The sequence below is a fragment of the Ruegeria sp. YTSC003 genome (assembly GCF_059609785.1).
The window spans coordinates 1-111,950 of record NZ_JBXWMK010000011.1 but is presented as its reverse complement, the minus strand read 5'-3'; the positions used below and the strand labels follow the sequence as shown (position 1 = coordinate 111,950).

General features: G+C 54.9%; 115 protein-coding genes, 2 tRNA genes and 1 pseudogene (1 of these 118 running past the window's edge). 57 read left to right on the top strand and 61 right to left on the bottom strand.

Annotation, left to right across the window (positions count from 1 at the left end; translation table 11 throughout):
* A protein-coding gene (gene infB, locus AC2FFH_RS18655; protein ID WP_496845067.1) for a translation initiation factor IF-2 crosses the window boundary here: on the top strand, positions 1-1,302 show its 3' portion. The gene continues 1,182 nt to the left of window position 1, outside the view; the window shows 1,302 of its 2,484 coding nt (coding positions 1,183-2,484); its start codon lies off the left edge, out of view; it ends in the stop codon at positions 1,300-1,302.
* 221 nt (positions 1,303-1,523) lie between these two features.
* Here infB and AC2FFH_RS18650 read toward each other — a convergent pair whose 3' ends face one another.
* From AC2FFH_RS18650 to AC2FFH_RS18625, 6 genes are all read right to left on the bottom strand, one after another.
* On the bottom strand, positions 1,524-2,882 hold the full coding sequence (locus AC2FFH_RS18650) for a tetratricopeptide repeat protein (RefSeq protein WP_496845066.1): 1,359 nt from the start codon (positions 2,880-2,882) through the stop codon (positions 1,524-1,526).
* A gap of 182 nt (positions 2,883-3,064) precedes the next feature.
* Positions 3,065-3,892: an alpha/beta hydrolase gene (locus tag AC2FFH_RS18645; RefSeq protein WP_496845065.1), complete on the bottom strand. Its 828-nt coding sequence runs from the start codon at positions 3,890-3,892 to the stop codon at positions 3,065-3,067.
* Positions 3,893-3,895: 3 nt separating this feature from the next.
* Positions 3,896-4,792, bottom strand: a complete 897-nt coding sequence (locus tag AC2FFH_RS18640; RefSeq protein ID WP_496845064.1) for a tryptophan 2,3-dioxygenase — start codon at positions 4,790-4,792, stop codon at positions 3,896-3,898.
* Positions 4,793-4,837: 45 nt separating this feature from the next.
* Positions 4,838-5,866 carry an L-threonine 3-dehydrogenase gene (tdh, locus tag AC2FFH_RS18635; RefSeq protein WP_496845088.1) on the bottom strand — a complete coding sequence of 343 codons (1,029 nt, stop codon included), beginning with the start codon at positions 5,864-5,866 and terminating at the stop codon, positions 4,838-4,840.
* A gap of 14 nt (positions 5,867-5,880) precedes the next feature.
* Entirely contained in the window at positions 5,881-7,065 is a 1,185-nt protein-coding gene (locus AC2FFH_RS18630) for a glycine C-acetyltransferase (protein WP_496845063.1), read from the bottom strand.
* A gap of 109 nt (positions 7,066-7,174) precedes the next feature.
* On the bottom strand, positions 7,175-7,738 hold the full coding sequence (locus AC2FFH_RS18625) for a helix-turn-helix domain-containing protein (RefSeq protein WP_496769675.1): 564 nt from the start codon (positions 7,736-7,738) through the stop codon (positions 7,175-7,177).
* 118 nt (positions 7,739-7,856) lie between these two features.
* Between AC2FFH_RS18625 and AC2FFH_RS18620 the strand changes: the two genes are divergently transcribed.
* Positions 7,857-9,032 (top strand): acetyl-CoA C-acyltransferase family protein, encoded by a 1,176-nt coding sequence (locus tag AC2FFH_RS18620; protein WP_496769677.1) that lies wholly within the window; start codon positions 7,857-7,859, stop codon positions 9,030-9,032.
* Positions 9,033-9,127: 95 nt separating this feature from the next.
* Here the strand turns inward: AC2FFH_RS18620 and ubiB are convergent, their stop codons facing one another.
* Together ubiB and ubiE are read right to left on the bottom strand one after the other, a co-directional pair.
* A complete protein-coding gene (ubiB, locus tag AC2FFH_RS18615; RefSeq protein ID WP_496769679.1) occupies positions 9,128-10,657 on the bottom strand; it encodes a 2-polyprenylphenol 6-hydroxylase in 1,530 nt (509 codons plus the stop codon).
* Entirely contained in the window at positions 10,657-11,409 is a 753-nt protein-coding gene (gene ubiE, locus AC2FFH_RS18610; RefSeq protein WP_058272973.1) for a bifunctional demethylmenaquinone methyltransferase/2-methoxy-6-polyprenyl-1,4-benzoquinol methylase UbiE, read from the bottom strand. The genes ubiB and ubiE overlap by 1 nt, the downstream gene beginning before the upstream one ends.
* Before the next feature lie 86 nt (positions 11,410-11,495).
* Between ubiE and mutM the strand changes: the two genes are divergently transcribed.
* The 6 genes from mutM to recF all read left to right on the top strand — a co-directional run bounded on the left by mutM (position 11,496) and on the right by recF (position 18,119).
* Positions 11,496-12,347, top strand: a complete 852-nt coding sequence (gene mutM, locus AC2FFH_RS18605; RefSeq protein ID WP_496769682.1) for a bifunctional DNA-formamidopyrimidine glycosylase/DNA-(apurinic or apyrimidinic site) lyase — start codon at positions 11,496-11,498, stop codon at positions 12,345-12,347.
* 66 nt (positions 12,348-12,413) lie between these two features.
* Positions 12,414-13,190 (top strand): acryloyl-CoA hydratase, encoded by a 777-nt coding sequence (acuK, locus tag AC2FFH_RS18600; RefSeq protein ID WP_496726661.1) that lies wholly within the window; start codon positions 12,414-12,416, stop codon positions 13,188-13,190.
* 232 nt (positions 13,191-13,422) lie between these two features.
* Positions 13,423-13,686 (top strand): 30S ribosomal protein S20, encoded by a 264-nt coding sequence (gene rpsT, locus AC2FFH_RS18595; protein WP_496726660.1) that lies wholly within the window; start codon positions 13,423-13,425, stop codon positions 13,684-13,686.
* A 540-nt stretch (positions 13,687-14,226) separates the two neighbouring features.
* Entirely contained in the window at positions 14,227-15,612 is a 1,386-nt protein-coding gene (gene dnaA / locus AC2FFH_RS18590) for a chromosomal replication initiator protein DnaA (protein WP_496726659.1), read from the top strand.
* Between the two features lie 228 nt (positions 15,613-15,840).
* Entirely contained in the window at positions 15,841-16,962 is a 1,122-nt protein-coding gene (gene dnaN / locus AC2FFH_RS18585) for a DNA polymerase III subunit beta (RefSeq protein ID WP_496769684.1), read from the top strand.
* A 59-nt stretch (positions 16,963-17,021) separates the two neighbouring features.
* Positions 17,022-18,119 (top strand): DNA replication/repair protein RecF, encoded by a 1,098-nt coding sequence (gene recF, locus AC2FFH_RS18580; RefSeq protein ID WP_496845062.1) that lies wholly within the window; start codon positions 17,022-17,024, stop codon positions 18,117-18,119.
* Here recF and AC2FFH_RS18575 read toward each other — a convergent pair.
* Positions 18,116-18,682 (bottom strand): carboxymuconolactone decarboxylase family protein, encoded by a 567-nt coding sequence (locus AC2FFH_RS18575; RefSeq protein WP_108861618.1) that lies wholly within the window; start codon positions 18,680-18,682, stop codon positions 18,116-18,118. The genes recF and AC2FFH_RS18575 overlap by 4 nt on opposite strands.
* Positions 18,683-18,781: 99 nt before the next feature.
* Here AC2FFH_RS18575 and AC2FFH_RS18570 point away from each other — a divergent pair, with 99 nt between their 5' ends.
* Positions 18,782-19,354, top strand: coding sequence for a TetR/AcrR family transcriptional regulator (locus AC2FFH_RS18570; protein ID WP_496769686.1), 573 nt, complete (start codon positions 18,782-18,784; stop codon positions 19,352-19,354).
* A gap of 125 nt (positions 19,355-19,479) precedes the next feature.
* On the top strand, positions 19,480-21,897 hold the full coding sequence (gene gyrB / locus AC2FFH_RS18565) for a DNA topoisomerase (ATP-hydrolyzing) subunit B (protein WP_496724219.1): 2,418 nt from the start codon (positions 19,480-19,482) through the stop codon (positions 21,895-21,897).
* Positions 21,898-22,381: 484 nt separating this feature from the next.
* Here gyrB and AC2FFH_RS18560 read toward each other — a convergent pair whose 3' ends face one another.
* Genes AC2FFH_RS18560 through AC2FFH_RS18550 form a run of 3 tightly spaced genes read right to left on the bottom strand, consistent with a single transcriptional unit; the run spans position 22,382 to position 24,385 of the window.
* The gene (locus AC2FFH_RS18560; protein ID WP_496724173.1) at positions 22,382-23,434 is read right to left on the bottom strand and encodes an adenylate/guanylate cyclase domain-containing protein; all 1,053 of its coding nucleotides are present in this window, start codon (positions 23,432-23,434) and stop codon (positions 22,382-22,384) included.
* A complete protein-coding gene (locus tag AC2FFH_RS18555) occupies positions 23,431-23,820 on the bottom strand; it encodes a DUF1987 domain-containing protein (protein ID WP_496768961.1) in 390 nt (129 codons plus the stop codon). The genes AC2FFH_RS18560 and AC2FFH_RS18555 overlap by 4 nt, the downstream gene beginning before the upstream one ends.
* 10 nt (positions 23,821-23,830) lie before the next feature.
* Positions 23,831-24,385 (bottom strand): SiaB family protein kinase, encoded by a 555-nt coding sequence (locus AC2FFH_RS18550; protein WP_496768963.1) that lies wholly within the window; start codon positions 24,383-24,385, stop codon positions 23,831-23,833.
* Between the two features lie 120 nt (positions 24,386-24,505).
* On the opposite strand from AC2FFH_RS18550, the gene AC2FFH_RS18545 reads away from it, so the two are divergent.
* Positions 24,506-24,883, top strand: a complete 378-nt coding sequence (locus AC2FFH_RS18545) for a hypothetical protein (protein WP_496768965.1) — start codon at positions 24,506-24,508, stop codon at positions 24,881-24,883.
* 25 nt (positions 24,884-24,908) lie between these two features.
* Positions 24,909-26,375, top strand: coding sequence for a SpoIIE family protein phosphatase (locus AC2FFH_RS18540; protein ID WP_496768967.1), 1,467 nt, complete (start codon positions 24,909-24,911; stop codon positions 26,373-26,375).
* A gap of 499 nt (positions 26,376-26,874) precedes the next feature.
* Here AC2FFH_RS18540 and AC2FFH_RS18535 read toward each other — a convergent pair whose 3' ends face one another.
* Together AC2FFH_RS18535 and AC2FFH_RS18530 are read right to left on the bottom strand one after the other, a co-directional pair.
* The gene (locus AC2FFH_RS18535) at positions 26,875-27,024 is read right to left on the bottom strand and encodes a hypothetical protein (RefSeq protein WP_496845061.1); all 150 of its coding nucleotides are present in this window, start codon (positions 27,022-27,024) and stop codon (positions 26,875-26,877) included.
* Between the two features lie 144 nt (positions 27,025-27,168).
* Positions 27,169-27,471, bottom strand: a complete 303-nt coding sequence (locus tag AC2FFH_RS18530; RefSeq protein ID WP_496845060.1) for a hypothetical protein — start codon at positions 27,469-27,471, stop codon at positions 27,169-27,171.
* Positions 27,472-27,511: 40 nt separating this feature from the next.
* On the opposite strand from AC2FFH_RS18530, the gene AC2FFH_RS18525 reads away from it, so the two are divergent.
* Positions 27,512-27,637, top strand: coding sequence for a hypothetical protein (locus AC2FFH_RS18525; RefSeq protein WP_496845059.1), 126 nt, complete (start codon positions 27,512-27,514; stop codon positions 27,635-27,637).
* 29 nt (positions 27,638-27,666) lie between these two features.
* Here the strand turns inward: AC2FFH_RS18525 and AC2FFH_RS18520 are convergent, their stop codons facing one another.
* The 7 genes from AC2FFH_RS18520 to AC2FFH_RS18490 all read right to left on the bottom strand — a co-directional run bounded on the left by AC2FFH_RS18520 (position 27,667) and on the right by AC2FFH_RS18490 (position 30,141).
* Positions 27,667-27,978 carry a hypothetical protein gene (locus AC2FFH_RS18520; RefSeq protein WP_496769850.1) on the bottom strand — a complete coding sequence of 104 codons (312 nt, stop codon included), beginning with the start codon at positions 27,976-27,978 and terminating at the stop codon, positions 27,667-27,669.
* Complete coding sequence (locus AC2FFH_RS18515) at positions 27,975-28,130, bottom strand: hypothetical protein (protein ID WP_496769854.1); 156 nt, start codon at positions 28,128-28,130, stop codon at positions 27,975-27,977. The genes AC2FFH_RS18520 and AC2FFH_RS18515 overlap by 4 nt, the downstream gene beginning before the upstream one ends.
* Positions 28,123-28,287 (bottom strand): hypothetical protein, encoded by a 165-nt coding sequence (locus tag AC2FFH_RS18510; RefSeq protein ID WP_170334772.1) that lies wholly within the window; start codon positions 28,285-28,287, stop codon positions 28,123-28,125. The genes AC2FFH_RS18515 and AC2FFH_RS18510 overlap by 8 nt, the downstream gene beginning before the upstream one ends.
* Positions 28,288-28,703: 416 nt before the next feature.
* On the bottom strand, positions 28,704-29,339 hold the full coding sequence (locus AC2FFH_RS18505; protein WP_496769855.1) for a hypothetical protein: 636 nt from the start codon (positions 29,337-29,339) through the stop codon (positions 28,704-28,706).
* Between the two features lie 3 nt (positions 29,340-29,342).
* The gene (locus AC2FFH_RS18500) at positions 29,343-29,543 is read right to left on the bottom strand and encodes a hypothetical protein (RefSeq protein WP_496769857.1); all 201 of its coding nucleotides are present in this window, start codon (positions 29,541-29,543) and stop codon (positions 29,343-29,345) included.
* On the bottom strand, positions 29,522-30,028 hold the full coding sequence (locus AC2FFH_RS18495; RefSeq protein ID WP_496769859.1) for a hypothetical protein: 507 nt from the start codon (positions 30,026-30,028) through the stop codon (positions 29,522-29,524). Before AC2FFH_RS18495 ends, AC2FFH_RS18500 begins: the two co-directional genes overlap by 22 nt.
* 19 nt (positions 30,029-30,047) lie before the next feature.
* Positions 30,048-30,141 (bottom strand) — tRNA-OTHER (locus AC2FFH_RS18490).
* Between the two features lie 464 nt (positions 30,142-30,605).
* Here AC2FFH_RS18490 and AC2FFH_RS18485 point away from each other — a divergent pair.
* The gene (locus tag AC2FFH_RS18485) at positions 30,606-31,580 is read left to right on the top strand and encodes an adenylate/guanylate cyclase domain-containing protein (protein WP_010443175.1); all 975 of its coding nucleotides are present in this window, start codon (positions 30,606-30,608) and stop codon (positions 31,578-31,580) included.
* A 264-nt stretch (positions 31,581-31,844) separates the two neighbouring features.
* Positions 31,845-33,080 carry an adenylate/guanylate cyclase domain-containing protein gene (locus tag AC2FFH_RS18480; protein WP_496845058.1) on the top strand — a complete coding sequence of 412 codons (1,236 nt, stop codon included), beginning with the start codon at positions 31,845-31,847 and terminating at the stop codon, positions 33,078-33,080.
* Between the two features lie 204 nt (positions 33,081-33,284).
* Here the strand turns inward: AC2FFH_RS18480 and AC2FFH_RS18475 are convergent, their stop codons facing one another.
* From AC2FFH_RS18475 to AC2FFH_RS18460, 4 genes are all read right to left on the bottom strand, one after another.
* Positions 33,285-33,905 carry a cysteine hydrolase family protein gene (locus AC2FFH_RS18475; RefSeq protein WP_496845057.1) on the bottom strand — a complete coding sequence of 207 codons (621 nt, stop codon included), beginning with the start codon at positions 33,903-33,905 and terminating at the stop codon, positions 33,285-33,287.
* Positions 33,906-34,181: 276 nt separating this feature from the next.
* Positions 34,182-35,012: a DUF302 domain-containing protein gene (locus AC2FFH_RS18470; protein ID WP_496769866.1), complete on the bottom strand. Its 831-nt coding sequence runs from the start codon at positions 35,010-35,012 to the stop codon at positions 34,182-34,184.
* Between the two features lie 43 nt (positions 35,013-35,055).
* Positions 35,056-35,430: a DUF4345 domain-containing protein gene (locus AC2FFH_RS18465; RefSeq protein ID WP_496769868.1), complete on the bottom strand. Its 375-nt coding sequence runs from the start codon at positions 35,428-35,430 to the stop codon at positions 35,056-35,058.
* A 185-nt stretch (positions 35,431-35,615) separates the two neighbouring features.
* Complete coding sequence (locus tag AC2FFH_RS18460) at positions 35,616-35,915, bottom strand: hypothetical protein (RefSeq protein WP_117870867.1); 300 nt, start codon at positions 35,913-35,915, stop codon at positions 35,616-35,618.
* Between the two features lie 572 nt (positions 35,916-36,487).
* Between AC2FFH_RS18460 and AC2FFH_RS18455 the strand changes: the two genes are divergently transcribed.
* From AC2FFH_RS18455 to AC2FFH_RS18445, 3 genes are all read left to right on the top strand, one after another.
* The gene (locus tag AC2FFH_RS18455; RefSeq protein WP_496845056.1) at positions 36,488-37,003 is read left to right on the top strand and encodes a DUF805 domain-containing protein; all 516 of its coding nucleotides are present in this window, start codon (positions 36,488-36,490) and stop codon (positions 37,001-37,003) included.
* Positions 37,004-37,077: 74 nt separating this feature from the next.
* Complete coding sequence (locus tag AC2FFH_RS18450; protein WP_496769872.1) at positions 37,078-37,848, top strand: hypothetical protein; 771 nt, start codon at positions 37,078-37,080, stop codon at positions 37,846-37,848.
* Positions 37,849-38,377: 529 nt separating this feature from the next.
* Positions 38,378-39,148 carry a lysophospholipid acyltransferase family protein gene (locus AC2FFH_RS18445; RefSeq protein ID WP_058282256.1) on the top strand — a complete coding sequence of 257 codons (771 nt, stop codon included), beginning with the start codon at positions 38,378-38,380 and terminating at the stop codon, positions 39,146-39,148.
* A 329-nt stretch (positions 39,149-39,477) separates the two neighbouring features.
* Here AC2FFH_RS18445 and AC2FFH_RS18440 read toward each other — a convergent pair whose 3' ends face one another.
* Positions 39,478-39,897 (bottom strand): hypothetical protein, encoded by a 420-nt coding sequence (locus tag AC2FFH_RS18440; RefSeq protein ID WP_058282257.1) that lies wholly within the window; start codon positions 39,895-39,897, stop codon positions 39,478-39,480.
* 570 nt (positions 39,898-40,467) lie between these two features.
* Between AC2FFH_RS18440 and AC2FFH_RS18435 the strand changes: the two genes are divergently transcribed.
* The 5 genes from AC2FFH_RS18435 (at position 40,468) to AC2FFH_RS18415 (ending at position 45,506) form a co-directional block, all read left to right on the top strand.
* Positions 40,468-41,064 carry a TetR/AcrR family transcriptional regulator gene (locus tag AC2FFH_RS18435; protein ID WP_209834485.1) on the top strand — a complete coding sequence of 199 codons (597 nt, stop codon included), beginning with the start codon at positions 40,468-40,470 and terminating at the stop codon, positions 41,062-41,064.
* A 122-nt stretch (positions 41,065-41,186) separates the two neighbouring features.
* Complete coding sequence (locus AC2FFH_RS18430) at positions 41,187-42,293, top strand: alkene reductase (protein ID WP_496845055.1); 1,107 nt, start codon at positions 41,187-41,189, stop codon at positions 42,291-42,293.
* A gap of 340 nt (positions 42,294-42,633) precedes the next feature.
* A complete protein-coding gene (locus tag AC2FFH_RS18425) occupies positions 42,634-44,523 on the top strand; it encodes an SLC13 family permease (RefSeq protein ID WP_496727391.1) in 1,890 nt (629 codons plus the stop codon).
* Between the two features lie 254 nt (positions 44,524-44,777).
* On the top strand, positions 44,778-45,143 hold the full coding sequence (locus AC2FFH_RS18420; protein ID WP_496769877.1) for an alpha/beta fold hydrolase: 366 nt from the start codon (positions 44,778-44,780) through the stop codon (positions 45,141-45,143).
* Between the two features lie 39 nt (positions 45,144-45,182).
* Positions 45,183-45,506, top strand: coding sequence for an alpha/beta hydrolase family protein (locus AC2FFH_RS18415; protein ID WP_496845054.1), 324 nt, complete (start codon positions 45,183-45,185; stop codon positions 45,504-45,506).
* Positions 45,507-45,892: 386 nt separating this feature from the next.
* On the opposite strand, the gene AC2FFH_RS18410 is transcribed toward AC2FFH_RS18415, so the two are convergent.
* On the bottom strand, positions 45,893-46,780 hold the full coding sequence (locus AC2FFH_RS18410) for a LysR family transcriptional regulator (RefSeq protein ID WP_496769880.1): 888 nt from the start codon (positions 46,778-46,780) through the stop codon (positions 45,893-45,895).
* Positions 46,781-46,884: 104 nt separating this feature from the next.
* Here AC2FFH_RS18410 and AC2FFH_RS18405 point away from each other — a divergent pair, with 104 nt between their 5' ends.
* The 8 genes from AC2FFH_RS18405 (at position 46,885) to AC2FFH_RS18370 (ending at position 52,087) form a co-directional block, all read left to right on the top strand.
* Positions 46,885-47,175 carry a putative quinol monooxygenase gene (locus AC2FFH_RS18405; RefSeq protein ID WP_496769882.1) on the top strand — a complete coding sequence of 97 codons (291 nt, stop codon included), beginning with the start codon at positions 46,885-46,887 and terminating at the stop codon, positions 47,173-47,175.
* Positions 47,176-47,201: 26 nt separating this feature from the next.
* Positions 47,202-48,215, top strand: coding sequence for a zinc-binding alcohol dehydrogenase family protein (locus AC2FFH_RS18400; RefSeq protein WP_496845053.1), 1,014 nt, complete (start codon positions 47,202-47,204; stop codon positions 48,213-48,215).
* Positions 48,216-48,596, top strand: a complete 381-nt coding sequence (locus tag AC2FFH_RS18395; RefSeq protein WP_496727397.1) for a VOC family protein — start codon at positions 48,216-48,218, stop codon at positions 48,594-48,596.
* 136 nt (positions 48,597-48,732) lie between these two features.
* Entirely contained in the window at positions 48,733-49,116 is a 384-nt protein-coding gene (locus AC2FFH_RS18390; RefSeq protein ID WP_496845052.1) for a nuclear transport factor 2 family protein, read from the top strand.
* 136 nt (positions 49,117-49,252) lie between these two features.
* Positions 49,253-49,756 (top strand): aggregation factor core, encoded by a 504-nt coding sequence (locus AC2FFH_RS18385; protein WP_496769889.1) that lies wholly within the window; start codon positions 49,253-49,255, stop codon positions 49,754-49,756.
* Between the two features lie 13 nt (positions 49,757-49,769).
* A complete protein-coding gene (locus AC2FFH_RS18380; RefSeq protein WP_496769891.1) occupies positions 49,770-50,222 on the top strand; it encodes a TspO/MBR family protein in 453 nt (150 codons plus the stop codon).
* A gap of 11 nt (positions 50,223-50,233) precedes the next feature.
* Positions 50,234-50,788 carry a CIA30 family protein gene (locus AC2FFH_RS18375; RefSeq protein WP_496769893.1) on the top strand — a complete coding sequence of 185 codons (555 nt, stop codon included), beginning with the start codon at positions 50,234-50,236 and terminating at the stop codon, positions 50,786-50,788.
* 126 nt (positions 50,789-50,914) lie between these two features.
* Positions 50,915-52,087 carry an adenylate/guanylate cyclase domain-containing protein gene (locus tag AC2FFH_RS18370; protein ID WP_496769895.1) on the top strand — a complete coding sequence of 391 codons (1,173 nt, stop codon included), beginning with the start codon at positions 50,915-50,917 and terminating at the stop codon, positions 52,085-52,087.
* A gap of 216 nt (positions 52,088-52,303) precedes the next feature.
* Here the strand turns inward: AC2FFH_RS18370 and AC2FFH_RS18365 are convergent, their stop codons facing one another.
* The 5 genes from AC2FFH_RS18365 to AC2FFH_RS18345 form a co-directional block, all read right to left on the bottom strand.
* The gene (locus AC2FFH_RS18365; RefSeq protein ID WP_496769897.1) at positions 52,304-52,753 is read right to left on the bottom strand and encodes a MarR family winged helix-turn-helix transcriptional regulator; all 450 of its coding nucleotides are present in this window, start codon (positions 52,751-52,753) and stop codon (positions 52,304-52,306) included.
* Complete coding sequence (locus AC2FFH_RS18360; RefSeq protein ID WP_496845051.1) at positions 52,743-53,843, bottom strand: Acg family FMN-binding oxidoreductase; 1,101 nt, start codon at positions 53,841-53,843, stop codon at positions 52,743-52,745. Before AC2FFH_RS18360 ends, AC2FFH_RS18365 begins: the two co-directional genes overlap by 11 nt.
* Before the next feature lie 215 nt (positions 53,844-54,058).
* A complete protein-coding gene (locus AC2FFH_RS18355; RefSeq protein WP_496845050.1) occupies positions 54,059-54,736 on the bottom strand; it encodes a GntR family transcriptional regulator in 678 nt (225 codons plus the stop codon).
* On the bottom strand, positions 54,733-55,764 hold the full coding sequence (locus tag AC2FFH_RS18350; protein WP_496845049.1) for a Gfo/Idh/MocA family protein: 1,032 nt from the start codon (positions 55,762-55,764) through the stop codon (positions 54,733-54,735). Before AC2FFH_RS18350 ends, AC2FFH_RS18355 begins: the two co-directional genes overlap by 4 nt.
* Positions 55,761-56,849 (bottom strand): isocitrate/isopropylmalate dehydrogenase family protein, encoded by a 1,089-nt coding sequence (locus AC2FFH_RS18345; protein WP_496845048.1) that lies wholly within the window; start codon positions 56,847-56,849, stop codon positions 55,761-55,763. The genes AC2FFH_RS18350 and AC2FFH_RS18345 overlap by 4 nt, the downstream gene beginning before the upstream one ends.
* A 135-nt stretch (positions 56,850-56,984) precedes the next feature.
* On the opposite strand from AC2FFH_RS18345, the gene AC2FFH_RS18340 reads away from it, so the two are divergent.
* Genes AC2FFH_RS18340 through otnC form a run of 7 tightly spaced genes read left to right on the top strand, consistent with a single transcriptional unit; the run spans position 56,985 to position 63,308 of the window.
* Positions 56,985-57,992, top strand: a complete 1,008-nt coding sequence (locus AC2FFH_RS18340) for a Bug family tripartite tricarboxylate transporter substrate binding protein (protein ID WP_496705752.1) — start codon at positions 56,985-56,987, stop codon at positions 57,990-57,992.
* 57 nt (positions 57,993-58,049) lie between these two features.
* Positions 58,050-58,799, top strand: coding sequence for a hypothetical protein (locus tag AC2FFH_RS18335; RefSeq protein WP_496845047.1), 750 nt, complete (start codon positions 58,050-58,052; stop codon positions 58,797-58,799).
* A 4-nt stretch (positions 58,800-58,803) separates the two neighbouring features.
* A complete protein-coding gene (locus tag AC2FFH_RS18330; RefSeq protein WP_282121321.1) occupies positions 58,804-60,315 on the top strand; it encodes a tripartite tricarboxylate transporter permease in 1,512 nt (503 codons plus the stop codon).
* Complete coding sequence (locus AC2FFH_RS18325) at positions 60,315-60,602, top strand: putative quinol monooxygenase (protein WP_496769909.1); 288 nt, start codon at positions 60,315-60,317, stop codon at positions 60,600-60,602. The genes AC2FFH_RS18330 and AC2FFH_RS18325 overlap by 1 nt, the downstream gene beginning before the upstream one ends.
* The gene (locus AC2FFH_RS18320; RefSeq protein ID WP_496780708.1) at positions 60,599-61,396 is read left to right on the top strand and encodes an N-acyl homoserine lactonase family protein; all 798 of its coding nucleotides are present in this window, start codon (positions 60,599-60,601) and stop codon (positions 61,394-61,396) included. The genes AC2FFH_RS18325 and AC2FFH_RS18320 overlap by 4 nt, the downstream gene beginning before the upstream one ends.
* Positions 61,393-62,670: a 3-oxo-tetronate kinase gene (gene otnK / locus AC2FFH_RS18315; protein ID WP_496845046.1), complete on the top strand. Its 1,278-nt coding sequence runs from the start codon at positions 61,393-61,395 to the stop codon at positions 62,668-62,670. The genes AC2FFH_RS18320 and otnK overlap by 4 nt, the downstream gene beginning before the upstream one ends.
* Complete coding sequence (gene otnC, locus AC2FFH_RS18310; protein ID WP_496727414.1) at positions 62,667-63,308, top strand: 3-oxo-tetronate 4-phosphate decarboxylase; 642 nt, start codon at positions 62,667-62,669, stop codon at positions 63,306-63,308. The genes otnK and otnC overlap by 4 nt, the downstream gene beginning before the upstream one ends.
* A gap of 581 nt (positions 63,309-63,889) precedes the next feature.
* On the opposite strand, the gene AC2FFH_RS18305 is transcribed toward otnC, so the two are convergent.
* The 4 genes from AC2FFH_RS18305 to AC2FFH_RS18290 all read right to left on the bottom strand — a co-directional run bounded on the left by AC2FFH_RS18305 (position 63,890) and on the right by AC2FFH_RS18290 (position 67,049).
* Positions 63,890-64,045, bottom strand: a complete 156-nt coding sequence (locus AC2FFH_RS18305) for a hypothetical protein (RefSeq protein ID WP_496769916.1) — start codon at positions 64,043-64,045, stop codon at positions 63,890-63,892.
* A 529-nt stretch (positions 64,046-64,574) separates the two neighbouring features.
* Positions 64,575-65,747: a saccharopine dehydrogenase family protein gene (locus AC2FFH_RS18300; protein WP_496769918.1), complete on the bottom strand. Its 1,173-nt coding sequence runs from the start codon at positions 65,745-65,747 to the stop codon at positions 64,575-64,577.
* Positions 65,744-66,445, bottom strand: a complete 702-nt coding sequence (locus AC2FFH_RS18295) for a DUF4166 domain-containing protein (RefSeq protein WP_496769920.1) — start codon at positions 66,443-66,445, stop codon at positions 65,744-65,746. The genes AC2FFH_RS18300 and AC2FFH_RS18295 overlap by 4 nt, the downstream gene beginning before the upstream one ends.
* A 40-nt stretch (positions 66,446-66,485) precedes the next feature.
* Positions 66,486-67,049, bottom strand: a complete 564-nt coding sequence (locus AC2FFH_RS18290; protein WP_496769922.1) for a GbsR/MarR family transcriptional regulator — start codon at positions 67,047-67,049, stop codon at positions 66,486-66,488.
* 519 nt (positions 67,050-67,568) lie between these two features.
* On the opposite strand from AC2FFH_RS18290, the gene AC2FFH_RS18285 reads away from it, so the two are divergent.
* From AC2FFH_RS18285 to AC2FFH_RS18265, 5 genes are all read left to right on the top strand, one after another.
* A complete protein-coding gene (locus AC2FFH_RS18285; protein WP_496769961.1) occupies positions 67,569-67,949 on the top strand; it encodes a hypothetical protein in 381 nt (126 codons plus the stop codon).
* Between the two features lie 79 nt (positions 67,950-68,028).
* Entirely contained in the window at positions 68,029-68,460 is a 432-nt protein-coding gene (locus AC2FFH_RS18280) for a TetR-like C-terminal domain-containing protein (RefSeq protein ID WP_496845045.1), read from the top strand.
* A gap of 115 nt (positions 68,461-68,575) precedes the next feature.
* Complete coding sequence (locus AC2FFH_RS18275) at positions 68,576-69,565, top strand: TRAP transporter substrate-binding protein (protein ID WP_472722299.1); 990 nt, start codon at positions 68,576-68,578, stop codon at positions 69,563-69,565.
* A 73-nt stretch (positions 69,566-69,638) separates the two neighbouring features.
* On the top strand, positions 69,639-70,157 hold the full coding sequence (locus AC2FFH_RS18270; RefSeq protein ID WP_496845044.1) for a TRAP transporter small permease: 519 nt from the start codon (positions 69,639-69,641) through the stop codon (positions 70,155-70,157).
* Between the two features lie 3 nt (positions 70,158-70,160).
* The gene (locus tag AC2FFH_RS18265; RefSeq protein WP_496769930.1) at positions 70,161-71,432 is read left to right on the top strand and encodes a TRAP transporter large permease; all 1,272 of its coding nucleotides are present in this window, start codon (positions 70,161-70,163) and stop codon (positions 71,430-71,432) included.
* 127 nt (positions 71,433-71,559) lie between these two features.
* On the opposite strand, the gene AC2FFH_RS18260 is transcribed toward AC2FFH_RS18265, so the two are convergent.
* From AC2FFH_RS18260 to AC2FFH_RS18250, 3 genes are all read right to left on the bottom strand, one after another.
* Entirely contained in the window at positions 71,560-71,925 is a 366-nt protein-coding gene (locus AC2FFH_RS18260; RefSeq protein ID WP_496769932.1) for a cupin domain-containing protein, read from the bottom strand.
* A 73-nt stretch (positions 71,926-71,998) separates the two neighbouring features.
* The gene (locus AC2FFH_RS18255) at positions 71,999-73,531 is read right to left on the bottom strand and encodes a phospholipase D family protein (RefSeq protein WP_496780703.1); all 1,533 of its coding nucleotides are present in this window, start codon (positions 73,529-73,531) and stop codon (positions 71,999-72,001) included.
* A gap of 293 nt (positions 73,532-73,824) precedes the next feature.
* Positions 73,825-74,040: a hypothetical protein gene (locus AC2FFH_RS18250; RefSeq protein ID WP_496737020.1), complete on the bottom strand. Its 216-nt coding sequence runs from the start codon at positions 74,038-74,040 to the stop codon at positions 73,825-73,827.
* 241 nt (positions 74,041-74,281) lie between these two features.
* Here AC2FFH_RS18250 and AC2FFH_RS18245 point away from each other — a divergent pair, with 241 nt between their 5' ends.
* Positions 74,282-75,211 (top strand): autotransporter domain-containing protein, encoded by a 930-nt coding sequence (locus AC2FFH_RS18245; protein ID WP_496769936.1) that lies wholly within the window; start codon positions 74,282-74,284, stop codon positions 75,209-75,211.
* 67 nt (positions 75,212-75,278) lie between these two features.
* On the opposite strand, the gene AC2FFH_RS18240 is transcribed toward AC2FFH_RS18245, so the two are convergent.
* Complete coding sequence (locus tag AC2FFH_RS18240) at positions 75,279-76,295, bottom strand: Fe(3+) ABC transporter substrate-binding protein (protein ID WP_496769938.1); 1,017 nt, start codon at positions 76,293-76,295, stop codon at positions 75,279-75,281.
* A gap of 478 nt (positions 76,296-76,773) precedes the next feature.
* A complete protein-coding gene (locus AC2FFH_RS18235; RefSeq protein WP_496769940.1) occupies positions 76,774-77,673 on the bottom strand; it encodes a LysR family transcriptional regulator in 900 nt (299 codons plus the stop codon).
* A 157-nt stretch (positions 77,674-77,830) separates the two neighbouring features.
* On the opposite strand from AC2FFH_RS18235, the gene AC2FFH_RS18230 reads away from it, so the two are divergent.
* Both AC2FFH_RS18230 and AC2FFH_RS18225 read left to right on the top strand, forming a co-directional pair.
* Positions 77,831-79,405, top strand: a complete 1,575-nt coding sequence (locus AC2FFH_RS18230; RefSeq protein ID WP_496769942.1) for an arylsulfatase — start codon at positions 77,831-77,833, stop codon at positions 79,403-79,405.
* Positions 79,406-79,615: 210 nt separating this feature from the next.
* Positions 79,616-79,770 (top strand): annotated as a pseudogene (locus AC2FFH_RS18225) (integrase); the annotation flags it as partial.
* Positions 79,771-80,029: 259 nt separating this feature from the next.
* Here the strand turns inward: AC2FFH_RS18225 and AC2FFH_RS18220 are convergent.
* The 10 genes from AC2FFH_RS18220 to AC2FFH_RS18175 all read right to left on the bottom strand — a co-directional run bounded on the left by AC2FFH_RS18220 (position 80,030) and on the right by AC2FFH_RS18175 (position 90,705).
* Positions 80,030-80,191, bottom strand: coding sequence for a c-type cytochrome (locus tag AC2FFH_RS18220; RefSeq protein ID WP_496845043.1), 162 nt, complete (start codon positions 80,189-80,191; stop codon positions 80,030-80,032).
* 102 nt (positions 80,192-80,293) lie between these two features.
* On the bottom strand, positions 80,294-80,935 hold the full coding sequence (locus AC2FFH_RS18215) for an ankyrin repeat domain-containing protein (protein WP_496770914.1): 642 nt from the start codon (positions 80,933-80,935) through the stop codon (positions 80,294-80,296).
* A gap of 593 nt (positions 80,936-81,528) precedes the next feature.
* On the bottom strand, positions 81,529-82,674 hold the full coding sequence (locus AC2FFH_RS18210) for a serine hydrolase domain-containing protein (RefSeq protein ID WP_282119703.1): 1,146 nt from the start codon (positions 82,672-82,674) through the stop codon (positions 81,529-81,531).
* Positions 82,671-84,761 carry an acetate--CoA ligase family protein gene (locus AC2FFH_RS18205; protein ID WP_282119702.1) on the bottom strand — a complete coding sequence of 697 codons (2,091 nt, stop codon included), beginning with the start codon at positions 84,759-84,761 and terminating at the stop codon, positions 82,671-82,673. Before AC2FFH_RS18205 ends, AC2FFH_RS18210 begins: the two co-directional genes overlap by 4 nt.
* Positions 84,758-85,918 (bottom strand): acyl-CoA dehydrogenase family protein, encoded by a 1,161-nt coding sequence (locus AC2FFH_RS18200; protein ID WP_199913573.1) that lies wholly within the window; start codon positions 85,916-85,918, stop codon positions 84,758-84,760. The genes AC2FFH_RS18205 and AC2FFH_RS18200 overlap by 4 nt, the downstream gene beginning before the upstream one ends.
* A 12-nt stretch (positions 85,919-85,930) precedes the next feature.
* Positions 85,931-86,728: an ABC transporter permease gene (locus tag AC2FFH_RS18195; RefSeq protein ID WP_108862254.1), complete on the bottom strand. Its 798-nt coding sequence runs from the start codon at positions 86,726-86,728 to the stop codon at positions 85,931-85,933.
* Complete coding sequence (locus AC2FFH_RS18190; protein WP_058272685.1) at positions 86,725-87,573, bottom strand: ABC transporter permease; 849 nt, start codon at positions 87,571-87,573, stop codon at positions 86,725-86,727. Before AC2FFH_RS18190 ends, AC2FFH_RS18195 begins: the two co-directional genes overlap by 4 nt.
* A 62-nt stretch (positions 87,574-87,635) precedes the next feature.
* A complete protein-coding gene (locus AC2FFH_RS18185) occupies positions 87,636-88,742 on the bottom strand; it encodes an extracellular solute-binding protein (RefSeq protein WP_058272769.1) in 1,107 nt (368 codons plus the stop codon).
* Between the two features lie 78 nt (positions 88,743-88,820).
* The gene (locus AC2FFH_RS18180) at positions 88,821-89,822 is read right to left on the bottom strand and encodes an ABC transporter ATP-binding protein (RefSeq protein WP_282119701.1); all 1,002 of its coding nucleotides are present in this window, start codon (positions 89,820-89,822) and stop codon (positions 88,821-88,823) included.
* Positions 89,815-90,705 carry a beta-keto acid cleavage family enzyme gene (locus AC2FFH_RS18175; protein WP_058272684.1) on the bottom strand — a complete coding sequence of 297 codons (891 nt, stop codon included), beginning with the start codon at positions 90,703-90,705 and terminating at the stop codon, positions 89,815-89,817. Before AC2FFH_RS18175 ends, AC2FFH_RS18180 begins: the two co-directional genes overlap by 8 nt.
* Before the next feature lie 120 nt (positions 90,706-90,825).
* Between AC2FFH_RS18175 and AC2FFH_RS18170 the strand changes: the two genes are divergently transcribed.
* Positions 90,826-91,881, top strand: coding sequence for a GlxA family transcriptional regulator (locus AC2FFH_RS18170; RefSeq protein WP_282119700.1), 1,056 nt, complete (start codon positions 90,826-90,828; stop codon positions 91,879-91,881).
* Here AC2FFH_RS18170 and AC2FFH_RS18165 read toward each other — a convergent pair.
* From AC2FFH_RS18165 to AC2FFH_RS18150, 4 genes are read right to left on the bottom strand one after another with little or no spacing between them, the layout of a single operon-like run.
* Complete coding sequence (locus AC2FFH_RS18165; protein ID WP_282119699.1) at positions 91,878-92,828, bottom strand: 3-hydroxyacyl-CoA dehydrogenase NAD-binding domain-containing protein; 951 nt, start codon at positions 92,826-92,828, stop codon at positions 91,878-91,880. The two genes, AC2FFH_RS18170 and AC2FFH_RS18165, sit on opposite strands and share 4 nt — an antisense overlap.
* A complete protein-coding gene (locus AC2FFH_RS18160) occupies positions 92,825-93,628 on the bottom strand; it encodes a carnitinyl-CoA dehydratase (RefSeq protein WP_108862257.1) in 804 nt (267 codons plus the stop codon). Before AC2FFH_RS18160 ends, AC2FFH_RS18165 begins: the two co-directional genes overlap by 4 nt.
* 4 nt (positions 93,629-93,632) lie before the next feature.
* Positions 93,633-94,673, bottom strand: coding sequence for an LLM class flavin-dependent oxidoreductase (locus AC2FFH_RS18155; protein WP_282119698.1), 1,041 nt, complete (start codon positions 94,671-94,673; stop codon positions 93,633-93,635).
* An 11-nt stretch (positions 94,674-94,684) separates the two neighbouring features.
* Positions 94,685-96,166 carry an aldehyde dehydrogenase gene (locus AC2FFH_RS18150; RefSeq protein ID WP_282119697.1) on the bottom strand — a complete coding sequence of 494 codons (1,482 nt, stop codon included), beginning with the start codon at positions 96,164-96,166 and terminating at the stop codon, positions 94,685-94,687.
* Positions 96,167-96,308: 142 nt separating this feature from the next.
* Here AC2FFH_RS18150 and AC2FFH_RS18145 point away from each other — a divergent pair, with 142 nt between their 5' ends.
* The 4 genes from AC2FFH_RS18145 to AC2FFH_RS18130 are packed head-to-tail and all read left to right on the top strand — an operon-like array spanning position 96,309 to position 100,212.
* Entirely contained in the window at positions 96,309-96,707 is a 399-nt protein-coding gene (locus tag AC2FFH_RS18145) for a RidA family protein (RefSeq protein ID WP_282119696.1), read from the top strand.
* Complete coding sequence (locus AC2FFH_RS18140; RefSeq protein WP_496707697.1) at positions 96,700-97,500, top strand: alpha/beta fold hydrolase; 801 nt, start codon at positions 96,700-96,702, stop codon at positions 97,498-97,500. Before AC2FFH_RS18145 ends, AC2FFH_RS18140 begins: the two co-directional genes overlap by 8 nt.
* Positions 97,497-99,596 (top strand): CoA transferase, encoded by a 2,100-nt coding sequence (locus AC2FFH_RS18135; RefSeq protein WP_282119694.1) that lies wholly within the window; start codon positions 97,497-97,499, stop codon positions 99,594-99,596. Before AC2FFH_RS18140 ends, AC2FFH_RS18135 begins: the two co-directional genes overlap by 4 nt.
* A gap of 13 nt (positions 99,597-99,609) precedes the next feature.
* Positions 99,610-100,212 (top strand): amino acid synthesis family protein, encoded by a 603-nt coding sequence (locus AC2FFH_RS18130; protein ID WP_496770597.1) that lies wholly within the window; start codon positions 99,610-99,612, stop codon positions 100,210-100,212.
* 379 nt (positions 100,213-100,591) lie between these two features.
* Here the strand turns inward: AC2FFH_RS18130 and ykgO are convergent, their stop codons facing one another.
* Positions 100,592-100,717, bottom strand: a complete 126-nt coding sequence (gene ykgO / locus AC2FFH_RS18125; RefSeq protein ID WP_005648635.1) for a type B 50S ribosomal protein L36 — start codon at positions 100,715-100,717, stop codon at positions 100,592-100,594.
* Between the two features lie 93 nt (positions 100,718-100,810).
* Positions 100,811-100,885 (bottom strand) — tRNA-Val (locus AC2FFH_RS18120).
* Positions 100,886-101,034: 149 nt separating this feature from the next.
* Here AC2FFH_RS18120 and AC2FFH_RS18115 point away from each other — a divergent pair.
* Entirely contained in the window at positions 101,035-101,895 is an 861-nt protein-coding gene (locus tag AC2FFH_RS18115) for an N-formylglutamate amidohydrolase (RefSeq protein WP_496845042.1), read from the top strand.
* A 2-nt stretch (positions 101,896-101,897) separates the two neighbouring features.
* Here the strand turns inward: AC2FFH_RS18115 and AC2FFH_RS18110 are convergent, their stop codons facing one another.
* The gene (locus AC2FFH_RS18110; protein ID WP_496845041.1) at positions 101,898-103,151 is read right to left on the bottom strand and encodes a DNA polymerase IV; all 1,254 of its coding nucleotides are present in this window, start codon (positions 103,149-103,151) and stop codon (positions 101,898-101,900) included.
* Between the two features lie 88 nt (positions 103,152-103,239).
* Between AC2FFH_RS18110 and AC2FFH_RS18105 the strand changes: the two genes are divergently transcribed.
* Positions 103,240-103,647: an NUDIX domain-containing protein gene (locus AC2FFH_RS18105; protein WP_496845040.1), complete on the top strand. Its 408-nt coding sequence runs from the start codon at positions 103,240-103,242 to the stop codon at positions 103,645-103,647.
* Between the two features lie 308 nt (positions 103,648-103,955).
* Here AC2FFH_RS18105 and pyrF read toward each other — a convergent pair whose 3' ends face one another.
* Positions 103,956-104,675 carry an orotidine-5'-phosphate decarboxylase gene (pyrF, locus tag AC2FFH_RS18100; RefSeq protein ID WP_496845039.1) on the bottom strand — a complete coding sequence of 240 codons (720 nt, stop codon included), beginning with the start codon at positions 104,673-104,675 and terminating at the stop codon, positions 103,956-103,958.
* A gap of 146 nt (positions 104,676-104,821) precedes the next feature.
* On the opposite strand from pyrF, the gene AC2FFH_RS18095 reads away from it, so the two are divergent.
* Positions 104,822-105,142, top strand: coding sequence for a hypothetical protein (locus AC2FFH_RS18095; protein WP_496845038.1), 321 nt, complete (start codon positions 104,822-104,824; stop codon positions 105,140-105,142).
* Between the two features lie 127 nt (positions 105,143-105,269).
* The gene (gene clpB, locus AC2FFH_RS18090) at positions 105,270-107,888 is read left to right on the top strand and encodes an ATP-dependent chaperone ClpB (protein ID WP_496845037.1); all 2,619 of its coding nucleotides are present in this window, start codon (positions 105,270-105,272) and stop codon (positions 107,886-107,888) included.
* 63 nt (positions 107,889-107,951) lie between these two features.
* On the opposite strand, the gene AC2FFH_RS18085 is transcribed toward clpB, so the two are convergent.
* Together AC2FFH_RS18085 and AC2FFH_RS18080 are read right to left on the bottom strand one after the other, a co-directional pair.
* Positions 107,952-108,878, bottom strand: a complete 927-nt coding sequence (locus tag AC2FFH_RS18085) for a class I SAM-dependent methyltransferase (RefSeq protein ID WP_496780697.1) — start codon at positions 108,876-108,878, stop codon at positions 107,952-107,954.
* A 130-nt stretch (positions 108,879-109,008) separates the two neighbouring features.
* Positions 109,009-109,824 carry a cyclase family protein gene (locus AC2FFH_RS18080; protein WP_496727428.1) on the bottom strand — a complete coding sequence of 272 codons (816 nt, stop codon included), beginning with the start codon at positions 109,822-109,824 and terminating at the stop codon, positions 109,009-109,011.
* 337 nt (positions 109,825-110,161) lie between these two features.
* Between AC2FFH_RS18080 and msrP the strand changes: the two genes are divergently transcribed.
* Both msrP and msrQ read left to right on the top strand, forming a co-directional pair.
* Positions 110,162-111,064, top strand: a complete 903-nt coding sequence (gene msrP, locus AC2FFH_RS18075) for a protein-methionine-sulfoxide reductase catalytic subunit MsrP (RefSeq protein WP_496780696.1) — start codon at positions 110,162-110,164, stop codon at positions 111,062-111,064.
* 4 nt (positions 111,065-111,068) lie between these two features.
* Positions 111,069-111,683, top strand: coding sequence for a protein-methionine-sulfoxide reductase heme-binding subunit MsrQ (gene msrQ, locus AC2FFH_RS18070; protein WP_496845033.1), 615 nt, complete (start codon positions 111,069-111,071; stop codon positions 111,681-111,683).
* Positions 111,684-111,950: the final 267 nt, after the last annotated feature.

Below are 111,950 nucleotides of genomic sequence, written 5' to 3'. Positions count from 1 at the left end.
GCTCAGGTCACGGATATCGTGGTTCTGGTTGTTGCCGCCGATGACGCGGTGATGCCGCAGACGGTCGAAGCGATCAACCACGCAAAAGCGGCCGGAGTGCCGATGATCGTGGCGATCAACAAGGTCGACAAGCCGGGCGCGAACCCGGACAAGGTGCGCACCGATCTGCTGCAGCACGAAGTCATCGTCGAGAAAATGTCGGGTGAAGTTCAGGACGTTGAAGTCTCTGCCATCACCGGTCAGGGTCTGGATGAACTGCTAGAAGCCATCGCGCTGCAATCCGAGATTCTGGAGCTGAAAGCCAACCCGAATCGCGCCGCCCAAGGTGCCGTGATCGAGGCGCAGCTGGACGTGGGTCGCGGCCCGGTCGCCACTGTTCTGGTTCAGAACGGCACGCTGCGTCAGGGCGATATCTTCGTCGTGGGTGAGCAATACGGTAAAGTCCGTGCGCTGATTAATGACAAGGGTGAACGCGTCAAGGAAGCTGGCCCCTCGGTTCCTGTCGAGGTACTGGGTCTGAACGGCACGCCTGAAGCGGGCGACGTTCTGAACGTGACCGAGACCGAAGCACAGGCTCGCGAGATCGCGGAATACCGCGAACAGGCCGCCAAGGACAAACGTGCGGCCGCTGGCGCCGCAACGACCCTTGAGCAGCTGATGCAGAAAGCCAAGGAAGACGAGAACGTCAACGAACTGCCAATTCTGATGAAAGCAGACGTTCAGGGCTCGGCTGAGGCCATCGTTCAGGCGATGGAAAAAATCGGCAACGACGAGGTGCGCGTGCGCGTGCTGCACTCGGGCGTAGGTGCGATTACCGAAACCGATGTCGGCCTGGCCGAAGCATCCGGTGCGCCGATCCTGGGCTTCAACGTGCGTGCCAATGCGTCGGCGCGGAACACCGCGAACCAGAAGGGCGTGGAAATCCGCTACTACTCGGTAATCTATGACCTTGTGGACGACGTGAAAGCCGCCGCATCCGGCCTGCTGAGCGCCGAGATTCGCGAAAAGTTCATCGGTTACGCCGAGATCCGCGAAGTCTTCAAGGTTACAGGCGTCGGCAAAGTTGCTGGCTGTCTGGTCACCGAAGGCGTGGCGCGTCGTTCCGCAGGTGTCCGCCTGCTGCGCGACAACGTGGTGATCCACGAAGGCACGCTGAAGACGCTGAAACGCTTCAAGGACGAAGTGGCCGAGGTCCAGTCGGGTCAGGAATGCGGTATGGCGTTCGAGAACTACGACGATATCCGTGCAGGCGACGTGATTGAAATCTTCGAACGCGAAGAGGTTACGCGTACGCTGGATTGATTTTGCTATGCGCTGAAACAGTTAGCGGCGACCCAAAGGGTCGCCGTTTTTCTATGTTTTGCCTAAGGCTTTCCGAATCCAGTCAGAAACACGCATCATTTAATCCTGCTCTATCCTCAAGAGTACAATAACTGCACGTCCGCTTTGCGGGCAAAGCGGCCCTTTATCACAAGTCTGCGAATGACGCTTTGTCACTTTTCGGCGAAGCGCGATAGCGTGCGCTAACGTAACTGTAGCCCCCCGATACTCTCCCATTTGCAGGCGGCATCCTTCAAGCAGGCGTGTACCGCAGCTTTGGTTTGCGGATCGTAAACATCGGTCCTGTCACCCGCAAAGTGACCTGCATTCTTCATTAATTCTTGAATATCCCAGATCACACTGTTGTCGGCTACCGCCAAGGCTTCATCCCATATAACCTGCGCTTCAACCAACCTGCCTTTTTCCTCATAGATGGCGGCAAGGCGAAACAGCGCTTCAATGAACGGTGGGGAAGTTGCATGGCCTGCATCGTAGTTTTCTGGCCGCGCCAAACGGATAGCTTCCTTGTAGCTCGCCTCTGCTTCCTCCAAACGATCTAACTGTTCGAGAATCTCGCCTTTCGTAGTCCAAGGCATATGCCTTTGCGGCCTATAGGCGATCAGCCGGTCCACTGAAGTTAAGGCGCCCATCCAATCCTCCACTTCCATTTGAGCGTCCACTTTTAGTCGCAACCCATCGCTGTAAACAGAAGAGAAGTTTGAATTGTTCCCAATCAACACGTCAGCCGCACATTCGTTTCCGGCGGCCCTTAATTCAGATATTTGCGCTCTGAATCCCTCACCTAATTGCTCGTAGAGTTCCGGGCCTTGTGTCACATACGACAGCTCCTCTAACGCTGCCTCGTATTGCTCAATCTGCATGTTCTGTCTTGCGCGCAACAGCATCAGGTACTCGGGACGATCAGTTGATTGTATCAACAAGTCCAGCGCATTCAGCGCCCCCGCTTGCGGTCCATCCGCATAGTTGGCCAAATGGTTTACGAAAGCCATATTCGGGTTGTTGGGACTCTTGCCTTGTTCTCTTTTTAGGATCTTGTCCAGTGCCGAAGGGTCACGCCCCCCAACCTTCCAGATCACCCACGTCATATACCCAAGTCTCCGGCTTGGTGCGCAATAAAGAGGGTCTAATACCAGAGCCTGCCGGTAGTCAGAAATCGCGGATTCCAAATTCCCAGCCGGCATGCTCAGTCGTCCTCGCCAATACCAAGCCCAAGCCGAGTTCGGATTGAGCTCTAGAGCTTTGTTGATATCCGACATGGAACCCGCGTAATCACCCATAATCCCTTTGAGCCACGCTTGGTCCCGCCAAGTATGATCAATGTGATCGTCAGTTGGGTATTTCGAAATCGCCTTGTCGTGCGCAGCCAGCGCCTCGGCGCAGATTTCGACCTGCTTGTCCGTATGGCGGGCGCTCTTGCAAGCAGCCAGCGTGGAATCGACGCGCTCAAACACCATAGTTTTGAATGGTTTGTAGACGATCAACCCAACTCCAGACGCAGCCACAATAATGGCGAGCAACCGAATTCTATTACGCAAAATCATTTTGTATGGGCATCAGTTTTTTATTAGAAATGCAGCCTTTTGTGTACTGATGCGCGGAATGTATGGCTGAATTAAGGCAATTTGTTTGAAGCGTCTCGCCATCGGACGTTTGTCCAAAGTGCAGCATCGGTTAAAATGCGCTCGAACAAGACGTTCATGGCGTCGCAGCAAATGGCCCTTGCCTATTTCGACCCCGCTAAAAACGTCCCCGGATGCATGATAATATCGAAATGCTGCATCCCCTTTTTCAGGTCGAAACTGACCGAATGTCCGGCTTTGCGCAGCAATTCAGCATAATCTCGGCTCTGGCGGACAAATTCGGGCGTGTCTCGTTCGGCCACGGCCACGTGGTAGCGCGGGCCGGGGGCGGGCAGGTGCAGGATGGGGGACAGATCATGTATCTCGACCGGAGTCAGTTGCAGCGGATCGTTTACGGACGTCAGGCTGATCGGTTCCAGATCATAGACGCCGCTGATCAGAATAACATCGCGCACGCGCAATCCCGCGCGGGCCAACGCATCCGCCGAGGTCGCCATGACCATGGCCACCAGATGCGCGCCTGCACTGTGTCCCGATAGGGTGATCCGCGACGGATCAAAGCCCAAATTGAACGCGTTCTCTGCCAGCCAAAGCAGGGCATCGCGGCATTCGTTGACCATCTGTTCCAGTCGCGCATCCGGGGCCAGCGTGTAGTTCAATGTGGCAAAGGATTGCTCGGCCTCAATCAGTGCGGGGGCCATCATCGCCGATTCGCGCTGGCTGAGCGCTTGCCAATATCCGCCGTGAACAAAGACGTGCAGAGGCGCGCCTGATCCTTTCGCGGGAAAGAAATCCAGCACTTGCGCCGGCGAATCGCCATAGGCAAGGTTTTCCCGCACCTCCATCCTTGTCCGGTGCTGCGCGCTGAGTGCGGTGTAGCTGTCCAGATAAGGCGTCAGATCGCCACCGATCATCGAACTGGGAGAGTATTCACGCTCCAGTTCGTCCTGAGAGAACCCTCGATACAGCATCGCCTACTCCTGCCCCGCATACATCAATTCGGTGCGCACATCGTAGAGGTCGTGGAAGAAGCGTAAATCCAGGGCCTTGCGCAGAAAGGACACGCCGCTGGATCCACCCGTGCCGGGTTGGTTGCCGATGACACGTTCCACAGCCGTGACATGGTCAAAGCGCCAACGTTGGAAAAGGGATTCAACATCCATCAGCTTTTCGGCCAGCGCGTAAAGGTCCCAATATTTGTCCGTATCGCGGAACACCTCCCCCCAAATCTTCACCACGCGGTTGTCACCGGAATAAGGCTGCGCATAGTCCCGGTTCAGTAAATCATCGGGCACATCGAAACCCTGACGGGACAACATAAGCAGCACTTCGTCATACAAGGACGGCTTGGTCAGTGCGGCGTCTAGCATCGCCATCACTTCGGGATCATGTGCGTGAACCTTCAGCGTCGAGGCATCCTTGTTGCCTAGAATGAACTCGATCTGACGATAGCCGTAACTTTGAAAGCCCGAAGAACTGCCCAACGCCTCGCGAAAGGTCATGTAGTCGGCCGGCGTCATGGTCAGCAACGTCTCCCAAGCCGAGATCAGCTGGCGCTGAATCGCCTTGACCCGGTCGAGGTTCTTCATCGCAGGCCCGAATTCATCCTGTTGCAGGAACCGGCGCACCTCGACCAGTTGGTGGTGCATCAGTTTCAGCCATAGTTCGCTGACCTGGTGGATGATGATGAACAGCATTTCATCCGGCTGCGCAGGGTCCTGAAACGTTTTTTGCAGATTCAACAAGGTCTTGAGCTGCAGGAAGTCGCCATAGCTCTTGCGATGGGTTTCCGCGAAATCGGTGACCAGAGTGTCCTCGATCCCGCGTTCCAGATACCGGTCCTTGTCGCCCATTTGCTCCTCCAAACGCATGATTTCACCCCTGTTTAGGGTCTGATCTCGCGCAATTCCAGAGCGTTAAGTCCAGTCCAGAACCACTTTGCCGGATTGGCCGGATTTCATTGCGTCAAAACCTGCGGCGAAATCGTCGACCTTCATCTGGTGTGTGATGACCCTGCTGACATCCAGACCGTTCTGCAACATGGCGATCATCTTGTACCAGGTTTCGAACATTTCGCGCCCATAAACACCTTTGATGGTGATGGCCTTGAAGACGATACGGCTCCAATCCACCGGGGATTTTCCGGGGGGAATGCCCAGCAAGGCGATTTTTCCGCCCATCACCAGTGCCTCGACCATCTGGTCCAGTGCGGCTTGCGAGCCTGACATCTCTAGGCCAACGTCAAACCCCTGCTGCATACCAAGCTCGGTTATGACGTCTTGCAGGTCTTCCATGCTGACATCCACGGACCGCACGGTGGGCACGACGTGTTCGGCCAGCTTTAGACGATCCGGGTTGATATCGGTGATCACCACATGCCGCGCGCCTGCATGCCGCGCAACAGCGGCGGCCATGATACCGATAGGGCCTGCACCCGTGATCAGAACGTCTTCGCCCAGGAGGTCGAAGCTGAGCGCCGTGTGAACCGCGTTGCCCAGCGGGTCGAGGATGGCTCCGATCTCGTCAGGTACGTCTTCAGGCAAGGGCACCACGTTGAAGGCAGGAAGTTTCAGGTATTGGGCAAAAGCCCCCTGTTCGTTTACACCGATGCCGCGTGTACCGGGATCCAGATGGAACTTGCCTGCTCGGCTTTGGCGACTGTCGGTGGTGATCAGATGCCCTTCGCCAGAACAGCGCTGGCCAATCTCAAGTCCGGTTACATTACGCCCTATCTCAACAATCTCGCCCGCGAATTCATGGCCCGTGATCATCGGGATTGGCACTGTGGCCGCAGCCCAGTCATCCCAGTTCCAGATATGGATATCTGTCCCGCAAATGCCGGTCTTGTTGATGCGGATCAGAACCTCGTCCGCGTCAATTTCGGGCACCGGGGCCTGCACCATCCACAGACCTTCCTCAGGTTTGGATTTCTCCAAAGCTTTCATTGTGTTGGGGCGCATCAGATCACTCCCAATTCTTTGCCGACCTTGCCAAAGGCGGACAGCGCACGGTCCAATTCGTCCTTTGTTAGAGCCGCATTCATCTGTGTTCTAATCCGTGCCTGACCACGTGGGACCACAGGGAAGAAAAAGCCAGAGACATAGACGCCTTCGTCGAACAGGCGCGACGCCATATCTTGCGCCAGTTGCGCCTCGCCCAGCATGACCGGGATGATCGGGTGTTCACCGGGCAGCAGGTCGAAGCCCAGTTTATCCAACCCCGCGCGCCAGTACTTCGCGTTGCCGAACAGTTGCGCGCGCAGCATGTCGCCCTCTTCGACCAAGCGGATTGCTTCCAATCCGGCGGCGACGATGGAGGGTGGCAGCGAGTTTGAGAACAGATAGGGCCGCGCCCGCTGCCGCAGCAGGTCGATCACTGGCTGTGGCCCGGCGATGTAACCGCCGATAGCCCCCCCAAGTGCCTTGCCCAAGGTTCCCGTCAGAATGTCCACATCGACGCCGAAGTGATCCGGTGTGCCCGCGCCGTTCGGCCCCATAAAGCCTGTGGCGTGGCAGTCATCCACCATGACCATGGCGTCGTACTTATCAGCTAGCTCTCGGATTTTTGGCAGGTTGGCCAGATAGCCATCCATTGAGAACACGCCATCGGTGGCGATCATGATATGTCGCGCGCCATCCTCGCGCGCCTGTTTCAACCAAGCTTCAAGATCGTTCATGTCATTGTTCATGTACCGATAGCGCTTCGCCTTGCACAACCGCACACCGTCGATGATCGAGGCGTGGTTCAAACTGTCCGAGATGATGGCGTCTTCAGGCCCTAACAAAGGCTCAAACAGGCCGCCATTGGCATCGAAACAAGCGGCAAACAGGATCGAATCGTCCTTGTTCAGGAACTTGGCCAGCTTCTGTTCCAACTCACGGTGAATGTCCTGCGTACCGCAGATGAAGCGGACCGAAGCCATGCCGAACCCCTTGGGTTCCATCGCGCCTTTGGCGGCCTCGATCAAAGCAGGATGATCGGCCAGACCTAGATAATTGTTGGCGCACAGGTTGATGACCTTCCGGTCGCCCACCGTAATCTCACCGCCCTGAGGCGAGGTGATCATTCGTTCGCGCTTATACAGACCCTCAGATTCGATCTGCGCAAGGGTGTCCGTAATATGGGACAAGAATGCATCTGCCATGGCGGTCTCCGTTTATCTGAGTCGCATATCTAACATAGCGGACATAATTCCCAAATAGGGGAATTACAGTATACGGGAAAAATTTCCGTGAATACGGATTTTGCAGGTGTCAGGCGTTTTTAACGATCAGGAAAACCCGCGCTGCCCCGTTAGCAACAATCGAATGCACGACATCCGCCGCATAGCGTGCGGTATCACCCTTCTGTAGATCACTGACAGCCGTACCGGAGGTCACACGAACGGCACCTTCCAGCACGGTCAACTGTTCTCTGGCTCCACGGGCGTGGGGCTGGCTGTTTAGTGCGCCGCCTTTGTCAAACTCAATATCGTAGACCTCGTGACCACCTGCTTCCTCGGGCGGTGAAAGAATGCGAATCCGACAGTTTTGGCCCATGTTGTCGATGCTGGGCACCTCGGATTTCCTGAGGACTTCGATCTGGTTCGCGCTGTTCGCTTCCTCCAGAAGACCCGCGAAATCCACCTGTAATGCGCGGGTCAGGTTCCACAAGGTCGAGATCGTCGGGCTGCTTTCGCCGCGCTCGATCTGGCTGACCATGGATCGGGAGACGCCGCTGAGGTTTGCCACGGCTTCAAGCGACAAGCCCTTGGCACGGCGGGCCTCTTTCAGGCGTGCGGGCAGGCGTGTCAGGATATCATCTGGGTTTTCCGTCATGACGGAATCTCATGCGCGTTTGTCCGTCATATGTCAATTCTGCTTGTGACGGTACGTTCCATAGGACAGCCTGATGCCGCAGATGCATAATTCCGTCAAATTCCGGAGGAGTAGAGACATGAAAGACATCGTGATTCTTGATGGTGCCCGCACCGCGATTGGTACGTTTGGCGGGGCGCTGGCATCAACCGCGCCGATTGATCTTGCGACCGTGGTGACGGAAGCGGCGATGGAACGTTCAGGGGTCGAACCGACCCAGATCGGCAGCGTTGTTTTTGGCCACGTGATCAACACCGAGCCACGCGATATGTACTTGTCGCGCGCCGCTGCAAAACAAGCGGGCATTCCGAACGAAACACCTGCGATGAATGTGAACCGCCTGTGCGGGTCGGGAGCGCAGGCGATTGTGTCCGCTGTGCAGTCTCTGATGTTGGGTGATGCAGAATTTGCCGTGGCTGGAGGTGCCGAAAGCATGTCGCGCAGCCCCTACATCGTTCCTCAGGCGCGCTGGGGTGCGAAAATGGGGGATGTTAAATCGCTCGATATGATGCTGGGTGCCCTGAATTGTCCCTTTGGCACCGGTCATATGGGTGTGACAGCCGAGAACGTGGCGGATGAACATCAGATCACGCGTGAGCAAATGGACGAATTTGCCCTAGCCAGCCAGGCGCGGGCTGCGACTGCGATTGGGGCTGGCTATTTTGAAAGCCAAATCGCGCCGGTTCAGGTCAAAGTCAAACGCGACATGGTCGATTTCACGGTCGACGAACACCCCAAGCAGACCTCGGCCGAGGCGCTGGCAGGACTGCGCCCGGCGTTCAAGAAGGACGGTCGGGTGACGGCTGGAAACGCGTCCGGCATCAACGACGGTGCCGCCGCGATGGTTCTGGCTACGGCTGAAGCAGCTGAGAAAGCGGGTCTGAAACCCAAGGCGCGCATTCTGGGATACGGTCACGCTGGTGTCCGTCCCGAGGTTATGGGGATCGGACCGGTTCCGGCTGTACAGAACCTGTTGGCGCGTACGGGCCTGTCGATCGAGGATTTCGATGTGATCGAAAGCAACGAGGCCTTCGCGTCGCAAGCCTTGGCCGTAAACAAAGAACTGGGGCTGGATGCAGCCAAGGTGAATCCGAACGGGGGGGCGATTGCTTTGGGGCACCCGGTGGGCGCTACAGGCGCGATCATCACCCTTAAGGCGTTGTACGAGCTGGAACGCATCGGCGGATCGAAGGGCCTGGTCACGATGTGCATTGGTGGCGGACAGGGTATCGCCATTGCCTTCGAGCGGATCTGATCCGGATCGGGCAGAGGGGGGGCTGTCTGCCCCCCATCGCGCTTGCGCGATTCGCCCCGAGGATATTTTGGCCAGATGAAGCTGACGGATATGCCTTAGGTGAAGGCTGTCAGGATCAGGACAATTGCGGCGCCAGCAGCGGCGCCGATGGTTGCTGGAAGAATGGCCGCCGATAGGCCTTTGTTTTTAGTGTCGTCCTTTTGCGTCTGCGCGATCAGCGCATTTTCCACCAAAGCGGGCAGGCGCGGGCCAAAGCGGGCCAGCACCATGGCGGTTTTGCCAAAATCCCGTAGTGCTGCGCGGGGACCGATGGATTGCTTGATGTAATCTTCGACAACCGGGCGCGCGACTTCCCAGATGTTGATGCGCGAGTCCAGTGACCGCGCCACGCCTTCGACGACCACCATTGTCCGTTGCAGCAGGATCAGTTCCGTGCGGGTTTCCATGCCGAACCGTTCTGTCACCTCGAACAGGTAATTCAGTAGGCGTCCCATCGAAATATGAGTGGCATCCATGCCAAAGATAGGCTCTCCGACCGCGCGCAGGGCGCGGGCAAACTCGTCGACGTCCCTGTCGGCAGGGACATAGCCAGCTTCGAAATGCACTTCGGCCACGCGCTTGTAGTCGCGGCGAATAAAGCCAAAGAGAATCTCGGCATAAACCCGGCGGGTATATTCGTCGATATGACCCATGATGCCATAGTCGTAGGCAATGATGTCCCCATTTGCCGCGACCTTCAGGTTGCCCTGATGCATGTCAGCGTGGAAAAAACCGTCACGCAGCGCGTGCAACAGGAACAGGCGCAGCACACGTTCCGCCAGATCGCCGCGGTCGTGCCCCGCAGCATCCAGCGCGATGTTGTCGCCCAGCGGAACGCCGTCGGCCCAGCTGAGCGTCATCACCCGGCGGGCAGACAGGGACCAGACGACCGGGGGCAGCCAGAAGCCTGTGTCGTTCTTGGTGTTGGCCGCATATTCCGACGCGGCTGCGCTTTCCAGCCGCAGGTCGAGCTCACCGCGGACCACGCCGTCGAAATGTTCGATCACCTCCATCGGACGCAGGCGGCGTGCACCGGGGGCGAATAGCTGCACGATGCGTGCGGCGAAATAAAATGCGTCTACATCCTTGCGGAAGGCGCGTTCGATGTTTGGGCGCAGAACTTTGACGGCGACGTCTTCACCGGTGCTAACCAGCTTGGCCTTGTGGACCTGAGCAATCGAGGCCGCGGCGATGGGTTCACTGAACTCGCTGAACACTTCGGAAACCGGCTGGCCCAGTTCCTTTTCAACCTCAGCCATGGCTTCGGCTTTAGAGAACGGGGGCAGCTTGTCCTGCAGCACGCGCAATTGTTCGGCCAACTCATCCCCGACCACATCGGGACGGGTCGACAGTACCTGACCAAACTTGATGTATGCCGGTCCAAGCGCCGTCAGCGCCCTTGTGGCGGGGGGCATGTCAGGATCGCCTTTGTAACCCAACCATTGGAACGGTTTTCCCAAAGCATGCGCCAGAAACCGGATTGCGCGCGGAGCCTCGAACGCGTCCAGCACAACGTTCATGGCGCCTGTGCGCTCAAGAGTGGCGCCTGTGCGGATCAGGCGAATGATGTTGTGTGGTCCGCGCATCAGATTTTCCAGCCGGAATGCAGCGCGGCGATGCCCATGCTCAGGTTGCGGTACTTGGCATTTTCAAATCCGGCCGCGCGGACCATGCCCAGAAATGTTTCCTGATCCGGGAAATTGCGGATCGATTCGACCAGATATTGATAGCTGTCGTAATCATTGGCGATCAGCTTGCCCATGCGCGGGATGACGTTGAAACTGTAAAGGTCATAGAGCTTTTGCAGCCCGTCATTGGGCAATTGGCTGAACTCCAACACCATCAGGCGGCCGCCGGGTTTGAGAACGCGAAACGCCTCGTTCAGGGCCTCTTGGGGGCGGGTCACGTTCCGGATGCCGAAAGAAATCGTGTAGACGTCAAATGTGTTGTCGTCGAAGGGCAGAGCCATGGCATCACCAACCACCCAATTCAGGCTGTCTGCCATCTGGTCGGCCTCGGCACGTTGGCGGCCTTCGACCAGCATGGGTTCGGTTAGATCCAGAACGGTGGCATGGCCATAGCCTGCGCGTTTCAGGAATCGAAACGAGATGTCACCGGTGCCGCCCGCCACGTCGAGCAGGCGCTGGCCTGGGCGCGGAGCAAGCCAGTCCATCATCGCGTCTTTCCAGACCCGGTGAATGCCCATCGACATGACATCGTTCATCACGTCATATTTCGAGGCGACCGAGTTGAACACGCCCTGCACACGCCCGGCCTTTTCAGCCTCACGCACGGTTTCGAACCCAAAATGAGTGGTCTTGTCGCTGTTGTCGGACATTTGCCTTGCCGTTTTTCGAATTTCGCCTCTGTTATAGGGCTCTGGAACCGGGGCACAATGCGGCCCTTTGGAATAGGAGCCGTGTAATGCCGGAATTGCCTGAGGTCGAGACAGTAAGACGCGGCCTGAGCCCAGCGATGGAAGGCGTGGCGATCGACCGGGCAGATGTGAATCGTCCTGATCTGCGCTGGCCTTTCCCTGAGCGGATGGCCGAGCGGTTGACGGGGCAGACGGTTCAGCGATTGCGTCGACGGTCGAAATACATTCTTGCCGATCTCAGCAGCGGTGAAACCCTGCTGATTCATTTGGGCATGTCAGGCCGGATGACCGTATCTGGCGATCCGCTGGGGCAATTCGCGCATGAACATCCGGTGATCCAAAAACATGACCATGTGGTCTTTCACATGGCCAATGGCGCACGTGTCACGTTCAACGATCCGCGCCGGTTTGGTGCGATGGACCTGTTGCAGACAGCAACTGCGGACGATCACAAGCTGCTGTCTGTCCTCGGGCCGGAACCTTTGGGTAATGATTTTCACGAACAACATCTGATCGATGCGTTTCGGGGAAAGAACACTCCGATCAAATCTGCACTTTTGGATCAGGGAATCGTTGCCGGACTGGGTAATATCTATGTTTGCGAGGCGCTTTATCGCGGTCGTGTGTCGCCACGTCGCAAAGCCGGTCAAATTTCTGCGACCCGAGTCGCTGCACTTGTTCCAATCATCCGGAAGGTATTGCAGGACGCCATCGAAGCAGGTGGATCTTCCCTGCGCGATTTCCGCCAAGCCGATGGAGAACTTGGATATTTTCAGCACAGCTTTGACGTCTATGGGCGCGAGGGCGAACCCTGCCGGACCGAAGGTTGTGGTACCCCGATCAAGAGAATCACCCAGTCCGGTCGCTCATCCTTCTATTGTACGCAATGCCAAAGATAGCTTGATCCAGCGAATTCGCGTGGTAAGGAATCGTACCTGAACGGAACAACCGGAAACTCTCATCTCATGGCTTTTGAGACGATCATCGTCGAAATCGAAGACCACGTCGCCCTTATCAAGCTCGACAGGCCCGATGCGCTGAATGCGCTGAACTCACAGCTGGCGCAAGAATTGTGCACCGCATTGGAAGATGCGGATAGCAACGACAAAGTGCGCTGCATCGTCATCACCGGGTCGGACAAGGCGTTCGCGGCAGGCGCGGACATCAAGGAGATGTCCGAGATGAGCTTTGTCGATGTCTACAGCTCGAACCTGTTTGGTGCTCTGAACGACCGCGTGTGCGCGATCCGTAAGCCAATCATTGCAGCCGTTGCCGGATATGCGTTGGGCGGAGGGTGCGAACTGGCGATGCTGTGCGATTTCATCATCGCAGCGGACACTGCCAAATTCGGCCAGCCCGAGATCAATCTTGGCGTCATTGCCGGGCTTGGGGGCAGCCAGCGCCTGACGCGGTTTGTCGGCAAGTCCAAATCCATGGACATGAACCTGACCGGCCGTTTCATGGACGCAGAAGAAGCCGAACGCGCTGGTCTTGTCAGTCGTGTTGTTCCCGCCAAGAAACTGATGGATGAGGCGATGGGCGCAGCCCAGAAGATCGCCGAAAAATCGCAGTTGACCGCAATGGCAGCCAAGGAATCGGTAAACCGCAGCTATGAGCTGCCGCTGAGCGAAGGCATGCTGTTCGAACGCCGTGTGTTCCATTCGATGTTCGCGACCGAGGATCAGAAGGAAGGCATGGCCGCGTTCCTGGAAAAACGCGCCGCGCAATTCCGCGACAAGTAATCGGTGCCCTGATCAAATCGAAACCGGCGGGCCTTTGCCCGCCTTTTTCATACCAGCTATCCGCATCAAAAGAATCGGCTTGGCAAACCCGGCCAACTTGGATAGTAACCGCCGCTATACATGCGCGTGCGGCCCGCTTGGCCCGACTCACACTCGTGATTTCTGATCCGGTGCGGATATTCCGTGGCGCGCAACCCTAGACAACGTACCGAACCAAAGGTCAGAGACACACATGGCTAATTCGCCCCAAGCAAAAAAACGCGCTCGTCAGAACGAGAGCCGTTTCGCAATCAACAAAGCACGTCGTTCGCGCATCCGCACCTTCCTGCGTAAGGTAGAAGAAGCGATCGCATCCGGTGACAAGGACGCTGCAACCGCAGCACTGCGCGCAGCTCAGCCTGAACTGATGCGCGGCGTCACAAAAGGCGTTTTCCACAAGAACACCGCGTCGCGTAAAATGTCGCGTCTGTCGGCTCGTGTAAAAGCGCTGGGCTAAGATCTGGGTTGACCTCGGGTCAACCAAACAAGGTGAAATGATAGAAAATGCGCCGCGTCCTGCGGCGCTTTTTTTTTGCTGTTGCCGGAAAGCCGCGCCTTCACAAACCCGAGAGATTCTTTCGGCGAAAGATACGAGTCAATATCAGAGTTTCGTTGCCGGATGCCTTGGCCTCTTGCTACCACTGTTACAGCGATTCACTCGCTTGGGGGGACAGGCTGTTCCAACGACTAGACTGACGGGCATCAGGACGGTCAGGAACGAATGTTGGCAACTGGTTTGCTAATCTGCTGCGGTCCTTGGGTCACCAGGGAACCAAGCCCTGTCGAATATGAGATTGCGTTGCGCAACCCTGTTTTTAAGGCGTTCCGGGTATGGAGCGCCGGAAAATAGGGATGTGCGGACTTTCCAAAACACACCCGCCAAACTTCTGCGGTTTGGCGTTGGTTACCCTTTTGCGTGTGAAAGCTTAATCCGGGCAACCGGAAAATAGCAATAAGGCCGACAGGCCAATAAAGAATGGGATGCGTGAGGCGCTTAATGACACAAGAGAAATGGGGACTACTACGTAACAAGTTGCTCAAGGCCATCGGAAAAAACAACTACACGACCTGGATCGAACCTCTTGAATTCCAAGAGCTGCAGGACGGTGTAGCGGTGTTTTCCGTGCCGACAAATTTCATGGGCAACTATGTCAGTCAGAACTTTGCGGATCTCATATTGTATGAGATGAACACCGCAGGGGAAACGGTTCAACGACTGACCTTTCGCGTCGCTGCCAACTCACCGGCGCGCCCTAAGGCAGAGGCCGAATCCGAGCCGACAGTTGTGCGGGATGCACCTGTTGCGCCGCAGATGGAAGCCGCGAATGGGGCATTTGAGTCCTTGCAGGCCGCGCCGCTGGATTCCCGCTTTACCTTCGACAGTTTTGTCGTTGGCAAACCCAACGAACTGGCCCATGCCGCGGCGCGTCGTGTGTCTGAAGGTGGTCCTGTGACCTTCAACCCGCTGGTTCTTTACGGTGGCGTTGGTCTGGGTAAGACGCACCTGATGCACGCTATTGCATGGGAGCTGAAAACAAAGCACCCCGAGTTGAACGTGCTCTATTTGTCGGCGGAACAGTTCATGTACCGCTTTGTGCAGGCCTTGCGCGAACGCCGGATGATGGACTTCAAACATCTGTTCCGGTCGGTTGACGTGTTGATGGTGGACGATGTGCAGTTTATCGCCGGCAAAGATTCGACACAGGAAGAGTTTTTTCACACATTCAATGCGCTGGTAGACCAGAACAAGCAGATCATCATCTCGGCCGACCGCGCCCCGGGTGAGATCAAAGACCTTGAGGATCGGGTGAAATCGCGTCTGCAATGTGGTCTGGTGGTCGATTTGCACCCAACCGACTATGAGCTGCGACTGGGCATCCTGCAAAACAAGGTGCAGCAATACAGCAGCACATATCCCGACCTGACAATTGCCGATGGCGTCCTGGAGTTCCTGGCGCACCGGATCTCAACCAATGTTCGCGTGCTGGAAGGCGCTCTGACCCGTCTGTTCGCTTTTGCCTCGTTGGTGGGGCGCGAGATCGACATGGAGCTGACGCAGGACTGCCTGGCCGATGTGCTGCGCGCATCCGAGCGCAAGATCACTGTCGAAGAGATTCAGCGTAAAGTGTCAGACTATTACAACATCCGCCTGTCCGACATCATTGGGCCTAAACGCCTGCGGTCTTATGCCCGCCCGCGTCAGGTTGCGATGTATCTGTGCAAGCGACTGACCAGCCGGTCGCTGCCGGAAATCGGCCGCCGGTTCGGAGGACGTGACCACACGACTGTCATGCACGGCGTAAAACGCATCGAAGAGCTGAAAACCACAGACGGCCAGATTGCCGAAGATGTGGAAATGCTGCGGCGCGCACTGGAAGCCTGAGCTCCTACCCATATCACGTTAGAAACGCCCCGGACCCTCACGCCCGGGGCGTTTTCTTGTGCGCTATTTTCCACGGATGGAAATGAACTGTGCCTGCTGGGCCACGCGGCCCTTGACGCTTTGGGCAATCCGACCGAGAAATCCATAAAAAATCCTTGTGCCTCAGGGCGGAACCGCTAACGTGCCAGTCCCGCCTATTTCGGCACGCAAGTCAGAGGAATTAAGGGTATGAAGATCAGCATCGAACGCGGCACCCTTCTCAAGGCCGTTTCCCAGGCCCAATCTGTTGTCGAACGCCGCAACACCATTCCCATACTTGCCAACGTTTTGATCGAAGCCGAAGGCGATCAGGCGATGTTCCGGGCGACCGATCTGGATATCGAAGTTGTCGACAAGGCGCCTGCGCAGGTCGAAAAAGCCGGGGCTACAACGGTCGCCGCAACGACTTTGCATGAGATCGTGCGCAAGCTTCCGGATGGCGCGTTGGTGACACTGACCGCCGACAGCGCCGCAGGTCGTCTGACGGTTGAAGCAGGCCGGTCGAATTTCTCATTGGCGACGCTGCCGAAGGAAGATTTCCCGGTGATGGCGTCCTCGGAATACCAGTCGAACTTTACGGCCTCGGCAGCCTTGCTGCGCCGGTTGTTCGATAAGTCGAAATTTGCCATCTCGACCGAAGAGACGCGTTACTATCTGAACGGCGTTTATATGCATGTGGCCGACGGATCCGATGGCGGCAAGGTGCTGCGCTGTGTGGCCACCGATGGCCACCGACTGGCGCGCATCGATGCGGATCTGCCCGATGGCGCTGCAGACATGCCCGGTGTGATCGTACCGCGCAAAACCGTGGGCGAACTGCGCAAGCTTCTGGACGACGATGAGATGGATATCGCTGTGTCGGTCAGCGAAACGAAGGTGCGATTTGCAACCCCGGATATCACGCTGACCTCAAAAGTGATCGACGGCACGTTCCCGGATTACACACGCGTTATTCCGCAGGGCAATACACGCCAGCTGGAAGTTGACGCGGCCGAGTTCGCACAGGCTGTGGACCGGGTTGCGACAGTTTCGTCCGAACGGTCTCGTGCCGTAAAGCTGCAGCTGGATACCGATAAGCTGGTGCTGTCGGTCAACGCGCCAGACAGCGGCGCGGCCGAGGAAGAACTGGCAGTCGCTTATGGTGATGAGCGCCTGGAGATCGGGTTCAACGCAAAATACCTGCTGGAAATCGCTTCGCAGGTGGATCGTGAGAACGCCGTTTTCCTGTTCAATTCAGCCGCCGACCCGACCCTGATGCGCGAGGGCGGTGACCAGAGCGCCGTGTACGTCGTCATGCCGATGCGCGTCTGATCGCACGGACGTGCGATGCCTCCGGCGGGAGTATTTTTGAAAAGATGAAGGGAGGGGTCATGGGTTTGGCCCTGACCGAGCTTACCGTCTCGCATTTTCGGTCCCACAAGCTGGCGCGACTGTCTTTGGATGGTCGGCCTGTTGCGATTCACGGGCCGAACGGGGCGGGCAAGACCAACATCCTGGAAGCGGTGTCCCTGTTTTCCCCCGGTCGCGGAATGCGGCGGGCCAGCGCGGCCGAAATGACCCGACGCCCCGAGGCGCTGGGTTGGAAACTGTCCGGGTTGCTGCAGGCGCAGGGGCCACATCACGAGATTGAAACCTGGTCTGAGGGCGGTGTCGCGCGGCAGGTTCGCATTGATGGCAAGGCGTCTAGCCAGATTGATCTGGGCAAGCTGGCGCGGATTGTCTGGTTGATCCCGTCAATGGACCGGATTTGGATCGAGGGGGCCGAAGGACGTCGGCGTTTTCTGGACCGGATCGCGCTGAGTTTCGACCCAGCCCATGCTGAGGCGTCTTTGACTTACGAAAAATCCATGCGCGAACGGAATCGCCTGCTGAAAGAGCAGGTGCGGGACGCGCATTGGTATGCCGCACTTGAAGGGCAGATGGCGGAGACTGGTCACCGCGTCCACGCGGCGCGACTTTCAGCGCTTGATCATCTGCGCGCGGCGCAGGATCAGGCGGAAACCGCGTTTCCATCGGCGGACTTGGAGTTGGTTCAGACTGAAGGTGCGATGCCGAAAACGGAAGCGGATCTGCGCGAAGCACTAAGTGAAAGCCGGTTCCGGGATCTGGCGGCTGGACGTACCCTGGTGGGACCACATCGGTCAGACGTGTACGGGGTGTTCGCTGCCAAGGGCGTTCCGGCCAAGGATTGCTCGACCGGTGAGCAGAAGGCATTATTGGTCTCATTGATCCTGTCGAACGCACGGGCCTTGGCGAGTATGATTGGCGCGCCCCCGATCGTGTTGTTGGACGAGGTGGCGGCGCATCTGGACGCGGATCGGCGCGCGGCGCTGTATGATGAGATTTGTGCGCTGGGCGCTCAGGCCTGGATGACGGGCACCGGGCCTGAGCTGTTTGCGGAACTGGGCGACCGAGCCCAATCATTGATCGTGAGTGATGGCTTTGAGGGCTCGGTCGTGTCCGCTTAGGCCGGCTCGCCGACCTTACGTTCCCACAGGAAGCCGCGCATGACTTCGTCAACCGGGGTTTTTGCCATGTGGTTCACGTAGTTCGACATGGTTTTTTGCGCCAGGCCGAGAACCACATCCAAAACTGCGCGGTGCGAGTAGCCCGCATCAAAGAACGCCTGCAGCTGTGCTTCGGTCGGGTTGCCGCGGGTTTCCATCATTTGCAGGGTGAAGGTGCGCAGTGCTTCAAGCTTGGCCGACGGCAGCGGGGTTTCATTGCGCAGGGCTTCGGTGATCTCGTCCGAAACCTTCATCATCTTGGCGATGCCGGTATGTGCGGGTACGCAATAGTGGCATTCGTTTTCCACGTTGATGGTCTGCCAGACGACGGTTTTTTCGTCGTTGTCGAAATCGGTCTGCATGAACAGGCCGTGCAGAACTTGATAGCCTTCAAGATGCTGGGGGCTTTCGGCCATGACCTTGTGCAGGCCGGGCAGGCGACCAAAAGCGGCCTGCGATTTCTCCAGCAACGGTTTGGACCCTTCGGGGGCGGATTCGAGATCATGTGACGGGAAATTGGCCATGTCGGAACTCCTTTTCTGGCGCGTTCAGGCAGAAATAGTCTTTCTTGAGTGATCACTCAAGTATATATTTGAGCAACCGTTCAAGAATTGGTGAAGATGATGCCTCGCAAACCCGAATATGACCGTGATGACCTGATTGCCCGGGCCAGGGATATCTTCTGGCGTCAGGGTTGGGCTGGCACATCCCTGAAAGACCTTGAACGCGAGTTGAAGTTGAAACCCGGCAGTTTCTATGCGGCATTTGGGTCCAAGGATGCTTTGTATGGGCTGGCACTGCAACGCTACGCACAAGAGGGTGTCGCGCGACTGAAGGCTCTGGCTGACCGGTTAGGACCATTGGAAGCTTTGAAGGCGCAGCCGCGTTTGGTGATCGAGGCCAGCGGAGCGCCAGCAAAAGCCTGCATGTTAGCTAAGACCTATGCTGAATTGCAGGCCAAGGATCACGAACTGGCGGGGCAGGCGGGTATCCTCATGTCCGAGATGAAGGCCTGTTTTGCGGACCTGTTCCGTCAGGCGCAAGAGGCCGAGGATATCGCCCTAAGCCACGATCCGAACCGACTGGCGACGCGCTATCAATCTGACCTTTTGGGGCTGCGGTTGTCGGCCGAGCGCAGTGATGTCGACGCCCATGAAATCGCAGCGGATATAGCGGCCGATATCGACCGTTTATAGGGATTCGGCAGTCAGCTGCCGAAAGAAACGAAATCACGCAAGACCGACACAAAATGTTGGGGTAGCGCGTGACAATCCCCCCCAGAAAACGTATAAGTTACCAAAATAATATAGGTACTGACGGCATGTCCGAAGACGCACAGGCACCCCAGGAATACGGTGCAGATTCCATTAAAGTTCTCAAAGGGTTAGAGGCAGTTCGAAAGCGCCCCGGTATGTATATCGGCGACACGGACGATGGCTCGGGCCTGCACCATATGGTGTACGAGGTCGTGGACAATGGAATTGACGAAGCTTTGGCCGGTCACGCTGACCATGTAACCGTCAAAATTCACGCCGACTCCAGTGTATCTGTCAGCGATAACGGCCGCGGAATTCCCGTCGATATTCACCCCGAAGAAGGTGTTTCTGCCGCCGAAGTGATCATGACCCAGCTGCATGCCGGCGGCAAGTTCGACAGCAATTCCTACAAGGTTTCGGGCGGCCTGCATGGCGTTGGCGTTTCGGTTGTGAACGCGTTGTCGAACTGGCTGGAATTGCGCGTCTGGCGTAACGGCAAAGAACACGTCGCACGGTTCGAGGGCGGTGAGACGGTTGAACACCTGAAAGTTGTCGCTGACTGCGGTGACCGGACCGGAACCGAGGTGCGGTTTCTGGCGTCGTTGGATACGTTCTCAAACCTGGAATATTCATTCGAGACGCTGGAAAAGCGTCTGCGCGAACTGGCCTTCCTGAACTCGGGTGTACGGATCATTCTGATTGATGAACGCCCGGCAGAGCGGTTGGAGACCGAGCTGTTTTACGAAGGCGGCGTCAAGGAATTTGTCAAATACCTGGACCGCTCCAAGACGTCCGCGATGCCCGAACCGATCTATATCAAGGGTGAGCGTGACGATATCGGTGTCGAAATCGCCATGTGGTGGAACGACAGCTATCACGAGACAGTCCTGCCCTTCACCAACAACATCCCACAGCGCGATGGCGGAACCCATATTGCCGGTTTCCGCGGTGCGCTGACCCGGACCATCAACAACTACGCCCAGACCAGCGGGATCGCGAAAAAGGAAAAGGTCAGCTTTACCGGCGACGATGCGCGCGAGGGTCTGACCTGTGTGCTGTCGGTCAAAGTCCCCGACCCTAAATTCTCGTCCCAGACCAAGGACAAGCTGGTGTCATCCGAAGTGCGCCCTGCAGTCGAAGGTCTGATGAACGAAAAGCTGGCTGAATGGTTCGAAGAAAATCCGAACGTGGCCAAGATTATCGTTGGCAAAATTATCGAGGCCGCTCTGGCACGTGAAGCTGCCCGCAAGGCGCGCGAGCTGACCCGCCGCAAAACGGCGATGGATGTGAATTTTCTGGCCGGTAAGCTCAAGGATTGTTCGGAAAAGGACCCGACCAAAACCGAAGTCTTCCTGGTTGAGGGTGATTCCGCGGGCGGATCAGCGCAAACGGGCCGCGATCGGCAAACTCAGGCAATTTTGCCTCTCAAGGGTAAAATCCTGAACGTTGAACGTGCACGGTTTGACCGGATGTTGTCATCTCAGGAAATCGGCAACCTCGTCATGGCGCTGGGTACCGGGATCGGGCGAGACGAGTTCAATATCGAAAAACTGCGCTATCATAAAATCGTCATCATGACCGATGCGGACGTCGACGGTGCGCATATCCGGACATTGCTGTTGACGTTTTTTTACCGGCAGATGCCTGAGCTGATTGAGGGCGGTTATCTCTACATCGCCCAACCGCCGCTTTACAAAGTGGCGCGCGGTAAATCCGAAGTGTACCTGAAGGATCAGGCGGCGATGGATGAATACCTGGTCAACCAAGGTGTCGAAGGGGCAGTTCTGAAGCTCGGTTCTGGCGAAGAGATCTTGGGTCAGGATCTGACGCGCATTGTCGACGAAGCGCGTCAGTTGAAGCGCGTTTTGGACGCCTTCCCAACCCATTATCCACGCCACATCCTGGAACAGGCCGCCGTTGCAGGTGCCTTCGTGCCAGGCGCGGTCGATGCGGATTTGCAGGGCGTTGCAGACAAGGTCGCCGCGCGTCTCGACCTCATCGCGCTGGAATACGAACGCGGCTGGCAGGGCCGGATCACACAGGATCACGGAATTCGTCTTGCCCGTATTTTGCGCGGCGTGGAAGAGGTGCGTACCTTGGACGGTCCGATGCTGCGCTCGGGCGAGGCGCGCAAGACCGGCAGCTTCACGCAAAGTCTGCAAGAGATCTACAACACCCCGGCTACGCTGGTCCGTCGCGACCGGTCACAGGCAATTCACGGCCCGTTGGATCTGCTGCGCGCCATTCTGGAAGAAGGTGAAAAGGGCTTGTCGCTGCAGCGCTACAAGGGTCTGGGTGAGATGAACCCGGATCAGCTCTGGGAAACGACGCTGGACCCGGACGCACGTACGCTTTTGCAGGTGCGGGTGGACGACATGGTCGAAGCGGATGATCTGTTCACCAAACTGATGGGCGACGTGGTGGAACCACGCCGCGAGTTCATCCAGCAAAATGCCCTGAGCGTGGAGAACCTGGATTTCTAGGATTTTGTAGGTTTGCGCATAGCACTTCGCACACCCCATAAGTTTGCGTAGTTCGCCCATAGTTTTGCGCTGTGCGTTTGTCTGCATTAGCGACGAATTCAATTAGTATATGGCTTAGTCGTTGCGGTAGTGGCCCTTTGCATTGCTCAATCCCGCAAAGGGCCTCCCTAAGGAACCTGGGATTCTCGCGAAGGTCTGCGATGCGCAGAAAGCGGGCTTTGCAAAGTTTGGCGAACAGCTCTCTTCTGAATTCAAGGGTAGGTCTTTATTCTGCGGTCGCAGATCGCATTGCAGCCGTCCGCTGCAAGAGCAATCTTTTGGGTTGGGTGAGCTCACAGTCCGCGGGCGAAGCTACCTTTGAGGCAGGTTACATCTAATTCAGATGTATGAACAAAACTGACCTTGTCCACGGCATGGAACAATTCTTGAGAATTCGTGGGAATTTTCTGAGACACGTTCAAACACTGGCTGCGAGACCTCAGTGTTAGTTTTTGCGGAGTGATGCAAGAGCCGTTTTAAGTATCTCTAAGCTTGCGGCGCGTTCTTCTGGTGTCATCGAGCTCGGGTCCAACACCATTTGAAAATTCGGGTTTTCATATACTACTTTTTCTGCGCGCGGTCTCGATTTCTTTTGACCCAAGACACGGTATGTCATGACAGGTTGAGCCACGCCTTTGACTTGGATAGCTCCAACTTCTTCGGTCTCTATTTCGTGGTTCACGTGCGCCCAGGTTTCGTACGAGATGTAAATCTCTCCTTCCTCGGCCTGATGCTCCAACCTTGATGCCACGTTCACAGAGCCGCCGATAATGGTGTAATCCATTCGGTCGTCACTTCCAAAATTCCCAACCGTACAAAAGCCTGTATTGATACCTATACGGCATTGTAAATGTTGCCTTATTCCATGACGAATCCATTTTGCCCGCAACTCTGTCAACTTGTCTCGCATTGCAATTGCCATTCTCACACATGCCAAAGCATCTTCCCGCACCCCTTTAGTCTCCGGGTCTCCAAAGAAAACAAGGATTGCGTCCCCGATAAACTTATCTATCGTCGCACCGTGGTTCAGAGCGACTTCCGCCATTTCGGTCAGGTAGCTGTTCAGGAGTTCTGTTAAATCTTCCGACTCCATCTGATCCGTAAGCTCTGTGAAGCCGGCGACGTCCGAGAAAAACACTGTCAGCTTTTTTCGCTTACTCGCGAGTTTAACTTCTTGGCGACCGGAAAAGATCGAGTTGTAGACTTGAGGCGATAAGTATTTGGCAAGCTTTCCTGACAATGCCTCCAGCTCTTGGTTCTTTTGGGCAACCTCTTCGGCGGCGATGCGCTGTTTTTCGGCTAATGCATTCAGTTCCCGCTCGTTACGATCACTCAATCGCATCATGCGCCGCGTGGTTCTGAGCAGCTTTCTGTATTCTCCGACAAGGTTTTCAATTGATTTGCGTGTTTCATCATTCGGAAACTGTCCACTGTTTATAGCTGCTTCCGCGACTTCCAAAGCCTCATTCTCGCGAACAAAGAGATCGTCGATAGTCATCGATCCGACAACTTTTCCAGTGTGAACTTGGCATGTTTCAGGTCTTCCCCAAACTCCTCCCCAAGTTCTTCCATGGTCGCGTCTTCGGGGTCGTGAAACCAATAGACGTCAACTCTATTCCCCGCCTCAGCAGCGGAATCCAAAAGCTCCATGATCATCATGATGGCCTTGGCGCTGGACGAATTGAAATAGATGAGTTCAAAGTCAAAACGACATTTGGACATTAAACCATCCGACAACCAACTTTTCAAAGCATCAAACAACGGGTTGTAAAACGTCGTAACATCCTCAGGGTAGGATTCCCCAATCAGTTTGAGGTGGCCAACGTCAAAATCGAACGCCACGGCCGGGGTGCGGTTTGTTGCTGGGATATCAATTTTCTGCATTCGTACCCTCTTAAATCGTCGCTTTGAGTGCGAAGAATGCGTGCTGATCGTCAATCCGCATAAAATCAAACTCGATTGGCCTTGACGCTCGACGCGCAATTTCAATTAACCCGATACCTGCATTATTGCTGACGGCGTCAGTTTCTGACCGGAGTTGGCCTTTGTACGCAGCCCTAAGCTCCTCACGATTCATGGCGCGTAGTTCGGAAAGTCGTTTTCGCATGTTGTCTACGTCACTCAAAAGGATCAGATTGCCCGCATGAACGACATAGCCGTTGGCCTCATTTCCTATGGTCACGATGCCGTAACTTATATCCAGTACCTCGGTCTCACCGTCGGCTGATAGCCGTTCGACTGAATATCTGATGATGTTCTGCATTTGCTCTACGAAAACAGCGAAAACGCTTCGGAGAGTTTTTGTGTCAGCATCTTCAGACACTAATTTCTGCTTTAACGCATCGCCAACACCACTGAGGATACCTTCGGTTACATAACCACTGTATGCAAAGACAACACCTTGTCGGCGCAGGTTGGCGCGTAGATCATAGACTTCGCTTGCAAGCATCTGTTCCCCTTGGTCATGCTTGGGTGGCACCAAGTTCAATTCAGGTCTTAATATCATAAGATACACATTTATGCATTTTCAGTGTATCAATTGTGCAGTGTTGTTAGTGGGGAGGTTTATATGATTAGGCTATTGTGTGTGGTTGCCGTAGTAATATCGTCCGACCCGGCTACAGCCGCCGACATTCCAACAGAGATCAAGGCAAAGCTCCAATCCGCCATGATTTCGCATGTCGATGGGGTAATGGTCGACGGTTCTTACACGTATCTGGACACGACCACCAACGCGTTTGAAACCGTTTACCCTGCGAATGTTCATCCCATGGTTCTTCTTGCGGGAAGTGACTATTTCGTCTGCTCTGAAATGATAACCGAAGATGGCGATACCGTGACGGCGGACTTTCTTGTGCGTGAAGTTTCCGGGGATTACAAAGTTGTACAGATGATCGTCAACAATCGTGGCGCTCTTCAGGCCGCGATGAAGAACATCGGGAACTAGATGCCGGACACTATAGAGGCATTTAGTGCGTAAACTCTGGACATCTTTGAAGCGCCGAATATTTCTGAAGCATATTCTGGCGACGCTCCTGCTCGGAGGCGTGTTAAATGCCATTGTGCTTCTTTTTTACTATGAATTCAAAAAGCAAGCTCAAACGGATCAGGTTGCCGCGGAAGTTGCAACGATTGCCAATCGGATCGCGCGTCCGTTGGCTGAATTGGTTGAAGCAGGAAGTCTTGTGCAAGCAACGAGCCTGCTGGCTGTCTATTCGGGTTTTCCTTACGTTATTTGCGCCGAACAGAGGTTAGAGCAAAGCTCAGAAACCTTGGTTTCCTGGCCTGCTATAGGATGCGACAAGATAAAAAAACCTGGTTTAGACATCGTCGTTTCTGTTCCGACGGCCGCAGGGCCGACAACGATGTTGGCCCGAATTGATCAGGCGATCTTGAACGATGAGTTAAGGACAGAAGTGGGGGTTGTGGTCCTTCTTGGAGTTCTCGGGGGATTTGCGCTCATCTTAGCAGGCGCTGCTGCATTTCTTTGGCTCATCAACAGACCTCTCGGCCAAATGTTGAAAGCCATTGAAAAGTTCGAGCGATACGATGACCCTCAAATTGTCCCATACGAGTCAGAAGATGAGATTGGCAAGGTTGTTCAAAGCTATAACTCAATGCTGGATCGCGAGGTTGAACGTGTCAATGAAATCCGCGAGGCGCACCACCAGATCGTCGCAAGCGTAAACTATGCCACGCGAATTCAGCAGGGTTTGCTGCCCACGACAAGCCAGTGCAAGGCCGCCTTTGCTGATTTCGCTGTCATATGGGAACCACGCGATTTGGTTGGTGGGGACATCTACTGGATCAAAACGGATGGCCCAATTACGACGCTCGCCGTAATTGACTGTACTGGACATGGCGTTCCCGGAGGCTTCATGACCATGTTGGCAATCGCTACACTCGAGCGGCTCTACTTCGAAAATGAAACGCTTAGCCCGTCACTGGCGCTGTCCAAGTTGAGCGACTTGACGCGTGCACTTTTAAATCAGGATACTGCAAACGGGACTTCTAACGACGGCATGGACGCTGCGATATGCCAGATCGATTCAGCAAAAGGGGTTGCGACGTTTGCAGGCGCGCACATGTCTCTTTTGGTCAAATCCAAGACTGGAATTGACCGAATCCGAGGCGATAAGCTGAGCATTGGGTATGTGGATACTCCAATTGGTCCAAAATTCTTGGAACACGAAGTTCAAATGGATCAAATAGCAGATTTTTTTATTTCAACTGATGGGTTGATTGATCAATTAGGTGGAGAAAAACGTTTGGCTTTTGGCTTCCAGAAAGTTGTATCTGTATTCGAACAGGAAGAGTGGTCGTGTTCGGAAGATCTATTGTCGGCTATTCACGGCGCTTACCAAGATCATAGTACGAATGAAGAACGTTTGGATGACTTAACCATGATCGCTTTTCGCACTGCCCGAAAAACAGATTAAGGTGCGTTTGTGAGATGCAACGCCCTCTGCTTATCCGTAAACGTTGATGTCTACTCCTGTACTACCTAAGGCTTTGTTAGGCTTTAATAAAACTGAGGTGACGTCGGTTTTTCCTCGCTGAACAGACCCTACAATAGACTGACCATTCTACAGGGCGCTTCGGAGGCATAGGTGCGGCCGCGGGATCGTCGAGATCGTCATACTGAACCTGAATGGCCGCTTTTTGAGTTTCCCATGAATTACTTTGCGACTGCAAAGAACGGCAGTGCCCGTCCCGCGTGTTACTGTGGCATGTCTGGTTTGGGCTGGTTGCGGTCAACCATGCTCATCGTAGAGACTGGTGGTTCATGGTTCCGCAGAGCAGTGTTGGGGAAATGCTTATCCGGGGCGCTTTGGTTCCTAGCAGGAGAGGCGCTTAGAAGAAGCGCGCACTACTACAACGACAGTCGCCATAGACTTCAGATGTCAAAAATTGGGTAATGACGGCAGGTAAGCTGTACTAGCGGTCTGGGTCTGTATCGAGTTTGCCCCAGAAATCGTCAACCAGATCTGAGAAGCCATCATTCGAGGCCGCCTTGGGCAGTAGATCAGCTCCTCGCCGGCGTTCGACCTCGGCCATTAGTTCTTCTTCTGTTACTGTCTCAACCACATCACATCGAAGAGCTTCAATCTCGTCCGCTGTCCACGACTCAAATTTGTCAGTGTAGAAGCCTAGGGAATACGGCTCGTCATCAGAAATCTGCTTGATCACAGCATTCCAATCTTCGCTCTGGTTCGATTCCTTTTCGACCCTCTATTCAGGTTCGCGAATGGACTCACGGATCAACGGCGGCAGCTTTGCCTGAGCGCTTTCCATATCCACTCCGGTTGTTAGCAGCCACATGTCCACGATCTTGCGAACAAGCGACCAAACAGTTTGATTTCGTGGGTGGTCTTCAATTCTGCCGCCAAGGCCTTTTTCCTGAATGCCCAGCTGTTCAGCGGCCCGTTCGTTCATTCGAATATTGTAATCAGACACTTCCGCGAGTTCTGAATCGTTCTCAACCACAGCTCGGGCGACCTCTTGATCACCAACATAGACAACCACCTTCAACATCCCGCTACCCCTTCCTTCGCCGGTTGATCACTCGGTCCAGGTGGCCGTAGTCCAGATCTCGCATGATCCTTTGCACTTGCTCTGGATCGACTTCGCGATCTTTTCCAGCGGTGTGGACGATGTGTCTGACGTAGATCGCCAACGCGACAATGATCACGGCGGATAAGATCAAGCTGAAATGCTCGGGCCCCATCACTAAGTCTTCTTCCTTGGGTCTTCGTTCCCGAGGTCGTCGAACACGTTGCCGCTACCATCTGTGATCTCAACATCATCGTCGTCAGTCACTAGATCCCAGGTGTTCTCTTTGACCCATTCATCCCGCCATTTGGGCGCGTCGGCCGGACGCTGTGCAAAATCGGCGATTTGCTCGAAAATCATTTTGCGCAATGCAAGCCAGACCTCCGGACCCTCTTTGCGACGAGCTTGCAACTCTGCGATCAAGTCACTTAGAGGAACATCCTTTAACGGGCGCCCGAAGGTCTCTTCTTCTGAAAAATCATCTGTCATCGCTCAACATCCTCGACACTGATCGTCAAGACTAAGATCTTGTTTGGTTTTACAGTGATCTGTTTTCCTTCAATCTCTCGAAGTTGGCCGTTCACCAAAGTCTCGCAGATTACGAAAATTGGGATTTCCTCTTCTGCAGTCTCGTCACTCATCTGGCTTACCCTTCGGATCAGGCACCTTTCGCGACCGGATCTCATCCGAGGTAATCGGCTTGGTAAGTTTTGCTCGACCGGCCGCAATTTCAGCCTCCCGAAGCCTAAGCAAACGCAAGGTTTGTTCATCCAGCTCAACGTCGTCATCATCACCCATCAGACTTCTCCCGAGTACAGTAACAGTGAGAACAGAGCACTTGAGACCTGTCGGCTGTCCGAACGATGTCACCAACGAGGCCCCACTCTTCACACGTCACACCGCATCGAAATTCCATCCAGTCAGCGTACTCCTGGATGAGATCGTGGTATCGACTGAAACCGATGAAAATCTGGCCATCCTGGCCTTTCTTAATATCCAAGATCTGAATAGTTCCAGGGTCCAGTGCCCTGAAATCCTGACTGAAGGAAAGCTTGTGGAGTGCTTGCGAAATCATGGCGAGCCAGCCCTTTCCGACAGCAGGAACAAGAGATGCGCAATCCGGAGAAACGAGGTCTGGATAGATTTCCACAATGTCTAGCCTAAGGCTGTCGGGCCAGGATTCTTCGGCGCCCTCAAATCGCCGCCGCAGAGCATCATTGTAGCACCAGATGCAAAGCGTCGTCACAAACATCAAGGATGTTCTGGCGTTGGGCAGAATTAGAACAACCTTCACAGGTTTGCTCAATCTGATCGACACGCCATTGAATCTCTTCACTCGCAGCCTGGTTGCAGCCCGGGCGCTCATAGACGCGCAAGCCTCCCCATTTCTGTTTGATCTGAACGATGGACGGGTGTTCATCACCAAACAGGTCGGGCTGCTCGTCGATCAACCTCTTCACTTTCTCAAGTGCAAGCGTAAGCTGCTCCGCCCACCCGGCACGATACTCACCAAGCTGCTTGAAGACGCTTCCATGAATATCATTCCAGCCGACAATACTGCTCATCACTGACCGCCGGGCCCGCGCCTCTTTGAGATCGTGTGAAACCTCCGCCATAGCAGTCATCATACGGTCGACCACTTCGCGGTCATCACACTCGACATGTGGAACCTCGGTCGACCATGTAACGTCAGAGACGTGCGGAGCTGGGTAGTTGTGCGCCATCACCAAACGCATCTCCTCGGCGTACCAGGCGTCAAATGAGCGGAGATCATCTGGCGCTCCATGGTCCTCGATCACACCTCGGACCTTTTCCCGGAATTCCTTCCAGCTCTTTTCGACATCATCCATCAGTCACATTCTCCAGAACTTGGTCTTGTTGAGATGGAAGACCCCTCCCGGGATATGGCAAATGGCAATCGGCGGGACATGACCGGTGGCCCGCGAGCCCGTATTCATGAGCTTCCGGGCGTAGTCCTCATCATCGTAGTCTTCCATAATCTTATTGAAGTTCACTTGTTGTTCGGCGGTCATCACCAGTTCTGCTTCACGCACGCGGGGCACCGATTACGGTCATCCGTTCGGTCGATCTGACCGAAATATCCACAAATTGAGCAGGTCAACCTGTCCCGAACGGGCTTCTTTCGAACGCCAAAGAACCTCTTCCTTTCGGGGTGGCGCTTGCTCGCGACATCATGCGCGCACCAGCAGCAAAGTGTCGTGTACCAGCCGTCCAGAAGTTGGGTCTCAGCAGCGTTTGAGCATCGTTCACAGGTACGAATTGCTCGTGCAATTGTGGCGGTGATCATCGACTGAATTTGTCGATCATCACACCGGTGGTAGATGCGGAGCTCGCCGAGGTTCTCTTTGATCTGGAGGATGAAGGGGTAGGTGGCATCCTTCTGATCACAGTATTCTTTAACCTCTGTGAACAGCGCCGTGACCAAGCCTGACCAGCCTTCGGGTGTGCGACCGAGGCTCTCCTCGACCGATTGCTTGATATCGTTGAAGTCAATTGTGTTAGTAACATCGTCCGCCATGTCGGACTCCTCCAGGGGATGGTAGGAGGCGTCGGAATCGAACCGACTCGTGCACTCTAATCTGGAGCAATTACAAGGATATAAGCCTCACCCGCATACCAATGCTGCCTCCCACGAATTTTGCGTGGGTTATCGACCTCAGGCCGATATTCGATGGCAGTGGATGCGTGTGAACGTCATGACCGCAAGCTGAACCAGTTCGCATAACCATGTCAAGACAGAGCGTGCTGCACTTAGAAATTCACTGCGGAGTTCTGGGAACCTTCTAGCTTAGCGTGTGCCAAAAAGACTGAAGCATCCTTTTTTGCGGGTCAGTGCAGCGCCGAGTAGCTCTCCGACAGCGAAACGATTCGATACCCTGTGATCCGGACTCGAACTCAGAAACTCCGTCGATAGTTCGCTCTGAACCGACGTGCGTCTTTTGATCTGCGTCTTATGCGCTCCGTTTTGGAGAAATACAAAAGTCTTGATCTGACCAAACCTCAGCGGCAGCATTGACCTGCATCTTTCGAATATGGAGATCCCGGTTGCAAGACCTTGTAAGTCTCATTCCATTTAGCGTCTCGAGTCATTTGTGATGATACGTTCCTCACCTGAACTGCTGGCAGTTTCGAGGCGTTGGTATGAAATACTCAGAACCAAAAAGAATACTGACGAGTTGCAGGATTTTCTGTCGAAGGCAGATGAACTACGGTTTGTTGGGACAGGCGAAGGAGAGTTTTGGAGCGGGCAAGCAGTTCGCGATGGGGTTAGCGGCTTTTTCGCGGAGATCCCCGCTCCCGTCGTTTTCGAAGAAGTTGAAGCTGAGGCCTTCGAAAACGGAGAGACGGGATGGTCATCCTTCGTCCACAAGATTCAGTTTGTCGGCTTTGATGAAGCCGTCTTTTACCGCACCGTTCTGATTTTTGTCCTGGAGGGAGCAGCCTGGAAGATCATCAATCGCCACGCTTCAGTGCCAACTCCAAATATTGAACTCGTGGGTAAAGAGCAACTGGCCATCCAAAAACTTGTTGATGCTGCGCGCGAAGATGGACCCGAGCTGATCCAAACCGAAGGTTTGGCTTCAGTACTTTTCACTGATGTAGAAGGCAGTACAACGTTGGCGGAGGCGTTGGGCGATCAGCGTTGGTCGGTGCTGATCGAAAACCACTTCCAAGTCTTGGCGGCGATCATTGAAAAGTATCATGGCCAGTTCGTGAAATCCCTTGGAGACGGAACGTTGTCCGTCTTTCCGTCCGCGAAGGAAGCGCTAACGGCCGCTGTCAAGATTCAGAAGGCCATTGCATCGGCTTCCGAGGAGCCGTCTTTCGGTGTCCGGATTGGAATTCACACTGGCGATGTCGTGCAATCTCGTGGAGATTTTTTTGGCACTGTGGTCAACAAAGCTTCACGCATAACCACGGTTGGTGCGGCAGGCGAGATACTCGTTTCAGATGCGACTCGCGCCATGGTCGGAGGACGAACCGATTTCTCATTTTCTGAAATAGAACCCAGACTCCTGAAAGGTCTACGCGGTCACCACGTCTTGTATCGGTTGGAGTGGCAAGATTGAGTATTTCGGTTGCCTCAATGCCGACAGATCACACAGATACCCCGCAAAGCTCAGTCGCAAAAGTCTTGGGGTACGCGCCACAGCTCACATCGCCAGCAATTCCTGATGAATTGCGGCCATTGCCCCGGTGTCGCGCGTGCAATACGCCACAAGATCAGCATATACCTTAGGGCTGCAAGCGCAGTGGGAGAATTGAATTTGATGTGTACTTGAACTGAATTAAACTAGTAACAAACTGTTCAGACATCTCATCGTGAGGTCATCATGGCAGCTCCATTAATCCAAGACTGGGAACTCACAGCCGCCATAAAGGACTTAGCCGATTGGCTGGTTCAACAGGGCTTGGAGAATGCGCCGGTTGAAACCTGGTTGGAAGCATTCTGCAAACGTCTTGTTTCGGCAGGGATTCCGCTTCAGAGAGCAAACATTACTGTGCGCGCTCATCATCCCGAGATTGGGACAGTCGCTTTCCGCTGGCACAGGGACGGGGGAAATGAGCGAGAGGACTTTGTCCGAAGAACGGATGCCCCTGAACAATACATCCTAAGCCCGATTTACTATCTTTTGGCAAACAACGTTGAAGAGATCAGACAAGATCTGACAGTCGAAGATCCAGAGCTTAGCTTTCCAATCTTTGATGAACTTCGCGAGCGCGGTGCCACAGACTACTTCGCGGTTAAACGGTTCTTCCTTATACAGGATAACGCTATGCCTGTTGACCCAATGCAGGCCGAGGAAGGTGCCATAATCTCGTTGACAACCGATGCGAGCGGGGGCTTCACAAGCGAGCAACTTGATGGTTTGCGTCAACTGATATCTCCACTTTGCCTGACGCTGAAATGTGGGGCGAACCGACTGATGGCTGAAGACATTACAGCCGCATATCTGGGCAAGGACGCCAGCAGGCGCGTTCTTTCCGGGGACATCACCCGAGGTTCATCGGAAACTATTTCAGCGGTGATTTGGTATTTTGACTTGCAAGGATTTACCAAATTGTCAGAGGCGCTTCCGGGGGACTCAATCATAGAATTGCTAAACGACTACTTCGCGGAAGCTGTTGACGTAGTCGAACGCAATGGCGGTAACGTTCTGAAATTCATGGGAGATGGAATGCTTGCCATCTTCGATATCAATCAAGTTCCGGACGCTCGCCGCGTCGCAATTCACGCGGCCGCGGAGTTGCGAAATACCTTTGAGGAACTCAACCAACGACGGCAAGCTGATGGTTTGCCAACGACCGGCTTCACTCTCTCGTTGCACGCAGGCGATGTTCTTTACGGCAATATTGGCGGTAGGTCTCGCTTGGATTTCACAGTGGTCGGCCCAGCGGTAAACACAACTTCGCGCATTTTAGGCATGTGCAGCGCGCTTGATCAGAACATTGTGGTTTCCGATAAGGTGGCAGGCGACTTGGTGGGCTCCATTCCAAGTCTTGTTTCCCTGGGGCAATACAGATTGCGCGGTGTTGCTGAAAGACAGGAGCTGTTCACGATAGACTAGATAAAGCTCAATCCAAAAGTTCTGGCCCATTAGGCCAGGCGCGTAAACAACCGCTAGCGCCGCGCGGGCTTACTCTTGCGACGATCCTACGGTTAAAATCTTCCCATTACTCCAAACCAGAGCCTCATAACAAACCTCGGCTCCTGCGCTTCCGCACCCAAAAAAACTATGCACCCCAACTGGCACTAACGTTTCGATTGCAATTTAGAGCGACGTAATCGCATTGATCACTGCTTCTCGGCTCTGAACAGCGCCAGTTTGTAGATATTCCATAGCTTTGAGAGCAGCTTCATGGGCTTGGACAGATGACCCGCCAACGCAATCTTCTACTACGCGGCAGAAGTAGTCTGATTGGTGGCCATCGACGAATGTGTAGTGCACACAAACATCTGTCAGCCCGCCGCACAACAAAAGTGTGTCTACCTTTAAACCTCGTAGCAGGATTTCGAAATCGGTTCCGAAAAATGCAGAATACCGTCGCTTCGGGACGATGTAGTCACCTTTGCGATATCCCATCTCATCTTTTGCAACCTCCGTTCTTGGATCGCCTTCGAGACAGTGTATGTCTTCGTCACCATCCAGTTCACGGCCGAAGTCTATCCTATCGGGACGATGGACTTCTTGGATGAAAATGACTGGCACATTGTAATCATGTGCGGTATCAACCAAATCAGGCGCAGCGATCATGCGCTCTTTGTAGCCCGGCATGTTGTCGATGGAGCGTACTTCGCTGTTATCAATAAACGTGCTCTTTTGAATGTCGATTACGATTAGGGCAGGTCTACCCTCGATCAGTTTCCTAGCTTGTTTGGTTTTAGTTGTCATGTTCGACCTCCAATTTGCCAGGTCGTCCTGAAGAAATGCCCTTGTTGGGCCGGGTCGTCCCAGCGGGCAGATCAATTTTGACTAAATGTGCAACTGAGTATGGTCAAGACCGTGCTGCGTTGTTTTGGAATGAAAACTATATGCTCGCGCCCAGGGCAACATTGCCCGCAAACTGCCGTTAGGGGTTAAGTGTTGCGATGGTCTGTACCCAGCTCAGAATGGGCAGCCAAATACGGAATATAGCAATTCAGAAAAATTGTGACTTCCAACCAGCGGCTACTCAATTGCAGTGCGAAATGTTGCGGTAAGCCGTTTGTTCAAACCGTGATGAGGCTCGGCTGAGGAACCGTAGTGCAACTCTGCCAAGGCAGCGATGTCATTGAAAATGACTACGGAGCCGCCTTCTTCATTCGCGTAAACCAATAGTTTTTGGCAAAAGGCATCCAAACCAATTGCCGGAAAGCCCGCCATAGCCACGCCACCGGGTGCTGGTCCGCCGAACAGTAAGAGAACTGCATCCGGCAGTTCCACCCCCAGATGGGACGCTTCGGTCGCAAAATCGATTTCCCCAAACCAGACAGTATCGTCCTGCCCCATCACGGCTGCCCTGAGACGTTCGACTGCCTCTGGTACGCTGAGCTGAGATCGCAGTTCGATGACCCCATAGTCGGTAAACAACCCGTTGGTCGGCGCTGGTGTTGCATCCAAGTTGTTTAGAACTTCGAGCATCTTGCTATGAAATGTATTTAACGCTTGTGTGTCATTCAGACCATGCCGCACTTTGAGAAACTGAGAGTCTGTATAGGCGATCTGCGGGCGATCATCCTGATCGAAGGAAAGAACGCGAAAAGGAAGGTCCAGACCTGCTCGTACGTTCTCTTCCAGAATGGGCGTGTTTATCTCTGGATCAGAGAAAATGAGTACACGTGATGCTGGCATTGCTACGCCTTCAGCTTTGGCCAAGCGCGCGTGATCTATCGATGCGATTGGAGTAGCTCCCGCTTCGTCAACGGCAGTCTCAAGCGCTAAGAAGTTTTCGTCCACCGCGGTCTGGACAGATGTCGATTGTGCAAAAGCGGATGTCGCAACCGAAAAAGTTGCAATCATCGAGAGAACAAAGCCAAACCTCACCATTTTACCACTTCCTTTTTTATCGTATTTTTGTCAGGGAAACCGCCGCCAGAGCCGCAAAAGCTATCTCGGCCGCAAGGTAAAAGAGAAGTATCCCGTTCGGAACTCCATCGATAAAAATGCTTAGTATGCGTCCAACGGCCAGTCCCGACATAAACAAAAATAGAACCCACAGCGCGGGGCGTTGTAATTCTGGTTTCGAAGCGGCCGCCAACCAAAACAAAGCGTTTGCCAGATAAAGACCCATAATCGCTCGGAACACGTGGGTTTGGTTCGTCCCTTCCACAGGAAAACCCAGCAAAACTGGGATCGAACTGCCGGGCATTAGACCGTATGATAACGCAATTGGCACGAGGCCGACGGCAGCAAGCAGAAGGACAAATCTAGCACTCATGGAGGACTCCTTCTTGTAGAGGTTTCGCTTTGTTTACAAAACTCCTGATCGGTTTATTGAGGCATCCGATGATCCGAAACGGATGCCCACGCTACGCTTTGAAAGGCGTATCCGACAGGCCAAGTCGAGCTTTCTGAAGAGCGAACCGGTACTGCGCAACCGTATTCAGCTGCGCACCAAACAGATCACAATGCGCCTTCGTCGCCCAGGAACTCGATACCAGCTGTCGCGCCATCACTGTAAGCAATGCAATTCCAAGGAGCACGATCCTCGCCAACGCCGACTGTGACCTGTGTTCCCGCCTCGCTAAACGCGGATGAGAGCACCACGACTTGCGAATTGTTTGTCGTATTGGCTACATCTCGCAAACACGCCTGCTGAGCCGGCGTGAGCTCGGCGGACGCGCTTGATGTACTCGTATCGTCGCAGGCCGCAAGCAGTGTGAAACAAGTTGCGCCCGCAATCATCACCATCTTGTTAGACATTTTCTTCTCCCTCTGGTTCCCTTGAAATTAGTGAAATTGGATGCGCTTGTTTGAAGCTCTCGCGCCTGTGCAGCCAATTGAACATACCTTGATCCTGTGACTACCTTTCCCAAAACTTGCCGTGGGGGGCGCCGTGGGGGGCTTGGTCGGCGGGACGATATTTTGTTGACTATCGGGGCCGCCAATAACGTGCGAAGGCTGAATGACGCCACTAGCAAACGCTAGAGCGAATTCAGGAGAGAGGGCGAGTTCGTTAAGTCTAAGCATCGCGTCCTCCCAGCGCTCAATCATTATAAAGTGCCTTCCGACCGCTAGCACTCACTCCAGCAGTCGGAAGGGCTCGGCACAGCGAGCAGCAACGACAACAACGGAGGTAAAATAAAGTTGTGTCGAATTCGCATGTTTGAATCTAATTTTTAATAAATCAATATTTTTTCCGCGCGTAAATTTCTCTACGCTCTCGTACGATAGGCCTCTGCGTTCAAGCAAAAAAGTAAGTGGGAGCTGCGAGTGTGTTCCCCTGAGCAGCGAAGCGATTTGAGGCCGCACAGAAACAATGAAGGGATTGAAAGATGGGATTTGGTGAAGCCGTCAAAACGTGTTTCTCGAAATACTTCCAGTTCTCCGGTCGGGCTATGCGCTCAGAATACTGGTGGTTCTTCTTGTTTGTGGTTCTCGTGAGTGCTGCCTTAGCTGTGGTGGATGCGATCATATTCGGGACCAACCCAGAAACTGGGCAAGGATCTCGGGTCCTGTCCTCTGTTTTCCAGCTGGCTGTTCTCATACCTATGCTGGCCGCCGGTTGGCGAAGGCTGCATGATACAGGACGACCTGGCTGGTATTTGCTGCTGCCGATGGCGCTCAGCATTACAACGCTATTTGTTATGCTGGGTGGGGTGGCGTTCTTTTCGGTATTGGAGCAAGGGACCGAAAATCCCGATGCATTGCGAGGACCTGCGGCCGTCCTGGGTGTGACCGGTATCGTTGTTGTCTCAATCCTTCAATTGGTTCTGTCCATTCTGATGATCTGGTGGCTGACACGACCTCCCCAAGAAGGCGCAAACGAATACGGCGAACCTGTTTCCTGATCTGGCTGTCCGGGCAATTGGCTGGAACTTCTGCTGAACGACAGTGCGAACCGTAACTCAATGGAGAGAAAAAAATGAGCTGCAAAACCATTTCCATTGGAATGCTACTGATGGCAGTGGCGACCACAGCATCAGCGGAGTGGTCTTTCAGCTCCGGGCCCAACCCCAATGCGTTTATTCAGACAGGAAACATGACGCTGGAACTTCAGTGTGACCGTATTCGCTTTGCTCCGGCTGGATTCGAGGACAGCCAGGACATTGCGGACAAGCAGGGGCTTTCCATTCGTTTCTTGAAGAACGGCACCACCGAAGTTGGAGCATTTCAGGTTGGCGCAGAAAACGCTGCCGTGCAGATCGTCGACAACTATCCCGTCGAGGTCAGTTTCAATAGTCAGCCGGACTATGGTTTTGTTCTGGACCAGCTTGCGGCTAATGCATCGGTTAATCTGTCGATGATTGATCAAGATGTCAGCTACGGAATTTTTGACTTGAAAGGTTCCAGCGCAGCAATTCGGTCCCTTCGTTCTGCGTGCAACTCGGATGTTAGCCAAGAGGCCTCATACGAAGCACCCGAAGGCATCGTCTATTGTGGTGGCGGAGCGATAGAGCGCGTGATCGAACCCGTAATTTTGGACAATCCAGAGGGGGAGTGGGACGCGCGAGTAACGGTTAACGGCGAGCCGATCAGAGCCATGACGGCCTACAGTTACTTCGGAAACTCTGAGCCGCCCGCCGGATTTGTCGTCGCCCTCCTTGGGGAGGACAGGTCCGAGTTTCTGATTTTTAGCGAAGGCTCGGCAAACTGGCTGGAATACGGGGACTACAGGTATGATCAGTGCAATTGATATCTCCTTCCAACCAGCTGCCAAAGTAGTGCGTCAGATGAAATGTTTGGCTTCCGGTATGGTGCTGGTTTCGGGTCTAGGAAGCGTGTGGCATTTCAATTCTCGGGTGGTGATGTCGCCCATGCTCATGCGCATCTAATACCGCTTCTCGACAAGTACGATGTCATCTCGCGACGCTACATCGAGCAAGAAGTAATCACCTTCAAACCAATCCCGAATCCGGGGAACAACGAGCTCCGAACCTTTGCCAAACTAATTGCGGATGCTCTCGACCGATGATGTAACTTTGGGCTCTTACCGATATTCTATGCCAAGGCCGGTCAGTTGTTACTCAAGTCAGACTGAAGCACCAAGATACATTCCGCTACGTCGTCTTTTCTCATTGATCTGGTACTGACTTCGACAGATAGAGAGGTGTGCGGTGGCTGTCTTCCTTCGCAAGTGGCGCATGTCAAAGCGCTGCCGGAGGACCTCCGGTGGCATTTATTCATGGCTTACGCACCAGCCACAGGCCCTATCAGAGGACGTCATGCCCTTTTCACCTGACGGTCAAGACCGCGCTACTCGCGCCATTGACCCATTGCCAATACGCCTTATCAAGCGCGCTATACTGGTTCTTGTCGGCCTGTTTTATTTCCTCTTCGTGGCCTTTGCCCCTCTTCTTTGCGTTCGGCGCAGAGGGTTTCGGGGTTGGTATTGGCGCCTGGTGAAACGGTCATGTTCCCGCCTGCTGTGGCTCCTCAGCATCCGCGTCGAGATGCGTCCTGAGGAAAAGAATGCCCTCGCCGCCGACACCAACAGCATCATCGTGGTTAACCACCGTAGCCATCTCGATGGCTTCAGTCTCATGCATGTGGTGCCCGACACCAAATGGTTCACTTTCGCGGCGAAATCAGAGTTCTGGAACAGCAAACTCCTGCGTACTGGTTTTGATGGAGCGGGTCTCGTCCCTATCAACCGGGATTCCGGTTCAACGGCCATGGATACGCTGACAAAGGCTGTCAGGGAAATGCCTGCCCGTTGTTCCATTGTGCTATTCCCAGAAGGCACCCGGGCCAAAACAGAATCGCTAGGGGACTTTAAGGCGGGTGCTGTATTAGTCGCCCGAGAAACCGGCCGCACGATCACCCCTATTGTCATCCACGACAGCGATAGTCTACTTCCACGCGGCAAACATTTACCGCGCAGCGGCACGATCCGTGTGGAGGCTTTGCCAACATTTACGTGCGATCCTACCGCTAGTGTGGATGAGGATCTGGCGCGATTGCGCAGGCAGATGATGGCTGTATTTGAGCGGTGAAGTCTGTTTGACAGAAATATGCAGAAACCGAGTTTGTTGAGTTTCCGCTACGCGTAGCGGCAGATAACAGATTTGCAGAGCAGTTGTACTTGTTGGTGGGGTTTTCTCCAACGGGTATCGATATTCGAAGACCTAGTTAGTACCCGTATTTCAGTATGCTCTTGGCCATTCGTATTTATGGATGGGCTGCTTGGTATTGTCTCTGAATTCTCAGAAGAGAATGGACAATTAAGTGCCCTGATCTCGCGATTCTTGCCGGAGGCAGAAAAAGCAGAGGAGACACGAATTTGCCAGATGCTGTACGACGTATGAGTGACCAAAAGCTAACACTAAGCTGCCATCAGACCACCAGCATCGCCTGCGATACCGACTATGCAATCATCGCCGATCTGAATGCGATTTGCCGGGCTTTCCCCTCCGAGTTCCAGTTTGGGTGAGGTTAACCAGAACGCGCATTGCCACGGGGTCATTTCACGTGGCAGGGCTTTCAACACTTTTTCCATCAAAGGAAGCGGGGTTCCATCCTGAGCAAACTGGAAAGATGGATAGGCGTTGGCTCCTTTGTAAGGTAAAGAAAGTACCTTCCCGGTTCGTGTCCAGATGTCGGCTATCCGCGTGATCTGCCAGGAGCCCTTCTGCCATTGTGCGTGCACGCCTACATCGTCCAGCAACGGATACTCACGCGCAAAATCATCCATCCGGATGTCATTGACCGCGCAACAATGCCCCTCGAAATTATGCAAATACATCTACTTACTCACTGAACTCACTAACAACTCATGAAACGATACTGCCAAAAAACCGTTCTAACCAAAGTTAAGAAGTTCACATTGGGCAAATTAAACTTCAGCTAACCTCGTTTTTTTTGCCTAACGCGCTGAAATTATTGTTGGTTTGCTTACGATGACCCGCCGTTCCAATGCTCGTAAAACCAGTTCTGAATTCTTGGCTTTGTTACTCATTGGAGTATTAATCCTCACAAGCTGAGGGCATTGGCCATGAATCTACCGAACCAATCTCTGGTTTGTTGGTGATCAACATCAACGCGTTGGACAAAGCCGCCTGTCATTCTGTCCAGTGTTGGAAACTAGTACCGAGCGCGGGCTCTCTTTTCTACGATCACGATCCTCGTCGTCTGACACTCCGGCAAAATGACAAACAGTCCTGATCCTAAGATTAGCGTGACACCAAGCGGGATGGGGAGGCTTTGTATTTCTACCGACCCAAATTCCTTTCTTTGGTCATAATACGGACTGACCATTCCAAAAATTTCCTACCGCCACCTTGAATTTCTGGACTAATCATTCCAAATCATGCGCATGAGCAAAAAAACTCTCCCAAATGGCGACATCAAATCATCCGCAGGTCCAGGTAGACCTCGTGCCTTTGACGAAGCTGAGGCTTTGGAAAAAGCCTTGTGCGTATTTTGGCACAAGGGCTACGAGACCGCGTCCGTGGACGATTTGACCAAGGCCATGGGTTTGAGCCGGTCCAGCTTCTATGGAACGTTCGTCAACAAGCAGACTTTATTTCACAAAGCTCTCAGGCACTATTCAAGGCGTGGTTTAAAAAATCTGCGTGACGTTGCAGATGCGAGCGGAAATGACCCCGTTGGTGCGATAATGGAAGCTTTGGCGAACCCACAAGGTGGTCGTGACGGCTGCATGCTGATCAATTGCCTTACGGAGCTTGCTCCTCATGATGATGAAGTGGCGGCTCTCGGGCGACAGCATTTGGAGAGTATTGACGAGATTATTGCGAGAGCGCTTGAGCCTTCAGATCCGGGTGTGGCTCTCGACAAGGCGCGCGCCTATGCCTCCCTTGCAATTGGCACGCTAGCCTTGCGCAAGGCGGGCGTTCCCGATGAGCAGATATCGCAAACCCTGAAACAAGCCCGGTTGGTGATATCGCCATAAGGCCCCCCGCCACCATAAGGAAATGAAACCTAACACAAACTCAAACAAGAGACAGCGATCCTAATATTGGACTAATTGGTCCAATAATATCTGAACGAAGTTTACCAAAGAAGGAAGCAGCAATGGCTGATGAAAAACTGTTCTCCGGCATCAAAGCTGGTGCAATCGAGCTGAAAAACCGCATTGTCATGGCGCCATTGACCCGCAACCGGGCAAGAGCCGAGGATGACAGTGTCCATGAATTGCAGGCCAAGTACTACGCCCAGCGGGCGGGTGCAGGTCTGATCATCACGGAAGCTTCGCAAGTCTCGCCCCAAGGCAAGGGCTATGCCTGGACGCCCGGCATTTATTCCAAAGCGCAGATCGACGGCTGGAAAAAAGTGACTGAGGCCGTCCATGCCAAGGACGGGAAGATCGTAATCCAGCTTTGGCATGTGGGCCGGATTTCGCATTACAGCTTGCAGCAGGATGGTGGCGCCCCTGTTGCACCATCCGCAATAGGAGCTAAGGCCAAGACGTTTGATGGTGAGCAGTTTGTTGAAACATCTGAACCGCGGGCTCTGGCCATCGAAGAAATTGCTGGCATCGTTGCGGACTACCGGAGGGCCGCGGAAAACGCCAAAGAGGCCGGTTTCGACGGTGTCGAGGTCCACGCAGCCAACGGATACCTTATTGATCAATTCCTGCGGGACGAATCCAATAAGCGTGAAGACGAATACGGCGGTCCTGTCGAGAATAGAGCACGGTTCCTGAAAGAGGTCATGGACGTGGTTGTCGATGTCTGGGGCGCCGACCGCGTTGGTGTCCGCCTCAGCCCATTCTCGGACGCCAACAACATCTCCGACAGCGACCCACAGGCGACATTCACCCATGCGGTCAAATTGCTGAATGGTTATGGGCTGGCCTATCTCCATCTCGTGGAGGGACAGACCGGCGGCCCGCGCGATATTCCGGAAGGTGGCGATCTGAAGGCGCTCTATGAATTGTTTGACGGTGCGAAAATGGGAAACAACGCTTATGACCGCGAAATGGCGATTGAATCGGTTAAGACCGGTGCCGTCGATCTGGTGGCTTTCGGCCGACCGTTCATTTCCAACCCGGATCTTGTCAGTCGGCTGGAGAAAGACACCTCGCTGAATGAGCTGGATGCAACTACCCTCTACGGCGGTAATGAAAAAGGATACACCGACTACCCGGCACTGGAAGAGAAAGCGGTTGCCGCAGAGTGATGCATCACTCTTAACTCCTTGGTGACAGGCAATACCAAATAGAGTGAGCGCGCCGGTTTGGACGCGCTCACTTCGCGGGTGCGGCAATATCCTTTCTTGAAGCGGGGTTCTGTCACAAGTCTACGAATGGACTGCTTCCCTCCGATTGCAGTGATTAAGAGAGGCTTTTGAGTTTATCTTCAGCGTCTCTTTGAGTTGGCGAAATCCAAGTTTCAGCAGATACCTCGTCCGAGAAAACGAGCTGCGTAAGTCGGCCTGAGGGATTTTGGCCTTATCTGCTGCGCAGAGTTGGTCCTTCGTATTTGCTGGTAGTCAGGTAACGTTGGGTTGGGAGTACGATATGGAATTACCAACACTGACGTACGAAATGATAGCCGTACTGAGTCTATTGTCTTTTACGGTCTTACTTTTTGTTACCGAGATTATACGGATCGATGTCGCAGCAATTCTTGTAATGGTACTGCTTGGCGCACTGAGCTATCTACCGGGGCTAGGTAATCTAGCCGATGTATCCAAGCTCTTTGAAGGTTTTTCCTCGAACGCCGTGATGTCCATCATCGCAGTTATGGTAATTGGGGCTGGGCTTGATAAGACTGGACTTATGTCAAAGGTCGCTGCCTTGATCCTCAAAAATGGTGGTACGACAGAGGCCCGGATAATTCCCATAATATCAACAACGGTTGGTGTCATCAGTTCTTTCATGCAGAACGTGGGAGCTGCTGCGCTTTTTCTGCCTGTTGTGAGCCGCATCTCAGCACGTACGGAAATCCCGATGAGTAGGTTGCTTATGCCCATGGGGTTTTGCGCGATTCTGGGTGGTACGATCACATTGGTCGGGTCGTCGCCCCTCATCCTGTTGAATGACCTGATTGTTTCGGCAAATTCATCCCTTCCGGCTAATCAACAAATGGAGACATTTGGGTTGTTTTCAGTCACGCCTATCGGTGTGATGCTGGTGCTGACAGGGGTGCTTTATTTTGTGCTCTTTGGTCGTTGGGTCCTCCCAACGCAGCGGGAGCGTGGAGAAGACGCAAGCTCAGCTAGGTCCATGCAGACTTATGTCGAAAACACCTATGGGCTTAGGGCTGATATGTTCGAGATTCGCGTTCCTGAAGGCTCGATCTTGATAGGACAAACGCTCGCGGATGTCATGGTCGCCCATAACATTTATATTCTCGGCACATCCTATCGCGGCCACAAGGTCATCGCGCCGATGGCGGATACCAAGATCGAAGCCCCTGCGCGGCTCGCAGTGCTTGGCCTGCGTCGGGTGGTTGAGCATCAGTTTGCTGAGCCTTACGGATTAGAGATACTACCCCAACTAGATGTCTTTGCGGATGATTTCGCCGCGACTCAATCGGGGGTGGCAGAGGTTGTTATTCCCCCCGGTTCTTCAGTGATCGGCCAGACTCCGATTGATTTGCGTCTCCGTCAGACACATGGGCTATCTTTGTTGGCCATTCAGCGAGGCGAAGAAACACTGAGCCATGTGGAAACTGAAGATCATGCTGCAACGCATATCGGGCAAGTCCCTTTGCAGGCCGGTGATACGTGTGTGGTGCACGTGCAGTGGGACCGTCTGACACGACTGATGTCGGACAGGGATTTTGTCGTCGTAACTTCGGACTTTCCCCAGGAAGAGTTACGACCACACAAGGTCGGTTGGGCGCTCGCCTTCTTCCTTATAGCGTTGAGCTTAATTCTGTTCTCTGATCTGCGTTTGTCGCTGTGCCTATTAATTGGCGCTGTTGGCATGGTTTTGAGCCGGGTGTTATCGATTGATGAAGCCTACGAGTCGATCAGTTGGAGCACAGTCTTTCTACTGGCTTCGCTGATCCCGTTGGGCCAAGCAGTTCAGAACACTGGCACTGCGGATTGGATTGCCGCGCATGTGTTGGCCCTCCTGAAGGGTTGGCCGATCTGGTCGTTGCAAGCAGGGATCGCCGTTTTGGCGACTGCGTTCACGCTGGTCATGTCCAATGTAGGCGCAACTGTCCTCCTGGTGCCGCTAGCAGTTTCTATTGCCGTATCCGCGGGTGGCAATCCGGCTGTGTTTGCTCTCACCGTGGCAATTTCAACGTCCAACTCATTTTTGATCCCAACACACCAAGTGAACGCGTTGATCATGGGCCCGGCAGGCTACCGGGTGGTCGATTTCGTTCGCTCGGGTGGAATCATGACTCTACTTTTCTTGGTTGTCTCAATGACCGGACTTGCGCTCTTCTTCTGATGCGCTTCTTGGCGATCCGCATTGATGAACTCTGCTTCAGCTGAGAAGAACTGGTAAGATGAGGTCTTTGAGACCAATCCTTTTGTTGGAGCAGCAGATCCGAGATCTGTGCAAATGGACCTTCGCTGCGAGCAAGAGAAGAAGGGCGGCGAACAAATGCAAACCTGACGTCGACATACGCTGGTACTGGACCGTTTTTGTTTCATCGATCACTGTTGCTTGGCCAATATCGTCGGCATATTGGAGAGTTCACAATGAAGTTCCTTCGAACACCTGATCATCGGTTTGACGGGTTGCCAGATTTCGCATTCGGCCCGAACTATCTTGATGTGGAAGATACCGAAGGCGGTCGTCTCCGAATGCACTATTGGGACGAGGGACCGGCACAGGCACAGACAGTATTGTTGATGCATGGAGAACCAACCTGGTGCTTCCTGTATCGGCGCATGATTTTGTTGTTCAAAGATGCGGGCCATCGAGTTCTGGCTCCTGATTTGATTGGGTTTGGACGGTCGGACAAGCCAAGTGAGCGATCCGACTTCACCTACCAACGCCATGTAGACTGGATGTCCGAGTGGTTGCGGAAAGTTGACCTAACGGGCATCACATTGATTTGCTAGGAGTGGGGAGGACTCATCGGCTTGCGGCTGGTTGCGAGTATGCCCGAGCGGTTCTCTCGGGTAGTTGTTGCAAACACGGCCTTGCCCACCGGTGACACGCCCTTGGGCGAGGCATTTCTTTCATGGCGGGAATACTCGCAATCCGTTCCTGAATTTAATTCGGGACGCATTGTATTCGGTGGCACAACATCCAAGATTTCCGACGAAGAGGTCGCAGCCTACAACGCACCGTTCCCGGATGCGCGCTATCTGGCATGCGCTCGACAGTTTCCAATGTTGGTGCCCGACAAACCCGACAACCCTGCTTCAGAAGCCAACCGAACCGCATGGAAAACCCTCAAGACCCTCAACACTCCGTTCTGACCGTTTTTGGAGAAGATGACAGGGTCATGGCAGGAGTAGACAAAGTGTTCCAAAAGTCGATCCCAGGAGCCGCCGGTCGAAACCATACCGTGCTACCAAAAGCCGGGCATTTCATCCAAGAAGATGCTGGCACAGACTTGGTACACGTGACTCTGAAATTCATTGAGCAGTCTTAGCGGCTATCAGTTGGTGCAACCCGCCGGAATGTTCGCCTCTAAAAGATATTCGCCTTTGCAGCAGTTTCCGGCCAAAAGGGCGGTTACTGAAGGTTATCCTGAGCTACGGCTTAGATATTCCTCTTCGATTCAATTGATTCACTAACAGCTAGGACAGGCGTGAACAGCGCAGCCAATCGCAGAAGCGATTTAGTGTCTTCCCCTGCGGCCTTAACTCACACCAAATTTGCGACGCAAATGCTCAGCTAAGGCCGTTATGCGACGTGGTTGGGCTCGGCTAGGCGGAAACATCATTTGCAAAGGTTTCGGCGGTGGGAGGAAGTCGCGCAAGACAGAGACAAGTCTGCCAGATCGAACATCGTCGCCGACATCAAGCTCCGACTTCAATACGACTCCATGGCCTGTAATCGCCCAATCGCGGATGAGTGATCCATCATTGACTATTCGATTTCCTTTTACCGATACGCGCTGGGCACTTGGTCCTGATCCAAACTCCCAAACGTTGTCGATCATGTCGCCAAACCTCATGACCAAGCAGTTGTGGTTTAATAGATCTTCTGGTTTTTCAGGCGTTCCGAATGAGGCCAGGTAACTTGGGGACGCACATACGAAACGTTGGTAGCTTCCTAGATTTCGCAACCTGAGCGAGCTGTCTGTGATGTTGCCGAAGCGAACGGCGAGGTCGAAACCCTGGCCCACAAGGTCGACATAGCCGTCCGAGAGGGACAGTTCGATTGAGACAGCAGGGTTCTCTTCGGTGAATTCGGCAATAACCTCGGAAACAAAGCTACGTCCCAAGTCAATGGGCGCGCTTATGCGAATTGGGCCAGACAGAGTTTCGGCGCCGCGCCGAACAAGTGTATCCAGGTCCGCAACCTCACTGAGTATGCTTCTTGCTCCGTCAGCTAGTGTCCGGCCTTCTTCGGTAAGGCTAATGGAACGGGTGGTGCGGTTGAACAAAACCACTCCGTAATGTGCCTCGAGAGCCGCGAGCCGCTCGGACACTGTCGTGCTCGACATCCCTGTCTCGCGCGCCGCGGCCACAAGACTGCCTTTCTCGGCTATGGTCAGAAACAAGCGAAGATTGTCTAAATGCATTAAACGGAATTTCCGGATTATATGTTCGATTATACCCCGTTTATCCCGAAAGTACTGCGGCGTAAATCTAACGCATCGCGCCAATACACAAGGGACCTATTCTAATGGCCAAGTTGACAATCGTCGCCAACATCAAAGCCAACCCCGACAAGATCGACCTCGTAAAGGGTGAGCTGATCAAGCTCATCGATATAACCTGTGCCGAAGAGGGTTGCATTAACTATGACCTGCACCAGGACAACGACAACCCGGCTCATTTCGTGTTCTACGAAAACTGGGAAAGCCGAGAGCTTTGGCAAACCCACATGGGTGCTCCGCACCTTGCGGCGTACCTGGAAGCAACAGAGGGCGCCGTTGCAGAGTTCACGTTGAATGAGATGACAATCATCAGTTGATACAGAACCGGACAAAGGAGCACGTTATGAAAGCCGTGGGATACCGTGAGACAGGGTCGATTGAGCGGGCGGATGCCTTAATCGACTTCGATACCGACAGACCGACGCCGAAGGGGCACGACTTGTTGGTCAAGGTGCAGGCCGTGTCAGTGAACCCAGTCGATACGAAAATTCGTCAAAAACGAGCGCCTGCAGGTGCAGCACCAGATATTCTGGGGTGGGACGCAGTAGGGATCGTCGAAGCAGTTGGCGAAGCGGTTGAGACTTTTAGTCCGGGACATTCAGTTTGGTATGCCGGGGCGATAAACAGACCGGGAACCAATGCTGAGTTTCATCTGGTTGATGAACGTATTGTCGGAGCCGCGCCAAAATCCATACCTGCAAAAGCAGCTGCGGCGATGCCGCTAACGACGCTTACTGCCTTTGAGATGTTGTTCGACCGCTTGCGAGTCCAAGATGCCGTTTTCGGCGGGACCAATACGTTACTGGTTATTGGTGGCGCAGGCGGTGTCGGGTCAATTACCATTCAATTGGCGCGGGCTCTCACTGACTTGACGGTGATTGCCACTGCGTCCCGACCCGAGACACAAGACTGGGTTCGAGAGCTTGGCGCACATCATGTCATCAACCATGCGGAACCTTTTGGCACACAACTCGGGGTTCTCGGTATCGAAAGCGTGGATTTCATCTTTTCAACGAACCATTCCCAGGTTTACGCGGCTCAAGCCGGAGAGGTGATGACACCTCAAGGTCGCTTTGGGTTGATCGATGATCCTGAGACCTTTGACATCGCGCCATTCAAACCCAAATCGATCTCATTGCATTGGGAGTTCATGTACACTCGCTCGCTTTTTGGGACTGAAGATATAAACCGTCAAAGCGAAATTCTAAATCAGGTTGCCGGGTTGATAGACGATGGAAAGATCAGATCCACAGCAACCGATACACTTGGTACAATCAATGCTGCAAACTTAATGAAAGCGCATGCTATCCTCCAAAGTGGCAAGGCCAAAGGAAAGCTCGTGCTTGAGGGTTTTTAGATGAGAATTGAACGTCTAGATCACGTAAATATCGTGACGACAAAATTGCCTGAGATGGTTACTTGGTATGAAGAGGTCCTGGGTTTGAGACCTGGGGCCCGCCCTGATTTTCCGTTTTCCGGGGCTTGGTTGTATGCGGGTAATCACGCCGTGGTTCACCTTGTGGGTCGCGAAGGCACGCCAAATGTCGGCTCCGAAGTGAAGCTCAAGCTCGAGCATTTTGCGCTCTCAGCCACGGGGCTGAGCGCATTCGAAGAAAAACTGATCTCGGGTCAAATCCAGTACCGCAAAACTGACGTCCCAGGGGCTCGAATGGTCCAAATCCATGTGGCCGATCCTGATGGAAATCATATTCATATAGACTTCGAAGAAACCGAGTAAGTGGCTAGCCCTCGAAATAGTTGGAACGCAAAATCAAGCTCCTGCCGACTAGTGGTTGAGATCCTTGCCGGGTTGCTTCCAAGAATTACTCGGACCAACATTTTTGGGCGGTACAAACGTCGATTCGGAGATCAGCATGCCGGACCTCGAAACAAACAAGAAAAACGTCATCGCTTTCTACGAAATGATGTTCAACGAGTGTCGACCTGCCGAGGCCATAGCAACCTTTGTTGGTGAAACCTATACGCAGCACAACCCACATGTTGGCGACGGCAAGCAAGCCTTTGTCGAGTATTTCGAGCGCATGGCTGCCGAATACCCCGGAAAGCGAGTGGACATCAAACGCGCCTTTGCTGAAGACGACCACGTTGTTCTGCATTGCCACCAAATCTGGCCCGATGGTCTTGAGTACGCAGGGATCGATATTTTTCGCCTGGATGTTGAAGGTAAGGTTGTCGAGCACTGGGATGTTCTTCAGGAAATTCCAGCAATAAGCGCGAATGACAATGGCATGTTTTAACTTAACCGTTCTGACCACGGTGCATGTAACTTTGAAGACTCCTGTCGGCTGAACCACGATAGTCAAACGACGTAAGTCTGATCCAAGAAACCCGCCGAAGCGTATCTATCAAGAACCTTTTAGAAAGGAGATAATTATGCTTTCGAAGAGTATTCTTACCGCGACACTTGGATTGTTTGCAGCTACTTCGCTTCAAGCTGGCGTACAAATTCGTTTCATAGAAGGCGCACCCAAGGACCGTTTTGTTTTGACAAATGTCGGAGCGTGCGAAGTAGATGCCTCGACCCTCAAAATCGACTTGTCGCAATCTGCCGGACGTCTGATTTTCGACGTTACCGAAAAAGGCGCAGGTGTAGAGGTATTCCAACCTCTCGAATTCGTTGAGGGTGCAGATGCACTGCGTCAACTTCCTTCGGTTATGGACGGGCAAAATACAATTGAACTTGAGATCGCCTCCCTCGCAGCCGGAGACACTCTAGCCTTTACCATCGATGTAGATGACACCATCGGGCAACGCGAAATCACCGTAACAGGGTCGGAGATCGAAGGTGCTACGGTGTCTTATTCCGACGCGGATGAGACCTGGACTGCGACCTTCTCTTCGGACGCGCTTGTCCATGTGACGACCAAGGACTGTTGAAAGCTATCCTACAATGTCGAATTGGTTGATCCGCATAACATTTCTTGCGCTTGTGTTGGGAGGTGGCATCCTGATCGGTACACTGACTGCACCTGGCGATTGGTATGCGCAGCTTTCTAAACCTGCTTTCAATCCACCAAATTGGATATTTGGCCCGGTCTGGACGGTGCTTTATGTGTTGATCGCCATGGCGGGTTGGCGCCAGTTCGAAGCAGGCCGAAGCTCCACCAAAATGAAGTTGTGGTGGGCGCAGATGGGTCTGAACTTCTTGTGGTCCCCAACCTTTTTCGTATTGCAAATGCCGTGGGTGGCCCTTGTGGTCATTGTCGCGTTGCTGGCTGTCATCGTCGTGTTCATCGCTGAAGTCAGGCACATTGATCGAGTCTCTGCACTGGCCTTCCTGCCGTATTTAGCATGGGTCGCATTTGCCACGGCGCTTAACCTTTCCATTGCGATATTGAACTGAGGAAGAACAATATGCGTGGCAACTTCGTTGGGCTTGTTTCAGGTCTATTTATCATCGGATCTACTATGGCACAGGCTGATGGAAATCTTGCTGAGGACTTCTCCGAGGCTCCAAAGACGCGTTGGGACTACGTTGCCGACACTGTTATGGGAGGGGTCTCTTCAGGGCAGGTGCAGTTTCGTTCGGAAGGTGAAGTTGCATTCGCGCGGCTGACCGGAACCGTGAGTACAGAAAACAACGGTGGCTTCATCCAGTTTCGACGCAAGTTGCCTGATCGACCAGATGCGAGTGTTTCGGGCGTCAGGCTCTTGGTCCGGGGCAACGGCGAACAATACTTCGTTCACCTCAGGACACGTGGCACGGTGCTTCCATGGCAATACTATCAGGCCCAGTTCGCAACTTCTGAAGAATGGACCGAAGTCTCTTTACCTCTGTCTGACTTCAAGGCTTCAGGTGCTATGTTACGCGCTATTCCCGTTGCTGACGAAATCACTTCAGTTGGAGTTGTAGCCTTCGGGCGCGATCACGAAGTACTCGTAGATATCAGTAGGATTGGTTTCTATTGAAGTTCGCCCAAGCGAGGGGCTGCAATCTTCTGTTGCACCAATCAGATTGGGCGGCTCAATAAATACAAGCGACTATGCAATTTCAATAGTCTTTGCTCATCTTTTTCAAGCGACTAACTTGGTTCCATGGAACAAGTCGCTCGACTAACCGAATGGATGATTACAGAAGGTCGTCGCTCCGGCGATCCCGTAAAGGTGGTGTCACAGTTCTGTTCCTCCTTGATCGAGGCCGGAGTTCCGCTGTGGCGAACAAACATTGGCCAGCGCTTTGCCAACCCATTGCTTATTGCTTGGGGGGTAGTTTGGACGCCTGAAGGCACCGACAGCTACGACGTCACCCATGAGACGATGTTGACAGATGGTTATGTCGGGAGCTCATTCGAGTATATTCTTGCGAACAGAAAGCCACTTCACAAAAGTCTCCGGCAACTGGACTTAGAAACAGAGCATTCATCCTATCTGGAATTTGCAGAGCAGGGCGGCACTGACTACTATGCTACTTTGCTCTATTACGGTGATGGATCGTTGCATGGTTGCACCTTTGTTACGCAGTCGCCGGGCGGATTCTCTCTGGAGCATCTAAGACTGATTGAAGCGGCATTACCGGGCCTTTCTTCCGCTCTTGAGCCCGTAACGATGCGCAAATCGTCTAAAGGTTTACTTCGAACTTATTTAGGAGATGGACCTTCCGAGGCAGTCTGGAGCGGCAATATAAAGCGCGGTGAGCGAACAACTCTGGATGCCGTGGTTATGTTTTCTGATCTGCGAGGCTTTACGGCACTTTCCGAGACCTCTCCGGAAGAAGAAATCTTTGACACGCTTACTGACTATTTTGATCTGGTGGTCAAAGCCGTAGAAGACAACGGTGGAGACGTTCTCAAGTTCATGGGCGACGGCATCCTATCAGTCTTTACTATTGAAACTCAAAATGACCACGCCGACCGATGCCGCATGGCAGCGTTCGCAGCCCAGAGCATATTGAGTGGTTTGACCTCTCTCAATTCACGACGAGACGGCATTCAAAAACCGCCTTTGGACATTGGTGTTGGAATTAACGTTGGGCAGGTCAGTTACGGTAATATCGGCAGCCCCGGCAGGCTTGACTTTACAGTTCTGGGCGGCGCGGTAAACGTCGCAAGCCGAATTGAAGGCTTAACAAAATCAATCGGTCGGAGAGTTTTGGCGACGTCAGCTGTTGCAAGTGCTTCACCAAACATGTTCGTCAGCTGTGGAGATCACGAAATACGTGGCCTTGCTCAGCCAATTGAGCTGTTCTTTCTCTCTGAACGTGCGCCTTAATATGGTTTGTGCTTCTGGTGGTTGTGGCATTGCCAAACGGGAATTGCATACACCATGCGTTGAAGCACATCGTTCATTATCAATTTCCACGTTCTAAGATTGTGACATTTGACTACACGCGCACCTTGCCGGAAGGATCACTGCTGCTTCCCACGGGCGGAGACTTTAAGATGTTTTGAGAATTTTACTGCTTGCTTGAGCTGACGCAGGTTGCGCCTAGTCCCGCTCACGGTCCAATGTTTCGCGAATGAGGGTCAGATTAGGTAAAGAACTGTGAAACGGTTCAGGCCCCAGTTCGAACAAAACTGGACCAAGAGCTTCTGACATCTGCTCCATACAAGCTTTCAATAACTCTACGCCTTCCGGTGTAGACCGAGCAATTTTCGAACGCTTATCATTGGGGTTGGATTCAAGGGTAATCAGGGCATGATTTTCAAGACTGGAGAGCATGTGCGTCATCGAAGTTTTGGGCACTTGAAACGCTTTCGAAAGTTGCAGTGGTGTCTCTCCCTCGGGGCGCCGGACCAGGTGGCCCAATATGCCAAATTGGGTTGCGGTCATTCTGCCAGGTAAGAACGCTTCAAGCTTGGTCGAGATCAACTGATTGATGATCCCGACCTCGGTGAAGAACCGGTAGACTTCGTTGGGCTCATCCTCAGGCTTCATTCAGAATTCGTGTCTCCAGCGGCCAGCGGGGTGTGGCAATTGGTTCAGGCCCATACCCCAAACGCAGCAACATTTGCACCGTGTGGCCCGGCGACGCAAGAAGCTCATGCGCCAGAGCGTATTCATCGGCCATCTCAGGATACTCCTGAAGGGCCTGACTGACCGGATGAACGCCCAGGCCCATTTCGGTTGTCTTCAGATAAAAACGCATCAATTGACGTCCGGCATCGAGTTGATCGCTTCGCGTATTTGTGGCTGTCGTAAGGATTGCGTATTGCGGCGTCGCGTCTAGCATGGCGAAGTAGCCTCGCATGTGTGACTGAGTGCCTGGGTGGTCAACGTTCATAAGGGTCTCATTATCCAACAAGCCGGTAAGTCGCAGCGTTTCCAGCATGGGATCACGTAATTCAATCCCGTCCGGGTTGGCGTTGATTTCTGCTTTCCCGATCCGCATGAGGTCGACGGACTCTTTCAAGGTCTGCGGTGTACGCATTTCGATTTCAAAAGCGCGTTTCGTTAGGTCTCGAACACGGGCCACTAGATCCTCATCGGAAATCAGAGTGGCATAGTTTTCAAGGACCGAGGTTTCCGCCTCGGACAGCCGCTGTTCAGTGTATGGTTCTTTGTTGGAATGCCGTTTGAGGATTTGATCTGATAGTGGATCGGATGTCCCGCCCGGCACGAACACTGCTTCTGCGATGGGTCCGTCATCCCCATCTGGCAGTAACTTGACCTTGGTATCGAACCCGAGAGCACCTGCTGCTAGAATCATCGTCTCAACAAATGCGCCGAGGCCAATATAGAGCTGGCGGTTGTAAGGATCGGTTTCAGGAAGCTCGCGATCAGGATCACGGTGGATGCGCACCTTGTCTTGTCCAACCAACTCGACCAGCCAAGGTTGCAAGTTGTGTGGATTGGGGGCGAGAATTGCGTAGGACAAAGCGGCTTTGCGTGGGTCGTCATACGGTTTTGGCGTCCACGGAGCCAGCGCGGCATGCGGCGTGCGTGTAGCGAGGAACGCAACCGCACCGCTTGCCGCCAGTATTGTGCCTCCGCCTAGAATCTTGAGAAAACGTCTTCGGTTTGGCATCTTGACTCTCCAATAGTACGATATCGAACTAATTTAATACGAATCCGTACTATATCAACCCCAATCGATGCAGTGATTGGTTGAGTGACTTGAAAAAAGTAAATCAAAACAGCCGAAGGCAACGGCGGACTGCCGTTGTAGACAAGTATTCGTAGCGCCTTTTATGCCGAAAATAGGCAGTTATTTTAGTTGATTAACGACCGGACACGAGAAGATCAGAGGCTGGTGAGCCGATGCTTTTCGAGTATCCCGCAAAGCATAGCCTGTGCTTGCAGCCTGTGTTCTCGATGACGTTCACGGGCGACATCCGGTCGACTTTCACTAATCGCTTGGAAAACAACCCGGTGATCTTCATTGGATTTGACAGGCAGGGGCCTGATGAACAATGTCGTTGCGCGCGCGCGACGTACCTGGTCGCTCATCATGGCGACAATCGCTTCGACACGTTTGTTGCCGCCCAACCGAACGAGCTCCTGGTGAAACAACTCGTCGGCCTCGGCCCAGGCTTCTAGGTCTTCGGCTTCGATGGCTTGGTCCATCTTTGCAATTGAGCCAGCAAGTACCGCCAGTTCATCTTCTGAATAACCCGCTTCGGCTGCGCGCTGTGCTGCGAGACTCTCAAGTTCCGTTAGTATGTCGTAAATTTCACGCATATCGTCTGATGAAACAGGCAGTATCCGCACGCCCTTTCGTGGCCGCATTTCTAGCAACCCCTTACTTTCCAACATCAGTGCAGCTTCCCGTATCGGGGTGCGGGACATGCCAAGGGTCTCGGCGAGTTCCGATTCCAGATGGTCAGTTCCGGCTGCAAGTTCGCCGGACAGGATCATCTTTCGCAAATCCCTAACAGCGCGTTGCGTATTGGAAAGAGTTTTTGCGTCCTGATCTTTCACGGCGTCTCCAGGTTGATCTTTCGTCCCTCCGCAGCCGAGAGATAGATGTTCTCTTCGATGCGGATCACGTCCAAATAGTCTCGAGCCGTGTTTTCCAACGGCGTGCCTCTTAGAAGGCCTGAAACGACGTGACTTTGCAAGGCGTGGACGCAGTCTCCTCCAAACCCATCATGATCGCTTGGAGGTAGAATCTGCTGTCGCTCCTGTTTTCCAAAAGCGCGGAGGTCAACTGAACCGTCGCCGTTAAGAACCAGTGATCCTTCCGTTCCTTCGATGAGGGCTTCTCCCATGGTCTGACGCAGATTTTCGGCACTGTGGTCAAGGCACCTGTTGCCATCGAACAGAGCTTTCAAACCGTTGGGGTGGTCAAACAGGATGTAACCTGCGTCCTCGCCCGCGATAACGGGGTTAACTTGGCGCAAGTCCGCATAAACTGCGCTGGGCGCATCGAATAGAAACCGGAACGTGTCTACCCAGTGAACCGCTGTTTCATGAACCAGGAAACGCGGCATGTCCTGAAAGTACGGCTGCCGGTCTAGGTAGGCTCGTGGTCCCTGTCCGTCGCCGGGTCGAAGCCGGAAAGTCGCTTGTAGAGGTGTTCCAATTCGACCCTCGGTCATCGCCACCTTGATCGCACGATACCAGGGCTGAAAGCGAAAATTTTCATGCACGACAATGGTTGCGCCTACTGTTTCAGCCTCGGAGACGATTTTCTTAGCTTCATCCAATGACATGCAGAAAGGTTTTTGGCAGATCAGCCACTTGATACCAAACCGCAGTGCCGTTCGGATGGCGTCGGCCTGTGCCACAGGTGGAAGGATGATGTCCACGAGATCTGGTTTTTCCGCCCCCAGCATTTTTGACAGATCATCGTAAGCGGCCAGTCCCGTTTCCTTCGCCTTGTTGATATCACGGTTGCAGGATGCAAACGGAACCGCTCCGGGCATTCGGGACCAGCTTTCGTAGTGGAACCTGCTGAAATACCCCGCACCCACACACGCGACCCTGATGGCTTGTTGAGTATTCATGCCCGCATTGCTTCCAATACCGATGCCGCGGCACCCTGCGTCCCGGCCGTTCCACCTAGGTCACGGGTCAGGTTCTGTCCGTTCGCCGTCACCTTTTCCACGGCTTCACGCAATCGTTCGCCGTCGCTGGACAGGTCTGGATGATCATGGGTGAACCCCAACCATTCAAGCATCATTGCTGCGGACAGGATCATCGCAAACGGGTTGGCAATACCCTGTCCCGCAATGTCCGGAGCGGAACCATGGCAGGGTTGGAATACAGCGTGGTTCAACCCGATATCCGCTGATGGCGCCAGTCCTAGACCACCCATGAGACCCGCACCAAGGTCAGAGAGGATGTCTCCGAACATGTTCTCAGTGACCAAAACGTCAAATTCCCAAGGCTTTTGAACCATCCACAGAGCGGTAGCATCAACATAAGCATGGTCTGCCTGTAATTCGGGATGGTGGGCGGCTTCTGCATCAAACATCGATCTGAAGAACGCAAAGGCGCGGAATACATTGGCTTTGTCGACACATGTAACTCGACCCCGACCGCGCCCGGTTCTTTTGCGGTTCTGGGCGAGCTCAAACGCGAACCGGAACAGTTTTTCGGACACCTCACGCGTGATCAGCAGAGTTTCACGTGCTTCGTCATCGGTAACTTCGCCAGCGCCTTGGGTGAAGAACAGCCCTTCCGTGCTTTCGCGTATCAAGACAAAGTCGATCTCTTTTCCGGGGGGCAGCGCCAAGGGGGTCATTTGTCCGCTGCTTACTTTTACAGGACGCACACCAGCGAAAAGTCCCAGTTTCTTTCGCAAATCAATCTGCGGTGAAATCTCGGTTCCGTCAGGGTAGCGAACATCCGGCAAACCCATTGCAGACAGCAGAATTGCGTCAGCATTGCGTGCAGTTTCGAGTGATCCAGCCGGAAACGATTCTCCTGTTTTGGCGTAGTGGCCTGCGCCTGCCGGCGCGTCTGTAAACGCCAGCTCGTAGCTGGGACTGTTGCCCGAGAGCTGGCGCAGGATTTCAAGCGTAGGGGCCATAATTTCCGGGCCGATCCCGTCCCCGTGGAACACCGCAACATCGTACATTTTTTTCATCTTGGCCCGCTTCCTTCCCGTTTCGCATTCATAGCGCGATAGCAGCTTCCACTACAGTACGTTGACAATGCATTCTTTAATGTATACGCAAATAAATGCAATAATAAACGCAAAGATGTTTGGGAGGACTTGGAAATGAAACTAAAGCTAGGGCGGTTGGCGGCCGCAGCCGTGATGGCGACCGGGATTACAGGGGCAGCTGCTGCGCAGGATTATCCCTATCGTGATATCACCACAGCTGTAGTCTGGGGGGCCGGAGGAGGTACGGATACGATCAACCGGATGATCATGGCCGAGATGGAAAAACACCTTCCGGTCTCGATCAATGTGATCAATCAAACAGGTGGTGTCGCAGGCTCCAATGGTATGGTTTACGTCATGAACCAACCAGACGATGGCTATACATTGGTTGGTTTGTCAGAGTCGAACGTCACCGCTGCTGTGCAGGGTGGTTGGGATAAGAAATTTGATTTTTGGTATCCGTTCATTGTTGGCGGATCACCTGATCTGATCTCGGTCCCGGCGGACAGCCCTTACAATACGCTGGAAGAACTGGTCGACGCTGCGAAAGCCGCTCCTGGCACTATTCCCGCGGCGGCTTCCGGCGCAGGTTCAATCCACCACTTGAACCTTCTGGCCATCGAAAAAGGGTCAGGGACTGAGTTCAAGTTTGTTCCATACAAAGGCTCAGCGCCAGGTCAGGAAGCAGCGATAGCGGGTGAAGTTGCGTTGGTTGTGACGTCACTGGCTGAACAGGCTCCGTTGATTGAAGGCGGTCAACTTAAACCGCTCGCGATGTTGACGCCCGAAGATGCGCAGATTGCAGGGGCAACAGTGCCTTCTGCCTTTGGCATCTATGACGGTCTCGATCAGTATTTGCCGCTCAAACAGGCCATCGGGTTTGCAGTTCACAGTTCAGCCGGGGACGATGTAAAGGCCGCGCTTGGTGATGCCTTCGAGCAAGCTATTGCTTCCGACACCGTCGCCGAATGGGCCTCTGCAAACAACTATGATGTCGGTGGTCAACACGGTGAAGAAGCTCAAGAACTGTTTGCGAACCTCGAGGCTACTTTTGCCTACACCTTGCAGGACCTTGGCGCTGCCACAGTGGATCCGGCCTCGCTGGGTATCGAGCAGCCCTAATCCGATCAATTTTGAAGGGGCGCGCTTGATCGCGCCCTTTCCCTCAGGAGGCAGGCAATGGACAAACCTGACGAAACACTGGTCATGCGGTCGCGCGACTTTTGGGCAGCAATTGTTCTTATAACAGTGTCCGTCTTTTTTCTTTGGAAGACATCGGACATTCCACTTTGGGGCGAAAACCGCGCAGGTGTAAGTGGATCGGATTGGTACAACTCGGCTGCAATTGTACCGCTGTTCATCTTCGGTGGATTGCTTAGCTTGTCCTTCGTTTTGCTGGCTATTTCAATCCGCTCAGGTGGGGCCCAAAACGCGCTCAGTGCTTTGGGCATCGGATGGGATAAGTCGGAAGCCTATCGAGCTTCTACAATAGGCCTGATCCTTCTTGCATATGTCGTCGGACTGGTTCCCAGAGTGGACTTCATTCTGTGTTCTGGGTTGCTGATTACAGCTCTGACTTACGGCTACTACGGGGGTCATGCGCGGCGTGCTTTGGTGGCCTGTAGCGCGGTTGTCTCTGCCGGGCTATTTGCGTTTGCTGTATTTCCCGCGCAGGCGGACTGGAACGCACACAGTGATGATTGGTTTACACTGGCCTTATGGGTCTCGCTCACACTTGTGGTGTTGAGCAAGGCGGTTTCCGAACGCGTTTTGCGATTCGTTCCGTTGGTGGCAGTACTTGCCCCGTTCATTCTGGTTTGCGCGATGGCCTTTGTTTTCCGACAGAACGTGCCCGCGCGCGGCGGGCTGATCTTCGAGCAAATCGAATACCACTACTACGTGACGCTTCGTCCGCTATGGAAAGATTGACCGGATGGACTTTATCCTTTCGCAACTGGCTGGATTTGGGACCGCATTCGTGGGCCTGGCAGTAGACCCGCTGACCTATCTGTATTTGATCGCATCCGTGTTCCTGGGCATCACATTCGGCGCATTGCCCGGCCTGACCGCAACGCTGGCAGTGACGATCCTGACGGGTTTCTTCGGCAACAAGATCCCATTGGACTATTCGCTTATCGCTTTGCTCGGGGCCTATGTCGGCGCGATTTACGGTGGCTCTTATCCGTCAATCCTGCTGAACATTCCGGGCACGGCGGCCAGCGCGGCGACAGCCATGGATGGATACCCTCTGGCCAAAGCGGGTCGAGGGGGCGAAGCACTAGGGCTGACCACAACGGCCAGTTTCATTGGCACAGTTATCGGGACCATCACGCTTTTGATTTTCGTGTGGGCGCTGCTTTTGGTTTCAAAGAACATCGCAAGCCCGGAGAAAGCGTTGCTGGCCCTTTTCGGCATTCTGCTTTCTGGCACTTTGATGAGCGAAGACCTGGTGATTAAGGGATGGATCGCTGGTTTGATCGGGCTCGCGATGTCCATGGTGGGACTCGACCCTTTGTTGTCTGAGCCGCGCTATACCTTCGGCTGGTCTTACTTGATGAGCGGGTTTCAGGTCGTGCCAGTTTTGATGGGGGCCTTCGCCATTCCCCAAATCATCGACGGTTTAAGGCACGTTGAGGCCGGGAAAGCTCTGGCCCTGAAAGGTCGCATCCTTCCGAACCTACGCTCCATCCGACGTTACTTGCCGACCATTGGCCGTTCAGGAGTGATCGGGACCGGGGTAGGAGCGCTTCCCGGCGTGGGCGAAGATGTCGCCGGTTGGGTCAGTTACGGTGTCGGCAAGACCGTATCTGCCGAGGGCGACAAGTTTGGAAAAGGCTCTTTGGAAGGTCTGCTGTGCTCTGAAACGGCAAACAACGCCTGCATTGGGGGCGCGCTAATCCCGCTTTTGGTTTTGGGCATTCCCGGTTCACCACCCGCCGCGGCTTTGATGGGGGCTTTCAAGATTAACAACGTGATCCCAGGTCCGACGATAGACCCCGAGATCATTCTGCGCGTGGTTGCAATTTTAGTGCTGGCCTCCCTGACAATGTTCTTGATGGGCCTGTTCACTGCTCGGGTCTTTATCAAAATACTCGCCATCCCGCAGACCATCTTCTTGCCCGTCGTTATGGTTCTGACAACAATTGGGTCTTTCAGCGTTGGTGGTGGTATCAATGATCTTTACCTGATGCTTGGCGTCGGCGCCGTTGCCTATTTCATGAACCTGATGAAATACCCAATCGCGCCGTTGGTGATCGGGGTTATTCTAGGCAGCCTGTTTGACGAAACCTTCCGCCGGTCGCTGTTCTTGTCGGACGGGGATCTTTCGGTCTTCTTTTCGCGGCCCGGTGCGGCCATTCTGCTGGTGCTCAACATTGGTCTGATCCTCAGCCAACTGCCTGTCGCGAAGCGCGCTTTCTCACGTCTGAAAGGACTTTCCGTCTGATGTTTGTGGTTACTGTCACCTTCACTCTCAAGCCCGGTACGAGAGACACCTTTTTGCCGCTGATGGTCGAAAACGCTTCGACCTCTTTGTGTGAAGAGCCCGGATGCCAGCAGTTTGACGTTTGCCTCGGCGACGATCCCGAGACGGTTTTTCTCTATGAGGTTTATGATGACAGCGCGGCCTTCTCTGTACACCTAGAAAGTGCGCATTTTCGGTCCTTCGATACGGCTGTGGCTGATATGATCGCCACCAAGGTGGTTCACCAGTATTCCGAGGTCATCCGATGAACGATTGGGAAATCCATGCCGTGAAATACGCGGATCGCAACGCCCGGACGCGAGCTGATAGTTTCATCATCGATGATAATCACGACGCGTCTCACGCGATGGACTATTTCGTTTGGGTATTGAAGCGCGGCAACGAAGTCATTCTGGTCGATACCGGCTACGACTCCGATGAGGCCGCCGCCCGTGGTCGTCCCATTGCGATGGACCCACGCGAGGCTCTGCGCCCCTTGGACATCACGCCGGAAGCGGTGACAGACATCATCGTGACCCATCTTCATTATGACCACGCGGGGGGGCTGCATATGTTCCCGAGCGCGAAGTTGCATATGCAATCGGCGGAGATGGCCTTCGCCACAGGCCCCTGCATGTGCCACGACGATCTGCGCGCACCTTTCACGGCGGGCCATATTTGCGAGGTCGTAAAGCGTCTCTATTCAGGGAAGGTCGTGTTCTACGATGGAGAAGCCGAGATTATAGATGGGATCACGGTGCACTGCATTGGTGGGCATTCGCGAGGGTTGCAATGCGTTCGCGTAAGGACGGAAGCCGGGTGGATGGTGCTCGCCTCTGATGCCTCGCATTACTATGAGAATTTCATGGCGCGCAAAGCCTTTCCCATTGTCGTCGACCTGCAGGACATGATGGATGGATTTAAGACGCTCGAGAGGTTGGCCTCGCATCCTCGACTTATCGTGCCCGGCCATGATCCACTTGTGCGTGAGGTTTTTCCCGTCGGAGCGGCACCACATATCCATAGGCTGGATTTCGGGCCAACCAGGGACATCGAACTATGAAAATTGGTGTCATAGCGGATGATTTTACTGGTGCGAGTGATATTGCGAACACCTTGGCGAAGGGCATGGAGCCAGAAGGTGGGATACGAACCGCGCAGTTTCCGGGTGTTCCTAATATCCCGGTCGACGAAGAGATCGAAGCGGGTGTGATCTCACTCAAAAGCCGCACTGCACCGGTTGAAGAAGCCATTGCAGACAGTCTGAGTGCTTTGCGGTGGCTCGCGGATCAAGGATGCCAGCAGTTCATCTTCAAGTATTGTTCGACCTTCGATTCCACGACGGAAGGAAATATCGGCCCAGTTGCGAAAGCGCTTGCCGACGAACTGGGCGCGGAAAAAGTGATTTTCTGTCCGGCCTTTCCGACAACGGGGCGTACTATCTATTACAGTCATCTCTTTGTGCTTGGTAAGCTGTTGCACGAGTCTGGGATGGAAAATCACCCTCTTACTCCGATGACGGATGCCAATATCAGGCGATGGTTGCAGTATCAGACTGAAGAAGCGGTTGGGTTGGTGCCAATTGACACTGTGAAGCTAGGTTCAAAGGCGATTGCTGATGCTTTGCAGAAAGCCGACGAACGATTTGTGATTGGCGATGCGATTTCGGATGAAGATTTGTTGGCCTGGGGCAAGGCTCTAAAGGATGCCAAGCTCATTACAGGGGGATCCGGGATAGCGCTGGGGCTACCCAGAAATTTCCTGAGAGAGACTTCATCCAAAAGTGCTGGCAGTGCGTTCACTGGTGTCGCAGGGCCTGCCGCGATCCTTGCGGGTTCTTGTTCAGGTGCGACCCGCGGGCAGATCGATGTTCATGCGAAATCCCATCCAACCTTCGCCATTGATGTTCCGGGTGTCATGGCTGGGGATGTGACCACGCAAACGCTTCTGGATTTCTTTGAAACGCATCCGGGTCAGGCGCCACTCGCGTATTCATCGGGAAGCCCGGATGATGTGGGCGCGATCCAAAACAAATTTGGTCAGGAAGCTGTGGCGAAAAAACTGGATAGTCTCTTTGCAGATACAGCACGAAAACTTGCCGAAACGGGGTACAAGCGCCTTGTGGTGGCAGGAGGAGAGACGTCGGGAGCTGTCGCCAAGGCTGTCTCTGAGGCACTGGGGTCACCGGCCATGTCAATTGGGCCAGAAATTGACCCTGGCGTGCCAGTCCTGAGCGTTGGAAAAACTGAACCCATTGCGATGGCACTAAAGTCTGGGAACTTTGGCGCTCCAGACTTTTTCGCGAAAGCGCTGAGAATGATGGAGGCAGGCCGATGAGTTCGGATGAATGGGCTATGCGGCAGCAGATGTCGGAGTTGTGTGCATCTCTGTTTGCGCGTGGATTTTCTGTCGGTACTGCGGGCAATGTCTCTGCCCGTCTGAACGAAGGCATCCTTATGACACCCACCAATTCGACATTGGGGAATATCGACCCCGAGCGCATTGCCAAAATTGATTTGGATGGCAACCACGTCTCCGGAGACAAGCCGACCAAGGAAGTCTTTCTGCATCACGCCTTCTATGAAACGAGATCGGAAGCGGCTGCCGTAGTTCATCTGCACTCGACCTGGGCGACCGCACTGTCGTGCCTGGAAGACACTGATCCAGATGACTGTATTCCACCGCTGACGCCGTATATGGTCATGCGTGTTGGTACGGTCAAACTGGTTCCATACGTCAAGCCGGGTGACCCGAAATCCGGTGAATTGATCCGCGAACTGGGCGGCAAATATAGTGCTGTTCTATTAGCCAATCACGGTCCCGTCGTATCAGGAAAGGATCTCTTCTCAGCTGTCTGTGCAGCTGAAGAGCTGGAAGAAACGGCTAAGCTGCTAGTGGCTTTGCGCGGCCTGCCAACCCGCCTATTGGATGCTGGACAAGTAGCAGAACTCAATGAGACTTTCAGAAGGATGTAATCAGACACCGAAAGGGGGAGTGTGCCTACTTTTGGGCAAATCGTGCTAAATTATTCGCGAATACCGCGCAAAGTTTTGGGCAAGCACATTTGAATTTAATGCACGAAATCAATAGCAGGAGCGCATCGTTATGAGCGCGCCTACAATCTTGTAGGATTGCGTATGACACTTCGCACACCCCATAGGTTTGCTTAGTTTGCCTATAGTTTTTCGCTGCGCGATTACCTGCCGTACCGATAAACTTAATCAGTTTATGACGTAGTCGTTACGGTTATGGACTCTTGCGGCGCTCGACTCGCTAGGGGCACTCACTGAGGAACATTGGGTTCCATGCGGCCATTTTGCTGGGGTTCTCGTGAACGTCTGCGATGCGCAGAAATCGGAATTTGCAAAGTTTGGCGGGCATGCGTCGAGATACTTCAGCCTGTCCGTTTTGGCGATCACGATCAGCCCGCCATTCGGGAATAACAGCTTTCCGTGATTCTTACCGTGTACGGAATGCGCGCGCGCTTTTACATTCTGGGAAATGATCTTGTTCAAGTCTTTGTCTCTGGAATAGTGCATGTCGCATCCCGACAAGCTCACTTCTTGGAATTGGTCCGGTTGGCGTTTTTTGCGGCGGCGCTTTGCGCGCGTGCGGTGAAACTGCCTTTTGCCAATTGGCCGCCAGTCTTGGTTGAGGTTGCGGATTGAATGCGCGCGGCTGCTTTGGCGGTCATGGCTTTAGTTTTCGGCATCCTGTTTTCCTTTCGAGTTTGAGGATGCCTTGGTTGTCTCAGTTTTAGGCCGGCCATTCACCAGATAAGCTGGGGACACCATTTTGAGATTTTGCAAAGGTAGCGCTATGCACATCGATACAGCTTGAGCCCTGTTCAGTTCCGAAACTTACCAATTGCTTCCAAACGAACCAATGCCCCTTGGTCCAGGCAGCGGAATAACAGCTCCTTTTTGATGCCGTGCCAGATCTACAGTGCTGCGTATTTTGTTGAATCTGTCCTGATAAGCGATGTCGGGTTCGGAAATCTGCGGTCAAACGTTTCATGCCGCTAGAAGTGACCGGCGAATGCGCATTTCCCTTGCCCAAGATTTGCAGATTTTGATGACGTACATCTTAGCAGATGTCCTTGCCGCGACTGTTATCACGACTGAAATATAAGGTGCGCACCAGCCTATCAGTCAAAGCGTCGCATTTGAATTAAATGAACTCTATCGCGTATAATAAAAAGCCCTTTTTCCGCACTGCTTTCGAGTCGAGTTCCAGTGCTCTCAAGGTGTTGCAGGATTTAGGCGCCGCCTGTTCAAATTTCCTGAGCGCTTGCCCTTTTGCACGTCGCCTCTTGGGTCAGTTGTGCCATGATCCATCAGTTCGACGATCTCAGTACGAATTTCCAGATCTGCCATAGCGCCTTCAACCAGGGGCCTTGTCAGCTCTGCCAGGCAGGGTCGCGCACCTGCAATCACGTTGTCATGTTCTCGCAGGATCGCGCGGCACATGACACCGGGAACAAAAGGACCGTGCCCCTTTTCCGCGATCAGCTTCCAATTTCGGGTCAGGCTCTGCCCGGCGCGCTTGCCGGAAACACTTACCTGCATACCGCCTCGGTCACTTCCGAAGGGATAAAGCGCTTTTGAAAGAACGTAGAGCGCAGAATAGGCAATGGCCGGTAATTCAAAGTGCCCGTACTGCCTGAGTTTAGCCAGCAGATGTAATGCCCAGTTCATCAACGGAAGTTCCAGACCCGCACGAAACATGACGCTTTTCGCGCCTGTCATTTCCGGGAGCAATGCGATGTCGGGAACGTCGACGCTGTATCCGGCGCGCCTCATACCCGATTCCAACTCATACAACTTGCGATCTGTCCATCCGCTAGTTGTTTGCCAGGCACCATTGCGCCACACCTGATGCCGCCGTCCGACACCGCTGACAATACTCTTGATAACGGACATGCCTCGCGGTGCCCGGTTACCTGGCAGGATAGCGATGTCGATAACATCAACTTCATCCAGATCTTCGATCAAATCTTCGACGATACAGGAAGACAGACCGGGTACGCTGGATGCACCGGAAAGGGCAAAAACACCTGCGGCCGTTGCTTCGGTGTTCAAAGCACCAATACCCTTCGTGAACGTGGCGCTGTCCGACAGATCAAGATAGTGGCAGCCATGAGCGATACAGAGTTTCGGGACTTTATACGGATCATCACCATAGTGTTGGAACGGTCCTGCCGCATCAATCACAACGTCTGGCTTAACGTCGAAAACAGCCTCTGGTGCTTTGCCAATGTCCAACTTCTGGGTTTGCGCCCCGAGGTCCTGAGCCAGAGAGCGACCTTTTTCAGGGTGTCGCCCGGCCAGCCAAAGCTGATGCCCATCACGTGCCAGCAATCGGGCCGTCAGGGATCCGAAAACACCGTATCCGCCGATAACCACGACCTTCATGACGGGACACTCCCGATAATCTCAGCATCATGAAAGGTTGCGTCCTGCCAGATCAGCTGACCAAAAAGCGGATGCACCAGTTCCAGAGTGAACCGGAACTGCCCACCCCCAAGTTCTTCATGGCCCACCACAAGCCCTCCAGGACAGACCCACCGTGGCAGAGGCAGTCGTTTTTGCCCTAGTTTCAGGAAGTAACGGTCGCTAACGAAATAGAGACCATTCGCTGTGCTTTCGAGCTTTAGCGAGATGCCAATCCCAAAGCCGATATATTCTTCCAATCCGGTTGGCCCGGCAAAGCGTTTTGAGCTGCCGACCATTTGTGGAAAACCGGCCGCCCGACCATATTGCCGGATCCAAAACTGCCCGCCCGTTGCCGCATCTTCGGTGACGGTGACCACAGCGGATCGACCGACAGAGGTGCGATCAAACGGCAGCGGTGCCCCGATCACGCGCAGAGCAAAGGCCAGGGCCCGCCCGACGGGGTTCATCCGCATTTGGGTCACGCGGCCCTGATAGGCAAGGCTGGCATCCCCCCGCAGACGCTTGCTGAACCGGCGTTGAATTGCCTTGGGCAGGCGCGACCATGCCGAAGCCCCCAGCAAGTTCTTGAAGCGATCATCCAGACTGCTGATCGCATCGGATTGCGGTTGAGCCGGCTTCGCACCTGGTGGCGCTATCCTTTTGTTAATTTCGATCATTCTGTTTTTTCCGTCAAAAGAGAAATTAAAGGTCAAATTTTTAGGTGCTTTTTTTGCCTCCGGTGAAGCTGAGCAGGGAAACGACTTTGGTTCCCATTTTCATCAACATCACCAGTTTCGGACGGGGCACCGTAAGCATGTCCCTGAACCACGTATCGGCGGTTGCCAGAAACTCTTGCATGTCCTGCATGCGCCGCAACGCGGTTGGGTCAAGATTGCTTTCGGTTTCAGCCTGAGCCACGCAGGCGCGCAGGGCTTGTGCTGCCGGATCAATCTCGCGTTCCTTGCGCCCTTGGGCGATGCGGATCCCCATTTCCCAGACATCCACTTCGGCCTCATAATGCTCGCGCCGGTCACCTGGCACCGGAATGCGGCGAATGAGGCGCCAACTCACCAATTCTTTGAGCGAGTTGGACACGTTGGATCGCGCAATACCCAACGACTCGGCGATCTGCTCGGCATTAAGGGGTTTGGAGCTAAGATAAAGTAGCGCGTGAATCTGCGCCACAGAGCGATTGACGCCCCATTGATTGCCCATATCACCCCAATAAAGAATGAACTGGCTTGCAGCGTCTGATTTCGTTATGTCATAAATTTCTGTCATAACAGAAATATCAGACAAGATGGAGCAAAAATCAAGACCATTGTTGATTCATGAATGCAAATCACGTGCTGACGCGACGGCCAAATGTCCAAACACGATCAAACAGCTGATTTAAAGGGATTTCTCCCCACAGCATTCATGCAGTCGCTCAACATTAAAACCCGCGCCGGTGAACGACAGGTACAGGTACGGCGGCCATCAACAAGAAATGACATGGCAAGCAACCGGTATGGGCGTCGAAGAGCTGTATCAAGTGATCTTGAATGATTGGGCCAGGCCAACAAAAGAACAATAGGTGGATGTGTCAGTACGATCGCTTGATCAGATCGGTCAGCTAGAAGCACCAGCTGGTGACCCGCCAACAGCGCAAGATTTCACGCGTTTCTAAACAGCCTACCGAAAGTAGTCTTGGGTGCGGGCATATCGCTAGATCTGACTTTTTTGTCCTTCTGGTGCGCAAGCAAGGCTTGGCGATCAATAACAAGCACTCCTGAAAAGACCATCGATCCGAAACTCGGGATGCTGGAACTGGTTGGGCAGCTCGGCAGTGTTTTGCAGACCTGTGAAGTGATGGGATACAGCCGGGACAGTTTCGACCGGTTCAAGGAGCGCCCTATGCTCTACTTGTACTTTGTCAGGGTGGCGAGGTTTGAACGCGAGCCGACAAAAAAGGATGACATTCGGGCGTGCGACTTAGGCAAAAACATCCCTGCCGACCTCCTTTGCTATCCTGCGGTACAAGCAGCGGATATGTCGACGAACTGTTGGTGGCAGAAAGAGAAGCTGGTTGGACGCTGGCGGAATTCAGGACTTGCGCCAAAAAGAAAAAACCAGGTTGATGACGAAGCGATGCGACTGCAGGCAAGGTTGATCTCAGAAATGGGCTTTACCGAAACATAGTTCGGATCCGGAGTTGAGCAGACATTAACGGGAACGGAATTTGATAAGTGCCATAATTAACGCGGCTTCGCAGCGTTACATGGATATTCGTCTGAACTCGCGCACACTGGCGCGTTTGCACGTCTCACTACAAAACGCCCCCGCATCACAAGAGACGCCCAAGGCAAAGCTGCTTGCACTTGCGTTGGCTTACCTGGATTTCGGTAACGAGAACCCAAACCTATGGGCCGCTTTATTCGATCACCGGATGCAGCCGGGCGTACCGGTCCCGCAATGGCACCTTGAGGAACACGCGGTGCTCATCGCCGAGATCATCGCTCCGTTATCGCAATTGAACCCTCAGTTGGACGACGACACCTTGGCTTCGCGTGCACGAACTGTGTTTTCTGCTGTGCACGGCATAGTAAAGCTATCGCTGGAAGGTCGGTTCGTCGCGTTGGACCCGGAAGCGGTACAGGCTGAATTGTCCGAGTTCATGTCCCAATATCTGCAGGGGTATCAGTCAGGGTAAATGTCTTCGTATTCTCGAAAGTGATTGCATATGGAATTGACATCAATGCCACCGCATTGCGACGCTGCCAAACAAGTTAAGAATGCGGAAAATCCAAAAACACGTCGGAGGAATCATGCGTAACATGTTTAAGGCGGCGTTGGCTGCAACACTCATCGTGTCGGCTCCCATCATGGTGCAGGCCGAAACCATCATCCGAGTCACGTTACAGTTGCCTGAGACGCATTCGTTGGGGCAGAACTGGATCGCGTTCAAGGATATCGTTGAAGAGAAGTCCGGCGGTGAGCTAACGGTTCAACTGTTCCCGTCAGCGCAGCTTTACAAAGATAAGGAAGTTCCAGAAGCAGTGGGCACGGGCGCTGTCGAGGCCGGTTCGGCGTTTCTTGGCCGGTTTACCGGGGCGGTCCCGGCAGTAGACGTTGTGAACCTGCCCTTCTTTTTCCGTGACGAAGACCATCTACGGGCGGCCGTTGCCACTGGATCACCAATGCGCAACATACTGGATGCCGCTGTACTTGAGGAAACGGGGGCCAAGGTTCTGTGGTGGCAGGCGTTTGGGCGTAACGTCTATTTGTCGAACGGGTCTGCCATCCGAACACCCGCCGACCTCAAGGACCAAAAAGTCCGGACCTACGGCAAGGTGATCGGTTGGACCGTCGAGGCGCTTGGTGGCGCACCCACGCTGATGTCGGGGTCCAAACAGTTTCTGGCCTATCAGCAGGGTGCTGTCGATGTGGGCATGACAGGTGCTTCTGCCGTGAAGTCGCGAAAACTGCACGAAGTGATGGATCACATGACATTGTCATATGACAGCGCCATCGAATTTGTCGCCGTCATGAACAACGACTTTTTCGAAAGCCTTTCGCCTGAGCATCAGCAGATCATTCTGGACGCCGCCGCTGAGGTCGAACAGCAATTGCGTGACGCGATCTACGCAGAAGAAGATGCAACGATCGACGAAATGCGCGGCCTGATGACCGTGGTCGACCTGACCGATGAAGAGCGTCAGCAATGGATTGAGGCGACCTCGAGCGTTTCTCAGCGTTTCGTCGATGACGCAGGCGATACAGCCGCCGAAGTGATTTCAGCCGTGTCCGGAATGTAATCCCTTCTTCATATTGTCAAAGCAAGCGGACACCTTTGGTTCGGTTGCTTCTTCTCTTGGCGAGGTGCACCGAATGCTGCAAGCCCTGACCAGAACCGTCGATTGGCTGTCTGAACTCTTTGGTATTGTCGCCGGATGGATGTTCTTCGCCATAGGCATATTTGTGGCTTACGAGGTCTTCATGCGTTACGCGCTGACCAGCCCGACGGTCTGGGTGGATGAGGTCGCAAGGATCTTTCAGGTTTGGGCTACCTTTGGCGCGACGGCATATGTTCTAAAGCACCGCCAGCACATCGTCATTGATTTGGCGTTCCGGGATGCGAACACGCTTAGGCGCAGGGTTGTCGAGACGTTTTCGTTGCTTGTTATCGTGTTTTTCGGATGCGTCGCCGCGCGATATGGTTGGGACATCTGGCTGAAATCCACGCTCGCCGGGCACACGACGGACAGCTACCTTGCTGTACCCAAGGCCTATACTCAATCCGCGATCTGGGTTGGGTTTGGTTTGCTGTCGCTTCAGGCTTTGGTGGAAATCTACCGAGTGTGGACGAGTCAGGCGAACCTGCAAAACCATGAACTTGGGGGTCACTGACCCTTGGAAACCATTCTGATCATCGGAGCCCTGCTGGGTTTGCTGCTTTTGCGCGTGCCCGTCGCCTTTTCCATGGGCGCCCTCGGGGTTGTGCTGTTATGGCTGAAAGGGCTCCCATTGATTGCCGTGCCGCAGCGCCTGTTCGGGACGATGGACAGTTTTGAACTTTTGGCCGTGCCTTTGTTCCTGCTCATGTCAAACGTGCTGTTGAAAGGCGGCGTCGGACGGGATCTCTTTGCCGGTGTGCAGGCTTGGGTCGGGCATTGGCCCGGGGGATTGGGCGTCGCTACGATCAAAAGCTGCACGCTTTTTTCGGCGATTTCGGGATCCTCGGTGGCGACGGCAGCCACAATTGGCACCGTCGCCATCCCCGAGATGGAAAAGCGCGGCTATGACCGTCCATTCATCTTGGGACAACTCGCCGCCGGAGGAACCCTGGGCATTCTGATCCCCCCATCGATCCCGCTGATCATCTATGGCGTCATTACCGAGACTTCGATTCCAACGCTTTTCCTTGCCGGAATTGGACCTGGATTGTTCCTTGCAACGCTCTTTATCATCTACGCCATGCTTTATGCGCGCGGCAAAAAGAGCTTAAAAGTCGAGCGCATGCCTATGAAACAACGGCTGCTGGTGACATTAAGTGCGCTTCCGACTGTCGTCTTGGCTATAGCAATCATTGGATCGATCTATGCAGGAATAGCGACGCCATCAGAAAGCGCGGGCATCGGGTTCGTGATCGCGATAGTCATAACATTCGCGATGCGAAGAATGACCTTCGCAAAACTGCGAGAAGCCGTGCACGATTCACTGATAACCACTGTGATGATTTTCATCATCGTCGCAGGGGCTAAGGTTTTTTCTTACGCCATTACTTTGTATCTGATTCCGCAATCGATCAGCAGCTTTCTCACTGAAAACATCTCAAACCCGACGATTTTTATTTTCGCGGTCGGGCTCGTGTTGTTGATTATCGGCTTTTTCCTCGAAGCACTTTCCATGATGCTGATTATGGTTCCGGTGCTTTTCCCTGCGCTTGAAGTCATGGGAATTGATCCGATCTGGTTCGGCATCTTTTTCGTCGTCCTGATCGAGACAGCGCTAATCACTCCGCCGGTCGGATTAAACCTGTTTGTCCTTCAAGCTGTCGGAAAGGCGCGCCTTGAAGAGGTTATTCAAGGGGCCATCCCTTTTGCGTTCATCATGTTAGCGACGGCCGTGCTGTTGTGGTTCTGGCAGGATTTGGCGCTTTGGATTCCTTACAAGCTGTTCTGACGGAACAAGCGGCGCACTCAATTGGTTCTTACAAACTGCCATACCGGGATACAGTCAGGCCGAAACGGTGCCATCCTCCAGTGAAGGTTCCGTCTGGGGTTTCGTATATGGCCTCGGATCGGCGAAGTTACTCAAACTGAATTATGACCGCTTCAAAGTCCTGATCGCTTGTGACCCTGGTGTGGTGACCCTTTCCCACTTTGTCTTCCATGTGCCACACGTCGCCGGGGCCGATGTCACGATAGTTTCCATCACTTGCAGTGACGCGGATTGTGCCTGCAAGGCATATCAGCCTTTGCGCCACCGGGGTCGGATGGATGGGCTCGTTCCAACCGGATCGAAGCCGCAGGAACATTGTCTGTTTGACGCGCTCTGGCTCGGATACCTCGATGGCCTGCGCGGGCGGGGCGAAACTCCGTTCCTCGAGGTTGACGTCAATGTCATCCCAATGGCTTTCGCCAGCAGCATCGGCATAAAGCTTGCAATACTTCACGGTGAACGTCCTTTCGGCTTTTTGCAGCGGTAAACCTAAGAATGATCGGTCGCGTTAGTCGTTACTTGCGGGCCTAAAGCTGTGACCCGATCGGTAAAATACTCAGAAAACCAGAGACGATGTGATCCCAGACCGACCCTGTGGGCTCGGAATTGTATTCCAGTATTTCCCCGTCCGCTCCTCGTGTTCTCCATTTAAGCTGGCCTGCGCGTTCCAACGTCACCTGGTAGGTGTAGGCGGGCAGGGCCGCGTCCAATGCACCCATCGTTTGAACGGCCATCGCGGGAGAGTCGATCAGAATGCCCATTTCGGTATTGATGTTCACAGACCGCGGGTCCCAATTGAATGAGCCAACAAAGAGGTAACGGTCGTCGATGGCAAAAGCCTTGGAATGCAGGCCGGATCGGGATTGTGCCCAGTTGATACCGCGACGCTGAACCTGATAGGCGTCTGGCCGCAATTCATAAAGCTCAACACCACCGCGCAGCAACGCTCTGCGTTTCTTGGCGTAATGGGCATAGACCGGCACGACGTCGTTCGACCCTAAGGAATTGGTCACGACTTTGACGTCCACACCGCGATTTTCCAACTCGGTCATCCATCGGACGCCATTGTTGCGCGGCACGAAATAGGCCGAGATGATATTTACCTCGCTGCTGGCAATTTCAAAATACGGCAGCAATTGCGATGCAAGAATGGGGTCGGACGTTTCAACGCCCGCAGCTTTTGAAGGCGGGTCAGCATACAAACGCGCGGGGACCCAATTCAGCCGCAGCGCGCCGTCGGCAAAATTCTCTTGCGCGGATTTCCTGAGCGCAGCGCCGTACTGGGTCTGTTTTGCTTCCTCCACCAACTCATTCAGCCTTGTGCGCGCATCGTTCAGGTCAAACGATTCCGGTTGTCCAACAACCACGCGTGCGGGAACGGCAAATTCACTGTTCCAATAGGCGTCAAAGCTCTGGGAAACCTCATTCACGACGGGGCCTGCCGCCAGCACGTCCAGATCGGCATAGTTCATTTCTTCCCGGGCCAGGAAATACTCGGCCCCGATGTTGCGCCCCCCGACGATCGTGAAGGTGTTGTCTGCGGTCATGGATTTATTGTGCATCCGGCGATTGATGCGTTTGAAGTCTGTCAGGCCCGCAATCAGCAGGCTTTGATCCCGCCAAAAGGGATTGAAAAGCCGGATCTCGATATTCTCGTGATAGTCCAGCGCTGCGGTCATAGCGTCGTAGCTGGACGTGTCCATGTCATCTAAAAGCAGCCGGACACGAACGCCCCTGTCTGCCGCCTGCAAAAGGCTGGCTGCAAACAGGTGGCCCGTGGGGTCATTGTGCAAAAGGTAGTACTGCGCGTCGATGGTATGCTCGGCCGCAGCGGCCAGCAAAAGCCTTGAAACCAGCGCTTGTTCCCCATCACTGATCAGTTTTACCCCGGACCGCCCATCCTTGGGATCGCCAAGCCGGTTGGCTGCGCGCACCAGGGCGCTGTTTGCGGGGGTCGCAAAGGACGACGAAACAGACTTTTCATAGCTGCGCGTTTTGGGGGCGCATGCAGCAAGAGCCAGCGTACTGCACAGACAAACCACGACGGCCCATGGCTTCATCGACATTCTCCCCCCATTCTATCTCAGGTGACTACGCTTGTAGGGGTGATTGCAAGTTTGTTTCCGTATTCACCGGGTCGTTTCTCAAGCCTGTGTTGTTTGGGCGAAACCCCAAAAGGGCCCGCGCAGGGGTGTTCGCTGACCGCGTCGTTTTAAATTGAAGACGGAGTCTCGGATACTGAGGTTGAAGGGGTGTCGCCGGGTTTTGCAGGTCCGATCGGCCCCCAATTCTGATCATAAAGCACCTAACTGGTTCAAGGCACCTGCGCCGTCCCACAAATGGGTGACGATTTTCAGGTTCGGGGTTTGCGGCTCAGCAACCCGTATTTCATGGCCCAGGATCGGAATGAACGACGTTTGCGTCTTTCCGATTTCACTGCACGCTTGGACTGTGCGCCGCCCTGTCGGTTGAATTCGAACACATCAATCACCTTCTCGGCACAGCCGCAGGCTTCGCCCATGCCAACCTTGGCAAAGTAGAATTTCTCGAAACTATCCCGGTTTTTCATGGCGAGCCTCCTGACGTGATTGAACCCGTTTTGGGGGAAAACTCCAAATCACATTCCGGATGGTTGTTGAAAACGCCACGATGACCGGGTGTTTCCAAAATGCAAGCCATCAGATTTCGTGACCGCGAATTTGTTGTTTTCGTTTTTCGTAAACTAAGACTGGGTTACGGTTCGCTTAACGTCTAGCGCGTCTACAAGGATGCGCTTGCCGGCCGACAACATACGACAGGCGAACCTGCGATTGAAAAGACTTGTTGCGTACACACTGCCATTGTTCTGTGGTTTCGCCGCGTCGACCAACGCGCAAAACCTGGATCCAGACGCCTCGGAAACCGCCGCCCGGGCCGCTCTTGCGGTGCTGAGTATTGCCGCCACACCGAACGAAACACTGTCGTCCCTATCCTTTCTGAGCGCAGCCGGTGACGCGCGAAATCTGCGGTCCACACAGTTGCGCGGCGGGTTCAAACCATTGGACAACGGCCTGTATCTGGAAGGTCAGTTCGCCTATCAGAACTATAATCCGGTGGTGATATTCCCCGAAATCGGGTCTGATACCGAACTGGATGTGAAATGGTCAAGCATCGCCGCGACCCTTGGTGTCGGATGGGAATTTCCGCTCACAAATGATTGGCACATCCGGCCAGCCGCGCATCTGTCCCTTGGCCATGTCACAACGGACGCCGTGTTTTCCGACTTCCCGTTGTTTCCGACCCGCTCGAACGGAGTGGGCGAGGTGGATGGCAATCTGAACGCCTTTGGCTTCGGCGCGTCCCTGAGTCTTTTTCGCGAGGCACAGTTCGGCCGTTGGCACGCAGAATACAAACTGCGCCAAACATTTCTGGAGTTTCACCCGATAGACGAACCCGAGGTTGGGAATGCGCGCGCAAACTCGAATCAGACCACGTTGTTTTCGCGCTATCGCTATCCGCTGGACAAGGTCAAACTACTGGGCAGTCCGTCAAAGCTGGTTTTGGACGGGGGTGTTGTCCTCTATCACGGCGACAGCGCGATGGTGTTGGATACGGATTGGCTCGCGACGGTAGGTGTCGGAATTGAGGTCGATACCACAAAGATCGGGTTGCCCGCCGTCGAGGGCGCGCGCGTCATGCTGAACGGCGTTATCGCGGATTCGTTTTCGGGGTTTTCGGTCGGGTTCGGGGTTCGGTTCTGAACCTGCCACCAAAGGAGAAGGGCGCAGAAAACCTGCGCCCTTCTTACTGCTCTGGTTTTTGCCCAGATTATTTCCAGCCGGCTTCGTTAAAGATCTTTTGCGCTGTCGGCAGGTTTTCGGCGACGTCGGACAGGACGACCTCATCCGCTTTGAACTCACCCAGCGATTTCACCGAGTCCGCAAGCGCGACGCCTTCAACCGCGGGGAATTCGTCATTCCCGGCCGAGAAATATTGCTGGGCGCTGTCGCTTGCCAAATATTCGAGGAAGAGAACGGCATTCTCTTTGTTCGGCGCATTTGCAGCCACACCTGCACCGGACAGGTTCATATGCGCGCCATAGCTGTCCTGGTTCGGGAAGACCCAACCGATTGCATCGATATCGGCCGAGACGCCTTTTACATCTTTGCGGATTGCGCGAGCAAAGTAATAAGTGTTTGAAACCGCGATGTCGCATTCGCCGGATACGATACCCCGCAGCTGATCGGTATCACCGCCCTGTGGTTCGCGGGCCATGTTGGCCACGATGCCTTCGGCCCAGGCCTTTGCTGCTTCGGGGCCTTCATGGGTGATGATCGACGCCAGAAGGGTCTGGTTATAGGTGTTGCTGGACGACCGGATACAGACCTGCCCCTTGTATTCGGGCTTGGCAAGATCGGCATATGTCGCTGGAGGGTTAGCGACGTTTTCCTTGTCGTAGAAAATGATGCGACCACGTTGCGAGAAGCCGAACCATTCATTGTCGCTGTCCTGAAGGTTGTTCGGGATGCGTTCTTCAAGAACGGCGGTTTCGATCGGTTGCAGAATGCCGGCATTCTTGGCCCGTGAAAGGCGCGAGGTGTCGACTGTCAGCAGAATATCCGCGGGCGAGTTCGCGCCTTCGGCTTCCATCCGCGCGATCAGCTCATCGGCTTTGCCTTCGATGCGGTTGATGGTGATGCCAGTGGCCTTTTCGAAATCACTGTACAGGTTTTCGTCGGTGTCATAGTGGCGCGAGGAATAAAGGTTCAACTCACCCTCGGCAGCGGCAGAAGTGGCAATCAGGGCCGACAATGCGGCGGCGAAGCAGGTAGAGGATTTGAGCATCATAACTCCCAACATTGAAATGTGCGGCGTAGTAATCCGACTGAAATTGTCAATTAAACGATTCCCGAGTGGATGCAAGGAAATCTGACAAAATTAGTTGGTCAAATGGTCGCTATTGTCCGGTGGGGGCAAGATGCGGAAAGTACGATGCAGAAAAAGTTGGTGGGTAGGATTGTTAAGGGTCCAATGTGTGAATTGGATTCTACGCTGTGAGTGCACGCCGCACCAAACATGCTGCAACTGCGTAGTTCTTGGTCCCGCCATGCAAGGAAGAAGTCAGCCATTTGGACTGCGTGCCGCGATTTTAGAACCGCGAGTTCACACAGCGCGCAGCATTGCCACCATTGGCCATTTTCAAACAAAAAGCCGCTCTGCGGTGTAATCCGAGACATTGCCAAGCTAACTGAGCTCGCGAAAACGTTTTAGTCGAACCACGATACGTCCCAGTTGGGCGTCTTTGTGTTCTTCAAATCACCGGTCACGCCCGGTGTTTGGCCAGTTCACTCCAACACAATTCAAGAGCAGCCGAAGTGTTTTGGGATTTGCGCGCCGCGCAGATGTTCCATGAAAGGCTCTGTTTCATCGACACCGGTTTGATTTTCTTTGTGCTGATCAGTTCTGCGAAAGTGTCCGGCATCCCTCCTACGATATAGTCTGGCTCTGCCAATAATCCGGTCAGAAAGTTGTAGTCGTCGCATTCAATATTCGGCTGGGCATTGACCTTATTGACCGCCTCGGTGTTGCCACCAAGTGACTTTATCAGGGTCGCTCTCCAGTGTTTATGAAGATGCGGTGATGCAAAGGGAAAGTCGAAAACACCTGCCATTGTTTGTGGGCCGCGTTGGTGAATTTCATGATCGGGGTGCGCAACAAACTGAATTTGCCGTTTTTCCATCACCATGATTTCGACATTGTCGGCATCCGGTGTGTAGGTCAGATCGCCCAGAAACACATCGAACTGCCCCGCTTGCAACAAGTCGAGCGGACGCGCGTAGGCGCTCACCAGTATTCTGAATCGAAGGTCGGGCATTACCTGCCGCACAGATCGCAGGACGGGCACGATCAGAGATCTTGTGGTCAGAGGCCCGCAACCGATCAGCAAAGTACCAGGTCCGGCGTCACGCAAACTGGCAACACGCGTCGCATAGCGATCCAGGTCTTGCCGCAGAGCCTTAGCGATGGGCAAAAACTCCTGCCCCGCCCGCGTCAGCGTACTGCTGTTGCGCCTTCGATGAAACAGCACGAGCCCTGCATGGTCCTCGGCTTGCCCAATATAGCGGGAAAACGACGCGTTGGAGGCACCCATCACGCGGGCCGCGTGTTGGAAGCTGCCAGTTTCAGCCAAAGTAAGAAAGGCGGTTAAGGCGTTTTCATTCATCGAGCGGTCAATTTCATCTCAGTTATCGGTTTTTAACTTTCATAATGTGAAATCCTAGTAAAGCTCTGTTGCAGCATTAAAGTTTCGACCGTTATCCCTGATGAACCTTCCGATATTTCCATCATCGGTATCGCCTTCCACTTCCGCAGAGGTCAAAATGTTCAACCTTCGATCCATTGCGTTTTCGGCAACGGTGACCACAGCTTCGGTCTGTGCTACGCCTGTTTTGGCCGAAACCGACCAACCCAATATCCTTGTCATCATGGCCGACGATGTGGGGTGGGCCAGTCTTGGCAGCTATCATCAGGGGGTTAAAAGCATCAAAACCCCCAATCTCGATCAACTGGCAGCGGATGGCATGCGCCTGACGGATTATTATGCTCAGCCAAGCTGCACGGCGGGGCGTTCGGCCTTTATCACCGGGCAGTTGCCGGTTCGTACCGGGATGCATACCGTCGGCCTACCCGGAGACCCCGAAAAGGGTCTGAGTGATGACGATCCCACCTTGGCCAACATGCTGAAATCCTTGGGTTACACGACCGGCCAATTCGGTAAGAACCACTTGGGCGATATGAACAAGTTTCTGCCAACAGTGAAAGGCTTTGATGAATATTGGGGTTGGCTCTATCACTTGAACGCGATGGAATACACGTCTGACCCGGACTGGCCCAAAGATCAGAAATTCAACGACACTTTTGGTCCTCGGAATATCATCCACGCCTATGCGACAGATACGGTTGATGAAACGGTAGACCCGCGTTGGGGTCTGGTCGGCAAGCAACGCATCATCGACGATGGCCCCGCTCCGCCTGAACGGCAAAAGACGCTGGATGACGAAGTGACGGCCCATACACTGGGCTTCATCAACCGCGCGGTTGAAAGCAACACTCCGTTCTTTGTTTGGATGGCACCAGCGCGTGCGCATGTCTGGACACACCTGAGCCCTGAATACGAAGCCATGCTCGGCGATGGGCGTGGGCTGCAAGATGTGGTGATGAAGGAACTTGACGACAACGTAGGAAAAGTCATGGCTCGGCTGGAAGAACTGGGCGTTTCCGACAATACGATTGTTGTATTCACGTCCGACAACGGCCCCGAAACCATGACTTGGCCCGACGGGGGAACAACGCCGTTCCACGGTGAAAAGGGCACGACCTGGGAAGGCGGTTTCCGCGTGCCTGCCATTATTCGCTGGCCCGGGAAAGTTCCCGCCGGAACCGTGAGTAATGGCATCTTTGCCGGGCTCGACTGGATGCCAACCCTGGTCGCGGCTGCTGGTGGACCGGATGACTTGCCGGATGCTTTGTTAGAGGGTCACGAAGGCTATCAGGTGCATCTTGATGGTTACAATCAGTTGTCGTTCTTGACCGGCGCAGGCGACAGCAGTCGCGAAGAAATCGTCTACTACGAGGGGCCGGACCTGCAGGCCGTACGTCACGGTGACTGGAAAGCGCATTTCACAATTCAAACCGAAGGGTGGGCTGGACCCAAAGAGGAACTGAATGCTCCGCTTCTATTCAACTTGCGCCGTGATCCTTATGAAAAGGCGGCCGAGGAGTCGGGGATGTATACCCGGTGGATGGGCAACAAGATGTGGGCCTTTGGTCCTGCGGCTAAGATCGTTCAGAACCACCTGTCTACGTTCAAGGACTATCCTCCGCGGGGATCGGACGTAACCAATCAAACTCATGTGGAAGAACAAATCTCGACCGAAGGCGGGATGTCACAGTAAAACAAACAATAGTCGGGAGGCATCCAATTGTGCCTCTCGATCTTCTTAATCGAGTACTTGAAAACACCTGCGCACGTGGGTCCGCTTTGATACTTTGCTCGGGCACTCGTGTATGCCGCAGCGTCAAAAAGTCTGGGCTCGACGCCAATGTAGGAGCAATCGTGACATCGATTCGACCGCCCCAACCTCGCTCAGCTTTGGATCGGTTCTTACAGCACGCGTTCACTCCGACGGGCGAAAGCCTCAAAAATCTAACGCAAGACCGGAATCCTTCGCGCTGTGCAGCTTTTGCTGGGTCACACGAAAGTCGACAGCCGGGGCGCTACCCAGGCATTGAACTGGAGGGCGCGTTGAGCATCCGGCAACAGTCGGCGAGCGGCTCCGCCATTCCAGAACGGTTCTTTATCTTCTGTGCGTCATTGGGCCGTTTTGAGCCCAAAGCGGAAGTGCTCCATCTCTGAACCAAGCAGGCGCAACAAACTATTCGCCGAAGTCACCAGCTGCGTCGCAGAAAGAAAAGCGGCCATTCATTCAAAGCGCAGCGAACTTTGGTACGTCGATGTCTGAGTTGCGGGACAAAGCGGACCTTAGCCCGATTGCCTGTACTAGCGTATTGATATTGGCTCACTGCGCTCGAAGCGTGCTAAGGAACGCAATCAAAGCGACCCTTTCGGCGTCCGATAGATCCGGCATCAATGCCATCTCTGTTCCGGGAACACGCCCTACGGGATCGGCGATGAATTGATTGAGTTCTGAGATGTTCCAATCACCGGATAGGGAAGCCATTGCGTTTGAGTATTTGTAACCTTCAACACCCGCTTTGGTGCGTCCGACAACACCTATGAGCGACGGACCGTGATTGTGCGCTCCGGATGGCACGGTTCCTTCTTAGATAATATGGCATTGCGTACAACCAATCGCTGAAATCCGCCCGAGCTCAAGGTCGGCGATCGCCAATTCAGTTTCGGATATGGGCGGCGGTTCGATTGGTTGTGCACCGCTTTCTGAGAGAAACGAAATCATCTCTGCTTTATCTTTTATTGTGGCCAGATGGATCGGCGGCACACCCCAAAACTCTCGTGCATTTACATTTGCACCATAAGCGACAAGAACTTTGGCGGCGTCCAGTGAGCCTCTCTCGGCCGCATTATGAAGCGGAGTATAGTCTTTATCGCCGGCCTGTGCGCTTGGGTCTGCTCCCGCCTTCAGTAAAAGTTCAACTATCTTTTCATGGTTGCCACGGGCTGCCTTTTGCAACGGACTACCAAAGTCGAGCGCTGCGTTGGCATCTGCGCCATGTTCGAGAAGGATTGCAACAATGTCGGTATGGCCGGATTGAGCGGCGAAGAACAAAGGCCGCTCCAAACTGGTTGGATCAACGCTTCCTTCGGCAGCGAGCGACGCCTCCAGCGCCTCGGCATCACCATTACTGGCCGCCTGCAAAATATCATCTGCCTGAGCAACCTGCGAAAACAGAGCCACCGTTAGAACCGGGAAAAGGAACAAATTGGCGATACTGAAACGTAGCATCAAGAAATCCTCCGTCAGTCGTAGCTGCGCCAACTATATCATAACTCGCCGCAGTTCACCGCCATGCCATTACTTTACCGTTTTACAAAACCAGTTGACTTAGACTGCCTAATGGTTGGGTCCGCTCTGGGCTCGAAGCAGACATGCGGCAGTGCAGCGGTCGAAGGTTGAGCCTGTTCCCGTAAGCAGACTTTAGGAAAAACGAGATGACCCGGCGATTTCATCGGCTTGGCCAATCGTGCTGACATTCGTCTTCCACAAGCCACCCTTCGCACAAACCGGGCTGATCGACGGCTCAGAGCCCAAGAATACCGGATGCTGCACCTCGCACCAATGGCTTGGAATCGCGGAAAGCCGACATTGGCTCCAATCAAGGCGGCACATTACCGGGCATTCATTTGTGATGCCCAAAAAATTTCTGATTTCAACGAACCGGTCGTTCGTTCATGAATCTCAGAGCTTCGCAAGAGGTAGCCTGAAAACAGAAGGATACACACGCGCTGCGTCAGGAAAAGTGTTCTTCCAGATGTCATTTATGATAACGGGCGAACTTGGAAAAGATGGCGCGAGACATTTGCTACCATACCTGAATCCTATGCGGTTTCGGCGCAGCAGACGTGTCGCAGAACCTGCGCGACGTTGCTCATGAAGGTGTCATCATACCCGGCGTCGTTTTCGAGAACGCTCAGGAACGCGCATGACGTGCCAGTGACCGTGTCCACCATCAGGAACTGGCCACCGTAACCGGCATGCGCAACCACCCGTCCGTCGGTCATGATATGGTTGGAGTAGCGCAGCCATTCTTTTGGCGGTGTCAGAGATGGTGCTGAGCGGGTCAGGCTTTGGCGGAGGAAATTTGCATTGGCACATGCGTTTCCAGACAGATCAAGACCGCCGCGCGCAAGAAATAGGCCAAACCGTGCGAGATCCCGAGCACTCAGGCAACCCCCACCGGAAAAGGCAGGGAAACCATCTTTGCTCAGGCTGATGTGAAAGGCGCCCTCGTAACCAACGGCATCTGCAATCCGTTCAATTTGTGCTGTAAGTGGGACGGGGCAAACCTGCGCTGCGATCAATGTCAGCACATCTGTGTTGGCCGACTTGTACTCCGCTACTGTTCGCGCCTCTGTCTCTCTGAACCCCCTAATTCTGGAAGCAAAGTCCTTGAGCGAGATTTCCTCCTGATCCTCGGTGGGTAGGCGCCAGCCCAGGGCAATCTCTTCATCATAGCAATCCGCATGCGGGTCATCATAGTCTTCGGTAAAATCATTGCTGACTGCCATATCCAGGAGAGCCTGAACGTTAACCTCGCGGTAGCCAGATCCAATATCGGGCAAATACTGTGCAACCTTTGCGTCAGGCGAGACGAACCCTTGGCCGATCAACTGTCCCATAATCAGGTGAATGTGCAGTTTTGTAATGGATTGGATCGAATGCGGTCGGTCTGTCCCAAAATCTGGTGCGGCCTGTTCCATGATCACCTGCCCGTCCCGTAGGCAGCAAAACGCAGAGAAGGCGGGATGTGCCAGAAGGTCCGCCAACGCGGGCACGGTTGCTGTCAGGTCCTGGTGGGCCTCTTCGAGCATCAACACATTTCGCGAACGCACCATCAGGGTGCGTCGGAACAGGCGGTGCGCGTTGTGAAATCCATGGCGGCGGTGGGCAGGCTGATTCCAACGCTGCTTGTTGTCTGGCCCCACGGTCAGATCGGGGTTGGGGGCTACCTTCAACCTGCTCATGTGCAATTCTCGTGGATCAACGCGTCGACGGCGACAACGTGGTCAGCATAGACAAACATCGGATTGATCTCAATTTCGCTGACCTTTTCGCGGGCCTGCAGGAAAGCATCACAAAGGTCGTTCAGCACGGTGACCACCTTGTTTATATCGGCGCGTGGACGGCCTCGAAAGCCTTCCAACAGGTGAAAAATCTTGAGCGATTTCAGAGCACTGGCGATATCGTCCTGCGTGGAGGGCAGAAGGACCGTTGTGGCATCCCCAACCAGTTCGGTCAAAACTCCGCCACTGCCCAGCACCAGTGCTGCGCCAAACTGCGGGTCATTGCGCAAGGTGACAATCATCTCTGCAACAGGCGTGGGCGACATGGCCTCAATCAGGTAGCTATCGCTCACGGCCTGCTTATCATAGGCAGTGACAGCCGTGTTCATTTGATCAAGTGCTTGCTTTAACGCGGCGCCATCGGCAATGCCCAGAGCAACCGCGCCTGCCTCACTCTTGTGGGCCAGCCGGGTAGACATCATCTTGAGCGCGACCGGATAGCCGATCTTTTTTGCGGCCACCTCGGCTTTTTGAGCCGTCGTTGTCCGGCCCGAAGGGACCGTGAAACCGCGCTCTGCAAGCCAGGCCTTGCCCGCGTCCTCAGTCAGCATGCCGAGTGAGCCAGGCGGGGTTCCGGCAATCAGTGGCTCCGGCCTTGTCGCCAGAATGCGATTACGTCGCGCGGCCCAAATGCTGGCGCTTTGCATGGCGTTGAGCGTTTCGTGAATGCCCTGCATCGGCGCGACTCCGATCGAGATCAGATAACGGCGGGTGACCTTGTCCAGATTCTCCGGCAGGGTCGCACAAATCGCTGCCGGGATTCCGCGATCGCAGGCAGCCTGTGCAAAGGCGCTGGCATCGTTTTGGTAATAGATCTTGGAGGCATCTAGCCCTTCTGCAGGATAGTCCTGCACCAGAACTGCCGCTTCGGCCCCTACGGCGTCCATCGCTTTGACGAAGACCGGATAGGTCAATTCGGCCTGCCCCCAGATCGGTGTGGTGTAATCCAGCGGGTTTGACACTGTTGCGATGTCTGGCAGCAGATCCACCAGGGCCGCATGCTCCGTTGCGCGGACAGCCGAGAACGTGAGCCCGATCTTTTCCGCGTGATCGGCCAGCATCGTCGCGCCGCCCCCCGAACAGGTGAAACCCGCAACGCTTGGCCCCTTGGGCGCGCCGACCACACAAAGGTACTTCAGCGTTTCCAGAAACTGCGCGGGGCTGGTGACACTGATCACGCCCGTGCGCGCAAACAACGCCTCATAGAGCGCGTCTGACCCCGACAGCGATCCCGTGTGACTGACAGTCAGAGCTGCGCCGATTGAAGAGCTGCCTGTCTTGAGCGCAACCACAGCCACGCCTCGCTCAATGGCTTTCAGGGCGGCGCGTTCAAAGGCGGGAATATCTTGAAGGCCCTCAATATGCAGCCCGATAGCACGCACTGCCGGGTCATCAGCGAAGGCGTCAAGAAAGTCCTCTAACCCCAGAACCGCCTGATTGCCTGCCGATACCATATATGCCAGTGGCAAGGAGCGCGCAGACATGGTGATGTCAGAGGAAAACATGCCCGATTGGGTGACAATCGCTGCACCGTAACCGGGTGACCAGCCACCGTGTTCGAAAGACCAAAGTGCTGCGTTGTCGATGTAGTTGATCAAACCGTAACAATTGGGACCGATGAGGGCCATGTCACCGGTTGCCTCGATCAGCGCCTGTTCTGCCGCCGCATCGCCGGTTTCCTTGAATCCTGCAGAAAAACAGACCACGCCACCGACGCCCATCTCAGCCAATTCGCCCAATGCGGCGACAATACCACCTGCGGGAATGGCCAGATAGACAGCATCAGGCGCTTCAGGCAGATCAGCGATACAGGGCACGCAAGGCACCCCCTTCAGATCTGTTCGCCTGGGGTTCACCGCCCACATTTGCCCTGCAAACCCACGCCTGCGCGCCTCTCTTACGGCAATGGTCGCATCCCGCCCGCCGATAAAAGCGATGGAGCGCGGCTTGAGAAGCCGCTCAAAGTTGGCGCGTCTCTTTGGGGTCATGCACCCAGGGGCCGCAGGATGGAGCGTGTGATGATGTGGCGTTGAATTTCAGAGGTGCCGTCCCAGATCCGCTCAAGTCGGCTGTCGCGCCAGAAGCGTTGGATCGGCATTTCCTCCATCAGCCCCATGCCACCGTAGATCTGCACCGCATCATCGGCGATCTTGCCCAGCATTTCTGAACAAAAGACCTTGATCATCGCCGCATCCGCATCGCTCATCACGCCCTGTTCGGCGCGCGCCACGGCGTCTTTGACCATTAGGTCGGCTGCGCGCAATCCAATAGCGCCATCTGCAAGCCGGAAACCGGTGGCCTGAAACGCCCCGATGGGTTTGCCAAACTGCTTTCGGGACGCGGCCCATTCGGTGGCCATCTCCAGTATGCGCTCCGCCTTGCCACAACAGGTCGCCCCCACCCAGATGCGCCCCATGCCCAGCCATTTGCCAGAGAGTTCAAGACCACGCCCTTCTTCCCCCAGCACCTGCCCCGGACCAAGGCGCACATTATCGAAGTGCAGTTCAAACGTCTTGTAGCCGCGATAGCTGACACATTTGGTGCCTTCGCGGCAGTCAAAGCCCGGTGTGCCAACGTCCACCAAAAAGGCCGTCACCCGTTTGCGCGGTCCACGTGGCGTTTCGTCAGCACCCGTCGCAGCAAAAACGATCGCAAAATCGGGCATACAGGGGCCAGAGATGAAATGCTTTGAACCATTCAGGATCCAGTCATCTCCATCCCGCCGGGCGTTGGTTTTCATACCCATTACGTCCGACCCCGCGTCCGGTTCCGTCAGGGCGAACAACTCTCGTTTTTCACCGCGCACCGCGGGGAAAAGGTAACGTTCGCGCTGATCGCCCTCGCAAGCCATGAGCAGTTCCGTGGGACGCGCAGCCCAGCTTTGCAGGGCATGGCTGGTCTTGCCGTACTCGCGTTCAATCAAGGACATAGGCCCGTAACCAAGGCCTCCGCCCCCGACCTCTTCGGGCAAGTTGCAGGCAAACAGTCCCAACTCCTGGGCCTTCGCCTCAATCTGACGGCCAATCTCTTCGGGGACATAGCCCATCTGGTCCACTTCCTCCTCGTGTGGATACATTTCTGTTTCCACAAAGCGGCGGACGGTGCTGATCAGCAGGTCGGTTTCAACACTGGCTTCCATGTTCATAAGGCGCCTCCTTTATGGGGCTTCGGACTTGTCGTTACGACGGGACATGATCGAAAAGATCACGAAGGCAATAAGCGTGATGGCGATCAACACCACAGCGGCGGCGGCTACCGTCGGATCGGTGTTTTCGCGGATGCCGTTCCACATGCGGCGCGGCAGGGTGTAGACGGTGTATTTGGAGATGAACAGCGTCACGACAATTTCATCCCAGCTGAGAATGAAGGCAAAAAGCGCTCCGGCAAAGACCCCCGGTTTGATTGAGGGCAGGATCACCAGGCGCATTGTGGTCCAGTTCGAAGCACCAAGGTTCTTGGAGGCTTGTTCCAATTTGGGATCAAAGGTCGCCAGCGAGGCGCTGACTGTGATCAGCACCATGGGGGCTGCCAAGATCGTATGCGCGAGGATCAGCCCGGCGTAGCTGTCCAACAGGCCAAGCGGGATCCACAGTCGATAGAACGCCATGGCAGAAATGATCTGCGGGATGATCAGCGGCAGCAGCAGGAAGGCGCGCATCAGCTCGGAATACTTTGAGGATACCCGCCACAGGCCAATGGCACAGAGCGTGCCAAGGAATGTTGCCAGCAGTGAGGTCGAGACTGCGATCACGCCACTTTGGAAAAAGCTCGACAGCCATTCCTCGGAAGTGAACAGCTTTTGAAAATGGCGCAGGGACAATTCGCCCTTTGGCATAGACAGAAAACGCTTTGGCGTCAGTGATACGGGAATGGCGATCAGCGCGGGCGTCACCAGAAACAGCAACAAAACCCATGCGCCCACGCGGTTGAACTTGGAGAACAGACCTGATGTCATCGTGCAGCCCCCCCAAACACGGTGCTGAGCTTCATGAAACGCGACATGATCCACAGCATCGCCAGAACGCCCGTCAGCATGATTGCCGCCAGCATCGCGGCTGTGCCCCACTTCAGGGTGACCAGCAATTGCACAGAAATGTACTCTGCCACCATGAGCACTTTGCCACCGCCTAATACGGCAGGGGTGACGTAAAACCCAAGGCTCAGGATGAAGACCAGCAGGGTCGAAGCCACCAACCCTGGCAGGGTCAGTGGCAGGTAAATGCGCCAGAAGGTCTGCGTGCTGCTGGCGCCCAGATTGCGCGAGGCATCCATCACACGCGTATCAAGCGATTGCATCGAGACCAGCAGTGGCAGTACCGCATAGGGGATCATGTAATGCACCATGCCGATCAGCACGCCCAACTCATTGCGCATAAAGGCGATGGGCTCGGCAATCAGTCCAATGTTTTCCAGCGTACCGTTCACCAACCCTTTGCGCCCCAGCAGCATCAGCCAGCTAAAAGTGCGCACAAGGATGGAAATCCAAAAGGACACAAGAAGCAACGTCAGCATATAGTTCTTCTGGCGTTGGTGGCAGTGCACCATGGCATAGGCGATGGAATAGCCCAGCGTGACACTGAACATCGTGGTGATGATGCAGATGCGCACCGTAGTCCAGACAATGCGGATCAGCGCATCGCTTTCCGCCAGTTTGGCGTAATTACTCAATCCAGGTTCCGGGTCCGTGACGCTGAGCCACAGGATGTTCAGGATCGGCCCCAGATAGAGCGCTATGACCATCAGCATCAAAGGTGCGATGATCAGCCAGCCGGGGTGGATATGTCGGGTGAAGGCTTGCATGAAATGTCCTGGGCCAAATCGATGGCCGCCCGCAGGAAGACACGGGCGGCTATCAGGCGTGTTTAGCTGATCGCCTCAAGGAAGGCGTTCACCGCATCACCGCCGTTTTTCCCCCACCAGTCGGGATCGTTATAAACGATTTTGTCGATGTTCATTGCCGAGGTGATCGCATAAGGCTGCTGATCTTCGGGGATCTGGCCGAAGGCTTCGGGGTTAGAGGGCGTCATACCAAGGCAATCAAGCAGCGCCAGCTGTGCAGGCACCTCTTGCGCTGTGGCGATGAAGTCCATTACGGCCGCACCTGCGGGGTTGCCCTTGGGCACGATATAGGCCCCCGGCATCGCCATGGCCTGATTGTTCACCAGCTTGTAGCGCCCATCGGTGTCATTTTCGATGTTACGTCCCCGGTTCTGCCAGACCATGCCGAGCGAGACTTCGCCATTCACTACCATGGAATGCGCCTCGGACCCTGAGCCCCAGTAAAGGCTGTTGTCCTTGATCGATTTGATCTTGGCGAGGGCGCGATCCATGTCCAACGGGTAAAGCGCATCGCCCGCAACGCCATCCGCCATAAGTGCTGCTTCGAGCGAGCCATTGGCCCATTTGTACAGCGAGCGCATGCCCGGGAATTTGGCGGTATCAAAGAAATCCGCCCAGTTCTGCGGGGGATTATCGCCATAGGCTTCGGTGTCATAGACAAAGGCATAGCCATAAAGGATGATCGAAACCCCATATTCCAGCGCATAGCCTGGCAGGGTCTTTTCCTTGGAAACAACAGAGTAATCAATTGGTTCCAGATGGCCTGTTGGCCCAAGGGACACGGCATTGAAAAGGTCTGCGTCCGCAACGTCGGCAGTGACATTGCCGCTGTCGACCATTTCCTTGATCTTGCCTTCCAGAGGGCCGGAGGTGTCAAATTTCAGTCCCTTGCCAGTCTTGGCGGTGAAGGCATCGCCAATGGCGGAGCCGTGGCATTCTTCAGACTGGCCACCCCAGTTCCACATCACCACGTGATCAGCAGCGGCTTCGGCATCACCTGCCATCACGGCGCTCATCGCCACGCCCGAGGCACCACAAAGCGCCAGGAACGTGCGGCGATCCATGCGGCCTTTCTTGTAGGCCTGCGCGCTGTCTTGCAGCATCTCTTTCTTGAATTGTCTATCGTGCATTTTCATCCTCCTATTGGGTTCGGGAGTTCCCGGACTTTTGCTCAATGGCACCTTTTGGCGGCACACGTTTTTGGGGCTTTAGCCCGTTTGTAATTCCACAGCAGCTTCGTCTTTCCACAACAGGTCCACGGTATCGCCTTCGTTCAAGGCTTCGCTGTTGCGCCAGACATCGATGTCCACTTCGATTTCGGTACCATCGCTGGCATCCACGATGACGCGCTGCATTGAACCAAAGTAGGTAATAGAGCGCACCACCCCACTCGTCTGTGCCTCCGCATGGCCCGCGCCTTTGCGCAGGTCGATTTTTTCGGGACGCAGGGCGTAAGTTTTGCCGTCTTGCTGAATGAAGTTGGATTTGCCCAAGAAACTGGCCGTGAACTGGTTCACTGGCCGCTCATAGAGCTCCTGAGGCGTACCAATCTGTTCAATCGCCCCGTCGCGCATGATCACGATGCGGTCCGACATGGACAGCGCTTCTTCCTGATCATGGGTGACGTAGATGAAGGTCGTGCCAACTCGGCGGTGAATATCCTTAAGTTGCTCCTGCACCTCGACCCGCAGTTTCTTGTCAAGCGCGCCAAGCGGTTCGTCCAACAGCAACACCGGTGGCGCAAAACACAGCGCACGTGCCAGCGCGACGCGCTGTTGCTGCCCGCCGGACAGCTGCCCCGGCTTGCGGTCCGCGAAATCCTGCAGCTGAACCAATTCCAGCATCTCGTCGACCCGCGCCCTAATCTCTGACGTGGGACGTTTGCGCACACTCAAGGCGTATCCGATGTTGTCTCGCACGCTCATATGGGGGAACAGCGCGTAGCCCTGAAATACCATGCCAAAATTGCGTTTTTCCGCGGGGGTTTGCGCGATGGAGGACCCATCCAGCGCAATGTCCCCTTCAGAGATATCGAGGAACCCCGCGATCATCATCAACAGCGTGGTCTTGCCCGACCCCGAGGGGCCCAGCAGAGTCAGAAACTCACCTTTCTGAATATCCAGACTGATGTTGTTGACTGCCCGGAATGTCCCGAACAGTTTCGAGACATTACGCACCTGCAAACTGCCTGTATCGGCGAGGTCAGCCATCCGCGCCTCTCAACTTCAGCTTGTTGCGCGCCTCTTGCGGGGTCAGCACACGCCCCCCCATGCGCTCAATGATCTCGCGGGCACGGGTGACAAGCTGGCCGTTGGTCGCCAGAACCCCGCGCTCCAAATAGATGTTGTCCTCCAGCCCTACGCGCACATTGCCACCCAACGCGACAGAGGCCGCTGCCATGGGCATTTGACCGCGTCCAATCCCGAAGCTGGCCCAGCTGGCCCCGGCAGGCAGTTGCGCTTTCATGGCAGCCATGGTTTCGACGGTCTGATCCGCGCCCCAGGGAATGCCCAGACAAAGCTGGAACATGGGAGGCGCATCAATCAGCCCCTCATCCACCATCGCCTTGGCGAAGCGGATATGGCCAAGGTCAAAGACTTCCAGTTCCGGCTTCACCCCCCATTCCTGCACCAATGCCGCCATACGCCGCAGTGTTGGCGGGGTAGAGATATAGATCATGTCCGTGTCAGAGAAATTCAGTGTCCCGCAATCCAGTGAACATATATCGGGCAAGCATTCCTTGATGTGAGCGAGCCGTTCCTCGGGGCCGATCATGTCCGTGCCGGGGCCCGGCATCGCTGGGTTGGCCGGGTCCGAGATCCAGTCGCCGCCCATCCCGGCGGTCACATTGATCACCACATCGGTGTCACTGTCGCGCACCCGGTCCACGATTTCCTTGAAAAGCTTCGGGTCGCGTGAGCCTTGGCCCGTCTCGGGATCACGCGCGTGAATATGCGCGGCGGAGGCCCCTGCCTTGGCCGCCTCAATCGCCGCATTAGCGATCTCTTTCGGCGTGACGGGCACATGCGGACTTTTGCCCGTGGTATCGCCCGCGCCAGTCACGGCGCAAGTCAGGACAACCTCATAGTTCATCTGGCAAACCCCCTATTTTTTTCAGCTTGACGCGGGAAAGGGTAAGAAAGATGTCGATTATCCGACAGTCTTTCGGCTATGCTGGCGAAAAATCGCACTATGCAATCTGGACTTTAGCTCATGCAAATCGACATGACCCAGCAGACGCCCCGCGCTGTGCATCATGCCATTTTTGTGGTGGTCCCACGGTTCAACATAACCACATTGATCACCATGACCGAAACGATGCGGATCGCGAATTATCTTTCGGCAGAGCCCCTGTTTTCTTGGGACATCGTGTCCTTTGACGGCACTGAAATCGTGGCCAGCAATGGCATGACAACCCGCGTTTCAGCAGAGCAGGACAACCTGCCGCCAGCGGATTACATTTTTGTTTTGGGCAGCTGGGGGACGGAGCATTACGATAACCGCGCGCTTACCGCTTGGCTGCGCAAGCGCGCGCGGGCGGGGAGCAGTATCTGCGGGGTTGAGCTTGGCTGCTATATTGTCGCGCGGGCGGGTCTGTTGGACGGAAAGCCGGCGACGATCCACTGGTCCTGGCTCAGCGGTTTTCGCGAAAGCTTTAACCGGGTGGATGTGCAGGAATGCCTGTTCACCATCGAGGGCAAGATCATGACCTGCTCGGGTGGGCTCGCGGGCGTGGATCTAATGCTTCGTTTGATCGAGCGCACCCATGGCAGTGGCTTTTCGGGCGAAATTGCCGATCAAATGTTGCATCACCCGATCCGCAACGCGGGTGCGTCACAGCGGTCCACCATGGGGCGCAGCACGGAGACCATGCTGCCGCTGGTGCGTGAGGCGATGACGCTGATCGAAGGGAACATAGAAGAACCGCTCAGCGTGCCGGAGATCGCTGATAAGCTGGATGTCTCGCAGCGACAGCTAGAGCGGAAATTCAAGAAACACGTCGGTTGCACTGTGGTGCAGTTCGGTTTGTTGCGACGGTTGCAGAATGCGCGGTTGCTGCTGATCTCCACCGATCTCAGCGTGCGCGAGATTGCCACCGCGTCAGGGTTCAACACCCTGTCCCATTTTGCCTATTCCTTTGGCAAATTCTTTGGTCGCCGCCCTTCGGAATACCGAGAGGCATGGCCTGCAAATGAACCGGCGCCGAGTTGGCCCGGTTCCCTGTCAGATTTCCTTTCAACGCTTAAGGAGATTCCGGGCCGTCCCTAATCCAACCGCGCCTCGCGCAACGCGCGCAACACTGCGACAATCTCTCGATCGCGCTGCGCGGCCATATCCTCAAAGTGGCGATCTCCGGCGATGTCATTGCAACCATCGACCATGCGGCCACGCAGCTCTCGGGTGAGTTCTGGTGCCTCCAGCCGAGTCCAGGGCAGCTTTAGCGCGGGGCCAAACTGATCCAGATTGGTCGCCATGCCGCCCGCGCCACAGGCCACGTGAAAGGCCATACACTGACCTTGGGACACCATGCGCGGCGCAGGCCCATTCATCAAGGCAATGTCGATGTCTTCCGGCGTCGCCTCGCCATTGGCAACCATGTGCAAGGCCTCGCGCCAGAGCGCTTCTTGCAGGCGCGTCGCGACGAAGCCGGGGATTTCTTTTTTCATCAACAGCGGCGCTTTGCCCGCAATTTCGTAAAACTTCCCGGCCCATACCACGGCATCCGGCGCAGTTTTGTCACCGCCCACAATCTCGACCAGCGGCAGCAGGTAGGGCGGATTGAACGGGTGTCCGATCACGCAGCGTTCAGGGGTCGCGCATTTGGCTTGGATCTCGCTCATTGTCAGACCGGAGGTTGAGGAGCCGATGACAACGTCAGGCGGCAGCACCTCTCCCATCTGTGCGTAAAGCGATTGTTTGATCTCCAACCGCTCCGGTGCACTTTCCTGCACGAACTGCGCACCCTCCAGCGCCTGTTCAAGGTCGGTGACAATGCGGAGACGGTCCAAAGACGCGCCCTCAGCCAGCCCCAGATCCGTCAGACTGCCCCAGGCGGTGTTGAGGATCGAATGGAATGCTTCAGTTTCACTGGTGTCATGCAGATAGGCCGTCACATCATAGCCACGGGCCAGAAAATGCGCCGCCCAGCCGCCGCCAATTGGGCCCGCGCCAATGCTGGTGATGCGGGTGACGCTGATAGGATCAGGATACATCATTCACCTTTGAAGTTGGGTTCGCGCTTTTCCACGAAAGCCGCCACCCCTTCGGCAGCATCATCTGATTTGAGCATCTTGCGATAGATCGGCATCGGGTCCGTGCGCATCTTGTGAAACGCCTGCTCCAGTGGCACGCATTCGATTTCGCGCTGCACCTCTTTGACGGATTGCATCGCAAGCGGTGCCGACCAGGCAATCGAAGCCGCCCATTCGCGCGCAGCATCCATCAACTGCTCTTTCGGCACCACCTTGTTGACCAGCCCATAGTGCGCTGCTTCCTGCGCGGTCATGCGGCGGCCCAGCAAGAACATCTCCATCGCAATGTTGTGCGGAATGCGGCGCGGCAATCGTTGCAGCGCGCCCGCGTCCGGCACGATGCCTAGGGGCATTTCCGGCAGCCCGAATTCCACGTGATCGGCGGCGATCAGCAGGTCGCACCCCAACGCCATCTCGAACCCGCCACCAATGGCCAACCCATTGATCGCAGCAATTACGGGCTTGTTCAGCGCCCAGTTTTCAGTGAGCCCGGTGAAGCCGCCAAAGCCGTAGTCATCGGTCTCCCACCAATTATCGAGCTGCATCTCTCCGTCATTGAGCGCCTTTAGGTCCCACCCAGCCGAGAATATCTTCTCTCCACCACCGGTCAGGATCGCGCAGCGCAGATCCTTGTCTTCGTGCAGCTCCTGAAAGGCTGCAGCCAGCGCCTGTGACGTGGGCACATCAATGGCATTCACCTTGCCGCGCTCCAGCGTGACTTCCAGAACATGACCCTCGCGGTGAACCTTAACGCCGTCTGACATCTGCTTATCCCTCTTTGAATTCTGGCATTACTTCGTTGACGAACATGCGCAGGGATTTCTGTTGTGAAGCGTGATCGAGCCCCATGGAGGCGTAATAGATGTACTCATTCACACCCAGCGCCTGATAGCGCTTCAGCTTTTCGATGACCCGGTCGGGAGAACCGAACATCAAGTTCTCCTCCAACATCACGGGGTCGTATTGTTCCCGTCCCTCCAGTTCATCCAGCGGGATGGAGGCGGGGAAGCCGTCCTTCACATCGCCCAGATTGCGAAACAGGTTTTCGAACTGGCTCAGCAGGCGGCGGATCGCCCGCATCGCGTTTTCACCATCGGCTGCGTTGTCATAAACGCATGAATGGCGCATCAAGGCGAAGCGTGGCACCCAGCCGTTGTCGGCCTTTTCAATCGCCTCATCCAGTTGTTTCTTGTAGAGTTCGGCCTCTGCAAAGGGACGTGTGAACGGCCAGCAGTTCACATGGCACCTTTCCCGCATAGCGTAGTCATAGGTGATGGGTGAGCGCGCAGAGACCCAGACCGGCACCTCCTTCTGAAGCGGCTTTGGCACTGAGGTCGAGGTCGGGAATTGCCAGTATTCCCCGTTGTGTTCGTAGTCGCCCTTCCAAAGCTCACGCACCGCAGGCAGCATTTCCTGCATGTAACGCCAGGCATCAGATTGCTTGAGCCCCGGTCTCATTCGGTCAAACTCGCGCTGATAGGCCCCCGAACCGATGCCGAATTCCAACCGCCCGCCGGTGATCAGATCGGTGAACGCCGCTTCGCCCGCCAGGTTGATCGGGTGCCAATAGGCCGCCGTCGCAACGGCCGTGCCCAGACGGATGCGGCTGGTTTCGGCAGCCCACCAAGTAAGGATCTGGAAAGGGTTTGGCGCGATGGTCATTTCCAACGCGTGGTGCTCGGCGGCCCAGACGATATCAAACCCACCCTCTTCGGCGATCTGCACCATCTCCAGCGTGTGACGGGCGACATCCTGCATGTCCAGATTGTCGTCGATCCGCTCCATGTTCACGGCAAGTTGGAATTTCATTGTTCTCTCCCTCAACGCATTACAAACGGATTGGCCATCGGTTCATCAGACGTGTTCATCCAGATCGTCTTTGGGCGGGTATAGTCGTAGATCGCCTGGAACCCGCTTTCGCGGCCATATCCCGATCCTTTGTTGCCCCCGAACTCCGCAATCGGAGACACCACCCGATAGGTGTTCACCCAGACGATACCGGCACGCACTGCCCCCGCCATGCGCAGGGAGCGCGCGCTGTCGCGGGTAAAGATACCTGCTGCCAGCCCATGTTCGCTATCATTGGCCAATGCGAGCACCTCTTCCTCGGTTTTGAACCGCTGCACCGACAGAACCGGGCCAAACAATTCAGTGTCGACAATGCGCAGATCCTGACGAGGGACTTCGATGATCGTGGGTTCATAGAACAGGCCAGACATCCCCTTTGGCTGCTTGCCGCCGACCAGCACTTTGCCGCCTTCTGTTTGGGCATGCGCCACTTCTCGTTGGATATGCTCTAACTGTCCGGTGGTGCACAATGGCCCCATCTGGGTCTCATCCGCCAGCGGGTCCCCAATCACGATCTGGCGGGCCAGCGCGGTCATCTGCTCAAGGAATTGATCGGCAATGTCTTCGTGCAGGTAAAGCCGTGACCCAGCCACACAGCTTTGCCCCGTGGCGCCAAAGATGCCCGCGATAGAGGCGTTTACAGCGCTTTCGATATTGGCATCGTCAAAGACGATGAACGGGGATTTGCCCCCCAATTCCAACGACACTTCGGCAAAATTTCGTTTGACGTTCTCCAGCACATGCCGCGCGGCATTTGGCCCTCCGGTAAAGGACACACGGGCCACGAGCGGATGACCTGTGAGCGCACGGCCGCAGGGCTCCCCATGGCCGGTGATGATGTTGACGACGCCGGGGGGAATGCCCGCCTCTTCAATCAGCTTACCAAACTCCAGCATCGCCGCACTGGCATGTTCAGAGGCTTTCAGCACGACGGTATTGCCAGCCGCAAGCGCCGGGCCAATCTTGACGGCCACCAGAAACAGTTGCGAATTCCACGGCACCACGGCAGCCACCACCCCAAGGGGTTCACGCCTCGTGAAGACGAACATGTCGGGTTTGTCGATGGGCAGTGTTTCGCCGCTGACCTTGTCGGCACAGCCTGCAAAGAAGTGAAAGAACTCGGCGATATACGTCGCCTGCCAGCGGGTCTCCTTTAGCATCTTGCCGGTATCAATGGATTCCGTGCGCCCCAATGCTTCTGAATGTTCCGCCAGCAGATCGCCCAGCTTGCGCAGGCACTTGCCCCGTTGCGTCGGCGTCATGCCTGCCCAGGGTCCGGTTGTGAATGCGGCATGTGCGGCCTCAACTGCACGGTTCACGTCAGCCTCGGTCGCTTCGGGCACACGGCTCCAGACGTTGCCATCAGCGGGGTTCACGCTGTCAAAGGTGCCGCCGTCCTCTGCATCACACCACTGTCCGTCGATCAGCATTTGGTAGTTGGTGATTTCACCCATGGCCTGCATCCCCCCTCTGTTACCCTCTCATTCATCTCCGCTTTTGCGTCACATGTGCACGAAATTACGACAAAGGTTGTCGAAAAATCTGAAAGCGCTTTTGATGGATCAAGGCAGGCTTGCCGCAAGGGAGGCCGTATTTATGGCGAAGAAAAAGCAAGTGATTGGCGGCCCGCTTGAAATTGGCGGGCGGGTCTTGTCCCTGTCGCGTGCCATACGGGCGGGTGATTTTGTGTATCTGACCGGGCAAATCCCCATGAAAGATGGCGCGCCTATGACCACCGGCACGGTAAAGGAGCAAACCCGCGCCGTGCTGGATGACATCACCGCCACGCTGGCGCTGGCGGACTGCACCCGCGATGATGTGATCAAAGCGATGGTTTGGTTGCGGGATCGCAGCGACTTTCCCGGTTTCAATGCGGTCTACGGGGAGTACTTTCCAATAGAACCGCCCACTCGGTCGGCGGTGGTCAGCGATCTGCTGGTCGATGTCCGGGTAGAGGTCGAGGTGGTCGCCTACCGCCCGTTAGACGATGCTTAAGGCGCCTGATGGTACTGCCTACAGCTGGGCTGGGCCTGGGGTTGGGCCGGTCGTGGTGATGATCCACGGCCTGGGTCTGAACCATGACTGTTGGCAGTGGACGACCCCCGCGCTGAGTGATCAATACCGCGTGCTGCACTATGACCTTTTCGGACATGGACAAAGTACACCGCCGCCCGCGAGGCCGAGTCTATCGCTGTTTTCGGATCAACTGGCGGCCCTACTGGATCACTGTGATGTCCGCTCAGCGACCTTGGTGGGGTTTTCCCTTGGCGGCATGATCGCGCGTCGGTTTGCGCAGGACCGTCCGGCCAGGGCGGACGCACTGGCAATCCTGCACTCACCCCACAAACGCACCGATGCGGCTCAGGCTGCTATTCTAAAACGTGTCGATCAAGCCCGCCGAGACGGACCACAAGCCACTGTGGAGGCCGCGTTGGAACGCTGGTTTACGGCAAATTTCCGACAGGCCAACCCGGCAATGATGGACACCGTGCGCGGCTGGGTAAAGGCAAACGACATTAGCATTTATCACACGATCTATCGTGTATTGGCGGATGGCATCGACGAAATCGTGGCCCCAACGCCGCCCATCAGCTGTCCTGTACTGGTGATCACCGGCGACGAAGACTATGGCAACGGCCCCGAAATGACCCGCGCCATAGCCGCAGAGATTGAGCAATCAAAGGCTGTTATCCTTTCGGGTCTCCGTCACATGGCGCTGGCCGAAAACCCCGACGCCGTGAACGCCCCCCTGCGCGGCTTTCTTGATGGTCTGGAAATGGCCATATGAGCACACAAATCCTGAAAGGTCTGCGCGTGCTGGATCTGAGCCGCATGTTATCCGGCCCTTACTGCACCATGCACCTTGCGGATCACGGTGCAGAGGTGATCAAGATCGAAGCGGGTACGGGCGATACGAGCCGTGGCAATGGCCCATTCCGCGACGATGATCCCGATCACAACTGGGCCGGTTACTTCGTCAGTTTGAACCGCGGCAAGAAGAGCATCCAACTGGACCTGAAATCAGATGGGGGAAAGAACCAGTTTCGCGCGCTTGCCGCCACTGCGGATGTCATTGTCGAAAACTTTCGGCCCGGCGTGATGGATCGCCTGGGCCTTTCTTATGAAACACTCGCCGAGCTGAACCCAAGAATCGTCTATGCGGCAATCAGAGGATTTGGCGATCCGCGCACAGGGACAAGCCCATATGCGCACTGGCCGTCCTATGACGTGGTAGCGCAAGCTATGGGCGGATTGATGTCCATCACCGGGCCGAACGCCGACAGCCCCACCAAGACCGGCCCCGGCGTCGGCGACATCTTCACCGGCATGATGATGGCTTTTGGCATCATGGCCGCCTTGCGCGAAGCGGAAGCAACCGGCAAAGGACAGTTCGTCGACGTGGCCATGTACGACGCCATGATCTCTTTGTGCGAGCGCATGGTCTACCTTCATGATTACACCGACAAGGTGCCGGGGCCCGAAGGCAACGGGCACCCCTTTCTCAGCCCGTTCGGATTGTACCCGGCAGCGGACGGGCACGTGGCGCTTGGCATCGTCGACGATGCGTTTTGGCGCCGTTTGACTGAGCTGATGGGGAAGCCTGCCCTTGGTACTGATCCCCGGTTTGCCTCGCGCAGCGCACGGGCTGCCCACGCGGGTGAGGTTGACCGCCTGGTCTCAGGCTGGTTCTCAAAGCTGAGCAAAGCTGAGCTGACCAAAACACTGGGCGGTGAGGTTCCCTTTGGCCCATTAAACACCATTCAGGACATTGCCCGCGACCCCCATATCGAGGCTCGTAAAATGCTCACACAGGTGCACGGCCCGGATGCTGAAACGAGGCCCTGGACGGTTGCCGCCAACCCGCTGCGCTTTGGCGCGCACGGGCATGGGACATTGAACCCGCCACCCGCTCTGGGGGCGGACAATGACGTGCTTGAGACCCTGACGCCAACCTCATCACCCATGGCACCGGAAACCAAGCGCACCCTGCGCGACGCCTTTGGGCGTTTCGCCACGGGGGTCACGGTTGTCACGACCCGCCAGTCTGACGGCACGCCGCGTGGCTTTACGGCAAATTCCTTCTCTTCTGTCTCGCTCGACCCACCACTCTTGCTGGTCTGCATCGGCAAGGCTGCACTTTCCTGCGACACATTCGCAACCTGTGATCATTTCACGGTCAACATTCTGGCAGATGATCAAAAGGAGGTTTCGGGCCTCTTTGCCTCGCAGTCGCCAGAGAAGTTCAACAGCGTCAAATGGCATCCCAATGCGCAAGACATGCCCGTTATCGATGGTGCCCTTGCCAGCTTTGGCTGCGCGCAACATAGGCTGGTGGATGCAGGGGATCATCTGATCCTTATTGGTTGTGTGCTCGACTTCGAGACATCCGATGGGGATCCTCTGGGGTACTACAAGGGCGCATACTTTGATCTTGGGTTGGACCGTGCGGTGACCGAAGCAGCAACCAAAGGTGATGTGACAATCGCGGCTGTTTTGGCACACGAAGGCGGGTTGCTGCTGAAAGAAGAGGCTGACGGAAGTGTGACGCTGCCATCCGCGTCCTCGACACAGGCCTTACTCAAGGCTCTGGGCGATGAATTGATGAAGGCAGAATTGACGCAACTTTATGCTGTCTATCAGGTCACGGAAACGGGTGCGCAACGCATCGTCTATCACGCGCGCGTGCAGGGCGATGCCGATACCGGGTTGACGTTTTTCTCCCTTGATATCTTGCCACTGTCGCGGGTGTCCGACGATGCCGAGCGTTCTCTCTTGCGCAGATACGCGCAAGAGCACCGGCATGGCACCTTCGGCATATATCAGGGAACCGAAGTCGAAGGCGTTGTGCACAGACTGTCCGGAAATCACAAATATCACATCTGACAGGAGAATTCCCATGATACCCGAACTGCGCAAAGTCATTACATTTGACGAAGACATCCATACCGAAGGCGGACGTGCCTCTGACCCTGTCTTGCGCATGATCGGAGTGGCAGCCGTAGTGGAAAACCCCTGGGCGGGGCGTGGGTTCGTCGAAGACCTGCAGCCAGAGATCCAGCGCATGGCTCCCGTTCTGGGCAAAATACTGACCGATCGCCTGATTACATTGGCAGGTTCGGGCGACGCAATAGAGGCCTACGGAAAAGCCTGCATCGCCGGAACCAGCTGCGAAGTGGAGCACGCTTCGGCGCTGATCCACACTTTGCAGTTTGGCAATTTCTACCGCGAGGCCGTTGATGCCAAAAGCTATCTTGGTTTCACTAACACGCGCGGACCGGCAAACACCCAGATCCAGATCCCGTTGATGGACAAACATGATACGGGTCGGCGCTCGCATTATCTGACCGTTCAGTTTTCCATCTATGACGCACCTGATGTGAATGAACTTGTCGTCGCATTGGGGGCCGCGACCCGAGGACGTCCACATCATCGTATCGGAGATCGATATTCTGATCTTGCAGCCTTGGGGCGCGACGTAGAGAACCCTGCCGGTGTTTGAGCAGACGCGATCTGCACGCGATCAAACCAAGGCGTGCAATGACCTCGCCCAAACTATAGAGGTGGGTTTGGACTACCCTAGTGGGAATTTCCCAAGCTATGAATAAAAAGGCGAACGTCGGCTTCGGTGGCTCGATAGTTGCCCATCGCCCTCGCAGCGAAAGGCCACTTTAGCCCGACGTGCTTTTCGCTGCGGGTGCAAAGCACATGAAGCGGTCATTGAGAGCGAAAAACTTAACGGCAGGTCTGTCCGCAACTCAGACGCTCGATGCTCGCGGCGACAGCATCCGGCAGCTTCGTCCGCATAGCAGACATTAACACCGCAAACAAAAAAAGCCGCGCTCGAAAGCGCGGCTTTAAAATTCGGTAGAGTGCAGTTCTTAGCCCTGGCGAGCTTTAAACTTGCGCTGCGTCTTGTTGATCACGTAGACGCGGCCTTTGCGACGCACAACACGGCAATCACGGTGCCGGTTCTTGAGCGAGCGGAGCGAGTTCTTGACCTTCATGGGTCTGTCTCCAATCTGCGGCGCCTTCATCAAGGACGTGGCCAGCGCCTGGGTTTGCGGGTGTCCCGGGTCAGACCCGAAACAGTGAATAGATGGTGGGCGGTACAAGGATCGAACTTGTGACCCCTTCGATGTCAACGAAGTGCTCTACCGCTGAGCTAACCGCCCACTTAACCTTTGCGGTGCCCTGCCCCATAACGAAATGGGGCGCGGAACCCCGCGCCGGTAGCGGGGTCTATAAAAGGAGTCGCAAAGGGGTTCAAGGGGTTTGGTAGAACTATTTTCCGGTCTATGTTCAATGCGAACAAGGAGTCACCATGAAGAACGCTGCTTACGTATTGGATATGCCCGTCAAGCGCACGTCTTGCGTTGTATTTTCTTCTCCTCACAGTGGCCGGAACTACCCCGAAGCGATGCTGAACCGGACGGTTCTGAGCCAGAATGTGATTCGATCTTCGGAAGATGCATTCGTGGATCAGTTGTTTTCCGCAGCGACTGATCATGGTGCGCCCCTGATATCCGCAACAAAATCAAGAGCCTATCTGGATCTTAACCGCAGTGCTGAGGAGCTGGACCCGGCTTTGATCCAGGGCGCGCGCCGCCACGGCCATAACCCGCGTGTCGCTTCGGGGCTGGGCGTGATTCCCAGGGTCGTCGCCAATGGGCGCGCAATCTATCGCGGGAAGCTAACGATGGATGAGGCGCGTTTGCGCATCGACACCTGCTGGCGTCCTTATCATGCGCGTCTCAAGTCGCTGCTGGCCGAATCGCACGCCGCTTTTGGTCAGGCCATTTTGATTGATTGCCATTCGATGCCGCATGAAGCGGTTTCGATGGCCAGTACGACCACGTCCCAGCGCCCGCAGATCGTGTTGGGTGACAGATTTGGCGCTTCGGCTTCGACCGAGATTGTGGACCGGATCGAATCCGCGTTTGCCTCGGCGGGTCTGATCGTGGCGCGCAACGCGCCCTTCGCGGGCGCCTACGTGACACAGACCTACGGGCGGCCCGGGCGCAATCAGCACGCTATCCAGGTTGAGATCGACCGATCTCTGTATATGGATGAGGTCAAAATCGCGCCGAACGGCAATTTCGCAGCGTTTCAGGACATGTTGCGGCAGGTCATACGGGAAATCTCGGGTATTGGCCGCGATCCGTTGCGTCTGGCCGCCGAGTAACCTCAGCGCAAAGCCCGGCCTTTGACAATCGCATCCGTTCCGAATCTGCGCCGGATTTCATCCGTTGCGCGTTCCGCCTGAGACCGCCTTGATGCGTCGGGATCCAAAAGGTCCCCCGAGAAGTCCGCCTGATCTTCGGGGCACAGATCGGATATTCCGCAACCCAACAGACGATATGGCCCTTTGTCGCCGACCTGATCGAATAGCCCACGTGCGGTGCGGTAGATGCGGTCTGCGATCTGCGTGGCGTCCCGCAACGAGACACGTCGGGTGATGACCTTGTGGTTTGCTTGTTTAAGTTTCAGGGTTACGACCCGTCCGGCCAGCCCTTTGGCTTTGGCGCGATCCGCAACTTTTTCGGACATGCGCCACAGATGCCCATCAAGGATGTCCAGGCTGGCTGTATCCTCGAAAAACGTGGTTTCGTTGCTGATCGACTTCATTGGCTCGTGCGAAGACACGCGCCGTTTGTCCTGACCGCGCGCCAGATGCCATAGCCGATACCCCATAGATCCGAAGCGGGCTGTCAGTGCCTCCTGATCCCAGCGTAATAAATCCGAGAAGGCGCGGATGCCGGCACGATCCAGCGATTCCTGTGCCGCCGGGCCGATACCCCAGATCAGGCGCACCGGTTTGTCATACAGAAACTCGGCGGTCTCAGCTTCTCCAATAACTGAAAACCCACGCGGCTTGTCCAGATCTGAGGCGACTTTGGCTAGAAACTTGTTGTGCGACAGACCGATCGAGCCTGTTACACCTAGTTCGTCTTTCATCCGCTTAACCAGCCTTGCCAGCATGGCCGCAGGTGGCGCGCCATGCAGTCGCTGCGTACCGGACAGATCCATGAATGCTTCGTCCAGTGACAGCGGTTCGATCACGGGGGTCAATTCGTCCATCATGGCTCTGATCTGGCGTGACACCTCGGCGTAGACCGACATGCGAGGCTTGATGACAACGGCGTCCGGGCACAGTTGCAGGGCTTTGAACATCGGCATCGCAGAGCGGACGCCCCGAATACGCGCCACATAACACGCGGTTGACACGACACCGCGTTTGCCGCCTCCGATGATCACCGGTTTGTCGGCCAGATCGGGATTGTCCCGCTTTTCAACCGAGGCATAGAATGCGTCGCAATCCATATGCGCGATGGACAGGTCGAACAGCTCGGGGTGCGTCTTGATCCGCGGGCTGCCGCAGGAAGGGCAGCGCGCTTCCTGTTCCAGAATCGAAAAGCAGTCGCGGCATAAAGCGGGCATTACATTTACATCTCAGTTTTATGCGCTTTGTCATATCAGGCGTTACTGGCTAAAATTTATCCGGTTGGGCAACAAAGAGAAAGCGCTCATGCAGTTCACGGGGGCGAAGGTCGCACTGTTTCTTGGACCGGACCTTTTGGTCATTCAAAGGGACGACAAGAAGGACATTCCATTCCCGGGCCATTTCGACTTTCCCGGCGGTGGGCGCGAAGGGTCAGAGACGCCGCTGCAATGCGTCAGGCGCGAAACACTGGAAGAAGTCGGGCTGCACCTTGCCAAGGCTGATTTCGTCTGGTCGCGCATGTATGGGCAAAACTGGTTCTTCGCAGCACACCGGCCACACAGCGACGTCAACCTGATCAGGTTTGGCGATGAGGGGCAAGGATGGTGTTTGATGTCGCCGGACATTTACCTTGAGAATGCATTGGCGGTGCCGAATTTCGCGATCCGCCTACGTGACTACTTGGCCCAAGGTAGGCCGTCTTTTGACATGTAAGGTTTTCAGAAGAAGACCCCCCGCGATTGGCGGGGGGAGGTGACGGACCTCAGGAAGAGATGGTCCGCGGGGAGTATCACGTACCCAGAATCGCTCAAATTCCGGGATTTAGATAGGACCCAGGTCACACAACGAAAACTCGCATATTTCATGTGTGTTTTGGGGCACAGGGACGATTTGGCGCGGAATTGGCAAAAAGTGACGCTGGGTCAACTGCTTGAGCCGCAGAAACCAACAGTAACTGCCTGCGCGGACGCGGCCACCCGGCATCAAGCCCTAAAAAGTTTTAGCCTGCAATGCGTCGAGAATTAAGCCCTGTTCGGGGCTTTTGCCTGCGGTGAGGACAATTCGGCAAGGATTGCCTCGGCAGCAGCTTTAGGGTCGTCGGCCTGATAGACAGGTCGGCCCACGACGATGTGGTCTACGCCATCTGCGACGGCATTTGCGGGTGTTGCAACGCGTTTCTGATCACCAAGCGCGGCACCTGCGGGGCGGACGCCAGGGGTCACGATCAGACGACCTTCGGCCTGGGGCAGGGCACGGATCAGCGCGGCCTCTTGCGGGCTCGCGATAACGCCGTCGGCACCAGCTTCAAGCGCGCGCGCAGCACGTTCGACAACCAGATCCTGCACTTCGCCCTCTTTCAGAAGGCCGGCATCCAAGTCGTCGCGGTTCAGCGAGGTCAGGATGGTAACGGCCAAAATCTTGAGGTCTTTGCCAGCGGCCCCTTCTTTCGCGGCCCGAACCACATGCGGATCACCATGCACCGTCAGGAAATCCAGATCGAATTGCGCCAGCCCGCGAACGGCGTTTTCGACGGTGTTACCGATATCGAACAGCTTCATGTCCAGAAAGATGCGCTTGCCGTGTTCCTGTTTCAGTTCATTGGCTAATGCCAACCCGCCACCGGTCAGCATCCCCAGCCCGATCTTGTAAAAGGAAACGCTGTCGCCCAGCTGTTCGGCCATGGCCAACCCCTGTAGGGCGTTGGGAACATCTAGGGCTACGATCAGGCGATCATCGGACATGGTGCGGGCTCCTTTTTGGCAAACGTCTGCGTCCTAGCGGTTTCGGGCCGCCGTGTCCATGTAGCGCGCGTGATCCAGATCACGCAGCTTTGGCCGGACTGTGATATGGTGCCGGTCATTCATAAGAATTTTTCGATGGGGGGACTATGAAACAGGTATTTAGTGTTGGGATACTTCTGGCTCTGATGGGATGTCAGGATATGCCATTGGAAAATGAGGCCGCGGATACGGTCATCAAATCCCCGGCAAATGACAATTTGCGCCTGGTGGGGGGATATCGCTCGACCGACGATGATTGCCAATTGACCGGCGAGACGTCGTATACAGTCAATTTTCTGGATGATGCAGCAGACCTTGTTTCCTGCCCAACAGGCAGCGACGCCGCACAATCGTTGGTGGACATGTACGACGCGCGTGAGGTTGCGCAAACCGGAGGCTACACCGTCTACTCCATACCTCGACGATAAGTCTGAATCTGCGCTCCAGCCTCTTGAACGGGCAAAGATATTTCCCAGATTGAATGTGAGGCCCAGACCGACGCGTGCCGCCAAGCGGGCGCATCACATTCAGGGCGCTTAGGAAAAGGAGAATAATATGGACTTGAACAAGTTCACCGAGCGGGCACGGGGATTCGTGCAGGCGGCGCAGACCATTGCGCTGCGCGAGGGGCACCAGAGATTGATGCCCGAGCATCTTTTGAAAGCATTGATGGATGACGATCAGGGGCTTGCAAGCAACCTGATCACACGCGCCGGCGGCGCGCCGGTTCGCGTGGTCGAAGCACTGGACGCCGCGCTGTCAAAAATTCCGAAGGTCAGCGGTGATGCGAGCCAGATTTACATGGATGGCCAGACCGCCAAGGTTTTTGCAGAAGCCGAGAAAATTGCGACTAAGGCAGGCGACAGTTTTGTGCCGGTCGAACGCGTTCTGATGGCGCTGTGCATGGTGAAGTCCAAAGCCAAAGAGGCTTTGGAAGCCGGTGCCGTATCTGCGCAAAAGCTGAACGAAGCGATAAACGACATCCGTAAAGGCCGCACCGCTGACACCGCGTCGGCGGAAGAGGGCTATGATGCGCTCAAGAAATACGCGCGCGACCTGACCGAGGCTGCGGCTGAGGGCAAGATCGACCCAATCATTGGGCGGGATGAGGAAATCCGTCGCTCGATGCAGGTTCTGTCGCGCCGGACCAAGAATAACCCGGTTCTGATCGGGGAGCCTGGTGTGGGTAAAACCGCGATTGCCGAGGGTATGGCCCTGCGCATCGTCAACGGTGACGTGCCGGAATCGCTGAAAGACAAGAAGCTGCTCGCGCTCGACATGGGTGCGCTGATCGCCGGTGCGAAGTACCGTGGTGAGTTCGAAGAACGCCTCAAGGCCGTTCTGACCGAGGTCACCGAGGCCGCCGGTGAAATCATCCTGTTCATCGACGAGATGCACACGCTGGTCGGTGCCGGGAAATCTGATGGCGCGATGGACGCCGCGAACCTGATCAAGCCCGCGCTTGCCCGGGGTGAGCTGCATTGTATCGGCGCGACCACGCTGGATGAGTATCGCAAATACGTGGAAAAAGACGCGGCCCTTGCGCGCCGGTTCCAGCCGGTTGTGGTACAGGAGCCGACTGTCGAGGACACAATCAGCATCCTGCGCGGCATCAAGGAAAAGTACGAGCTACACCACGGTGTGCGTATCTCAGACTCGGCTTTGGTGTCGGCAGCGACCCTGTCGCATCGCTACATCACTGATCGCTTCCTGCCCGACAAGGCCATCGACTTAGTCGATGAAGCGTCGGCTCGCTTGCGGATGGAAGTGGACAGCAAGCCAGAGGAACTCGATCAACTGGATCGTCAGATTTTGCAGATGCAGATCGAGGAACAGGCGCTGAAGCTCGAAGATGATGCGGCCTCCAAGGACCGTCTGGAAACCTTGCAAAAGGATCTGGCCGATCTGCAGGAGAAATCTGCCGAGATGACCGCCCAGTGGCAGGCTGAACGCGACAAACTTGCTGGCGCGCGCGATCTGAAAGAGCAGCTCGACAAGGCGCGCGCTGATCTCGAGATTGCCAAGCGTGAAGGCAACCTCGCCAAAGCGGGTGAGCTGTCTTACGGCGTCATCCCAGAGCTTGAGAAAAAGCTGACCGAGGCCGAAAATGCCGAAAGCAGCCAGATGATGGCCGAGGAAACGGTGCGTCCGGAACAGATCGCTTCGGTGGTTGAACGCTGGACTGGTATCCCGACCTCGAAGATGCTGGAAGGTGAGCGCGAGAAACTGCTGCGGATGGAAGACGATCTGCATTCCCGCGTGATCGGTCAGGATGCGGCGGTCACTGCTGTGGCCAATGCTGTACGTCGTGCGCGTGCGGGCCTGAACGACGAAGGCCGCCCGCTGGGCTCGTTCCTGTTCCTCGGGCCCACGGGTGTAGGTAAGACCGAGCTGACCAAAGCCGTGGCGAACTTCCTGTTCGACGACGACAACGCGATGGTGCGTATCGATATGTCCGAGTTCATGGAGAAACACGCGGTTGCCCGTCTGATCGGTGCCCCTCCGGGCTATGTCGGTTATGACGAAGGTGGTGTGCTGACCGAAGCCGTACGACGCCGGCCCTATCAGGTTGTGCTGTTTGACGAGGTCGAAAAGGCGCACCCGGATGTGTTCAACGTTCTGCTGCAGGTTCTCGATGACGGCGTTCTGACCGACGGTCAGGGCCGCACCGTGGACTTCAAGCAGACGCTGATCATCCTGACGTCGAACCTTGGGTCTCAGGCGCTCAGCCAGTTGCCAGAAGGTGCCGACAGTGCGCAGGCCAAGCGTGACGTGATGGACGCGGTCCGGGCGCATTTCCGGCCTGAGTTCCTGAACCGTCTGGACGAAACGATCATCTTTGATCGCCTAAAGCGGGCCGATATGGATGGTATTGTCGATATCCAGATGGCTCGTCTGCAGACACGTCTGGCCGCCCGCAAGATCGAGCTGGTCTTGGATGGCGGCGCCAAGGAATGGCTTGCCGACGAGGGCTATGACCCGGTCTTCGGTGCACGCCCGCTGAAACGCGTTATCCAGCGTGCCTTGCAAAACCCGCTGGCCGAGGCTCTGCTTGCCGGTGAGATCAAGGATGGTGAGACCGTCCCTGTGACCGCAGGCTCAGACGGTCTGATTATCGGCGACCGGCTGGGTACGTCAGAGCGGCCCCGTCCGGATGATGCCGTGGTGCATTAAACCAAACAAAGGCCCGCCACACCGGCGGGCCTTCTTTTTTAAGTCACTTCAAAAGCAACTTGTTCAAGTGGGTCGCAGTTGAACAAGTGAGAAAGACGAGGCGTCCAAAGAATCCATAGGGAAATCCATCGTCTCTGGACCCAGGCCCAATTCGCTCAAGTATTTTTCGGTCCCTCTGCGCCCAAATATGTGCTCAAGCACAGAAAACCCTTGTTCAGACGCGTAGGCGCTGACCTCAGTGGGAGAGATGTTGAAACGAAAGGGTTCGCCGACTCCGGCCACCGCATTTCCGATACTGTCGACTTCCTTTTGCGCTTGCGACGCTGCGGCGGTTGACGCGTATGTCGTCAGAAAACGCGTTTCATTTGAACCATTCGACCGGATCATTGTGTAGACATCTGCAACTTCGGGCGGTGCTACATATTCCAGCGAAACCTCAGCAATAAAGACCGTGCCCAGTTCATGGTCGTAACCGAGCGACTGCAACTTATCGAGCGTTGTCTCACGAGAGAAATCAACCGCCGTATATCGAACGTTTGGTGGAACGCCAAAATTTGAACTGATCAAAGACCGCTTGGCTTCGATGGTCTCGGGGCGGTCGACCTCGAAAACCGGAATGTGGCTGTGACTGTTGGACAGCCTCAGACCCAGCGTATCAAGACCTGCGCCAAGTACTACGATCTGACGTGCACCATTCTTGATTGCAGTAAGCGCGCGGCTTTGCATGAATGTCTTGCGCCACAGGACCGACGCGACGAGACGGCGCGCCACTGAACGGTCATCGGCGAACTTGAGCACGGCATCCCAGTCGGTAGCTTGATCCAGGACCTCGGGCCCCTCGGTAGAACCGTTGCGAAACAGCTGCTCGGCAAATGGGTCATAGAATACACGCCGATATGTTGGGTTGCGGTTTACCAAGGCGCAAAAGGCGCAAACCCCAAGAGCGGTGCGGCTTAGGCCGGGAATGGCACTTTGCGGAACATAAAACATGAAAAGCTCGCTTCAATTGTCTGTATGACAACGTAGCCTGAATACCCTACCAATTGGCAGAGTTCAGATTATCCGGTCAAAGTCGCCAGTCTTTTGGAGATAAGGCCCGCCAGCAGGCGGGCCACTTCGTTCAAACCATTGCAAAAATGCGCGCAGGCCCGCCGGTGCCACCGGCATGTTTTGGCGCACCGATCACCAGCGTTGCGCCAGCCGCCGGTACGCGATCCAGTCCCGCGATATTCTCAATCCCGAAACGGCCCGTGGGCAGCCAAGCATAATGGGTGGCGAAGTCGGTCGATATGCCGTGGTCCAGGGACAGCGTGTCGGATGCGATCGAGCGTGCACCGGTCTCTTCGATCAGCATCATTGCGGCTTCGGGGTGGAAACCCGGGTAATGTTGTGCCTGACCGTCGAAACCGCGATACGCGTCGCTGTCAGCTTTGGCGGCCCAACCGGAATACAAGGCCACGCAAGCGCCATCCGGAATGTCTCCGTTGGCAGACATCCATGCCTTCAGGTCATCTGGTGTCAGCAGCGTATCGACATCCTCGGCTGCGCGGGCGGCAATGTCGACAACGCAAAGCGGTGCCACAAGATCGGACACGGGGATTTCGTCCACCGAAGCACCATCCGCTGAAAAGTGCAGCGGCGCGTCGATATGTGTGCCTGTGTGTTCATTGACTGTCAGGCGCTGCAGGTTAAAGCCGTGTTCGCCAAAATTGAAAACCTGTTCGGACGCGTACCCCGGTTCGCCAAAATAGGTTGGGAAATCGGCACTGATCGTATGGGTCATATCCTCGACCTTACCCTCACCAGCGGCGAGGGCGAACGATGCACTGGTGCCAGTTGCGGCAACAGCCACACCAGAGGCAGCGGCAGCTTTGAAGAACCCTCTTCTAGACAGCATACGGTCTTTGACCGCGTTCATCACGCAGATGTCACACATTCGTCTTCTCCCTTTAGTCTTGCCCGACAATCGGGTGGACAGCGGATCTAAGGGCCTGTTGGCCAATCCTGGCAACAAGACTGCAAGTTGCGTGAAGCAGTTGTAAAGATTGAAGGCCCGGGTGTACCGCCTAAATTGGGCGGGATGCGATCAACTTGGCGTGACAGGTATCAACGGTATTGCCGCAATTGGTTCCCGGGGATTGTCATAGGTAATTTGGATTTGATTTGGCGTGAAACGTTACAGTCTCTTCTCCCAATCGTGACGCATGTTGCCTTGGCGGTGTGGTATCAGCGGATTAACTAGAATCTCAGGCTAGCTTACCAAGGAGACTTAAATGGCGCATCGCTGGACCAATACACTGACACATGCCGACGTCACGCCACAGGCGGCGTTCTTGAACCGGCGGCAGGTGATGGCCGGCCTGGCAGGTGTGGGATTGGCGGGGCTAGCCAGACCGGCGGCGGCACAGGAAGTTCTGGAACCCAACACCTGGGAAGAGATCACCTCGTACAATAACTTTTATGAGTTCGGCACTCGCAAGGACGATCCCGCGAAATACGCGCATACTCTGGTGACCGAGCCCTGGAGCGTCACAATCGACGGTTTGGTCGACAAACCGGGTGACTATGATTTCAAAGACATCATGTCCGAGATGACGGTTGAAGAGCGCATCTACAGATTCCGGTGTGTTGAGGCTTGGTCGATGGTGGTCCCGTGGAACGGGTTTGAACTGGCTGATCTGCTGAATATGGCTGGTGTGCAGGAAGGCGCCAAGTACGTGGCGTTTGAAACAGCAAACCGTCCCGATGAAATGCCGGGCGTTCAATTTCCGATCCTCGAATGGCCCTACCGGGAAGGTTTGCGCCTGGACGAGGCGATGCACCCACTGACCATCATGGCGACCGGCATCTATGACAAACCCATTCCCAACCAGAATGGCGCGCCTCTGCGTCTGGTGGTGCCGTGGAAATACGGTTTCAAGTCTATCAAGTCTATTGTTCGCATCACCGTTTCGGATGTTGAACCGCCCACCAGTTGGAACATGTCCGCTCCGCGCGAGTATGGTTTCTACAGTAACGTGAACCCCAACGTGGATCACCCACGCTGGTCACAGGCCTCGGAACGTCAGATTGGCGGCGGTCTCTTTGCCAAGCGTATCCCGACGCTGATGTTCAATGGATACGAAGAAGAGGTCGCCGGACTTTACGACGGTATGGATCTGAAGGAATTCTACTAAGACCATGCAGACGCTGAATCAGATATTGCGCCGCATTCCGGTGTGGCTGGTCTACCTGTTGGGGGCGCTTCCGGCCCCTTGGCTGTTTTACCAGGGGCTGACCGGCGGTCTGGGCGTGGATCCGATTGAGGCGTTGGAACACCGGTATGGCGAACTGGCGCTTCAACTGTTGATCGTCGTGTTGGCAATATCGCCGCTGCGGCGATTCTTTGGGCTGAACCTGCTCAAGTTTCGCCGGGCGCTGGGCGTGCTGACCTTTGCCTATGTCAGCCTGCATCTTTTGGTGTGGCTGGTGTTGGACGTGCAGCTGCCCAGTCAGATCTGGGCGGATATCTTGAAGCGTCCCTATATTACAGTCGGCATGGCAGCGTTTATCCTGATGATCCCGTTGGCGGTGACGTCAAACAATCTGTCGGTACGCAAATTGGGGCCCCGGTGGCGCAGCCTGCATAGGCTTGTCTTACCTGCGGCGATTCTGGGCGGGCTGCACTATGTTATGCTTGCCAAGGGATTTCAGATCGAACCGCTGGTCTACCTGTCTCTGATCGTTAGCCTGATTCTGCTGCGCATTCCGGTTTCTGGCCTGCTGACTCGGTTTCGCCCGGCCGATTCCGCCTGACTCGGTGTCGAGCCTGTGGGTAACTCTGTCCAAAGCTCCAGATTCGCTGCCGGTTGCTCTGACGACCGCTTTTGTTGGAATGGTTATTATCGTATAACTTATTGGTTTTGAGCAATAAAATGTGATTTTTCGGTTTTTTGCAAGTTTATCGTATTTTCTGCTTGCGGCTTTGTTTGGTAAACCTTAGAACCCCCTTCACCGGCGCTGCTGAGGCGGTGCTGACGGGTCGGAGAGACGGCCGGACGGGTTGGAGAGACAGCCGGACGC

Bases quoted from the DNA above. Each gene is read 5' to 3' on its own strand.
- AC2FFH_RS18370 (WP_496769895.1), top strand. From the start codon at position 50,915: ATGGAACAAGTCGCTCGACTAACCGAATGGATGATTACAGAAGGTCGT.
- AC2FFH_RS18140 (WP_496707697.1), top strand. From the start codon at position 96,700: ATGCTTAAGGCGCCTGATGGTACTGCCTACAGCTGGGCTGGGCCTGGG.
- AC2FFH_RS18335 (WP_496845047.1), top strand. From the start codon at position 58,050: ATGGACAAACCTGACGAAACACTGGTCATGCGGTCGCGCGACTTTTGG.
- AC2FFH_RS18105 (WP_496845040.1), top strand. From the start codon at position 103,240: ATGCAGTTCACGGGGGCGAAGGTCGCACTGTTTCTTGGACCGGACCTT.
- AC2FFH_RS18205 (WP_282119702.1), bottom strand. From the start codon at position 84,761: ATGACCCCAAAGAGACGCGCCAACTTTGAGCGGCTTCTCAAGCCGCGC.
- dnaA (WP_496726659.1), top strand. From the start codon at position 14,227: ATGACACAAGAGAAATGGGGACTACTACGTAACAAGTTGCTCAAGGCC.
- AC2FFH_RS18460 (WP_117870867.1), bottom strand. From the start codon at position 35,915: ATGTCTAACAAGATGGTGATGATTGCGGGCGCAACTTGTTTCACACTG.
- AC2FFH_RS18445 (WP_058282256.1), top strand. From the start codon at position 38,378: ATGCCCTTTTCACCTGACGGTCAAGACCGCGCTACTCGCGCCATTGAC.
- AC2FFH_RS18275 (WP_472722299.1), top strand. From the start codon at position 68,576: ATGCGTAACATGTTTAAGGCGGCGTTGGCTGCAACACTCATCGTGTCG.
- AC2FFH_RS18360 (WP_496845051.1), bottom strand. From the start codon at position 53,843: ATGCCAAACCGAAGACGTTTTCTCAAGATTCTAGGCGGAGGCACAATA.
- AC2FFH_RS18430 (WP_496845055.1), top strand. From the start codon at position 41,187: ATGGCTGATGAAAAACTGTTCTCCGGCATCAAAGCTGGTGCAATCGAG.
- otnK (WP_496845046.1), top strand. From the start codon at position 61,393: ATGAAAATTGGTGTCATAGCGGATGATTTTACTGGTGCGAGTGATATT.
- AC2FFH_RS18320 (WP_496780708.1), top strand. From the start codon at position 60,599: ATGAACGATTGGGAAATCCATGCCGTGAAATACGCGGATCGCAACGCC.
- AC2FFH_RS18220 (WP_496845043.1), bottom strand. From the start codon at position 80,191: ATGGCTTCCCTATCCGGTGATTGGAACATCTCAGAACTCAATCAATTC.
- AC2FFH_RS18470 (WP_496769866.1), bottom strand. From the start codon at position 35,012: ATGATTGCAACTTTTTCGGTTGCGACATCCGCTTTTGCACAATCGACA.
- AC2FFH_RS18230 (WP_496769942.1), top strand. From the start codon at position 77,831: ATGTTCAACCTTCGATCCATTGCGTTTTCGGCAACGGTGACCACAGCT.
- rpsT (WP_496726660.1), top strand. From the start codon at position 13,423: ATGGCTAATTCGCCCCAAGCAAAAAAACGCGCTCGTCAGAACGAGAGC.
- tdh (WP_496845088.1), bottom strand. From the start codon at position 5,866: ATGAAAGCTTTGGAGAAATCCAAACCTGAGGAAGGTCTGTGGATGGTG.
- AC2FFH_RS18180 (WP_282119701.1), bottom strand. From the start codon at position 89,822: ATGGCTGACCTCGCCGATACAGGCAGTTTGCAGGTGCGTAATGTCTCG.
- AC2FFH_RS18160 (WP_108862257.1), bottom strand. From the start codon at position 93,628: ATGTCAGACGGCGTTAAGGTTCACCGCGAGGGTCATGTTCTGGAAGTC.
- AC2FFH_RS18085 (WP_496780697.1), bottom strand. From the start codon at position 108,878: ATGTTTTATGTTCCGCAAAGTGCCATTCCCGGCCTAAGCCGCACCGCT.
- AC2FFH_RS18380 (WP_496769891.1), top strand. From the start codon at position 49,770: ATGTCGAATTGGTTGATCCGCATAACATTTCTTGCGCTTGTGTTGGGA.
- AC2FFH_RS18555 (WP_496768961.1), bottom strand. From the start codon at position 23,820: ATGCAGAAAATTGATATCCCAGCAACAAACCGCACCCCGGCCGTGGCG.
- AC2FFH_RS18575 (WP_108861618.1), bottom strand. From the start codon at position 18,682: ATGGCCAATTTCCCGTCACATGATCTCGAATCCGCCCCCGAAGGGTCC.
- AC2FFH_RS18570 (WP_496769686.1), top strand. From the start codon at position 18,782: ATGCCTCGCAAACCCGAATATGACCGTGATGACCTGATTGCCCGGGCC.
- AC2FFH_RS18215 (WP_496770914.1), bottom strand. From the start codon at position 80,935: ATGCTACGTTTCAGTATCGCCAATTTGTTCCTTTTCCCGGTTCTAACG.
- AC2FFH_RS18545 (WP_496768965.1), top strand. From the start codon at position 24,506: ATGATTAGGCTATTGTGTGTGGTTGCCGTAGTAATATCGTCCGACCCG.
- dnaN (WP_496769684.1), top strand. From the start codon at position 15,841: ATGAAGATCAGCATCGAACGCGGCACCCTTCTCAAGGCCGTTTCCCAG.
- AC2FFH_RS18415 (WP_496845054.1), top strand. From the start codon at position 45,183: ATGCCCGAGCGGTTCTCTCGGGTAGTTGTTGCAAACACGGCCTTGCCC.
- recF (WP_496845062.1), top strand. From the start codon at position 17,022: ATGGGTTTGGCCCTGACCGAGCTTACCGTCTCGCATTTTCGGTCCCAC.
- AC2FFH_RS18115 (WP_496845042.1), top strand. From the start codon at position 101,035: ATGAAGAACGCTGCTTACGTATTGGATATGCCCGTCAAGCGCACGTCT.
- AC2FFH_RS18295 (WP_496769920.1), bottom strand. From the start codon at position 66,445: ATGATCGAAATTAACAAAAGGATAGCGCCACCAGGTGCGAAGCCGGCT.
- AC2FFH_RS18515 (WP_496769854.1), bottom strand. From the start codon at position 28,130: ATGAGTGACGAGACTGCAGAAGAGGAAATCCCAATTTTCGTAATCTGC.
- AC2FFH_RS18185 (WP_058272769.1), bottom strand. From the start codon at position 88,742: ATGCACGATAGACAATTCAAGAAAGAGATGCTGCAAGACAGCGCGCAG.
- AC2FFH_RS18650 (WP_496845066.1), bottom strand. From the start codon at position 2,882: ATGATTTTGCGTAATAGAATTCGGTTGCTCGCCATTATTGTGGCTGCG.
- AC2FFH_RS18340 (WP_496705752.1), top strand. From the start codon at position 56,985: ATGAAACTAAAGCTAGGGCGGTTGGCGGCCGCAGCCGTGATGGCGACC.
- AC2FFH_RS18375 (WP_496769893.1), top strand. From the start codon at position 50,234: ATGCGTGGCAACTTCGTTGGGCTTGTTTCAGGTCTATTTATCATCGGA.
- AC2FFH_RS18170 (WP_282119700.1), top strand. From the start codon at position 90,826: ATGCAAATCGACATGACCCAGCAGACGCCCCGCGCTGTGCATCATGCC.
- AC2FFH_RS18400 (WP_496845053.1), top strand. From the start codon at position 47,202: ATGAAAGCCGTGGGATACCGTGAGACAGGGTCGATTGAGCGGGCGGAT.
- AC2FFH_RS18325 (WP_496769909.1), top strand. From the start codon at position 60,315: ATGTTTGTGGTTACTGTCACCTTCACTCTCAAGCCCGGTACGAGAGAC.
- AC2FFH_RS18190 (WP_058272685.1), bottom strand. From the start codon at position 87,573: ATGCAAGCCTTCACCCGACATATCCACCCCGGCTGGCTGATCATCGCA.
- AC2FFH_RS18345 (WP_496845048.1), bottom strand. From the start codon at position 56,849: ATGAAAAAAATGTACGATGTTGCGGTGTTCCACGGGGACGGGATCGGC.
- AC2FFH_RS18200 (WP_199913573.1), bottom strand. From the start codon at position 85,918: ATGAACATGGAAGCCAGTGTTGAAACCGACCTGCTGATCAGCACCGTC.
- AC2FFH_RS18440 (WP_058282257.1), bottom strand. From the start codon at position 39,897: ATGTATTTGCATAATTTCGAGGGGCATTGTTGCGCGGTCAATGACATC.
- AC2FFH_RS18350 (WP_496845049.1), bottom strand. From the start codon at position 55,764: ATGAATACTCAACAAGCCATCAGGGTCGCGTGTGTGGGTGCGGGGTAT.
- AC2FFH_RS18235 (WP_496769940.1), bottom strand. From the start codon at position 77,673: ATGAATGAAAACGCCTTAACCGCCTTTCTTACTTTGGCTGAAACTGGC.
- AC2FFH_RS18385 (WP_496769889.1), top strand. From the start codon at position 49,253: ATGCTTTCGAAGAGTATTCTTACCGCGACACTTGGATTGTTTGCAGCT.
- AC2FFH_RS18465 (WP_496769868.1), bottom strand. From the start codon at position 35,430: ATGAGTGCTAGATTTGTCCTTCTGCTTGCTGCCGTCGGCCTCGTGCCA.
- AC2FFH_RS18165 (WP_282119699.1), bottom strand. From the start codon at position 92,828: ATGATGTATCCTGATCCTATCAGCGTCACCCGCATCACCAGCATTGGC.
- AC2FFH_RS18405 (WP_496769882.1), top strand. From the start codon at position 46,885: ATGGCCAAGTTGACAATCGTCGCCAACATCAAAGCCAACCCCGACAAG.
- AC2FFH_RS18480 (WP_496845058.1), top strand. From the start codon at position 31,845: ATGGCAGCTCCATTAATCCAAGACTGGGAACTCACAGCCGCCATAAAG.
- AC2FFH_RS18150 (WP_282119697.1), bottom strand. From the start codon at position 96,166: ATGGGTGAAATCACCAACTACCAAATGCTGATCGACGGACAGTGGTGT.
- AC2FFH_RS18530 (WP_496845060.1), bottom strand. From the start codon at position 27,471: ATGTTGAAGGTGGTTGTCTATGTTGGTGATCAAGAGGTCGCCCGAGCT.
- clpB (WP_496845037.1), top strand. From the start codon at position 105,270: ATGGACTTGAACAAGTTCACCGAGCGGGCACGGGGATTCGTGCAGGCG.
- AC2FFH_RS18420 (WP_496769877.1), top strand. From the start codon at position 44,778: ATGAAGTTCCTTCGAACACCTGATCATCGGTTTGACGGGTTGCCAGAT.
- AC2FFH_RS18175 (WP_058272684.1), bottom strand. From the start codon at position 90,705: ATGAACTATGAGGTTGTCCTGACTTGCGCCGTGACTGGCGCGGGCGAT.
- AC2FFH_RS18145 (WP_282119696.1), top strand. From the start codon at position 96,309: ATGGCGAAGAAAAAGCAAGTGATTGGCGGCCCGCTTGAAATTGGCGGG.
- AC2FFH_RS18095 (WP_496845038.1), top strand. From the start codon at position 104,822: ATGAAACAGGTATTTAGTGTTGGGATACTTCTGGCTCTGATGGGATGT.
- AC2FFH_RS18505 (WP_496769855.1), bottom strand. From the start codon at position 29,339: ATGGATGATGTCGAAAAGAGCTGGAAGGAATTCCGGGAAAAGGTCCGA.
- mutM (WP_496769682.1), top strand. From the start codon at position 11,496: ATGCCGGAATTGCCTGAGGTCGAGACAGTAAGACGCGGCCTGAGCCCA.
- AC2FFH_RS18450 (WP_496769872.1), top strand. From the start codon at position 37,078: ATGAGCTGCAAAACCATTTCCATTGGAATGCTACTGATGGCAGTGGCG.
- msrP (WP_496780696.1), top strand. From the start codon at position 110,162: ATGGCGCATCGCTGGACCAATACACTGACACATGCCGACGTCACGCCA.
- AC2FFH_RS18390 (WP_496845052.1), top strand. From the start codon at position 48,733: ATGCCGGACCTCGAAACAAACAAGAAAAACGTCATCGCTTTCTACGAA.
- AC2FFH_RS18495 (WP_496769859.1), bottom strand. From the start codon at position 30,028: ATGGCGGACGATGTTACTAACACAATTGACTTCAACGATATCAAGCAA.
- AC2FFH_RS18330 (WP_282121321.1), top strand. From the start codon at position 58,804: ATGGACTTTATCCTTTCGCAACTGGCTGGATTTGGGACCGCATTCGTG.
- AC2FFH_RS18270 (WP_496845044.1), top strand. From the start codon at position 69,639: ATGCTGCAAGCCCTGACCAGAACCGTCGATTGGCTGTCTGAACTCTTT.
- AC2FFH_RS18550 (WP_496768963.1), bottom strand. From the start codon at position 24,385: ATGCTTGCAAGCGAAGTCTATGATCTACGCGCCAACCTGCGCCGACAA.
- AC2FFH_RS18130 (WP_496770597.1), top strand. From the start codon at position 99,610: ATGATACCCGAACTGCGCAAAGTCATTACATTTGACGAAGACATCCAT.
- AC2FFH_RS18365 (WP_496769897.1), bottom strand. From the start codon at position 52,753: ATGAAGCCTGAGGATGAGCCCAACGAAGTCTACCGGTTCTTCACCGAG.
- AC2FFH_RS18280 (WP_496845045.1), top strand. From the start codon at position 68,029: ATGGATATTCGTCTGAACTCGCGCACACTGGCGCGTTTGCACGTCTCA.
- AC2FFH_RS18620 (WP_496769677.1), top strand. From the start codon at position 7,857: ATGAAAGACATCGTGATTCTTGATGGTGCCCGCACCGCGATTGGTACG.
- AC2FFH_RS18255 (WP_496780703.1), bottom strand. From the start codon at position 73,531: ATGAAGCCATGGGCCGTCGTGGTTTGTCTGTGCAGTACGCTGGCTCTT.
- AC2FFH_RS18110 (WP_496845041.1), bottom strand. From the start codon at position 103,151: ATGCCCGCTTTATGCCGCGACTGCTTTTCGATTCTGGAACAGGAAGCG.
- ykgO (WP_005648635.1), bottom strand. From the start codon at position 100,717: ATGAAGGTCAAGAACTCGCTCCGCTCGCTCAAGAACCGGCACCGTGAT.
- AC2FFH_RS18640 (WP_496845064.1), bottom strand. From the start codon at position 4,792: ATGCGTTTGGAGGAGCAAATGGGCGACAAGGACCGGTATCTGGAACGC.
- AC2FFH_RS18395 (WP_496727397.1), top strand. From the start codon at position 48,216: ATGAGAATTGAACGTCTAGATCACGTAAATATCGTGACGACAAAATTG.
- AC2FFH_RS18195 (WP_108862254.1), bottom strand. From the start codon at position 86,728: ATGACATCAGGTCTGTTCTCCAAGTTCAACCGCGTGGGCGCATGGGTT.
- ubiE (WP_058272973.1), bottom strand. From the start codon at position 11,409: ATGTCCGACAACAGCGACAAGACCACTCATTTTGGGTTCGAAACCGTG.
- AC2FFH_RS18240 (WP_496769938.1), bottom strand. From the start codon at position 76,295: ATGCTCAAATCCTCTACCTGCTTCGCCGCCGCATTGTCGGCCCTGATT.
- AC2FFH_RS18475 (WP_496845057.1), bottom strand. From the start codon at position 33,905: ATGACAACTAAAACCAAACAAGCTAGGAAACTGATCGAGGGTAGACCT.
- AC2FFH_RS18135 (WP_282119694.1), top strand. From the start codon at position 97,497: ATGAGCACACAAATCCTGAAAGGTCTGCGCGTGCTGGATCTGAGCCGC.
- AC2FFH_RS18455 (WP_496845056.1), top strand. From the start codon at position 36,488: ATGGGATTTGGTGAAGCCGTCAAAACGTGTTTCTCGAAATACTTCCAG.
- otnC (WP_496727414.1), top strand. From the start codon at position 62,667: ATGAGTTCGGATGAATGGGCTATGCGGCAGCAGATGTCGGAGTTGTGT.
- AC2FFH_RS18520 (WP_496769850.1), bottom strand. From the start codon at position 27,978: ATGACAGATGATTTTTCAGAAGAAGAGACCTTCGGGCGCCCGTTAAAG.
- ubiB (WP_496769679.1), bottom strand. From the start codon at position 10,657: ATGCGCGGACCACACAACATCATTCGCCTGATCCGCACAGGCGCCACT.
- AC2FFH_RS18435 (WP_209834485.1), top strand. From the start codon at position 40,468: ATGAGCAAAAAAACTCTCCCAAATGGCGACATCAAATCATCCGCAGGT.
- AC2FFH_RS18510 (WP_170334772.1), bottom strand. From the start codon at position 28,287: ATGGGTGATGATGACGACGTTGAGCTGGATGAACAAACCTTGCGTTTG.
- AC2FFH_RS18625 (WP_496769675.1), bottom strand. From the start codon at position 7,738: ATGACGGAAAACCCAGATGATATCCTGACACGCCTGCCCGCACGCCTG.
- AC2FFH_RS18155 (WP_282119698.1), bottom strand. From the start codon at position 94,673: ATGAAATTCCAACTTGCCGTGAACATGGAGCGGATCGACGACAATCTG.
- AC2FFH_RS18285 (WP_496769961.1), top strand. From the start codon at position 67,569: ATGCTGGAACTGGTTGGGCAGCTCGGCAGTGTTTTGCAGACCTGTGAA.
- AC2FFH_RS18210 (WP_282119703.1), bottom strand. From the start codon at position 82,674: ATGAGCAGGTTGAAGGTAGCCCCCAACCCCGATCTGACCGTGGGGCCA.
- AC2FFH_RS18290 (WP_496769922.1), bottom strand. From the start codon at position 67,049: ATGACAGAAATTTATGACATAACGAAATCAGACGCTGCAAGCCAGTTC.
- AC2FFH_RS18305 (WP_496769916.1), bottom strand. From the start codon at position 64,045: ATGCCGAAAACTAAAGCCATGACCGCCAAAGCAGCCGCGCGCATTCAA.
- AC2FFH_RS18485 (WP_010443175.1), top strand. From the start codon at position 30,606: ATGATACGTTCCTCACCTGAACTGCTGGCAGTTTCGAGGCGTTGGTAT.
- msrQ (WP_496845033.1), top strand. From the start codon at position 111,069: ATGCAGACGCTGAATCAGATATTGCGCCGCATTCCGGTGTGGCTGGTC.
- gyrB (WP_496724219.1), top strand. From the start codon at position 19,480: ATGTCCGAAGACGCACAGGCACCCCAGGAATACGGTGCAGATTCCATT.
- AC2FFH_RS18410 (WP_496769880.1), bottom strand. From the start codon at position 46,780: ATGCATTTAGACAATCTTCGCTTGTTTCTGACCATAGCCGAGAAAGGC.
- AC2FFH_RS18630 (WP_496845063.1), bottom strand. From the start codon at position 7,065: ATGGCAGATGCATTCTTGTCCCATATTACGGACACCCTTGCGCAGATC.
- AC2FFH_RS18080 (WP_496727428.1), bottom strand. From the start codon at position 109,824: ATGTGTGACATCTGCGTGATGAACGCGGTCAAAGACCGTATGCTGTCT.
- AC2FFH_RS18250 (WP_496737020.1), bottom strand. From the start codon at position 74,040: ATGAAAAACCGGGATAGTTTCGAGAAATTCTACTTTGCCAAGGTTGGC.
- pyrF (WP_496845039.1), bottom strand. From the start codon at position 104,675: ATGTCCGATGATCGCCTGATCGTAGCCCTAGATGTTCCCAACGCCCTA.
- AC2FFH_RS18645 (WP_496845065.1), bottom strand. From the start codon at position 3,892: ATGCTGTATCGAGGGTTCTCTCAGGACGAACTGGAGCGTGAATACTCT.
- AC2FFH_RS18560 (WP_496724173.1), bottom strand. From the start codon at position 23,434: ATGACTATCGACGATCTCTTTGTTCGCGAGAATGAGGCTTTGGAAGTC.
- acuK (WP_496726661.1), top strand. From the start codon at position 12,414: ATGGCTTTTGAGACGATCATCGTCGAAATCGAAGACCACGTCGCCCTT.
- AC2FFH_RS18425 (WP_496727391.1), top strand. From the start codon at position 42,634: ATGGAATTACCAACACTGACGTACGAAATGATAGCCGTACTGAGTCTA.
- AC2FFH_RS18300 (WP_496769918.1), bottom strand. From the start codon at position 65,747: ATGAAGGTCGTGGTTATCGGCGGATACGGTGTTTTCGGATCCCTGACG.